The organism is Phenylobacterium glaciei, assembly GCF_016772415.1.
Classification (GTDB): Bacteria; Pseudomonadota; Alphaproteobacteria; order Caulobacterales; family Caulobacteraceae; genus Phenylobacterium; species Phenylobacterium glaciei.
The window spans coordinates 666780-776194 of sequence record NZ_JAGSGD010000001.1 but is presented as its reverse complement, the minus strand read 5'-3'; the positions used below and the strand labels follow the sequence as shown (position 1 = coordinate 776194).

Sequence of the window (109415 nt, the reverse complement as noted above, 5' to 3'; positions counted from 1 at the left end):
CGGCGCGAAGCAGCCAAGGCCGGGACCCAGATTCATCCTGGGCGATAGGAGGTGGCCCTCAGCCGCTTCGCTCCGTTCCGCGAACGGGAGTGGCTTTCACCTGGGTCCCGGCCTTCGCCGGGATGAGCGGATGATTGATCCGCACTGCGTCACGCGAACTCCCTCAGGAAAGCTCCGCCTCGACGGCGTGCAGCCGGTCCTTGCCGAAGAACATCTCGCCGTCGACGAAGAAGGTGGGCACCCCGAAGGCGCCCCGGGCCACGGCGGCCTCTGTGTTGGCGACGAGCTCGGCCTTCACCGCCGGGTCCTGCGTCGACTCGAGGATCGCCCGGGCGTCGAGGCCGGCCTTGGTGAGCACGTCGGCCACCACCTCGGGATCGTCCATCTTCAGCCCCTGCTCCCACATCGCTGAGACCACAGCTTCGAGATAGGCGTCGCCGACCCCGGCCCGACGCGCCGCCACCAGGCCGCGCATGATCAGCAGGGTATTGACCGGGAAGTGGGGGTTGGAGCGGTAGGCGGTCAGCTTGTGGGCGGCCACGAAGCGCTTGGTCTCGAGGCCCTCATATTCCAGCTTGCCCTTCACCCCGCCGAAGGCGGCCATCGGCGACTGGTTGCCAGTGGCCTTGAAGATGCCCCCCAGCAGGCAGGGGATCAGATTGACCGTCGCGCCGTGCCGGGCGGCGATGCCGGGCAGCACCTTCCAGGACAGGTAGCCGTTGGGGCTGCCGAAATCGAAGATGAAGTCGATCGTCTTGGCCATCACCAGGTCTCCTTCCAGGGGCGCAGATCCAGTTCGTGGGTCCAGGCCGAGCGGTTCTGATTGTGCAGCCACACATAGCTTCGAGCTATCTCGTCGGGCTTGAGGATCTCGTCGCCGGCCAGCTTGGCCGCGACCGCCTCGGGGCTGTTGTTGGTGCGGGTGAACACCCCGTCGATGGCGCCGTCCACCACGATGTGAGCGACGTGGACGCCCACCGGCCCCAGTTCGCGGCCGGCGGTCTGGGCGACCGAGCGCAGGGCCGCCTTGGCCGAGGCGAAGGCCGAGTACATCTTGCCGCCCCGAATTGACGCGGTGGCTCCGGTGACCAGGATCGTGCCCCGGCCGCGGGGCGTCATCACCCGGGCGGCCTCGCGGATGGTGAGGAAGCCCGCGAAACAGGCCATCTCCCAGACCTTCTGGAACACCCGCGTCGTGGTCTCGAGAACCGTGAACCGCACGTTCGCCCCGATGTTGAAGACCACGACTTCGAGCGGGCCGACCTCGGCCTCGACCTTGTCAAAGAGGGCGACCATCTCGGCCTCGTCGCGGGCGTCGACCCCGAAGGCGTGGGCCCTGCCCCCGGCCTTGCGGATGTCTTCGGCCAGGGCCTCGAGCTGATCCAGATTGCGGGCCCGGCGGGTGACGCAGACGGTCATCCCCTCGGCGGCGAAAGCCTTGGCGATGGCGCCGCCGACCCCGTCGCCGGCCCCGATCACCAGGCAGACTTTCGGCGCTGTTTGCGGAGGGTCCAGGGCCATTGGCTCACCTAAGTTCAGTTTCTGGACGAACCATCGTATTGAATCTGGACCCAGTCAATGGGATAGTGTCGCCGAACTGAAGGACGCCGCCCGTGAAGTGGGAAGACCTCGCCGACCAGCCCTGCTCCATCGCCCGCTCCGTGGCGGTGATCGGCGACCGCTGGACCCTGATGATCCTGCGCGACGCCTTCCTGGGCGTGCGGCGGTTCGAGGCCTTCCAGACCAGGCTCGGCATCTCGCGCACCATCATCGCCGAGCGGCTGAAGCTGCTGGTGGACGAGGGCGTGCTGACCAAGGTCCCCTATCAGGACCGCCCCGTGCGCCACGAATACCGCCTGACCCAGAAGGGCCTGGATCTCTATCCCGTGGTCATGTCCATCGTGCACTGGGGCGACCGCCACTATGCCGGCGAGGCCGGCGCCCCCCTGCTCCACCGCCACAAGACCTGCGGCTGCGACTTCGCCCCCGTCATGACCTGCTCGGAATGCCACGCCCCGGTGGGCGCCCGCGAGGTGGAGACACGGCCGGGGCCGGGCGCGGCCCAGGGCGTGACCTCATAAATCCAGCCTGGGCCCCAACAAACTAGCTCGCATCGAGCTGAAGGGCACGGTCGACGGGCTCTACGGATGTCTCGAAATAGGCGAGCCCCCGCTGAAGAGCCTCGATCAATTCCGTGGCCACGATCGGCTTGCGAACCAGTCCGTCAAAGCCGTGGTCAGGACCAAGCCGCGCCAGATCGGCATCGGCCGTGAACGCCAGGATCGGGATGTTCTGGTTGGGTCCGTCGGTCTGACGGATGCGAGCCAAGGTCTCGGGACCGCTCATGCCAGGCATGCGGAGGTCGAGCAGGATGAGGTCGACGGGGTTGATTGAAGCCGCCTCGATGGCGCTTGGACCATCAGCGGCTTCCAAGACCTCGACGCCAAGTCCGCTCAGCAAGGCGTTGACGAGCTCGCGGTTGACCGGATTGTCATCCACCACAAGCAAGCGAAGACCGTCCGCCGCCTCCGCAGCGCGGGCTTCCGCAACGCTGGGCTCGACGATCGTGGCTTCCGGCGCAGAGATCTTGAAGTGGAAAGTCGAGCCCTGACCGGGCCTGCTGTCGACGCCGATCTCACCGCCCATCGCCTCGATCAGACCCTTGCAGATCGCGAGTCCGAGGCCGGTGCCGCCGTGCTGGCGTGTTGATGAGGCGTCCACCTGCGAGAACCGTTTGAACAGGCGCTCACATTGCTCGTCGCTCATTCCGGCGCCCGTGTCCTCGACGTCGACGGCAAGCTGCTCACGAGCCTGATCATAGGACGCCGTCAGACGAACGCCGCCCGTGCTCGTGAACTTGACGGCGTTGCCGATCAGGTTGAGCAGCACCTGCCGAATCCGATCGGGATCCAGCCGCACCGCATCGGGTAGGCCATCGGCGGCGAAGCTCAGGCTCAACCCCTTCGAGTCGGCCAGCGGCGAGAACATCGTCAGGGCGTCGTGCAGGACGCCGCGAGGTGAAACAGGACGAGGCTTGATTTCGGTCTGACCGGCCTCGAGCTTCGAGAAGTCGAGCACGTCGTTGACGATGGACAACAACGCGTCGCTGGCCGTCGCAACCCGGTAGAGTTGCGCGCTGGCCTCGGGTGCGAGATCCTTGCGCTCGGTGAGCAGGCGCGTGAATCCCAGAATGGCGGTGAGTGGAGTGCGTATCTCGTGGCTCATGTTCGCCATGAAGTCCGACTTGACCCTGGCTGCGTCCTCAGCCGCGTCGCGCGCCGCCAGCAGGTCGGCCTCGATCTGGCGTTGCGCGCTGACGTCGCGGATCACATCCAGAATTTCCGAAGGTTTGCCCTCGGCGTCACGCACGAGGGTGGGATTGCATTCGAGCCAGATCCACTCCCCGTCCTTGCGCTGGAAGCGGTAGGAAACCCTCCCAGAACTGATTTCACCCGATATGACCCGCCTGACGTGGGCCAGGCTTGGCTCCAGGTCGTCGGGGTGGATCAGATGCAGGAACGCGGGCTTATGTTCGCCCAACTCCTGAGCCGTGAAGCCTGTGACCTGAGTGACGGACGGTGAGGCGTAGAGAAGCCGACCCGACAGACTGCTACGTGAAATGATGTCGGTGGCGTATTCGCCGATCACGCTGTTGCGCATCTCGCTTTCCGCGAGGGCGGACTCCACAGTCTTACGCTGAGTCACGTCGCGCACCGCGTCCCGGAACTCGATCAGGTGGCCCGTGTCCGCGTCATAGATCGCTCTCGCGTGCCCCTCGAGCCAGACCGTGGCGCCGTCCTTGCGGAACGCGCGGTAGCCGTATTGAAGCGGAGGGGCGTCCGGACCCGCGCCAAGATAGGCGGTGAAGGCCTTGCGAACCTGGGGCATGTCATCGGGGTGCATGAACTCCGTCGTCGCACGCCCGAGCAGTTCCTCCGGCGCATAGCCCAGCACCTTTTCGATAGCCGGAGACAGGAAGGTGAACTTCTCATCAACGCCATAGCAGGCGATGATGTCAGAAGCCCGGGTCGCCATTAGGCGGTAGCGCGCCTCGCTGGCCGCCAGAGCGGCTTCCATTTCCATGCGGCTAGTGATGTCGCGCATGACGCTGACTACCTCGACGATGCCCCCGCTGTCGTCGCGGATGACGGTCGGACTGGTCTCCATCCAGGTCCACGCACCGTCCTTTCGGCGGATACGATAGCGGTAGGTGGCGCCCTCGGGGTCCGGCAGGCCGGCGAGCCGGGCCGCGGTCACCGCCTGCATACGCGGCACGTCGTCGGGGTGCACCAGGTCCGCCGGCCGGAGGCGGATCAGCTCGTCGGGCTCGTAGCCGTAGCGGCGACAATTTGGCGAGACCCATAGAATTCCCTGACCTGGCTCGACGCGGAAAATGAGGTCAGCAGCGTGGTCGGTGAGAAATTGAAGCCGGGCCTCATTCTGCCGCAGGCGTTGATCCGCAAGCTTGAGGTCGGTGACGTCCACAAAGGTCCCGAACAGCGCGGCGACTGACCCGTCAGCATTCATCGCCGGGGCGCCCCGAGCAGACACCAGGCGCTCGCTACCGTCAGGTCGCCGGATGCGGGCTTGCAGAGCATAAGACTCGCCCGTCGCGACAGCGCGTTCCACCAGCGCCGCCAGCTTCGCCGCGTCTTCAGGCGCGTAGAGGGCCAGGACGCCATCGAGACCGGGAGGCGGCTCGGCCGGATCGCAGCCATGAATCTCATAGAGTGCGCGAGACCAGGTCGTGACGTCGGAAGCGGCGTCCCATGACCAGTGGCCAACGCCAGCCATCTCTTCGGCTTGGTCCAGTAGCTGCCGCTGGTTGTTCCGGTCACGCTCCGACCGCTGAAACGCGGAGATGTCCCGCCGCATCAGGAGAGCTTGAGTGACGGAGGCGGCCATGGCCTCAAGCTGCGCACGGGCGGCCTGGCTGAAGCTACGCCTCGGCGCGAAATCAATCACGCACAGCGTGCCGAGGCGATGGCCGTCCGGCAGGATCAACGGGGCGCCGGCATAGAATCTTATGGAGGGCGCGCCGGTGACCAATGGATTGTCGCGAAACCTCTGATCCTGTCTCGCGTCAAGCACGACCATGGCCTGATCCTGCCGAATGGCATGGTCGCAGAACGCGACATCCCGGCCCGTCTCTGAGACGTCCAGGCCGATACAGGACTTGAACCACTGGCGATCGATGTCCACCAGAGACACCAGCGCGACAGGGGCGTTGAACGTCAGCGCCGCAAGTTGTGTGAGGCTGTCGAAGATCGCCTCAGGCGCGGTGTCGAGAATCCCCAAGCCCTGTAGCGCCGCGATCCGATCTGGCTCCTCGGGCGTGTCCACAGCAGGCTCCAAAATAGCGCAATCCTCCCACAATGCGGCGCGGCCCTTTCGGTAGGGTTAATCCGGAGGCGCTCGGGACCACCTGCGACAATTCGACCTGCAATGTCAGATCGCCGGGAGACCGCCGGCCGGCTGGCTGCGAAATGCGCCTCCACCCCCGACCCAACCGCCACCTTCAATCCTATGAGGACACGGCCTGGTCGGTCAGCAAGCTGGTGAGCCAGTCGGTTAACTCACCCGCCTTGGCGGGGTCGAGGTCCACGGACCGCAGCAGGGCGTCGCCGAACAGGGCCTGGGACATGGCCGAGGCGCTTAGGAGGGCGATCGCGTACTGGCTGTCCTCCCGGGTCGGCACGGGCGCGCCCTGCGCCAGGGCGCCCGCTGAGCGGTCTTCGTGCAGCCAGTCCACCAGGGGCGACAGCATGCCGGCGCCCTCCGGCCGCCAGCCTGAGAAACTCAACCACATGACCAGCCGCGCGGCGCCCTTGCGGTCATAGAAGTCGGCCAACAGAGCGGCGGCGCGGGCCAGGTCAAAGCCTATGCCTTCGGCGCGGTGGGCCGCGATGGCGGCCGCCAGCTCGTCCAGGAAGCGGCGGCCGGAATAGCGCAGCAGGGCTTCCAGCAGCTGCTCGCGGCTGCCGAAGTGGTAGTGGACCGCGGCGTCAGTGAGTCCGAGATCCCGGGCGATAGGCTGAACCCGCACGGCGTCGGGCCCCTGGGCGATCAACCGGGCCTCGGCGGCCTGCAGGATGGCCAGTTTCGAGGCCTGGGCGCTGCGGCGGACGCGTTTGCGGGGTTCGGACATCGGGCCTCCAGCGGGTCGCCGTCCCAGGGATAGACCATCGCCGCGGGCGCCACACGAATCTGTTTGCGGCGGCTCTCGATATCGTCTTACTTTGACTAGTCAAAGTAAATACGGAACGAACGATGCTGCTGCGAGACGAGCCCCTCGAAGGCCTGGCCCGGGAGATGGGCGTCGAGATCGGCGATCTGTCGCCCCCGGCCTCGCGCCGTCTGGCGGGCCCGGACGGCGTCCTGCACCTGCTGGACTGGGGCGGTGACGGGCCGCCGGCTCTGCTGCTGCACGGCGGCGCCCTGACGGCGCGAACCTGGGACTATGTGGCCCTGGGTCTGCGGGCCGACTTCCGGCTGCTCGCCCTGGACCTGCGGGGGCATGGGGACAGCCACTGGGCGGAGACCTATCCGCTCGAGGCCTTCGTCGCCGACGTTCTCGCCGTCGTGGACCAGCTGGGCGCCGCGCCCTGTCATCTGGCGGGCATGTCGCTGGGCGGTGTTGTGGCGGGGCTCAGCGCCCAGGCCGCGCCGGACCATTTTGCCAGCCTGGCCCTGGTGGACGTGGCCCCCGGAGTGAACTTCGCGTCCACCGCCCGGATGCGGGATTTCATCGGCGCGATCGACGCCGCCGCCTCGGTCGAGGCCGTGGTGGCGCGGGCCCTGGCCGTCAGCCCCAGGAGCCATCCGGGCAAGGTCGCCTATCGGATGTCGACCCTGCTGACCCAGACCGACGGCGGTGACTGGCGCTGGAAGCAGGACCGCCGCAGGCCCACCGACTTCCCGGCGATCCTGGCGATGGTCGGAGTTCTGGATCAGATCGCGGCCTCAAGCGGCCTGCCGACCCTGCTGGTGCGGGGCGGCCGCAGCCGGGTGCTGACCGCCGCGGCGGCCGAGGCCTTCGCCCAAGCCGTGAGGGGCGCGCGGATCAGTGTCGCCCCCGACGCCGGACACAATGTCCAGGAAGACAATCCCGCCCATCTGGTCCAGACCCTGCGAACATTCTGGACCGCGGCCGACGCCGGCTAGCTCTCGGCCACCCGCCTCAGGCCGGCGGTGTCGCGCACCTCGATCTGGCCGTAGCCGAGGGTCAGCAGGCCCGCGCGCTGGAAGCCCAGCAGGTAGAAGTTCACGGTCTTGCGGGAGAGCCCCATCATCTCGGCGAGCGCCTGCTGGTTCATGCGCAGGGAGGGGCCGCCGGTCCGCGCCATCACCTCGAGGCGCGAGGCCAGCCTTTGGCGCGGCGGCAGGGCCACAGCCTCGGCGGCGATCATCAGGGCCCCGCGCAGTTGCAGATAGACCAGCGCCGCCACCGCCTGCCAGACCTCCGGCCGCTCCGCCGCGATCCGCGTAAGCGCGTGGTCGGGCACCACCAGCAGCACGCTCGGCTCCACACAGATCAGGGTCACCAGCCGCGGCCCGCCGCCGAACCTCAGGGTCTGGCCCAGGGCCACCCCCGGGCCGGCCTGGCCAAACAGCACCTCGCGGCCCCCCGGCGCCGCACACATCATCTGCACCGCGCCTTCCACCACCAGGGTGATCCCCGTCTGCTCATCCCCCTCCGACTGCGCCCAGGCGCCGGTCGGCAGATGGACGATGCGCCCCTGGGTCAGGAAGGCCTCGACCATCTCCGGTCCATGGCCCTGCAACCAGACGGACCGAGTCAGCAGTTCGGCGGCGCGCTCGCGAGGGTTCATTCCAGTTTGTAACCCTGGTGACAAACTCCGCAAAGCCCCTGGCCTAGGCTCTCCTCAACAGGAGCCCGCCATGACCACCACCCTCGACCTCTCGATTCGCCCCACCGACGGCTGCGGCGCCCTGGTTCAGGGTGTCGATCTGAACCGGGCCAACGACGCCGAGATCGACGCGATCCGGTCCACCGTCTTTGACCGCGGCGTCGCTTTCATCCACGGCCAGCAGATGACGCCCGAGCAGCAGATCGCCTTCGCCAAGCGGCTCGCCCCCATCGTCGTCAACCGCTACTTCCCCAAGACTGAGCGCTATCCCGAGATCGCCAAGGTCGAGAAGACCCCCGAGCAGCAGACCAACATCGGCGGCGGCTGGCACACCGACCACAGCTACGACGTCGCGCCGGCCATGGGCTCGGTGCTGCTGGCCATCGAGACGCCGCCCACCGGCGGCGACACCCTGTTCGCCGACATGTATGCCGCCTATGACGCCCTCTCCGACGGCCTGAAGGCGACGCTGGCCACCCTCAAGGCGCACCACGCCTCGGAGCACGTCTTCGGCGAGAGCAGCGTCTACGCCCTGACCGACCGCGCCGACCTGGCCGGAAACAAGGACGTGCCGGACGCCGTCCACCCGATGGTCATCACCCACCCGGGCAGCGGCAAGAAGGCGCTCTACGTCAATCCGGCCTTCACCACCGGCATCGTCGGCTGGAGCCCCGAGGAGAGCATGGCCTTGCTGGGCTATCTCTATCAGCACGCCGTCAAGCCGCAGTTCGTCCACCGCTTCCAATGGGCCAAGGGCTCGATGGCCATCTGGGACAACCGCTGCACCTGGCACCAAGCCATGAACGACTATCCCGGCCAGTACCGCCTGATGCACCGCATCACCCTGGATGGCGGGCCGCTGAGCTAGGCGCAACAGGGAGCGCCGCCAAGTTCGCCGGCAAAGGCCAAAAACACCGGGGCTGTCGCGAGCCGACATCCGCGCGCGCGCCTTCGCCCTCGCACCGCATCCGCCTGCACCCCGCCTGCGTAAACTCAACTCAAGCCTCATTGGAGAGTCCCGAGATGCGCACGACCCTGATGGGCCTTATCGTGGTATCGGCCCTAACGGCCTTCGGCGGGCCAGCCCTGGCCCAGAGCCGCCCGACCACGCCGCCCACGGCGGGGCCGCTGAACCCCGACACGTTTTATCGCGGGACCTGGTACGAGCAGGCGCGCACCCCCACCAGCCTCACGCGCGGTTGCGAGTACGCCACGACGGAGCATGGCCGCGACACCCAGGGCCGGATCACGGTGCGCGACGCCTGCCGGCAGGACGGGCCCCAGGGCCGGGAGCGGGCCCTTTCGGGGATCGGCACTGTCCTAGACCCCGGTCAGAACGCGGTGCTGGACGTCCGCTATCGTTTTGGTCCGTTCCGCCCGACGCGCGAATATCGGGTGATCGCCGCGGGGTCCCAGGGTGAGTGGTTCGTCTCGTCAGAACCCGAGTTCGACAAGGTCTATGTCTTCACACGGGCCGTCGCCCCGCCGCGGACCGAGGTGGACGCCCTGATCGGCCGCGTGCGCGCCCTGGGCTACAGCGGCGAGATCGAGGTCCTGGCCACCCCTGGGCGCGACTGACCCGCTGGGGCGAGCGGACATCTCAAGTCCGCGTCGCGAACTCGGCGTCGCCGGTCACCGCCACCACCTGATCGTCGAACGACGCGTGCGCCGAGGTGTACAGGTGAGAATACAGTCCGCCGGTCTTCATCAGTACGTCGTGGCTGCCCTGCTCCAGGATTCGGCCCTGCTGCAGCACCACGATGCGGTCGGCGTCGCGGATCGTGGCCAGACGGTGGGCGATGACCATGCAGGTGCGGCCGGCGAACAGCACCTTCAGCGCCTTCTGGATCGCCTGCTCGGTGAAGGAGTCGATATTGGCCGTGGCCTCGTCGAGGATCAGGATCTGCGGATTGGCCACCAGGGCGCGGGCGAAGCTGATCAGCTGGCGTTGACCCATGGAGATGTTGCGGCCCCGCTGGCCCAGCTGGGTGTCATAGCCGTCCGGCAGCCGCATGATGAAGTCGTGGGCGCTGACCGACTTGGCCGCCGCGATCACGTCGTCCTTGCTGGCGGTCAGCGTGTTGTAGCGGATGTTCTGCTCGATGGTGCCGGTGAACAGGAAGGGCTCCTGCAGCACCATGCCGATATTGGCGCCCAGCGAATCCAGGGTCACGTCGCGAACGTCGTGGCCGCCCACCAGCACCTGGCCCTGGTCGACCTCATAGAAGCGGTGGGCCAGCGCGATGATGCTGGTCTTGCCCGAGCCGGTGGGACCCACCAGGGCGACGACCTCCTTGGGCCGCACCATAAGGCTGATGTCGTGCAGGATGGGGCGCTTGGGATCGTAGCCAAAGGTCACGTTACGGAACTCGACGGTGGCCGGCACATCCTTCAGTTCGGTGGCCCCCTCCTTGTCGGCGATGCTGACGGGCACGTCGATCACCTCGAAGATCCGGTGCCCGGCCGCCATCGCCCGCTGCATGATGGTGTACTGCATCGACAGCATGCGCACCGGCTCGAAGAACCGCTGCACGTAGAGGATGAAGGTCACCATCACCCCGACATTGAGGGTCCCGCCCAGCACCGCGTTGCCGCCGACGATGATGACGATGGCCATGGCGAAGCCGGTCAGCATGTCCACGGTGGGGACCATGATCTGGGTCATCCAGGAGGCGCCCACCTGGGCGGTGAAATTCTCCTGGGCCTTCTCCTTATAAAGCTCGAAGTTCAGCGCCTCGCGGCGGCTCTCCTGCACGGTGCGGATGCCGTTGATGTTCTCGGCCAGGGCGGAGTTGGCGTTGGAGGAGGCGTCGCGGGCGACCCGGAAACTCTTCTTGGAATAGGGCAGCCAGACCGCGCGAATGGCGATCAGCGCCGGCAGGACCGTGAGGGTCAGCAGGCCGAGCTTCAGGTCGGTGGTCAGCAGCACCACGGTGATGCCTACCAGCATCACGAAGTCGCCGATGGCGCCGTTCATGTTCTCCAGGAATTCCTGCAGGGCGTTCACGTCCCCCTGCAGTCGCGCCATGATCCGGCCCACGTGGGTCTTGTCCATGAAGGACAGCGAAACGTCCTGGAAATGGGCGAACATCTTGCGGCGGATGTCGAAGATCACCCGCTGGGCCAGGCGCGAGGACAGCCACTCGCCGATGAAGAAGAAGGTGGCGTAGGCCGCCGCCACCGCGGCGAAGATCATCAGGGTGCGGTCGAGCAACGGCCCGTCCTTGGCCACCGCGGCGTTGACCGCCGCGCCCACCATGGCCGGCACCGCCACCTGCGTGGCCGCCGAGATCAGCACCGCCACCTGGGCGATGATCAGGGAGCGCTTGTGGGGACCCAGGAAGCCCAGGAATCGGCGGGCGACATTGACGTCGAAGGTCCCGAAGATGTCGTCGCCCTCGGACGAACCGAGGGAGGCGCGGGGCGCGCTGCGCTTGGGGGCGGCGTTGGCGGGGATCTCGGTCACGCGGGCGCCCCTTCCAAGGTCACGTCTTCCAGGGTCGCCGACGCGTCGGATCGCGACTGCAATTCATAGAGGTCGGCATAGACGCCGCCGGCCTTGAGCAGCTGCGCGTGATTGCCCCGCTCCACCACCATCCCGTCGTCGAGGACGATGATCTGGTCGGCATGCATCAGGGACGACAGACGGTGGGCGATGATGATGGTGGCCTTGGTGCGGGTGGCTTCGGCGAGCGCGTCGCGCACCCGCCGCTCGGTCACCGCGTCGATGGCGGCGGTCGAGTCGTCGAAGATCATCACGCCGGGGCCGGGGACCACGCCGCGGGCGATGCTCATCCGCTGGCGCTGGCCGCCGGAGAGCGCCACGCCGCGCTCGCCGACCCGGGTCTCGTAGTCGGCGGGCAGGCCGACGATATGCTCGTGAATCTGGGCGGTCTTGGCGGCGCCGACGATGCGCTCCTCCTCGGCCCACGGGTCGGCATAGGCGACGTTGTGGCCGATGGAGCTATCGAACAGGAAGGCCTCCTGCTGCACCAGGCCGACATACTCGCGCAAGGACGGCAGGGTCACGTCGCGGATATCGACGCCGTCGATGGTGATGGTCCCGCCGGTGACGTCGTAGAAGCGCGGGATCAGGTTGGCGATGGTGGACTTGCCCGAGCCGGGCGGGCCGACGATGCCCAGGGTCTGGCCGGGGCCGACCTCGAAGTCGATGCCGGTGAGGATCTGCTTGCCGGGCACATAGCCGAAGTCGACGCTCTCGAAGCGCAGCACGCCCTTCGCTGGCGCCAGCGGCTTGGCGTCCGGCGCGTCGGCGATCTCCGGCTCCAGGTCCAGCACCTCGAACACCCGCGCGCCGGAGGAGGTGGCGCGGGCGGCGGCGTTGAAGATCATGGCGATCTGGCGGATCGGGCCCTGCAGCAGGGTCATGTAGGCGAGGTAGGCGGTGAGCGTGCCCACGCTCATCGTGCCCGCCGCCACCTTGTGGCCGCCGTACCAGAGCACGCCCGCCATGGAGGCGTTGAAGGTCACCTGCATCACGGCGACGGCGCGGAAGCGCAGGGTGATGCGGTTGTAGGAATAGGCAAGCGCATCGACCGAGGCGCGGTCGAACTTGCTCATCTCGAAGGCCTTGCCCGCAAAGGCGCGGACCACGCGGATGCCCTGGAGGTTCTCTTCCATGGTCAGGGTCAGCTGAGCCATCAGCTCCTGGAAGCGCAGCCAGGTGACCCGCAGCAGGAAGCCCATCCGGCCTAGCGCCAGGGCCGAGAAGGGCACGAAGGCCAGGCCGATCAGGCCGAGCGTCAGGTCGGTGGCCAGCATCTGCCAGGAGGCGAAGGCCAGCAGCAGCACCAGCGTCAGGATCGGCATCAGGCCGCCCTGGATAAAGACGCGCGCGCCCTCCAGGTCGAGCATGCCGCGGGTCACCAGGTCGCCGGAGTGGATGCGGTCGTGGAACCCGAAGGACAGGCGCTGAAGCTGCTGGAAGAATTGCAAACGCAGGTCGTGGCCGACCTTCTGGCTCACCAGTTCGCCGAGATAGCCCGACCACATGGTCATGGCGCCGCGCACCAGGGTGGCGCCGATCACGAAGGCGGCGGTCACCAGCAGGGCGTGGCGAGCTTCGCCGGCATGGGCGACGCCCTGGATCAGCAGGCCGTGGGCCTGGTCGACGGCGCGGCCCAGCAGGCGCGGCAAGGCCAGGCTGGCCAGCGCCGCGCCCAGCGAAGCGGCCATGGCGAGGGAGACCAGCCATGGGTAGTGGAACGCCAGTCCAACGATCCGCTGCAAGACGCGGGGCATGGTCTTCACATCGACTTGGATTGGCTCGGAGTCAGCCGATGCCGCACCCCGCCGGGAGGGGTGTGAATCACTCATCTCAAATTTCCATCGTCTAGTATGGAAACATTCTGAGGCGCCCGCCCTAGGCGCGCCAGAGCTGTTTTGACGCGCAGGTCGAATAGGTGCGGATCATTGCGATGATGTTTCGATGGTCAAACCTGGCGGGCCGAGAGCCGCCGGCAGGGCGCTAGGCGGCGCTGACCTGCGACGCGGCCACAACCGTGACGGGCGCGCCGGGCGCCGTCGGGCGAGGCCGCAGTTTCTCGCCCTTGCGCCAGATCTTCAGCGCCTCCCAGTGGATGGCGGCCATGACGCCGAGCGTCATCAGGGGGTGGCTGAGCCAGGCCTTCCAGATCGCCGCGTCGGTAAGTTCGGTGCGCAGGCCGGCAAAGTTGGCGGCCAGGACGCGGCCCTGGGCGTCATGCACATCGACGGTGATGGAGACGTCCTCGCCGGGCGGGGCGATGCGGAAGGCGTAGGCCAGGTCCATGTCCATGAAGGGGGAGACGTAGAAGGCTTTCGGGGCGTTCTGTTCGATCACCCCCGAGCCCTGGACGGGGATCAGATAGCTGTGCCGCTCGCCGAAGGTGTTGCTGACCTCATAGAGGATGGCCGACAAGGCGCCGTCGGGGCGGTGGCAGAAATAGACGCTGAGCGGATTGAACACGCCTCCCAGGATGCGGGGCATGCAGAGCAGGCGGACCGGGCCGCCGGACGGGATACCGGCGGCGGCGAGGTGGGCCTCGACCTGGGCCTTCAGCGGCGTCGCCGAGCCATCGAGATGGTCGCGCTCCGAGAAGCTGGTCAGGCTGAACCGATCCTGGCCGAACAGCTTGAGCCGGGCGTCCAGGGCCGGCAGTTCGTCCAGGTCCAGCAGCAGCATGAAGATAGCATAGCGCAGCCGGTGGCCGCGCGGCCGGAACCGTGTGTGGGTTGTCACTCCGGAATAGAGGCCGGAGGCGGTCATGGTCAGGCGGCCTGCTCGGCGGGGACCGACGAGATGGCGTCCAGGTGGATGCGGCCGGACTCGTTCTCGACGGTCCAGGGACGACGCACCCCGCCCAGCTCCTCGGCGACCGCCAGGCCCGATTGCAGAGCGTCCTCATGGAAGCCGTGACCGAGATAGGAGCCGCAGAACCAGGTTCGGCGTACGCCCTGGACCGACCAGATTTCGCGCTGGGCGGCGATGGCGCCCGCGTCGAACAGCGGGTGTTCGTAGACGTCGGTATGGACCACCGCCTCGGGCGCGATTTCCTTCGTCGGGTTCAGGGTGACGAAGTAGTCGGTGACGGTCTTCAGGCCTTGTAGCTTGGTCATCCAGTAGGTGACGCAGCCCTCACCCGGCGCCGAGCGCTTGCCGATGTGGTTCCAGCTGGTCCAGGCGCTACGGCGCTTGGGCATCAGGGCCTTGTCGGTGTGCAGGACCGCCAGGTTGCGGCTGTACTGGAAGGCCGACAGCAGCCGCTGCTCCTCCGGCGTGGCGTCATCCAGCAGTCGCAGGGCGTGGTCGCCGTGGGTGGCGATCACCACCTGGTCGAAGCGCTCGGCATGGCCGTGGGCGTCGCGCAGTTCCACCCCCAGCGCGTCACGGCGGATGGAGACGATGCGCGCGCCTGAGCGAACCTCACCCTGGAAGGCGGCCGACAGCTTGGAGACGTAGGCGCGGCTACCGCCGGTGACCGTGCGCCAGGCGCCGCGGCCGAAGATCGTCATCATGCCGTGGTTCTGGAAGAAGCGGATCAGCGAGGCGGCCGGATAGTCGCGGATGGCGGCCAGGGGCGTCGACCAGATGGCGGCGGCCTGGGGGATCAGGTGGTCGTCGCGGAAAGCCTGACAGTAGCCCTTCTGCGACAGGTAGTCGTCCAGCGAGGTGAGCGGCGCCTCCAGGCCCGCCAGGTCCTTGGGGCCGTGGCGGTAGAAGCGGTTGACGTCCCGCAGCATGCCCCAGAACCGGGCGCTGAACAGGTTGCGTTTCTGGGCGAAGATCGCGCCGCTGGAATACTCGAAGGCCCCGTCGTCGAGGGAGACGCTGAGCGCCATGTCGGCGGGTTGGCTCGCCACGCCCAGGTGGGCCAGCAAGGCGGTGAAGTTGGGGTAGTTGGGCGGATTGAAGACGATGAAGCCGGTGTCCACCGGGGTCACGCCCCCGCTGTCGCGCGCCTCCACCGTATTGGCGTGGCCGCCCAGCCGGTTGTCGGCCTCAAACAGGGTGACGGCGTGTTTTGTCCCCAGCATCCAGGCCGCGGAGAGACCGGCGATGCCGCCGCCGACGACGGCGATGCGGAGCGGCTTGTGGGCGGCTTCAAGGGTCACGGCGTCTCCTGGGGCGATCGTGGTGGAGTTACGCAAAGCGCCGGTCGCCGGATGCAAACGCCGCATCCAGGGTCAGGCTGCATCCGTATGGCTTTTCAAGGCTTCTTTCCAGGAGCCAGCAGAGGGCCGCCCAATGAGTCTCGTCGCCAATGCCATCCAAGCCTTCGAGGGCGCGCCCCTCCCCGACCTGGTGCGCCGCGCCGCCGTAGACCTTCTGGTGGCCAATGCGCGCCGGAACCTGGCCGACGCGCCCGCCGACGCCGAGGCGCAGTTCGCCGTGGAAATGGCCCATCGGCCGATCGCCGAGCACACCGGCGAGGCCAACGATCAGCACTACGAACTGCCCGCCGCCTTCTTCGAGGCGGTGCTGGGCCCGCAGCTCAAATACTCCTGCTGCCTCTATGGCGACGGCGCCTCGACGCTGGAACAGGCCGAGGAGAAGGCGTTGTCAGAGACCGCCGCTCACGCCGACCTGAAGGATGGGCAACACATCCTGGAGCTCGGCTGCGGCTGGGGATCTCTGTCGCTGTGGATGGCGCGTAATCTGCCGCGCTCGCGGGTGACCAGCGTGTCGAATTCCCGGAGCCAGGGGGAGTTCATCCGCCGCCGCGCCGCCGCGCAGGGCCTGACCAACCTGACAGTGATCACCGCCGACATGAATGACTTCGAGGCGCAGGCCAGCGCCTTCGACCGGATCGTCTCGGTGGAGATGTTCGAGCACATGGCCAATTGGCGCGGCCTGCTGACCCGGGCCAAGACCTGGCTGAAGCCGGACGGGGCGATGTTCATCCACGTCTTCACCCACAAGAGCACGCCCTACCGTTTCGACGTGAACGACGAGGCCGACTGGATCGGTCAGCACTTCTTCACCGGCGGGGTTATGCCCAGCCACGACCTGATGCGACAGTTCCCCGACCTGTTCACCGTCGAGGCCGACTGGCGCTGGAGTGGCGCCCACTACGAGACCACCGCCAACCAGTGGCTGGAGAACTACGACCGCAACGCTGCGGTGATCCGGCCGGTGCTGCGGGACGTCTATGGCGACCAGGCTGTGCTTTGGCGCCGGCGCTGGCGGCTGTTCTTCCTGGCCACCGCCGGACTTTTCGGGCATCGCGGCGGCGGCGAATGGGGCGTCAGCCACTATCGCCTGCGGCCGGCCTGAGGGATCACACCATGCTGAAATATGTCATCGCCTACCTGGCCACCGGCCTGACCTTCGCCGCCGTGGACGCCGTCTGGCTGATCCTGAGCAATGAGCGGCTCTACCGGCCGACCCTGAACCCGATCCTGGCTGAGGAGGTGAACCTGAAGGCCGCGGCGGTCTTCTATCTGGCCTATGTGCTGGGGATCGTGGTCCTGGCGGTTTCACCCGCCACCTCCTGGACCAAGTCCATGACCACCGGGGCCATCCTGGGGGCCATGTGTTACGCCACCTACGACCTCACCAACCAGGCGACCCTGAAGGTCTGGGCCACAAAGATCACTGTGGCAGACATCCTGTGGGGAACCTTCGTCACCGCCGTCGCCGCCACGGCGGGCTATCTCGCCTTGCGTTGGGCCGCGGCGAAGTTCGGTTAGGCCGAAGCGCCCTCAAGCAGGGCCCGCAGCTTGCTGGCCAGTTCGTGGTCCTCGAAGGGCTTCTGGATGACCCCGGCCTCACCGGCATGGGCCAGGGCCTCGACGTCGGCATAGCCGGTGACGAAGACGATGGGCAGGTGCGGGCGGCGGCTGGTCGCCTCGCGGGCCACCTCGGCGCCGTTCATGCCGGGCATGGCGAAGTCCAGCAGCATCAGGTCAACGTCCGGCCGCTGCTGCAGCAACTCCAGCGCCGCGCCGCCGCTGCCGGCCTCCACCACTGCGTAGCCCAGCTCGTCCAGCATGCCGGCGGTGATTTCGCGCACGGCGCTGTCGTCGTCCACCAGCAACACGACCGGGCGGCCATCCACCCCCAGCGGCGCCTCGCGGACAGCGGGACGAGGCGCGGCGATGTCGTCGCAGCGGGGCAGGTAGACCTTCACCGAGGTCCCCTCGCCGGGCGCGGTGTCGATGCGCACCCCACCGCCGGATTGTTTAGCCAGCCCGAACACCTGGGACAGGCCCAGGCCCGAACCCTTGCCCACCGCCTTGGTGGTGAAGAAGGGTTCGAAGACCTTGGCCAGCACCTCGGGCGGCATGCCCGAACCGGTATCGGTGACCGCCACCATCACATAGTCCCCGGCGGGCGGCTCCTCGGCGTGGCGCGGCGGGCCCAGGACGGCGTTGGCGGTGCTGACGATGAGCACGCCGCCGACCTCCATGGCGTCGCGGGCGTTGATGGCCAGGTTGAGGATCACCAGTTCGATCTGGGTCGGATCGATCATCGCCCCCCACAGATCAGGCGCCAGTTCGGTTTCGATGCGGGCGTGGGCGGCCATGGTGCTCTGCAACAGGTCGCGCATGCTGGCCACGGTGTCGTTCAGGTCGACGAGCTGGGGCTCCAGCTTCTGACGGCGCGAGAAGGCCAGCAGCTGAGCGGTGAGCTTGGCGCCCCGCTGGGCCGCCTGCTCCATCATGTCCAGGCGGCGGCGGACGGTGGGATTGGTCTCGGCCTTGGCCAGCTGGCGCACATTGCCCAGCACCACGGTCAGCAGGTTGTTGAAGTCGTGGGCGACGCCGGAGGTCAGCTGGCCCACGGCCTCCAGCCTCTGGGCCTGGCGGAGGGCGGCCTCGACCTTTTCGCGCTCCTCGATCTGACCCACGAGCTGGCGGTTGGCGGCGGCGAGTTCGGCGGTGCGTTCGTCGACCCGGCGCTCAAGCTGCTGCTCGGCTTCTCGGATCTCCTCGATACGCTGGCGCGCCTCGTACTGGCGGCGGCGCGCGCGCAGGGCGGTGCGCGCCACGCTGACCAGGCTGGTGGGATGGAAGGGGCGCTCCAGGAAGATGACGTTGCCAAGGGTTTCGGTGAGGCGGAACGCCTGGGGATTGCGCTCCAGCCCGCCACCGCGCTCGGTGAGTAGGACGAAGGGAAAATCCGACCAGGGCGGCTGTTCGGCCACCCAGCGCGACAGCGGGCCCACATCGGCGTTGTGAAGGGCGTTGTCGGCCAGCAGCGCGAAGCCCGCGCCCTCGGCGAGCTCGCGGCAGAGGACCTCGATACTGTTGCAGACTCGGCTCTGGATCCCGGCTTCGCCCAGGAGGCTGGCCGCGATCTGGGCGTCGCGTCCGGCCGGGGTCAGGATGAGGGCGGTCTCCTCGCGCAGGGCTGTGAGGTTGGTCAAACCCGTTCGTCCAGCAGCGACTCCGACTGTCCGACATAGACCGGCACGCCGCGCAGAACGCCCTGGAAGCCCTCCAGGGGGCCGCCAACCGTGAGCCCGCGGTTGTCGATCTGGTAGTCGCGGATGGTGTCCTCATGGAAGCCGGTGCGCTTCTTGATCACCGAGATCGCCCGGCGCACCCGGCCCGAGGCCTCGAAGTATCGCATCAGGATCACGGTGTCGGCCAGGTAGGTGACGTCCACCGGCGCCTTCATGTCTCCCACCAGCCCGTGCTGGGCGACGGTGAGGAAGGTCGAGGCCCCCCGGCGGTTCAGGAAGGTCAGCAACTCGTGCATGTGCAGCACCAGGAACTGCTCCTCGGGCATCGCCGCCTGGTAGCCGTTGAGGCTGTCGATGACGATGGTCTTCAGGTCGAGCTTCTCGACGCACTGGCGGACCTTGTGGGTGAACTCGCCGGGCGCCAGCTCGGCGGCGTCCACCTGCTCGATCAACAGGGCGCCGGAGTCGCGCATGGCCTCCAGGTCGATCCCCAGGCCCTTGGCGCGGGCGAACAGCAGGCCGAGCTCCTCGTCGAAGATGAACATGGCGGCCTTCTCTCCACGCTTGATGGCGGCCACCACAAACTCCATCACCAGCAGCGACTTGCCGGTTCCGGCTGGACCCAGGACCAGGGTCGAGGAGCCGCGCGCCACGCCGCCACCCAGCAGAGTGTCGAGTTCCGTCACGCCGCTGGCCAGGGCCTCGCGCTTGAAGTCGATGCGGTGTTCCGAGGCGATCAGGCGCGGGAAGACGTCCAGGCCGCCGTGGCGGATCAAGAAGTCGTGGAAGCCGCCGCGGAACGCCTGGCCGCGATACTTCACCACACGCAGGCGCCGCCGCTCGGCGCCGTAGACGGGCGCTAGTTCCTCCAGCCGGATCACGGCGTGGGCGACGCTGTGGACGGTCTTGTCGTTGGCGTCGGTGGTCATGTCGTCCAGCATCAGGACCGTGGCGCCGTGCTTGGCGAAGTAGTGCTTGAGCGCCAGGATTTGCCGGCGATAGCGCAGAGAGCCGCCCGCCAGCAGGCGGATTTCCGACAGGCTGTCGATCACGACACGCGTCGGCTTAACGTCCTCGATGGCCTCGAAGATCAGCCGGGTGGTCTCGCCCAGTTCCAGGTCGGAGGAGTAGAGCAGGCTCTGCTGCTGCTGTTCGTCCAGCAGGTTCTCGGGCGGGATGAGTTCGAAGATCGTCACCAGGTCCGAGACCGTCCAGCCGTGCGACCGGGCGGTGGACATGAGTTCGTCCTGCGTCTCGGACAGGGTGATGTAGAGCCCGCGCTCACCCTCCGCGGCGCCGGCCATCAGGAACTGCAGGGCCGCTGTGGTCTTGCCGGTGCCGGGCGTGCCTTCCATCAGATAGACGCGGTTGCGCGTCAGGCCGCCCCTCAGGATATCGTCGAGGCCAGTGATGCCGGTGCTGGCAAGCTCCGCCGGAAATTTGGTCTGAACAGTCAAGCGCCTACTCGCGTGGTTCCAAGGGCGACGAACCTAGCTGCCAGGCTGGCGGCTCACTGTCGTCGACACCACACAACGGCCAAGTTGGTTTTGGGCTCCCCCCACCCCCGCGCAAACGATGTTCCAGGGCTGCGGATCCGCATCCGGTCTTTGTCCGGATTCCGGGGGCGTTGTCCGGCGCGGCAAGCCGTGTGATGGTGGGTTTCCGGAACGGAACGACGGCTCGCGGGCATATTGCGCCCATGGTCGCCGACAAGACGCCGCGCCGGAGACCTACAAAATTGATTGCACCGTGTGAAAGCCGCTGCCGGCCACCGGGCGACGGGAGGAATTTGAGATGGAAGATTTGAAAACGCGCGAGGATTTTACCGCGGCCCTGGACGCCTCTGCCGTCGACGGCATGACCGTCGCCTTCTGGGCCAGCGTCGCCCCCGACCGCCAGGCGGTCATTGACCCATCCGGCCGCGTGAAGACCTTTGCGGAGGTCAACGCCAACGCCAACAAGCTGGTGCGCACCCTGCGCAAGGCGGGCCTCAAGGCCGGCGACAGCGTCGCCCTGCTCTGCTCCAACCGCGCCGAATTCGTCGAAACCCTCGCCGCCACGCAGCGCAGCGGCCTGCGCATCACCCCGGTGAACTGGCACCTGACGGTCGACGAAATCGCCTACATCATTAAGGATTGCGAGGCCAAGGCCCTGGTGGCCGAGTCCCGCGTGGCCGCCGCCAAGCCGGCCGCCGACGAAAGCCCCGACCTGCTGATCAAGCTGTCGGTGGGCGGCGATATCGACGGCTTCACCAACTACGACTCGGCCCTGGCCGAGCAGGACGGTTCGGATATCTCCGACCCGGTTCGCGGCAACCAGATGATGTACACCTCGGGCACCACCGGCCGTCCGAAGGGCGTGTTCCGGCCGCAGGCCCAAGTGATCCCGCCCTCGATGCTCTCCCTGCGCGGCTATGATCCGGAGACCTCGGTGCAGCTCTGCGCCGGGCCCGCGTACCACGCCGCCCCGCTGGCCTTTGACGTCTCCGCCGCGATGAACGCCGGCATACCCCTGCACTTCATCGACAAATGGGATTCCGAACACGTCCTGAAGACGATCTCGGAAAAGAAGATCACTCACCTGCACCTGGTGCCGATCATGTTCCAGCGCCTGCTGGCCCTGCCGGCCGAGGTCAAGGCCAGGCACGACATCAGCCACGTGCAGTATGTGGTCCACGGCGCGGCGCCCTGCCCGCCCGAGGTCAAACACGCGATGATCGAGTGGTTCGGCCCGGTGCTCAGCGAATACTATGCGGGCTCCGAGGGCGGCGCGGGCTTCGCCATCACCTCCGAGGAATGGCTGAAGAAGCCCGGCAGCGTCGGCAAGCGCCCGATGTTGCTGGAGGTCCGCATCCTGGACGAGGAGGGCAACATCCTGCCGCCCGGCGTCCCTGGCGGCATCTACCACCAGCTCCCGCCCGCGGGGGCATTCACCTATTTCAAGGACGAGGCCAAGACCAACGCCAACCGGCGCGACGGCTTCTTCACCATGGGCGACGTCGGCTATTTCGATGAGGACGACTATCTGTTCCTCACCGGCCGCAACGCCGAGACCATCATTTCCGGCGGGGTGAACATCTACCCGCAGGAAATCGACAACGAGCTGATCAAGCACGACGCCGTCGCCGACAGCTCCACCGTCGGCATCCCGCACGACGAGTGGGGCGAACAGGTCCGCGCCGTGATCATGCTGAAGCCCGGCTATGAGCCGTCCGACAAGCTGGCCCAGGAGATCCTGGACTTCGGCCGTCAGACCCTGGCGGCCTACAAGGTGCCGCGCGGCCTGGACTTCGTCACCGACCTGCCGCGCTCCGAAGCCGGCAAGATCCAGCGCAACAAGGTCCGCGCCCCCTACTGGGAAGGCCGCGCCCGGCAGATCTAGGGCTTTCGGGCCTCCCCGTTCGCGGGGAGGCCCGGGGGCTCTTCCGCAATTTTTCGAAAACAAGCGTGTTTGGCTTGGCTAGACTCGCCGTGTCATGAAGCGCGCCGCTTCGTGACCCGGGACTTTTCCACATGCCGATTCCGTTCATCGACCTCCAGGCCCAGCGGGCCCGCCTCGGCCAGCCGCTGGAGGACGCGATCGTCAAGGTGGTGCGCTCGGGCGCCTACATCATGGGTCCCGAGATCGCCGAGGTCGAAAAGCAGCTCGGCGTGTTCGGCCAGGCGCCCTTCGTGCTCTCCTGCGGCTCGGGCACCGAGGCGATCCAGCTGCCGCTGATGGCCTGGGGCATCGGCCCCGGCGACGCGGTCTTCTGCCCCTCCTTCACCTTCGCGGCCACCGCCGAGGTCATGCCCCTGGTGGGCGCCTCGCCGGTGTTCGTCGACGTTTTGCCAGGCACCTACAATCTCGATCCCGTCAAGCTGGACGCCGCCATCGAGGCCATCAAGGCCGAGGGAAAGCTGACCCCGCGCGCGGTGATCGCCGTCGACCTGTTCGGCCAGCCCGCCGACTACCCGGCCATCGCCGCCGTCACCAAGAAGCACGGCCTGAAGCTGATCGCCGACTCCGCGCAGGGCTTCGGTTGCACCCTGAACGGCCAGCACCCCATCCACTGGGCCGACGTCACCACCACCAGCTTCTTCCCGGCCAAGCCGCTGGGCTGCTACGGAGACGGCGGGGCGGTGCTGTGCAAGGACGAGCGGCTGCACGACCTGCTGGTCTCGCTGCGGGTCCACGGCCAGGCGGTGAAGTCCGACATCGCCGGCAAGACCTTCGACCACGACCCCAAGTACCTGAACATGCGTATCGGCATGAACAGCCGTATGGACACCATCCAGGCCGCCGTCCTGCTGCAGAAGCTGACCATCTTCGAGGACGAGATCGCCGCGCGGAACCTGGTGGCCGACCGCTATGCGGCGGGCCTCGGCGATGTCGTGAGCGTGCCCAAAGTGATCGAAGGCGGGGTCAGCGTCTGGGCTCAGTACACCATCGAGACTGAGGACCGTGATGGCCTGGTGGCCCACCTGAAGGCCGCCGAAATTCCGAGCGCCGTCTACTACCCGATCCCGATCCACCGCCAGGAGATCTATTCCCGCTACCCCGCCCCCGGCGGCCTGCCGGTGACCGACGCGGCGGCGGACAGGGTCATGAGCCTGCCCATGCACCCCTACCTGACGCCCGACCACCAAGACCAAGTGATCGCCGCCATCCGGGCCTTCGTGAAGCGGAACGGGTAGCAGGGATTCCTTCTCCCCTTGCGGGAGAAGGTGGCCGGTCGGAGGCCGGTCAGATGAGGGGTCACGCTCCCCTGTCCGCGCTGACTGCAAAGCCGTCAACCCGAGAGGCCTATCGACCCCTCATCCGACCCTGCTCCGCAGGGCCACCTTCTCCCGCAAGGGGGAGAAGGACTTTTGTGTCATCTCACCCACGCCGCCTTAAGCCCCGCCGCCTGCGCCAACCCCTGCGCCAGACCTGCCCGCGCGGCGGCGGCGCGTTTGCGGAAGTCCATCAGGTTGAGGCCCATGGCGGCCTGACTGCCTTCGTCAGGGCCGATCAGCACCACCTTGGCGCCGTCCTTGCGCAGGACGTCGAGTTCCTTCTCCACCCGGGCGGCCATGGCCTCGGCGGCCGCGCCGGCGGTAGCCCCGCCGCGAACCTGGACCACGACGACGAGGTCATGGCCCACGGCCTGGTCGGCATTGAGGGTCGAGCGCATGCCGCCGTCGATATAGCGGCGGCCGTCGATGGTGACCGGCGGATAGATGCCCGGCACGGCACAGGAGGAGGCCACGGCCCGCGTGACGCCGACGCCGGACTCTTTCGTCCACAACTTGAATTCCCCGGTCAAGGCGTCCACCGCCGAACAGGCGAAGCCGCGCTCGGGCCAGGCGCCCTCGGGCAGGCCCGCGAAGGACCGGCCGAAGCTCTGGATGAAGGTCGCCTCGTCCGGGGTCTGGGCGGCGAGCGCGAAGGCGCCGATCTCGGCGCGGACCTCCTGGGGATCGCGGACTCCGGCCTGAGCCTCCGCCATCATGGTAGCCAGGACGGAGAGGCCGCCGGGCGGCGCGGCGTCGGCCGGCTTGGCCTGGCCCTCGGGGCGCGGCGCGGGCGGGGGTTCGGCCAGGATCGGATCGACCAGGGTGGCCGCCTCGGCCCCCAGCGCCAGCCGCGCGCCGACGAAGGAGCCGGCCGAGGTGCCCATGATGAAGTCGGCTCTTCCGAGATCGACCCCGCCCTGGGCGAGGCCCGCGATCAGTCCGGATTCCCAGGCGATGCCCACCGGCCCGCCCCCGCCCAGCACCAAGGCCCGCGTGGTCATGATCGTCCCTTTCCCTAAGCTCTCGTTGGGAAGGAGCGTCGGCCAGCCGGCCTGTCATGTCCACCAAAAGGACGACAGGCGTGGCCGCCGGGGGGTGGCCACGCCTGTCTGGAGATCCGGCCGGTAACTCCCCCAAGCCCAGCCGTTCCGCCCACCCCGAAGGAAAGACGACGGGCCATCCCCAGGCCCTTTCCGTGCGCGAGAACCGAGGTCCTAGCGAAGCTTGGTCATGGTGTCGTAGGCCACCTGGGCGCCGATCAGCTGCGGGGTATGGCGGCTGGGGCCGCTGCGCTTCTCGAAGCCAGCGCCGTTCACCGCCACCCATTTGGCCTCACCCTTGGGCGGGTTGCCGGAGGTGGTGAACTGGGCCCGCACCGTCGAGGTGGGAAGGTGGGTGACCTTGACCGTGAAGGTGACCCCGGTGGGCGACGAACCGTCATCGTCGGGCAGGATCTCGATCAGGTACTGGATGCCCTGGCCCATGGCCAAGGTCTCCAGGTACTGGATGTCCATCCGGTCCTCGCGGCTCTGCTTGGCCGAGACCTTGCGGATCACCGCCTCGCGGTCGACGATCCGGGCGCCCGCCGACAGGAAGGTGTTGAGGATCGAGCTCTCCACCCCGCGCGAGAAGTTGTTGCTGCGGAAGCCGTAGCTCCCGTCCGTCATCCGCTCCTGGTACTGGCGGCTCTCGCTTGCCGAGGCGGCCATGCCGGTCGACGCGCTGGCCGCCCAGTTACGGCCCCGCACCGCGGCGCCCTCGCCCATGGCGACCGCCGCCGAACTGGTGGTCTGGACGCTGTCGTACTGGCTGGTGGCGTCCTCGATCAGCTGGCGGTTCCAGAACAGCAGCATGGTGGGCCGCCCGGCCCCGGCGTACCAGCGCGCGAAGCTTGAGGACGAGGCGTAGTTGCCGGCATCGGGATTGGCGCTGGGGGCCGGCGCGTTCACGTCGGGCATGCCCTCGCGATAGGTCACCGTCGGCGCCTGGGGCCGGTACTGCGGCTGGGCCATGGCGGGACCGGCGACCAGGAGGGCCGCCAGCGCCACGAGCTTCATACGGTTGGGCATCGAACCCTCCTGATATTGAGACGGGGCTTAGTCGGCGCCGCGGATTTCGACGTAGTACTGGGCCGAGTTCAGGCGGGCCGAGTTCTGCTCGAAGGTGACCATCGCGTTGGGCTGGACGAAGAGGCTGGTCCAGGCCTGGGCGCCGTCGGTGGGCACGCCGTTCTGATCGTACCAGCTGGCGCGCACCTGCAGCGGCAGGGCGACATTGGTCTTGTTGCGGATCTGGACGGTGATCTTCTTGAAACCGGTGGGGCCGGTGGAGACGTAGGCGCCCTCGGTGTCCAGCAGGCTGTCGACCTTGAACTTGCGGCCGACATACTTGGCCAGCGTGTTGTCGATCACCCGGACCGAGTTCAGCTCAGGCCGAATGTTGTTCTGCTGGTCGATGCGGACGCCGCCCTCGGGCGGTGTGGTTTCGCAGGCGGCCAAGCCGAGGAAGGCCGTGGCGGCGACGAGGGTCAGGGTTTTGCGAAGCGTGGTCATCGGAACTTCTCCTAGTGGGCGCGCACGAGGCACAGCTGTTTGCGGTTGGCGTCGGTGGCGCAGGCGATGGGCTTGTCCTCGCCCTCAACCGCGACGCCGGCCTTGAGGAAGTGGGCGGTGAGGTTCGGAGTCTTGCCGCCGGAGCCCAGAGTCAGGACGTGGACGGTGTCGGGAAGCGAGCTCCAGGTACGGACGTCGGCCTGGGGCTTGGAGTTGGACGAGACAATCAGGAACACGCCCGACAGCACGCCCACCGCCGCGACGGCGTCGCCGTACTGGCCGTTGGCGCTGAAGGCGGCGTTGTTGGACGACAGGGCCACGGTGGTGTCGGACAGGAAGCTGCCGATGCCGCCGGTGGTGGCCTTGAACTGGGCCTTGCCGGCCAGGATCTTGTCGATCTCCCGGCCGCCGCGGGTGGAGGCCTGGTAGAAGATGTCCTCCATCGGATAGGCCTGCATGGGAGCGGCCCCATTCATCACCTGGACCTGGTTTTCCAGGATCGGCTTGCCGCGCCGGTAGACGAAGAAGGAATGGCTGGCCCCGTCCCCCAGCTTGCGCGGGGCCATGCCGGTTTCCACCAGCACCAGGGTATCGTCCTTCTCGCCGATGCCGCCATAGGTGGGACGCAGCTTCTTGAGCTGCACCATGGTCTCGTCGCGCAGGTCGGTGTCGCCGTTGAGGTGGCTGGCCCAGGCGTCGAGGAACAGCAGCAGGGCGAAGTCGGACCGGTTCTGGTCCTCCTCGGCGAAGGCGTCCTGCATCAGCCCGCGCCGGAAGGCGGCCCGGGCGTTCTCGTAGTCGGCGTCATGCAGGTAGATCAGGCCCCGGTACATGAAGACCATGGCCCGCTCGTAGGGCTCGCCTTTGAAGTCCTTGGACCCCTCATCGTACCAGAGCTTGCGCGCATTGGCGGCGTTGGCGTTGTCGGCGAACACCGAGTCGATGCGCAGAATGGCGTCGTCCAGGGCGGGTTTCGCCGTGGAATAGTCGCCGCGCCAGAAGGCCCGGGCGCCGATCTCCATCTGGTTCAGGACCCGATTGGTGGGCAGGTCGCTGGCCAGACGGCCGACGAAATCCTCCGGGCCCGCGTCATAGGGCACGGGGGGCAAGGGCGGCGGCGCGGCGGCGTGCGCCGCACTGAACACGGCGAGCCCCAGCGCCCCTGAAAGGGCTGCGAGTTTCATCGTCGGGCCTAGCGGTAGACGACGTCGTCGCGGTTCTCTTTCTTGAACTCGTACAGGTTCGACCAGATGATCTCGCCGTACTCCATGTCGAGCAGCTCGAAGGTGTACTGGCTGAACCGCGAGGTCGTGCCCGTGCGGGTGTCGATGGCGTCGCGGGTGCCGATGCGGCCCACCAGGCGGTAGTCCGCGCCGGCCTGGGCGCGGGTGCGGCCCGTGGTGCCGACGTCCACCTTGCCGGCGTCCTTCAGGGCGCGTTCCTCTTCCACCGCGCCGGCGTATTCGCGGCCGATGAAGCGCATGCGGCCGCCGGCGGCGCGCAGCAGGTTGACCCGGATGCGGTCGGTGATCAGGGCCTTGTCGATGATCTCGGAGCTCTCATTCCGGAAGTACTTCGGGTCGACGATGATCCGCGGCGGTGTCGGACGGTTCATCAGTTCCGGCACGTTCAGCAGATCGCGGAACATGGCGTCGGCCATGGACACGATGTCCTGGCTCTCGGTGCCGATCCCCTTCACCCCGTCGGAGGTGGTGGTGTCGCGGTAGACCGTGGCCGAGCCCTGTGGCTTCAGCTTCGGCGCGGCGAGCGCCGGCCCTGCCGCCGCGAGGCCGAGCACAGCAAGCAGGCCGATGGTGGTGGATGGATTGCGCATGGTCGCCCCCTTGGCGTGACGGCCCTTGGGGTGGCCGTCCTGAGATCAGAAGGGTGATCGACCGCGCCCGACGCGCGGCCGAACCCCTGGCTTGGCGTGTGGCTAGTGGCCGACCGAGGCGCTCTGCAGCGCCGGCATGTAGGCGGTCTGGAACTCCGGGTAGATCGCGTAGGTCGCGTCCAGGATCTTCTGGTACTCGGGGTTGGCCGAGTAGTTCACGTACATGAACAGGGCCATGTCGTTCAGGGAGTTGAATGACAGGTCCGTCGAGGAACGCAGGAACGCTTCGCCGCCGATGGACTTAAGCGCGATGCCCCGGCCCATGGCCTCGCCCGCCTTTTTTCCGAGGAAGCCGCCGACGAAGGGCACCTGTTCCATGGCCTTTTGGCCGGCGTAGTTGCCCGCCATCGAGCCGATCTGGCCAGCGGCCTTGACCTGCATGGACTTGGTCACCCAACCGGCGGTGACGCCGTCGGAGGTGAAGGGCGAGGCGTACTTGCCGGCGGAGCCCTCGATGGGCGTGGGCGCGGTCAGCTCGGACGGCGCGGCGATCTTCGGCGCGCCCCAGGCGGTCAGCATCAGAGCCCCGGCGACGACGACGGGAATATAGATCTTCTTCATGTTGGTCGGCCCCCCAGCCTTTGGAATTATGGGTTCACGGGTGATCTTTCAGGTCACCGACGGACGCTCTCCAGGTCCGTCGATAACCCGCCCCCGCGAGAGGCCAGGATCCTGTCAGCCCGGGGCCACGCACCGGGATCGGCGACGGGTGCGGGCGCGCTTTGGGCGGTGATGACAGGACGCATGGTCCACCCTTGGGGGTAGGTCTTCAGGTTTCGCAAACCCTGTCTGACGGCTTGCGCCACCCCCCGCATGATCCAAACGGACTATGCGCCCCCGATTTGGGGTCTCAGGCCGCGGCGCGCCGCAGGACCTCGTCCCAGTGCTTGAGGGCCATCAGGTGGCCGATGCCGGGGATCACCCGCACCTCGCGGGGCTTGTCGCCCAGGTAGTCCAGCAGGTCGGCCAGCGGCGCGAAGACGTCCTGGTCACCGTGCCAGACCTCCAGCGGGCAGGTGAGGTCGGCCACCGTCAGGTTCTGCGCCCGGCGGAAGGCCTTCATCTCGTCGGCCGCCCCGCGGCTGGTGCGGGCCAGCGCCTCGCCGACATAGGTGGCGATATACTTGGCGACGTGGGGGTTCTGGCCGAAATAGGCCGCGTCGCCCGGCGAGTTGACCGTCGAGCTGCGCACGATGTGGTCCACCAGCTGGGAGGACATCCGCAGGCGCAGGATCGCGTAGAAGGTCTCGATCACCCAGGGATTGGTCTCGAACCGGCTGCGGAACAGGGTGAGCGGGTTCTTGACGCCGATCTCGCTGGCCGGGCGCGGCGGTCGCCCCGAGCAGAGCAGCACGCCGGCGGCCCGAGACCCCAGGCGGATGGCGGTCTGGATGGCCGAGGGCGCCCCCGACAGGATGGCGCCAATGCGGATGTCCTGCAGGCCCAGCTGGTCGCACAGCTCCACCATGTCGTCGGCGACGGCGTCGAAGCTGTAGTCGGGGCTGGGATCGGACTGGCCAAAGCCAGGCCGCTCGGCGCAGATCACCCGCAGGTTCTGCTCGCAGGCCAGCCCCTGCGCGCCCGGCGGCAGCAGGCTCGACCCCAGCCCCTCGTGGAAGATCAGCACCGCCCGGCCGGCAGGATCGCCATAGTCTCGATAGGCCAGGCGGCGTCCGTCCTTCAAGGTGATCGCCGCCACCGGCGGAGCGTCGCCGCTGGCCAACGGAATCGTCGCAGGGGTCTGGATCTCGATGGCGCTGGCCACGGAGGAGAGCTGGGTCAGGGCCCGGGTCAGGTCGCTCTGCCGCTTCAGCCCCATCTTGTCGAAGATGGCGCGCAGCTGGTTGCGCACGGTGTTGACGCTGACCTCCAGCTCGTCGGCGGCCTCCTTCAGCGAGCGGCCGTCCCTAAGCTTCCGGGCCAGGCGCAGCTCGGCGGGCGTCAAGCCGAAGCTCTCGCGGATCGAGGACCACAGCTTGCCGGTCTCCTCCACCGCCGGGAAGATGAGGGCATAGGCCTGGTCGTCGTCGGCCAGTTCGAGGGCCGCCGCATCGGCGACCCCGGGCAGGGCGCGGGCCGGGGCCACATAGGCGAAGCAGGGGCCATCGTCCTCGCCGCGGTCCAGCCGCAGGATGGTCTGGCCGCCGGCCTGGCCACGGGACTGGGTGAGCGCCTGAATCAGCGCCTCGCCGTTGGCCGGATCGTCGAAGGCCAGCTCGGCGCCGATCTTCAGCCGCCCCAGGCCCGCGCCCATCATCTCCTGGGCCAGGTTGTTGGCCGCGAGCGCCTTGCGCCGGGATGACAGCACGATCCAGCCGATATCGTTGCGCCCAACCGGGGCAGGGCCCTCCTCCGGCCGCGCGGTGAGGCGGGCGATGTCCTGGCTGCGGGCCATGTCGTCGGCCGCCTCAGGCGGCATGTCCTGGAGCTCGCCAGCGTCGGCCAGGGCGTCGATCAGCTGTTGCCAGGCGTCCGGATTGGCGGCGACCTGGTACATGGTCTCGATCACCAGGGCGACATTGGCGCGCTTCGTATCGTCCAAGCTGATTCCCTCCGCGCCTCACAGTCTAGCGAACGCGTTCGAGGAATCTCAATGCGCTTCGAGGGTTCCCACGAGAGACGCGCGCTGGGAGATCTCGATCCAGTTGCCGTCCGGATCGCGCACCATGGAGATGCGCGCCGTGGCGCCAAGGGTCGTCGGCGGCATGGCCTGGCGGCCGCCCTGCTCCAGGATGCGGGCGTGCTCTTCGTCGACCTTGAAGACCTGGAAGGTGATGTAGCGCCAGCCCTTGCCCGACATCCCGGCGTCGGCGGGCGCGTCGGGGCTTTCCTCGAGGATCAGCAGGGTCTCGCCGGCTCGGAAGACGCCCGGGGTCTCCTCGATCAGGCCCAGCCCCTGGGTATAGAATTTCCGATGGGCGGCGAGGTCGCGGACGGCGATGCGGATGCCGATCTGGGTGACGCCCTCGTAGCCGGGCGGGACCAGGGTGACGCGGTTGCCATCGGGATCGGTCAGGGTCTGGGGCGCCGTCAGGCCCGGCCGGGCGACGATCAGTTCGCGGTAGCCGGCGGCAGGACTGTCGGGCAGCGGATCGGCGTGGTGATTGACCTTCAGCACCGAGCCCAGGGCGTCGTGGCGGTGCTGGTCCTGGCCGCGGCGGATTTTCAGCAGATGGTCGAAGGGGATGCCCGCCTGTCCCTGCCAGAAGGCCAGCATGGGTTCGAGGTCGTTGGTGGACAGCCCGATGTCGACCCGAGGTTTCGCCAGTTCCATGCCGTAGCGTCCGCCTTTAGATTTCCTCGACTTGCCTAGTCAGCTTGGGCGTGAGACCCAAGTCAAACAATTGTTTTAAGTCATTAGGAGACCTCCCATGAAGGCTGCTGTCTATTACGAGAATGGCGGGCCCGAAGTTCTGAAATATGAGGACGTGCCGGATCCGCAGTGCCACCCCAAGGGCGTGATCATCGCCGTCGAGGCCATCGCCATCGAGGGCGGCGACGTCCTCAGCCGCTTCGGCGGACAACTGGTCACCAAGCCCCACGTGGTGGGCTATCAGGCCGCCGGAACCATCATCGAGGTCGGCCCTGAGGTCGAACACCTGAAGGTCGGCCAGAAGGTCGCGACGCTGATGAACTACGGCAGCCACGCCGCCCTGCGCGCCGTGGCCGCCCGCAACTGCTGGGTCATCCCGGACGGCTACGACGTGAAGATGGCCGCCGCGATTCCGGTGACCTTCGGCACCGCCGATGACTGCCTGTTCGAATTCGGCCGCCTGAAGAAGGGCGAGACCGTCCTGATCCAGGCCGGCGCCTCGGGCGTGGGCGTGGCCGCCATCCAGCTGGCCAAGCGGGCCGGCGCGGGCCTGATCCTGGCCACCGCCTCCTCCGACGAGCGCCTGGAAAAGCTGAAGCGCCTGGGTCTCGACCACGGCATCAACTACACCCGCAGCGATGTGGCCAAGGAAGTCCGCCGTCTGACCGACAACAAGGGCGCCGACGTCGTCGTCGACTCGGTCGGCGGCTCCACCCTGCAGGGCTCGATCAACTCCCTGGCCTATCGCGGCCGGGTCTCCCTGGTCGGCAACGCTGGGCGCGAGCCCATGGTCGTCGATGTCGGCTCGCTGATGGGCGGCAACCGCTCCGTCTCAGGCGTGTTCCTTGGCGCTGAAATCGGCACCGACCGGGTGCACGACAACGTCCAGCGGCTGATCAACGACGCCGCCAAGGGCGAGTTGGAGGTGGTCATCGACCGGGTCTTCCCCCTGTCGGAAGCCGCCGCCGCCCACGCCTATATCGAAAGCCGCGCCGCCGTCGGCCGCGTGGTGATGGTGCCGTAACCGATACCCCAATCTCGTCATCCTCGCCCCGTGGCGAGGACCCCTCGCACCGCTTCGCTGAACCCGTCATCGCAGCGGTGACGCCGCGGCTTCATCTCGCGAGACTTGAGTGGCGGCGCGAGGGGTCCTAGGCACAAGGCCTAGGATGATGAAGCGGGGGGTGACACCCCGTGTCAGATCAACAGGGAGGACACCATGCCCAAGGCGAAGAACGGCGACGTGGCGATCGAGTACGAGGTGTTCGGCTCTGGCCCGGAGACCATCCTGCTGGTCAACGGCCTGGGTTCCCAGATGACCCGCTGGCCCGAGGCGTTCTGCGCAAAGCTGACCGCCAAGGGTTTCCGGACGATCCGCATGGACAACCGCGACGTGGGCCTTTCCACCTGGTTCCAGCCGGGCCAAGCCTACACCCTGTCGGACATGAGCGACGACGCCATGGCCGTGTTGGACGCCGTGGGCGTGGACAAGGCCCACATCGCCGGGGTCTCCATGGGGGGAATGATCAGCCAGGTCATCGCCATCGAGCAGCCGGATCGGGTGCTCTCGCTGACCTCCATCATGTCGGCGAGCGGCGCGCCGGGGACCCTGGACCCGACGCCGGAGGCCGGCGCGGTGCTGACCGTGGAGCCTCCCAATCCTGAGACCGACCGTGAGGGCTTCATCGCCCACGGCGTCGCCAATGCGAAGACCATCGGCAGCCCGGGCTATCCCTGGCCCCAAGGCGCCCTGCGCGAGCGGGTGATCGCCGAGCATGGCCGCGCCTACAATCCCACCGGCTCGGCCCGCCAGATGGCCGCCATCCGCGCCTATGGCGACCGCACGGAAGCCCTGAAGACGCTGAACGTCCCCACCGTCGTGCTGCACGGCGCCGACGATCCCCTGGTGCCGGTGCGGGGTGGCGAGGCCACGGCCGCCGCCATTCCGCGCGCCGAGTTGCGGGTGATCCCCGGCATGGGCCACGACGTGCCGCCCGCCCTCTACGACATCGTCGCCGACGCCATCCTGGCCGCCGTCGCCAAGACGCGCTGAGCGCGCCGCCTCCTTTCCAAGCAATCCAAGGAAACCATCATGGGACGTCTTTCCGGCAAGAGCGCCATCATCACCGGCGCGGGTTCCGGCATCGGCCGCGCGGCCTCGATCCTGTTCGCCCAGGAGGGCGCCAGCCTGGTGATCGCCGACAAGATGGACACCGTCCATGAGACGGCCAAGCTGGTCACGGACGCCGGCGGCAAGGCCGTCTCCCTGGCGGGCGACGCCGGCGACGAAGCCTTCGTGGCGAGCCTGGTGGCCAAGGCGGTCGCCGAATACGGCGGCCTGGACGTGGCCTGGGCCAACGCCGGCATCTCCGGCGGCTGGACCGCCTTTGACGACCAAGACCAGGCCTTCTGGGCCGAGATCCTGCGGGTCAACCTGATCGGCGCCTTCCTGCTGGTGAAGCACGCCAGCCGGGTGATGATCCCCAAGGGCAAGGGCTCGATCATCTGCACCGCCTCGGTGGCCGGTATCCGCTCAGGCGCGGGCGGCTCGCCCTATTCGGCGTCGAAGGCCGGCGTCATCAACCTGGCCCAGACCTCGGCCAACGAGTTCTACGGCACCGGCGTGCGGGTCAACGCCATCTGCCCCGGCCTGATCGAGACCGGCATGACCCAGCCGATCTTCGACGGCGCCCGGGCGCGCGGCAACGAGGACAAGATCGGCCAGCTCAACCCGATGACCCGTGGCGGCGTACCCATCGAGATCGCCAACGCCGCCCTGTTCCTGGCCAGCGACGAGGCCTCCTACGTCAACGGCCAGGCCATCGTCGTCGACGGCGGGCTGTCCTCCTCCCACCCGATCGTGCGCCGCAAGCGGTGATCTACCTCGTCCGTCACGGCCAGACGGAGTCGAACCTGGCGCGCCGCTATCAGGGCGCGTCGGACTCGCCCCTGACCGCGCTGGGCCAGACCCAGGCGCGGCGGATGGGAGAATTGCTGAACCGGCTCGTCCCCGACACCTCCGGCTGGCGGATGGTGGCGAGCCCGCTCGGTCGCGCCCAGCAGACCGCCGGGATCATCTGCGAGGCGATGGGCGGGGCGCTCACCCCCCGCCTCGACCCGCGCGTGGCCGAGGCCAGCATGGGGTCCTGGGACGGGCTGACGCTGGACGAACTGGAAGCCAAGCGGCCCGACGACATCCCCTATCCCGAGCGCTATTTCCAATCGCCAGACGGCGAGAGCTTCGACGTCATCTGGGCCCGGCTGAGTGACTGGCTGGCCAGCGTCGGCTTGGACGAGAATGTCATCCTCGTCTCCCATGGCCTGGCGGGCCGGTTCCTGCGCGGCATCTATGGCAAGCTGCCGCGCGCGGTTCTGCTGACCCTGCCGGTTCCGCAGGACGCGATGTATTGTTTGAACGGCGGGACCATCAGCCAGATCGATTGCGAGCCGGTATGAGCCCGGCCCTGGGACGCGCGGCGGCCCGTGGCGCGGCGCTGTTCTTCCTAGCCTTCGCCGCCTTCCAGGTCGCCCTGGCCCTGGGCGCGCCCTACGGCAAGGTGGCCTGGGGCGGAGCGAGCCCGCCGGTCTTGCCCGACAACCTGCGGGCCGCCAGCGCGGGCGCGGTGGTCTATCTGGTGCTGGCCGCGGCGGCCATGCTGGTGCGCGCCGGCGACCTTGGCGCGCGTCTGCCCCAGCGGCCGTTCTGGTGGGTCAACCTCGTGCTCGCCATCCAGCTGGCGCTCAACACGCTCGCCAACCTGGCCGCGCAGAGCGACGCCGAGCGATACGGCATGGGCGCCGCCTCGGCCGTCGGATGTCTGTTGTGTCTGGGCGCTCTAAGCGTGCGGTCTAGACCCGCCGCAGGATGACCCCGCCGTCGTTGGCGTCGTCCAGCTGGCGCAGCAGCACCATCACCCCGACGCCCACCAGGGCGCCCAGCAGGAATGTTCCGAACATGGCGCTGGATGCCGCCACCGGGCCCAACCCCGTCCGACGCGACTCCTTGCCGTAGATGAGGGACCCGTCCCACGCCTCGGCATAGTCGCTCATCGGTTCGTACTGTTCTTTCATGCCACTCAAACCCTTCGAAATTGGGGAGGTTCCTCCCCCGCTGGCCTTCCTCGCCCCCGGGCGCTAGAAGCCCTCAACCCACCGCCTGAACGAGAACAACAGACCACTCATGGCCGGACATTCCAAGTTCAAGAACATCATGCACCGCAAGGGACGCGCCGACGCGGTGCGTTCCAAGCTGTTCTCCAAGCTGAGCCGCGAGATCACCGTGGCCGCCAAGTCGGGCCTGCCTGACCCCACGATGAACGCCCGCCTGCGCCTGGCCGTGGCCAACGCCAAGGCCGAGTCCATGCCCAAGGACAACATCGACCGGGCCATCAAGAAGGGGGCCGGCGGCGACGCCGAGTCCTATGACGAGGTGCGCTACGAAGGCTTCGGTCCCGGCGGCGTGGCCTTGATCGTCGAGGGGCTGACCGACAACCGCAACCGCGCGGCGGCCAATATCCGGTCCACCTTCTCCAAGAACGGCGGCAACATGGGCGCCACCGGCTCGGTGGCCTTCATGTTCGATCGCCTTGGCCAGATCGTCTATCCGGCCAAGGTCGGCAGCGAGGACAAGGTGATGGAGGCCGCCATCGAGGCCGGCGCTGAGGACGTGGAGTCCGACGAGGAAGGTCACACCATCTTCACCGCCTACGAATCCTTCGCCGAGGTGGCTGCGGCTCTTGAGGCCAGCCTGGGCGAGGCCAAGTCCACCAAGATCATCTGGCGCGCCAAGGGCGGCACCCCGATCGCCGGCGACCCGGTGGGCACGCTGATGAAGCTGCTGGACGCCCTCGACGACGACGACGACGTGCAGAACGTCTATGGCGACTACGAGATCTCCGACGAGGACCTGGAGAAGTTCGGCTAGCCCTGCTGGGCGGCGCCGATGGCTGATTCATCCTGCGCAAGAAACAGGATGAATAGTCGCCTCGCTATCGGGACTACTCTTCCCAGACCGCCCGCCATGGCGGTCATGAGGGGGACCCATGGCTTCGAAACAACGCGGCGACGCGCCCAGCCGGCGTGACCTGCTGGCGCGCTCGGGCTTGGCCCTGAGCGCCGCCGCGCTTGCGTCCTCCGCCTTGGCGCAGGAAAGCGACCCGGTCACCGATCCCGACTTCGCCGACGGCGAACCCCACGTTCCGGCCGCCCCGCAGGCCGCTCCGCCACCCGCGCCGGGGACCGTCGACTGGACCTGGGTGCGCAATCAGTGGGCGCTGGACTGGGGAGAGGTCGATCTCTCCGCCATGTTGTTTGCGTCGAACCCCAAGCCGGTGCGCGACGCCATCGACCGCCACCGCCGGGGCCTGGACGCCAATCCGGTCCGCTATCTGGAGAAGAACAACAAGCCGCTGCAGAACGCCGCCCGGGCCGCCGCCGGGGCCTATTTCGGCGTGCCGGCCGAGAACGTCGCCCTTTGCGAAAGCACCACGTCGGGAATCGGTCTGCTCTACAACGGCATCGGCCTGCGCTACGGCCAGGAAGTCCTGACCACCATCCACGACTACTACGTCACCCACGAAAGCCTGAGGCTGGCGGCCCTGCGCGGCGGCGGCACAGTTCGCAAGATCAGCCTCTTCGACCAGGTGGAGACCGTCACGGTCGAGCAGATCGTCGGGCGGATCATCGGTAATATCGGCCCCCAGACCCGCGTCCTGGCCCTGACCTGGGTGCATTCCTCCACCGGCCTGAAGATGCCGATCCGCGCCATCGCCGACGCGCTGATCCCCATCAACGCCAGCCGCGCGCCGCAGGAGAAGGTGCTGTTCTGCGTCGACGGGGTGCATGGCTTCGGGGTGGAGGACACCACCCTTCCGCAGCTCGGCTGCGACTTCCTGGTGGCCGGCTGCCACAAATGGCTGTTCGGGCCGCGCGGCACCGGGGTGATCTTCGGCACGCCGCTCGGTTGGTCACGCGTGGAGCCGACGGTGCCGAGTTTCCTGGCCGAGGGCGCCTATTCGGCCTGGATCGGCGGCTATGATCCCGGCGCCACCACCGCGGCGCGGATGACGCCGGGCGGCTTCAAGGCCTTCGAGCATGTCTGGGCCCTGATCGAGGCCTTCGGCTTCCACCAGCAGGTGGGCAAGACCAATATCCGCAGCCGCACCGTCGAGCTGGCCGGCCGCCTGAAGGAGGGCATGGTCCAGATGCCCCACATCCGCCTGCGCACGCCGCGCGATCCGCGGCTGTCGGCGGGGATCGTCGCCTTCGACATCGACGGGCTGTCGGCCGACGGGGTGGTGCGCCGTCTGAGGACCTACAAGATCATCGGCTCAGCCGCCCCTTACGCCCAGCGCCACGTCCGCCTGACCCCCAGCTTCCGCAACACCGTGGAGGACGTGGAATATGCGCTCAACGCCCTGCACGTGATCCGCGCGGGCAGCCCCGCTCGGGCAAAGCGCTAGTCCAGCCCACCGCTCGTCCCGGCGAAGGCCGGGATCCAGGTGAAACCCACTCCGCGCTCAAGGCTGACCGAAGAGCCGTCTCAGGATCATATCCGGTCGCCGGGGATGAATCTGGGTCCCGGCCTTCGCCGGGATGAGCGGCGTTTTATCAGTCCATCATTCGCACGATCACCGACTGGCTGGCCGTGGCCATCAGCTCCCCGTCCTGCGCGAACAGGTTCATGACGCCGTGGGCGAAGCCGCCGTGGATGCCGGTGATCTGGATGTCGCACAGCACCCACCGGGTGGGCACGATGCGGCGGATGCGCAGGGTGTTGTCCAGGCTGTTGCCGCCGCCTTGGCGGCCGAGCGCGGCGCCCACGCCGGACGGCACATAGTCGGCCATGACCGCCAGCAGGCTGGCGTCGACGGCGAAGTCCTCCACCGACTTGATCCACATCACCAGGCGGCCGTCGGCGCTGAGCTGGCCGGTGCGCGGGCCCTCGCCGTAGCGCCCCTTGGCCATGCGTACGTCGAGGCGACCGTTGAGGTTGTCGCCCTGGTCGCCCCACAGCACTGAGCGCTCGCACTCTTCCGGGCGCGGCATGTCGGGCATGGTCACCCACTGGTGTGAGACCGTGCTGGGCCGCGCGCCGAGGGCCGCATTGACCGTGAAGATCTCCTGGTCGCCGACGTGGCCGATCACCCGGGCCTGACTGTTGTACTTGCCCTGCACCGGCACCCAGACGTCGAGGTCCACCACCGAGCCTGGCCGCGCGTAGGAGAGGTACTGGGCCGTAGCCCAGATCACCGGCCGTTCGCAGGTTCGCTCCATGGCCGCGATGGCGCTGGCCAGGCCGATGCCGCCGTACATGAAGAGATTATCCGGCGGCCCCACGCAGACGGCCGGCGTCAGGGGCATGAACCAGCGGTGCGGGTTGTGGGTCGATTGCAGGTCGAAGAAGAGCTCGGTCATGGCGGGCCGATACGCCCACCAGCCGCGTCTGTCCCCTGGTTTTTAGACCGCGATGGCGGTCTGCTGCTCGCCCAGCAGGCGGGCGATCTCGCCGATCAGGTCGCCGATGCAGATCGGCTTGGCCACCACCCCGTTCATGCCGGCGGCGCGATAGGCGCCCTGCTGATGGGTCATGACGTTGGCGGTCAGGCCGATGATCGGGGTCTGGGCGACGACCCCCGGCAGTGACCGAATGGCCCGGGTCGCCTCGACGCCATCCATGTTGGGCATCTGCACGTCCATCAGGATCAGGTCGTAGGCGCCGTCGCGGGCCATGTTCAGGCCGATCAGGCCGTCCTCGGCCTCGTCGACCTGGGCGCCCAGACGGGTCAGCAGGGTGCGGGCCACCAGGCGGTTGGTGGGGTTGTCCTCCACCAGCAGGATGCGCACGCCCTCCAGCAGTCCGTCATCCACCGACAGGGCCGCGACCGGGGCGGCGGACGGGGCGTCGAAGTCGAGCCAGAAGGTCGAGCCCTGGTCCTGGGTGCTGACGAAGGAGATATCCCCGCCCATCATCTGAGCCAGCGCCCGGGTGATGGAGAGGCCAAGCCCGGTGCCCCCGAACCGGCGTGCGGTGGAGCTCTCGGCCTGGCGGAAGCGCTCGAACAGGAAGGCCTGGGCGTCCGGCGCGATGCCGACACCGGTGTCTTCTATCTCCAGCCGCACGTGACGCTGCCCGTCGGCGGCGGGGATGACGCTGAGCCGCGCCGAGACCTGGCCCCGGTGGGTGAACTTGATGGCGTTGCCCAGCAGGTTGAACATCGCCTGGCGCAGGCGCACCGGGTCGGCGATGATCCACAGGTCTTGGCCGATCGTCTCGCGGCGCAGCTCAACGCCCTTGGCGCGGGCCTGGCCGTCCAGCAGGGCGATGACCGTGTCCAGCGCCTCGCCGACATTCATCGGCTCGGGCGCCAGGTCCAGTTGGCCGGCCTCGATCTTGGAGAAGTCCAGCACGTCGTTCAGCAGCTGCGACAGCATCATGCCGGCGTCGGCCGCCTGGCGCATCAGCTCGCGGCCCTCCGCCGAGATCGGTTCGCTTTCGAGCAGCTGCAGGGCGCCCAGCACTCCGTTCATCGGCGTGCGGATCTCGTGGCTGATATTGGCCAGGAACTCGGCCTTGGCCCGCGTGGCGCTCTCGGCTTCGCTCTTGGCCTCGCGCAGGGCGGCGTCCTTGGCCATCTGCTCGGTGATGTCGCGGCTGACGTCGATGACGCCCACCGGCACGCCATGCTCGCAGACCAGCTTGGCGTGGGTCTGCAGCCAGATCCAACGGCCGTCCTTGTGCTGGACCCGGCTGGTGATCACCTCGCGGCGGCTGGGGTCAGCCAACATCCGGCCTACGGCTTCCAAGGCGCTGGGATGGTCGTCGGGATGTACCAGGCTGGTGCGCGCCACCCCGATCAGCTCCTCCGGGCGATAGCCCAGGACCTCTTGCGCCGCCGGCGACAGGTAGGTGTGGACACCGGCCAAGTCGGTGCGGGCGATGATGTCGGTGATGTTGTCGGCCAGCACCTGATACTGATGCAGACTGTCGTTGACGACCCTCTGCTGGGCCTGGGCCGAAGGCAACTCGATGGCGCGCCCGGCGACGAAGATCATCGCCAGGGTCAGGGTCATGATCACCGGCGCCAACTGTAGCCAAGTCTGGGCATCGGACCGACCCAGCACCATCAGCGCGAACATGGCCGGCGCGGCGCCGGTGGCCAGGAACATCACCGGCGTGGAGTAGAAGAGCAGGGTGGTGATGGCGAACAGGCTGACCACCAGGATGGCCGCGCAGGTGCGCCCCGCCAGGGTGTCGGAGTTCCAGAACATGATCCCGAGCGCCAGCCACCACAGGCTGATGGATCCGAAACTGGCGGCGAAATTGGCCCGGGCGCGATGCCGGACGCTGCCGCCGCGGGCCTGGGACAGGGTGGCGATCCGCAGCCAGATTTCCAGGGCCAGACTCACCGCCAACCAAGCGGCGGCCTGGGTCCAGGGCACGATCAGCGCCGCGGTCAGGGCGGCGAACAGGCTCAAGCCGACCCGCGGGACCGTGACTTGGCGCACGGCGACCGTGGCCTCGTCCAAGCGTGCTGAGAGCGGGGTGCTCACCTAGTCTGACTCCAGGGTCGGGGCGGGGAATCCCCTCACGGTTGAGCCCTGAGCTACCTTGGCCGTCATGAGAAGACTGCTAATCGGGCCTGCGACACATTGGCTCGGGCGCGGTTTGCGCAGGCCGGGCTTGCTTTCTGTCCCACCTTCAGGTGTTTAGCCGCCCTGCCGAGCGCTTCTCCGAACCTGACCCGCGATTTTCCGTGGGAGGCCCGCCGCCTCGCCCCAAAGACCTCAGGAAGGCCGCGCCATGCAAAGTTCCACCTCGTTCACCCGTGAGACTGTCCAGCTGGACGGCGAGACCTTCTACGACTGCGACTTCCAGAAGTGCCGCCTGGTCTATTCCGGCGGCGAGGCCCCGGTGTTCACCGAATGCCGTTTCGAGGACTGCGACTGGAAGTTCGAGGAGGGCGCGGCCCGCACCCTGGAGCACATGAAGGCGGTCTGGAACGCCGGCGGCAAGCCTCAGCTTCAGGCCCTGATCAAGGACATCACGAGCGGCGGGGCCGCGCGCTCGTAAGCGCCATATAGGCGGCGGCGGCCACCGCGAAGGCCGGCAGGGTCGCTCCGAGATCGGGCGCCAAGCGGCTCACCGCCTGGTAGGCGGCGATGCCGACGACCCAGGCGGTCAGGCCGCGCAGGCTGAACCCGCCAAGGAACCAATAGGCCCCGGCCTTGCGGGTGACGTCGTCCGCCTCGATTGTCCGGCGACGCACGACGAAGTGGTCGGTCAGCAGCACCCCGAACAGCGGCGCGAAGACCGAGCCGATCAGCAGCAGGAAGCCCTCGTACTTGGCCAGCGGCGCGGCCACGGCGATGGCGGTGCAGATCAGACCATAGCCGATCGCCAGCCTTGCCGGCCGGGCGCGGACCAGGGTCGCGGTGGACACCGCCGCAGAATGGATGTCGGCGAAGGTGTTGTCGGTCTCGTCGATCAGGATCAGCAATAGGGCGACGCCGCCGCCGGAGGCCGCGAGCGCGGTCAGCAGCATGTTCTCGCCGCCTGAGGCGAGCGCGTAGCAGGCGCCCAGGCCGAAGAACCAGATATTGGCCAGCAGGTAACCCGCCGCACTGCCCCGGAACATGGCGCCGGGCGTGCGGCCAAAGCGCGTGTAGTCGGCGATCAGTGGCAGCCACGACAGCGGCATGGCCACCACCAGGTCGACGCCGGCGCCAAAGCTCATCTCGCCGGTCCCGGCCTTGGCCATCAGGGCGGCCAGGTCATGGTCGGCCAGCAGCTTCCAGGTCAGCCACGCCGCGCCGGCCAGCAGCAGCCACAATCCCCAGGCGCGCAGGAAGCGGCGGACGAAGGACACCGGCCCCATCACCGCCAGGGCGGTGGCCAGGGCGCCGAACAGCAGGGTCCAGGCCAGGGAATTGGAGACCCCGAAGGTCTGTTTGGCGAGCGCGTCGGCGGAGTCGCGCATGGCGATGATCTCGAAGGCGCACCAGCCGGTGAGCTGGACGGCGTTCAGCACGGCGGGGATCGCCGCGCCACGAACACCCAGCGCCGGCCGCAGATTGGCGATCGCCGAAAGCCCGGTGTCGGCGCCCACCACACCGGCCAGGGCCAGCAGCAGCACGCCGAGCACCGATCCCACCAGGATCGCGCCAAACGCCTGCGGCAGGCTGAGCCCGGGAACCAGGAAGGCGCCGGCCTGCAGCACCAGCAGGCCGATGCCGAGACTGAACCACAGAGAGAAGGCGTCGCCGCCGGAGAAGATGCGGGCGATCGCGGGAACCGGTGTCAGGGGATCGTACGAGTCGTCGGGGGCGGCCATGGTCAAGGTGTAGCAGGCGCGGGCGCGACGGCCAGCCCCGCTTGGGCCGCGCGGGGCTCTGGGCTAGACTTCGGCCCATGAGCACCCTGCGCCGTCTGATCGACCTTCCCGGCATCGCCGACCTGGAATTCGCCTCCGTCCTGAAGCCCGCCATGCGCGAGCCGGGCGCGCAGGCGCAGTTCCCGCAGCTTGACGAGGTCAGCCGCGCCAATTTCGGCCTGACCCTGGATGAGGCCGACGAGGTCGCCCTGCCCGCCGACTGGGACCGCATCGAGCGCAAGTCCGAGCGCGACCAGGTCCTGGCCTTCGAGGCCGCCGGCTGGGACGTCACCGACAAGCGCCGGCCCCTGAAGATCCTGCCGCAATTCACCCTGCAGATGTGGCTGGCTATCCGCGGCGTGGCCGGCGCCCTGCCCTATCAGGCGGAAGAGGACGTCGAGGCCAAGATGTCATCGTCGCTGGCGGCGGATGCGGCGAAGTTCCGCAGGGACCGCTAGGCCTGCTTACTTTTCAATGTTGCGGTATGCCGGGCTCGGCTATTCAGGATAAAAACCTGAGAGGAAACCAGCATGCCCCGTTCCCCCGACTATCTCGGCGCCACCGGCATCGGGGTCAGCGACCTGGCCAAGTCCGTGGACTTCTACACCCGGGTCCTGGGCATGAAGCAGGTTCAGACCTTCAAGCTCGACTATATGGACGAGGTGGTGGTGGCCTTCGAGGGCCGCACCGCCGTGGTGCTGATGCACTATACCGACGGCTCGGAGCGCAACTACAAGGACAACCCGGTCAAACTGGTCTTCTACGTCACCGACCCCAAGGCGGTCAGCGACAGGATCAAGGCCGAGGGCCTGACCATCATCCGTGAGCCGGCGCCCATCGCCAGCCTGGGCGGGGCGATGGTCGGCCTAGCCAAGGACCCTGACGGCTACACCATCGAACTGCTGCAGGCGCCTCCGGCCAAGACCGAGACCCAACCCGCTGCGGCCGCCATCACCGGGGCCTAGGCGCGCGGATAGAGAATGATCTGCGTGCAGCGGAAGGCGGCCATCAGCTTGCCGGTGGCGCCGTCCGTGAGCGTGGCGTCCCAGACCTGGGTGGTGCGGCCGCCGTGCAGCATCTGGGCGGTGCAGACCACCGCACCCTCCCGCAGGGTGCTCATGAAGTTGCACTTCACTTCCGCCGTCGTGAAGCCGCTGGCCCCCTCGGGCCAGACAGTGGAGACCCCGTAGGCGCAGAGGATGTCGGCCACCGACAACAGACAGCCGGCCAGCAGGAAACCGGTGTGGGCCACCAGGTCGGGCCGCACCTCGAACCGGCCCACCACCTTGCCGTCCTCGACCTCGGTGACGGTCAGGCCCAGATGGCCCGGCAGCTTGCCTTCGTTGGCGCGGTTCAGGTCCTCGACGGACGTGTTGTTGCTGGTCTTGGCCATGGCGTTTCCCCTCTTTGACGCCATCTAGCCGAAAGCCGCACCGCTGTGTCAGGGTCGCGCCGAAAAATGCGCGGAGGGCCGATGGCCGGGATGGATCTGAGCCAGGTGGCCGAGCGCCTCGCCGCGCGGGCGCCCGCGTCGGGGACCTACATCATAGGCGTCACCGGGGCGGTGGCGGCGGGCAAGAGCGTCTTCGCGGCCGCCTTGGCCAAGCACCTTGCGGCGGACGGCGCGCGGGTGGAGCTGGTCTGTACCGACGGCTTCCTGTTCCCCAACGCCCGCTTGGCGGAACTGGAAATCCTGAACCAGAAGGGCTTCCCGCCCTCCTACGACCACACAGCCCTGCGCGCGGCGCTGGAGGGCGTCCGCACCGGACCGACCCTCTTCCCCGGCTATTCCCACGTGACCTACGACATCGATCCGGCCCTGGCCCGCACCCTGGACCCGCCGGACATCCTGATCATCGAGGGGCTGAACCTGATCCCCACCCATGGCCCGTCGCTGATCGACAGCCTGATCTATCTGGATGCGCCCGAGCCCGACCTGGAGGCGTGGTATGTCGCCCGCTTCCTGGGCCTATGGGAGGCCGCCGAGCATGACCCCGCCTCCTTCTACGCCCGCTTCCGACAGATGAGCCGGGCCGAGGTGGAAGGGTTGGCGAAGACGGTCTGGGAGAAGGTCAATCTGAAGAACCTCCACGACCATATCGCACCCGCTCGCGACCAGGCCGACCTGGTGGTCCGCAAAGGGCCCGGGCACGAGATCGTGGCGGTCGAGACGCGCGGCTGATCAGTAGACGATCGGCCGGGCCTTGCGGTGATAGCGGCTGCAGTCGTCCTCCACGACGCGGATGCGGCGCTCGGCCAGCTCGGCCTTCTGAGCCTCGATGTCGGCGTTGTAGAGGCAGGGCAGGACCACGGTCATCGGCAGGTGCTGGTCGTCGCTGAGCGCCAGGACGAACTTGGCGATGCTCTGGCGCATCATCTGGAAGTCGGCCTGCTGACCGCGCACGAAGCCGCTGCGGGCGCCGTAGCCGCTGACCGCCAGGTCGCCTTCACGGGCCACGGCCGGCCATTCGGCGTCGCCACCCTCGAAATTGCCGCGGGCGATATAGTTGGCGAGGTTGATGATGTCGAAGGGGTCACCCTGGAAGATCGGCCGGACCAGGGCCACGGCGTCGCGCTCGTTCAGGCCGACGAAGCGGGCGCTGAACCCGGCGTCCACCGTGGTCTGGAAGGCGACCCGCCCCGAGCGACGCTCGACGATGCGGTATATGGCGCGGCTGCGGCTCTCGAAGGCGCCGCCGATCGACGAGCCGTTCAGATCGACGAACGCCACCTGCAGGCCGTAGCGGGCGGCGATGGGGGTGGGCGCCAGCATGCCGGAGTCTTCCAGCATCCGCGCCAGCTTGGGCCGGAACTGCCGCTGGTTGGCCTCGGCAAACAGGAAGGAGTGCTGGCTCATGCCGGTGACGTAGTCGATCGTCACGGTCTGATAGAACGGATGGCCAGGCGGCACGGCGAAGGCCAGGCCGCTCTTCAGCGGCGGCCGCTGCAGTTCGATCATGGTCTGGCGTGAGGCGCAGGACGCCAGTCCGACACTCAAGACCGCCACCAGGCTCAGCAACCAGCGCATGGAAATCCCCCAACGGCCAAGCTTTAGCCGCGGGATGGATAACGGAAGATTACACGATGGAGCCTGCGGGACGGCGCGGCCTCAACCTCTCGTCAACCAATCCGGCTTCCTGTATCACCGGAACATATCCCGAACGCACTTGAGTCTCCGCATGACCGCCATCCGTATCCTCGGCCTCGATCCTGGCCTGCGCCGCACCGGCTGGGGCGTGATCGAGATCGAGGGCGCGCGGCTGACCCACGTGGCTCACGGGGTGATCGCCCCCAAGGATAGCCTGCCCTTCGCCGAGCGCCTGCTGGCCCTGTTCGTGGGCATCAGCGAGATCGTCGCCCTGCACAACCCCCATGAGGCGGCGGTGGAGGAGACCTTCATGAACAACAACGCCGCCTCGGCGCTCAAGCTCGGCCACGCCCGCGCCATGGCCCTGGTGGTGCCAGCCCGCGCCGGCCTGCCGGTGGCCGAATACGCCGCCACCGTGGTCAAGAAATCCGTGGTGGGCACAGGCGCCGCCGACAAGACCCAGGTGGCCTTCATGATCGCCCGCCTGCTGCCCAAGGCCGGGCCCGCCACCGCCGACGCCGCCGATGCGCTCGCCGTCGCCATCGCCCATGCCCACGCCCGCAAGGCCCGCAGCTTCGGAGCCGCGGCGTGATCGGGCGGCTACGGGGCCTGGTGGCCGAGGTGGGCGAAGAGGACGCCCTGATCGACGTCGCCGGCGTCGGCTACGTCGTCCGCTGCGGCTCGCGCACGCTGGGCCACCTGCCGGCCCTGGGCGAGGAGGCGGTGCTGCACGTCGAGACCCAGTGGTCGGAGGCCACCGGCATGCGGCTCTACGGCTTCCTCGGCCGCGATGAGCGCCGCGCCTTTGTGGTCCTGCAATCCATCCAGGGGGTCGGTCCCAAGGCGGCGCTCGGGGTGTTGGACATCCTGTCGCCGGCTGAACTGGCCCAGGCCGCCGCCCGCGAGGACAAGGCCACCGTGGCCCGCGCCAACGGGGTCGGCCCCAAGCTCGCCCTGCGCATCGTCACCGAACTGAAGGACAAGCCGCTCACCGATGGGCCGGTAGCCGCCTTCCACGCCACCGCGCTCGCGCCCACGCCGCCGGCCCCGTCGGCCACCGGCGAGGCGGTCTCGGCCCTGATGGGTCTGGGCATCGCCGAGGTGAACGCGCGCCGCGTCGTCGAGCAGGCCGCCCTGCGCCTGGGGGATGACGCCACCGTCCAGGTGCTGATCAAGGCCGGCCTGCAGGAACTCGGCCGATGACCCGCCTGGTCTCCGGCGAGGAAGTCCCCCTCGAGAGCCACGACAAGGCGCTTCGGCCCCAGACGCTCTCCGAATTCGTCGGTCAGGAGCAGGCCAAGGGCAATCTCTCGGTCTTCATCGAGGCCGCAAAGGCCCGGGCCGAGGCCCTGGACCACGTCCTGCTGTTCGGCCCGCCGGGCCTCGGCAAGACCACGCTCGCCCAGATCGTCGCCCGCGAACTGGGCGTGAACTTCCGCGCCACCAGCGGGCCGGTGCTGGCCAAGGCCGGGGATCTCGCGGCCATCCTGACCAACCTCGAACCCCGCGACGTGCTCTTCATCGACGAGATCCACCGTCTGCCGGCCAATGTGGAGGAGATCCTCTATCCGGCCATGGAGGACCACGTCCTCGATTTGATCATCGGCGACGGCCCCTCGGCGCGCTCGATCCGGATCGACCTGGCGCCCTTCACCCTGGTGGCGGCGACAACGCGCGCGGGCCTGCTGGCCACGCCGCTGCGCGACCGCTTCGGCATCCCCCTGCGCCTGGAGTTCTACACCCACGGCGAACTGCAGAAGGTGCTGACCCAGGCCGCGCGGAAGATGAACCTGGAGCTGTCGCCCGACGGCGCCCTGGAGATCGCCGCCCGCGCCCGGGGCACCCCACGGGTGGCCGGCCGGCTGCTGCGCCGGGTCCGCGACTTCGCCGCCGCCGACGGCGCGACTCTCATCGACCAGAAGGCGGCCGCCAAGGCGCTCGCCCGTCTCGACGTAGACGAGGCCGGCCTCGACGCGCTCGACCGCCGCTACCTGCGCGCCCTGATCGAGAACTATGGCGGCGGCCCCGCCGGGGTCGAGACCCTGGCCTACGCCATCGCCGAGGCCCGCGACGCGGTGGAGGACGTCATCGAGCCCTATCTGCTGCAGCAGGGCTTCATCCAACGCACCCCGCGCGGCCGCATGGTCTGCGCCAAGGCCTACACCCACATCGGCCTCACCCCACCGCCGCAGATCCAGGCCGGCGGCCAGGCGGGGTTGTTCGAGGAGGAGTGAGCGAAACGCCGCTCATCCCGGCGAAGGCCGGGACCCAGATACATCTCCGGCGCCTGGCGCCTGATCCAAGAGCGACGCCTGTACATCATCTCAAATAGCCCTGGGTTTCACCTGGGTCCCGGCCTTCGCCGGGATGAGCGGATCATATGGTCCTCGACCGCCTCGCACCCGTCGCGGCATAAGGGGTTGATGCGTACCCTTTCCCTGATCCTGCTGGGCGCCGTGCTCTGGTTCCTCGGCGCGGCCTTCATCCGCCTGGCCCTGCCCTACGGCCTGTTCAGCGGAGGCTACGCGACGGCGATCCTGTTCGGGGTCACCGCCCTGCTGGCCCCGGTGCTGCTGAGCCTGGCTCATCGCCTGACCGCGGGGGGCAAGACGCCGCGCCTGCCCACCGCGGCCATCCTCTGCCTGGTGGGGGTGCTGCTGGACGCCGTGGCCATGACCTGGTCGCCCGAGCTCTATGCGTCGAACCCCGCCCGCCTAGTGGGCGGGGCGGCCTGGCTGCTGTTCGGGGTCGGCGCGCTTCTCACCTCGGCCATGCTGCAGGACCGCACCCGATGATCCAACCCTATGCCGGCGAGATCGTCGGCCGTGAACACCAGTTGCCGGTGCGCATCTACTACGAGGACACCGACTTCACCGGGGTCGTCTATCACGGCCAATATGTGCGGTTCTTCGAGCGCGGCCGCAGCGACTTCCTGCGGGTGGCGGGCATCGGTCATGCGCAGCTTCTGGACCGCCCGGACCCCGCCGCCTTCACCGTCGTGCGGCTGGAAATCGACTTCAAGGCGCCAGCCCGCATCGACGACGCGCTCCTGGTGCGCACCACCTATGACCGGATGGCCGGACCTCGCCTGTTCATCGACCAGAAGATCACCCGAGGCGAGCAACTGATTGCGCAGGCCGTGGTTGAGGCCGCCTGTATCGATCTGAATGGCAGGCCCCGAAAGCCGCCTAAGGAACTCATAGCGACGCTCCGGCCTCTATTTTGCTAAGGCTAGGCCATAAGTTCGACACCGCGCCGTCCTAGGCCAATCCTGGTCGGACGCAAATCACGGAGCCCAGGCCGCATGGACCCCGCCGTCCCCGCCGCGATCACCCCGGAAACCTTCTCGTTCATCGCCCTCTTCATGCGCGCCGACTGGGTGGTGAAGAGCGTGATGACCGGCCTGGCCCTGTCGTCGCTGTGGTCCTGGACCGTGATCATCGACAAGTTCTTCCGGTTCTCCGTGCTGAACGGCCAAGCCGACAAGTTCGAGAACCAGGTCTCCTCCGGCCGCAGCCTTGAGGACATCGCCGCCGAGGCCGGGGAGCGGCCCAAGCACGCCCTGCCCCGCATGCTGCAGGGCGCCCTGCGCGAATGGCGCGACGCCCGCGGCAAGGGCCTGTCCACCGACACCCAGGCCGCCTTCCTGATCCAGCGCATCGACAGGGTGCTGGACACCACCATCGCCCGAGAGGCCCAGCGGGTGGAGGACGGCCTCGGCTCGCTGGCCATCGTCGCCACCGCCTCGCCGTTCATCGGCCTGTTCGGCACCGTCTGGGGGATCATGAACGCCTTCCAGGAGATCGCCATCCAGAAGAACACCAACCTGGCCGTGGTCGCCCCCTCCATCGCCGAGGCCCTGTTCGCCACCGCCATCGGACTGATCGCCGCCATCCCGGCCTATATCGCCTACAACAAGTTCTCCACCGACGCCTCGCGCTACACCGGCCGTCTCGAGGGCTTCGCCGACGACCTCTCCACCGCCATCCAGCGGCGGCTGGCGGACCGGGCCTAGAACCATGGCGATCTCAAGCCACGACGCCTTCTCAGCCTCAGGCGGCGGCCGCCGCCGCCGTCGCCGTGGCGGCCGGCGGGGCGCGCTGTCGGAAATCAACGTCACACCCCTGGTGGACGTGATGCTGGTGCTGCTGATCGTCTTCATGATCTCCGCCCCGCTGCTGACCGTAGGCGTGCCTGTCGAGCTGCCAAAGACCGAGGCCGGGTCCATGCAGGACCAGTCCGAGCCGCTGACCGTCTCCATCCGCGCCGACGGCTCGCTGTTCGTGCAGGAGGAGCCTGTGGCCTTCGCCGGCCTCTCGCCGCGCCTGCGCGCCATGGCCGGCGACACCACTAAGCCGATCTATGTCCGCGCCGACGGCCGGGCCTCCTATTCGGCGGTGGCCCAGGTGATGGCGGCCCTGTCGACCTCCGGCTTTTCCTCGATCAACCTGATCACCGACACCGGCGGCCCCTCGTCCGGCGGAACCCCCGCCTCGGACAAACCGGCGGGTTGAGGCCGGCATGACGCGCACCCGGTCGGACTTCTCCGCGGCGATGATCGTGTCGGTGCTGCTGCACGGCAGCGCGCTGATCGCCGCCCTGATTTCCTGGCCCAAGGCGCCTGCGCAGGTGGGAACCACCGTCCCGGTGAACATCATCTCCACCGCCACCTATACCGACCTGCGCGCCGCCGCCCAGGCCGCCCAGGAGCAGATGGCGACCACCGAGCAGCCGGTCCCCGACGCCCCGCCTGAGGCCGCCGTCGAGGCGCCCCTGCCTGACCCTCTGCCGCCCGCGCCCGCGCCACAGCCCGCGCCGACACCGACGCCGGTGAAGCCGGCGCCTGCCAAGCCTACGGCCGATCCCATCGCCAAGGGCCAGCAGAAGCCCGCCGCCAAGCCTCAGAAGGCGCTCGATCTCGACGCCCTGTCGGCCAGCATCGCCAAGTCCCGCCCCGCCGGCGGCAAGACCTCGTCGGCCGCCAAGGGCCCCAACAAGCAGGAGACCGCCTTGGAGGCCCGCGCCGCCGCCGGCGCCGGCAAGGGCGTCTCGGCCAGCGCGCTCGCGGGTCTGGTCTCCCAGATCGAACGCCGCTGGAACCCCAACTGCGAGGTCGAGGGCGGCCGAGACGTGCGCGTGCGCGTCACCTTCACCCTCTCGGCCACCGGCCAGGTGGTGGGCGCGGTGGAGGCCGGCGGTCAGGAATCCTCGTCCAATCCCGTGGTCCGGGCCGCCGCCGAGCGCGCCATCCGCGCCGTCCGTCAGGCGGCCGCCGACAAGGCCCTGCCTCGCGAAGTCTACGGCCAGGCCTGGGCCCCCACCTTCAACGCCCAGGAAGCCTGCCAATGAGCCGTCCCAAGGAGACTCGTCCGATGCGACTGAAGGCCCTCTGCCTGGCGCTCGCCAGCTTGCTGCTCGCCACGGTGTCGCTGGCCACGCCGGCCGCCGCCCAGATTGAGATCAACGTCAACAAGGGCGACGTCCAGCCCCTTCCCATCGCCATCCCGGCCTTCGGCGGAACCCGCGGCGCCGACATCGCCCAGGTCATCACCGGCAACCTGGAACGCTCGGGCCTCTTCGCCCCCATCGGCCAGCAGGCCTATATCGAGAAGAACCTCAACGTGGCCGTCCAGCCGCGCTTCCCCGACTGGAAGGCGATCAACGCCCAGGCCCTGGTCAATGGCCAGGTCACCGTCGAGGGGGGCCGGCTGCAGGTCGATTTCCGCCTGTGGGACGTCTATTCCGAACAGCAGCTGCTGGGCCTGCAGTTCACCTCCACCCCGGAGAACTGGCGGCGCGTGGCGCACAAGATCTCCGACGCCGTCTATGAGCGGCTGACCGGGGAGAAGGGCTATTTCGACACCCGCATCGTCTTCGTGTCGGAGACCGGCGGGCGCCTGAACCGTACCAAGACCTTGGCCATCATGGATCAGGACGGGGCCAATCCCAGCTACCTGACCGACGGCTCCTACATCGTCATGTCGCCGCGCTTCTCGGCCACCAGCCAGGAGATCACCTACATGACCCTGCGGCCGGAGGGCTCGGCCATCTACCTGTTCAACCTGGAGACCGCGCGCCGCGAAAGCATCGGACAGTTCCCCGGCATGGTCTATGCGCCGCGCTTCTCGCCCGACGGCGGACGCGTCGCCTTCTCCGTCGAGCGGGGCGGCAACAGCGACATCTATGTGATGAACCTGAAGAGCCGCACCTCGGCGCGGCTCACCTCCGACCCCGGCATCGACACCTCGGCCTCGTTCTCACCGGACGGGACCAAGATCGTCTTCAACTCCGACCGCGGCGGGTCGCCCCAACTCTACATCATGAATTCCGACGGATCGGGGGTTCGTCGCATTTCCTACGGATCAGGGCGCTATACCACTCCTGTCTGGTCTCCCGTGGGGGACTTCATCGCCTTCACCAAGCAGACGGGCGGGGAGTTCCACATCGGGGTCATGCGGCCGGACGGCTCGGATGAACGGCTTTTGACCACCAGCTATCTCGACGAGAGCCCCACCTGGGCGCCGAACGGGCGGGTGCTGATGTTCAGCCGGGAAACGCCGGGCGGACCGCCGCGTTTGTGGACGGTGGATGTTACAGGTCGGATACTGCGGCCGGCGCCCTATCCGGGCTCCGGTTCAGACCCGGCTTGGTCTCCGCTGCTCAACTAACGAGAGAATTCAGGTGTAAGGTTTGCATAGTGGCGGTCATTTGAAATGTCCGGCACATGGAAATGCAGGTACAGTTTAGTGAGTGGCGCGGTTGGCGCCGGCGAAATCCAGCTTAAGGAGAAGCCCAACATGAGCTTCAGCACCAAGCACGCCCTTCGACTGGCGCTTGTCACCACCGCGGCTCTGTCCATGGCCGCCTGCGCCAGCAAGCCCAAGCCCGGTCCGGGCGTCGGCCCTGGCCCCGGCCCCGGCTATCCGTCTCAACCGGGTCCCGGCCCGGGCATGGGCAACGTGGTCCCGGGCTCGATCCAGGACTTCGTCGTCAACATCGGCGACCGGGTCTATTTCGACTTCGACCAGTACGACATCCGCTCCGACGCCGGCCCGGTTCTGGACGCCCAGTCCCAGTGGCTGATGCGTTATCCCAGCGTCCAGGTTCGCATCGAAGGCAACGCCGACGAACGCGGCACCCGTGAGTACAACCTGGCCCTCGGCGCCCGTCGCGCCAACTCGGTCCGGGAATATCTGGTGAGCCGCGGCGTGTCGCCGGCGCGGATCTCCACCGTGTCCTTCGGCAAGGAACGCCCGATCGATCCGGGCACCAGCGAGGACGCCTATCAGCGCAACCGGAACGGCCACACCGCCATCACCGGCGGCGCGCGCTAAGTCGCGCTAAGTACCAGTTCGAGGAGAGTGCGAGAGGGGTCCCGGCAACGGGACCCCTCTTTGCGTTCTGGACTATTCCTATGGACGGGCCCCAATTTGGCCCACCCGACCTGAAGATGATGACCGCATGACCCTTCGCCGCCTCGCCCTCGCCTCCGCTGCCGTGCTCACCCTGGTCAGCACGGCGCCCGCCTTCGCCCAGACCCCCATCGATCCCCTGGACGCCCGCGATGCGCGCCGCCTGGACCGCATGGAACAGGTGATGCGCGAGCTGCGCTCCATCGTCTTCCAGGGCCGCGACTCCGGCAAGCCAGTGGTCGTTCAGCCCGCCGAGACCGACTACCAGCTCCAGGAACTGACCCGCCGGATCGCCGATCTGGAACAGGCGCTCACCCGGGTGAACGGCCAGCTGGAGACGACCAACCACGACCTGGAACTGGCGCGGCGCGACACTGAGACCCTGAAGCGCGACAACAAGGCCCTGGCCGACCGCCTGGGCGGTGTCGAGCAGAAGCAGGCGGCGCCCGTGGCCGAGGCCGCGCCCGCGCCGGACCTCGCCGGCGGCTCCCCCAATGCGGCCGCGCCGGTCCAGACAGCCTCGGAGGCCTTCACCGCCGCCCGCCAGCTGATGCTCAGCGGCGACTATACCGGGGCCGAGGGCGCCTTCCGCGACTATGTCGAGCGCTATGATGACAGCGCCAAGGCCCCGGAGGCCCGCTACTGGCTGGGCAAGACCCTGGTGGCCCGCGGCGCCAATTCAGACGCGGCCCAGGCCTATATCGGCGCCATCCGCGGCTGGCCCGCCACCGGCTGGGCGCCCGACGCCACGGTGGAGCTGGCCCGCGCCCTGATCGTCCTCAAGAAGCCCACCGACGCCTGCCAGATCCTGGGCGAGTTCGACCGCCGCTACCCCAAGGCCGTGGCCGCCGTGAAGGGCCGCGCCGCCGCCGCCCGGACCCAGGCCAAGTGCGCGGCCTAGCCGCGGCTGTCCAACAAGATCTCGACCGCCGCCTGCGGAGCGCCTCCCCCGCGCCGATCGCTGTGGCGCTTTCCGGCGGCGGGGACTCCCTGGCGCTCGCCTTGATCGCCGCCGACTGGGCCCACGCCCATGGCCGGCGCCTGTTGATCCTCACTGTCGATCATCGCCTGCGCGAGGAGAGCGCCGCCTGGACGCAGGCCTGCGCCGCCACCGCCGCGCGACTGCGCGCTGATTTCCGGGCCCTGGCCTGGGAGGGCGAGAAGCCCACCACCGGCCTGCCCGCCGCCGCCCGTGCGGCCCGCCACCGCCTGATCGCCGACGCCGCGCGAGAGGCGGGGGCGAAGGTCGTGCTGATGGGCCACACCGCCAGCGACCGGCTTGAGGCTGTGGCCATGCGGGACACGGGATCGACGACGCCGAGCCCCCGGGCGTGGGGCCCCTCGCCCGCCTGGCCCGAGGGCCGGGGTGTGTTCCTGCTGCGGCCCATGCTGACCCAGACCCGCGCCGACATCCGCGCCTGGCTGGCCGGACGGGGCGAGACCTGGATCGAGGACCCGGCCAACGAGGATCACAGCTTCGCCCGCGCCCGCGCGCGGGCCAGAATGAGCGGCGGAGAGACAGACGATCTCGCGCCACCTCGCGACCTCGCCGACCTGGCCCGCGCCACCACCGACCTGGCCGGAGGCCTCGCTGTTCCCCGCTCGGCCCTCCAGGACGCCCCAGGCGCCTTCCTGGCCGCCGCCTGCCTCTGCGCCGCCGGAACCGCCCGCCCGCCGCGTGCCGACGCCCTGGCGCGCTTGGCGGAGGCTTTGCGGGGCGACGCGCCCCTCGTCGCCACCCTGGCCGGGTCGCGGATCGAGGCCGACGACAGCCAGGTGCGGTTCCTGCGGGATGCGGGCCGCAGGGGCGTGGCGCCCCTGACCCTGGCGGCCGGGGAAACCGGCGTCTGGGATGGCCGGTTCGAAATCAACACGGATCGCGACGTCACGATCCAACCGCTGACCGGCCATGCCGCCGGGCTTCCGGCGGCCCAGCGCGCGGACCTCAAGCGCCTGCCGGCCGGCGCGCGGGGGACCTTGCCGTTCATCGTCAGCGCGGGCTCGCCGGTGATTGGCGCGATCCCAGGCGTGTCCAGCCGCCCCCTGGCCCTGGATCGGCTGCGCGCCGCCTGCGGCCTGGTGGAGGGGGAACCGGCCTAGCCGCAGACCTGCGTTCTCTGCTATGGACGCGCCGTGAGCGGCCGCCACCGGCCTGAACCCGAGCCACGGAAGGAGATCGTCATGCGTCAGACCGCCGACCTTCAACCTTCAATTTCGGGTTTCAATGCACCTCATCAAATGGCTGGCGCGGGTCTTCTCCGCGCCTAGGCGCCCTCATGCGCCAAACGGGCGAGACGCCGCTCTCCTGCGACGCCGGCTCTCCGGACGACTTTCGAACCATCTGCAAAAGGACGTCGGGGTCGAAGACCCCCTCGACTGAGGACCTAAAGGCCCGCGGCCGAATGGCCGCGGGCTAACCTTCCGCCATCACATGCTCGATCCCGACGATGATCGGGTCGGCGAAGCGTTTTCCGAGCAGGGTGGAGTGGTTGGCGCCGACGATGTTGGCGAGATAGCCCCGCGTCGAGGCATGGGCCGGGGCGTTCTGGATCGTCTTCAGCCGCTGCGGCAGTCGCGTGCCGCCGGCATTGACCACCGCCACCGGCAGGTCCGGATGATAGTGGCCGATCTCGCGCCCCTGGGCTGAGGTCGCCGACCAGTGCAGCACCTCCTCCGCCGACCAGCGGGCATGGCTGGCCAGGCCATAGATGCGGCGCTTCTCGGTGGAGGCCTCGCCCTCCAGACCTATCTTGTCGCCCACCACCAGGGCGAACGGCTTCATGAAGCCGATCCCGGCCCAGCGGTTCACCAGCTTCATGGCCCGACGGAAGCCGTTGATGGCCCGCGCCGCGGCCGGCGCATTGATGGTCTCCGGCGTCACGGCGTCCACCAGAACGACACCGCTGACCCGTTCACGGTTGCGGCCCACGAAGATCCGCAACATCAGCCCGGCCATGGAGTGGCCCACCACGATCAGCGGCCCCTCCTCGCCCAGATGGCGGAGCAGGGCCTCGAGATCGGCGGCGATGGCGCGGCCGTCGCGGGGTTTGGGGCCCGGATCGGAATAGCCGAGTCCGGCCCGGTCATAGGCGAGACTCCGCAGGCCCTTGTCGGCCAGGCGCTGCTGCACCACCGCCCAGTCGGCGGCGCAGCCGAAGGCGCCGCATTCCAGGAGGATCAGCGGCTCGGCCGCCTGCGGCCCCGCCCGGACCATGCGCAGGCGGCGCCCGCCGATGTCGACGAGCTGTCCGCGCGTGGGGTGGAATCCGGCCTTGGCCATGGGCGAGACCTAGGAGTCGCCTAGGTCCCACGCAAGGCTGATTTACGGCTATTTCCAGACGACCGTCTGCGGCGCCTCGGAAGACCCGTAGTCGATCTCCACCCGGGTCACCGCCTTGGCGCCGGCGGGCACATCGAAGGGCGCCCGCGCCAGGGTGGGCTTCAGCGTCACGGGCGCCGCGCCGTCGAAGCTGACGCGGACCATGCGCACCCCCAGTTCGGGATTGGCCAGGTATTTGGGCTGGTCAGCGGCCGCGCCCTTCTCGGTAACCACGAAGAACCGCTTGGTCTGGCTGGCGCCGGCGTACCACATGATGTTGAGCTGCTTGCCGCCCACCCGCCAGTTCGGGGTCATGGCCACCGTGGCGTCGGAGCCCTTGGTCTTGATCTGCGTGCTCTGGACCGGAAGGATGCCGTGAGCGCCCTCCTCGGTCGAAAGCGCCAGACCCGCCGGCGCCGCCGGGGCCGCGGGTTCGCTCTTCCCGCAGGCGGCGAGGGATGAACTCAGTAGAAGCACGGACGCGAGCGCAAGCCCGCTAAAGCCTGAACGCATGGGTCGTTTCCTCGTTTTTATGACACGAGGATGGGCACAAGCTTGGCCATGCCACAAGGCCGTGCGCCGGAGCCTTGCTGGGGTTAGGTTCGCGCACCTGACGATGAGGGGATTCGACCATGCTGCGACTGATTCTGGCGGTGATTCTCGGGCCCCTGATCGGGCTGGTGGTGCTGGGCGCCATCGACGGGGCGGCCAACATGATCTTCCCGCCGCCGCCCGGTGTGAACCTCACCGATCCGGCCGCCATCCGCTCGGCCACCGCCATCCTGCCCTTCGGCGCCCAGGTGGGGACCATCCTGGCCTGGCTGCTGGGGGCGCTTGCCGGAGCCTGGAGCGCCAACCTGATCGCCGGTCGCCGAGCCCTGGCGGGCCGCATCGTCAGCGGCCTGTTCCTGGCTTTCGCCGCCTGGACGATGGCCACGACGGCCTATCCGCTGTGGACGCGGGTGGGGCTGATCGCGGTGCTGATTGCCGCCGTGGCCGCCGATCGGGCCTCGGGGAGGCCTAGGAATTAGCCGCGAAGGTCAGGGTCTGGCGGACGCGACCGCCCTTGCCCTTCTTCCCGTGCTTGCCCTTGGCCAGCTTGGCCTCCATCAGGGCCCTCTTGCTCTCCGGAATCTCGGAGACCGTGGCGATGCGCACCCGGGGCGAGACATAGGCGCCGAGTTTCAACGGCAGGTCGGCGGCGGTGGCGAACTCACGGTTCATGAACACCAGCGGGTTCAACGGCTTGCCGTCCTGGCGGATCTCGAAGTGGACGTGAGGGCCCGTCGACGTGCCACTGGAGCCCATACGGCCCACGCTCTCGCCGGCCTCCACATAGGCGCCCCGCTTCACGCCGCGCTCGATCTTGCCGAGGTGGGCGTAGAAGCTGGTGAGGCCGACACCGTGCTCAACCTCGACATAGCGGCCATAGGAGGGGCTCTCGCCGGCCCGCTTCACGATGCCGTCGGACACGGCCAGCACCTTGGTGCCGGTGGGGCCGGCGATGTCGACGCCCTCATGCAGGCGGCCATGGTCTTCCCAGGGCAGGCGTCGCAGGCCGAAGGGGGAATTGATCTTCTCGCCGGGGACCGGATTGCCGCAGTCGAAGACCGGCGGCGGGGCGGGCGGCTCAGCCGCCTCGGCGGGCGCATCGGCGACCACGGGCGGGGCGGGTTTCTTGTCGGTGGGCAGGGCCGCATAGGCGACCGTGGCGACGCCCAGGGCCAGGGCCCCAGCAAAGGCGGCTTCCAGCCCGAAATGGCGCACGCGATCGGTCGTCGATGAGAACTTCGAAAACAAACGGAACCTCTTCCAGTATAGTCGAGCTTAAAATTCGTCCGCTAGAGGTTGTGCGGAACAGCTTCGACCAATCGCCACGGGTATGCGGCGGCTAAGTGCCGTGGCTTTAAGACCAAAAATTGACGGCGTTAAGGATTAGCTTTGAACCTATTGTCGCAGAGCCGGATGAAGCTCGACCATAGATTCAACTGGTAAAGGTTCTCCTAGCCGGGCTGCGACAAAATCGCCGGCGAGACTCGTGAGGACCTGGAAGCCGTACGGGAAGGCATCGCCCCTCTGCTTTGCCTTCTCCCCTTGCGGGAGAAGGTAGCCCTGCGGAACAGGGTCGGATGAGGGGTCGATAGGCCTATCCGGAAAGCCCTTCCCGGCAGAGCCGGGCCGTTCAACACGAGCATGAGGCCTGACCAACCGTTCGTGTGGTTCGTGGTTCCAAGTCTTACGGTGGTGACGCTGCGAGCCGGACAAGATTGTCCACGAACCACACGAACCACACGAATGAGGAGCTCACTCGTCCAACGGAGCGCGACCCCTCATCCGACCGGTCTCCGACCGGCCACCTTCTCCCGCAAGGGGAGAAGGGCGCGCCACGATTGAAGCAGCCCCTACAGCCCCTTCAGGATCCCCTCGACCATCTTCTTGGCGTCGCCGAACAGCATCATGGTGTTGTCGCGGAAGAAGAGTTCGTTCTCGACCCCGGCATAGCCGGAGCTCATGCCGCGCTTCACGAACAGCACGGTGCGGGCCTTTTCGACGTCCAGGATCGGCATGCCGTAGATGGCGCTGGTGGGGTCGGTCTTGGCGGCCGGATTGGTGACGTCGTTGGCGCCGATCACAAAGGCCACGTCGGCGCTGGCGAACTCGGCGTTGATGTCCTCCAGCTCGAAGACCTCGTCATAGGAGACGTTGGCCTCGGCCAGCAGCACGTTCATGTGGCCGGGCATCCGACCGGCGACCGGGTGGATGGCGTACTTCACCTCCACGCCCTCTTCCTTCAGCTTGTCGCCCATTTCGCGCAGGGCATGCTGGGCCTGGCTGACGGCCATGCCGTAGCCGGGGACGATGATCACCTTGGACGCATTCTTCATGATAAAGGCCGCGTCCTCGGCGGAACCCTGCTTGACCGGCCGGGTCTCGACCTTGCCGCCGGCTGCGGCAGCCGTGTCGTCGGCGCCGAAGCCGCCGAGGATCACGGAGATGAAGCTGCGGTTCATCGCCTTGCACATGATGTAGCTGAGGATCGCGCCCGACGAGCCCACCAGGGCCCCGGTGATGATCAGCGTCACGTTCTCCAGCGTGAAGCCCAGGGCCGCCGCCGCCCAGCCGGAATAGGAGTTCAGCATGGAGACCACGACGGGCATGTCGGCGCCGCCGATGGGGATGATCAGGGTGACGCCGATCAGCAGGCTGAGGCCCGCGATGGCCCAGAAGGCCCAGATCGCCTGGCCGCCGCTCATCACCAGCACCACCACCAGGGCGACGATGGCCAGGGCGATGACGATGTTCAGCAGGTGGCGGGCGGGCAGCATGATCGGCGCGCCGCTCATGTTGCCGTTCAGCTTCAGGGCCGCGATGATCGAGCCGGTCAGGGTCACGGCCCCGATGGCCAGGCCCAGGCTCAGCTCCACCAGGGAGTTGAGGTGGATCTGGCCGGTGGCCTTATCCAGGATGCCGTAGGCGGCGGGCGTATAGATGGCGGCGATGGCCACCAGACAGGCTGCGGCGCCCACCAGGCTGTGGAAGGTGGCCACCAGCTGCGGCATCGAGGTCATGGCGACCTTGCGGGCGATCACCGCGCCCACGGTGCCGCCGATGGCGACGCCGCCGACGATGAGGCCCAGCGTCAGGGTGTCCAGCGCCTGTTGCCCCCAGAGGGTCAGCAGGGTGGTGGTGACCGCGATGGCCATGCCGATCATGCCGTTGCGGTTGCCCGCCTGGCTGGTGGTGGGGCTCGACAGGCCGCGCAGGGCCAGGATGAAGAGAACGCCCGAGACGATATAGGCGATGGCCGCGAGATTGGCGTTCACTTCGCGGCTTCCTTCTTCACGGGGTCTTTCTTCTTGTACATGGCCAGCATCCGCTGGGTGACCAGGAAGCCGCCGAAGATGTTGACCGCCGCGAAGGCCGCGGCGATGGCGCCGGCCCCCTTGGAGATCAGGACGTTCTGGGTCAGGCCCGCGTCCGGGGCGCCATGGGCCGCGGCGGCCAGCAGGGCGCCGACGATGATCACCGAGGAGATGGCGTTGGTCACGGCCATCAGCGGGGTGTGCAGGGCGGGCGTCACGCTCCAGACGACATAGTAGCCGACGAAGATCGCCAGCACGAAGATCGCCAGGCGGAAGACTGTGGGGTCGACGGCTTCCATCGGTTCCTCCTTGGGATCTAGCTGTTCAGCGAGGGGTGGACGACCTTGCCGCCCTGGGTGACCAGTGCCGCCTTGAGGATCTCGTCCTCCAGGTCGGGGGCGAGCTTGCCCTCCTTGTCCAGCAACAGGCCGGCGAAGGCCATCAGGTTGCGGGCATAGAGGGCCGAGGCGTCGGTGGCGATGCGGCCGGGCAGGTTGGCGACGCCGAGAATCTTCGCGCCATTGGCGGTGACCGCCACCTCGCCCAGCTTGGCGCCGACGACGTTGCCGCCCTGCTCGATGGCCAGGTCCACCAGGATCGAGCCCGGACGCATGGAGGCCACCTGTTCAGCGCTCACCAGCTTGGGCGCGGGCCGGCCGGGGATCAGGGCGGTGGTGATGACGATGTCCTGCTTGGCGATGTGGCTGGAGACCAGGGCCGCCTGCTTGGCCTGGTACTCGGCGCTCATCTCCTTGGCGTAGCCGCCGGCGGTCTGGGCGTTCTTGAACTCCTCGTCCTCGACCGCCAGGAACTTGGCGCCGAGGCTCTCGACCTGTTCCTTGGTGGCGGGACGCACATCGGTAGCGGTCACGACCGCGCCGAGGCGCCGCGCCGTGGCGATGGCTTGCAGGCCGGCGACGCCGACCCCCATCACGAAGACCTTGGCCGCGGCGACGGTGCCCGCCGCGGTCATCATCATGGGCATGGCCCGGCCATAGGCCTCGGCGGCCTCGATCACCGCGCGGTAGCCGGCCAGGTTGGCCTGGGACGACAGGGCGTCCATCACCTGGGCGCGGGTGATGCGCGGCACGAACTCCATGGCAAAGCCGGTGGCGCCCTTGGCGGCCAGCGCCGTGAGCGCGTCCTTGTCCATGTGCGGGTTGAGCAGGGCCACGACGATGGCGCCGGCCTTCAGGGCCGCGATCTCGGCGGCCTCGGGGGCGCGGACCTTGAACAGGATATCGGCCTTGCCGATGGCGGCCTTGGCGTCCTTGGCGATCTCAGCGCCGGCGGCCTGATAGTCGGCGTCGGGATAGGCGGCGGCCGTTCCGGCGCCGCTCTCGATCACCACCGAGAACCCGGCGACGATCAGCTTCTTCACCGTCTCGGGGACGGCGGCGACCCGGGTCTCGCCGGCGCGGCGTTCGATGGTGACGGCTATGACGGCCATGCGCCTGTTTCCCCCAAGTCAATATTGGCCGGACCATACGGGGGGCAGCGTGAGCTTGTCCAGCTATGGACGGGACGGATTCGAACGTTTGTTTGAATCACACAGACGACATCGGGCGCGCCGAGGATTCGACGCGCCCGATAGATCTGTCAGCAGAGCGCGCGGCCAGCGCGCGCCAACCGCCCTAGTGGTCGGCGGCGGGCTTTTCGCGCAGGAAGACGACGCCCAGGCCGAACATGACCACAGCGCTGATGAAGCCCGCCAGGAAGCCGGCCGGGGTGCAGAACCACAGGACCAGCAGCAGCAGCATGGATGCGATCGCCAGCGAGCCCCACTTGGTCAAGCCGTTGAACAGGTTGAACGTGGCGACCTGCTCGGAAATGTCCATGTCGCCGCGGTGATATTCGGAAGCCATAGAAGGGCGTCTCTCAGACTGGGGAGGAGATGGAAGGGGGCTGACCTACACCGTCGGCCGCGATGGCTCAAGCGCGCCTTATGTCTCAGCCCGGCCAGCGGGCCAAAAGGCCGCGCAACGCCGCGATCAGCGCCAGGGGCTGATCGACCATGATGTGGTGGGCCGAATCGGGGATGGCGATTTCCAGCATGTCCCTGGGCAGGGGCGAGGGCCGATCGTCGCTGATGCGCGACTTCACCACCGACCGGTCGCCATAGATGTGCACCAGGGGCACGGTCACCTTGGGCGGGCCTTCGGCGGTCATGCCCATCATCACCGTGCGGTCGAGCTTGTTCCACATGGCCGGGTCGAACCGCCAGGTCCAGCCCTCGCCGCCACCATCCGGCAGCGGCGCGCGCTTGAGCGAGCGGCGGGCGATGAAGTCGGCGATGAACAGGTTGCCGGCCACCTGCGGCGGCATGAAGCGGAAGCGGGCCAGCGCCGCCTCTTCAGTCGGATAGACTCGGGCGGCGCGGTCGCCGGTGGGGATGTTGCGCACCTGCTGTTCCATCATGCGCTTGGCTTCCGGCGAGTTGGGCGGCGGGCCGCCGAAGCCGGTGTCCACCAGAACCGCGGCGCGCATGCGCTCGGGGTGAGCGGCGGCGGCGAAGAACACCTGACTGCCGCCGAAGGAATGGCCGATGTAGATCGGCAGGGCGCCGCCGTCATAGAGGCCGGTGGCCCGGGCCACGGCCTCGGCGTCCTCGGCGAAGTCCTGGAAAGCGTAGCTCTCGCGCCAGTCCGAGGCGCCCATGCCGGCCAGCGACATCGAGGTGACCCGATAGTCCTGGGCCAGGAAGGGCGCGATGAAGCTCCACCAGTCGGCGTGGGCGGAGTTGCCGTGCACCAGCAGCAAACCCGGCTTGCCCAGTTCGCCCCAGCTCAGGGCTTCGATCTGAGTGCCCAGCGAGGTGACGAAGGTCCGCTCCGGCTCCTGGGCGATGGCGTCCAGGAACCACTCGGGCGCATCGGGATGGCGGCCGCGGAACGGCGCCAGGGGCGCCTGGACCTGGGGCGGCAGGCTGCCGGGTTCGGAATGGATGGGACGGTCGTCGTAGCCGACGGGCGCACCTTCCTTGATCGCCGGATCCAATGCCATCAGGCGACTCCCCGCGCTTCCCGCTCGCCCGCCTTGCGGGAGATCGAGCGGATACCCTTGTAGATCCCCGTGCCGGTGATCAGGGTGCGGTCACCGCACCAGATCCGGCCCCGGACCGTGAACACGTCGTCCTGCTCGGTGATGACATCGCTGGTCCCCTCCACCCAGTCGCCCATGTGGGCGCCGGAGAGGAAGTCGGTGGTCAGCCGCACCGTCACCCAGCCGATCTCGCGCTTGTTGGAGATCACCCGGCCCCAGGCCATGTCGGCGAAGCTCATCAGCATGCCGCCGTGGCAGTTGTTCATGCCGTTGGCGTGGTGCTCTTCCACGCGGAAGGCCATCACCTCGTCGCCGGTCACCGTGTCGCGGCGGGAATAGAACGGCCCGACCGTGCGGCCGAACCCCCGGTTCCAGAGGTTGATGACAAAACCATCTGGGACGATGGCGGTCTGGACTTCGGTCAGATCATCGGACATCGCGCAGGGAAATAACCCCCGGTCGCGGATTGGCAAGCCCTTGATGACGCTGCGGCGGGTTCAGCGGCCCCAAGCGCCTCGGTGCAGCACCACGCGATAGCCGTCGGGGTCCGCAAAGCTGATCCCGTGATCGTCCCAATAGGGGTTGAAGGATTCCACCGGGCTGTGGCCGGCCGCCTCCAGCCGCGCGATCGCCGCCGCCCGCGCCGTCTCCTCCGGGAAATAGAAGGTCAGCAGGTGGTCGGGATTCGGCGCGGGGCCCACCTCGTGCCCGTGGGCCTGGGTCAGTTCCAGATGCCAGGGCGCGCCGGGGAAGCCCAGGATCACCCCGTCGAACCCGGCATGACCCCGGAAGCTCGCCAGCTCCAGCAACCCCAGCCCCTCCCGGTAGAAGGCGGCCACGGCGCCCAACTGGTCGGTGGGCCGCGCAATGCGCAGGGTCAGGCCGGCGAGGGACATGGTCAGGGCTTCATCGTCCGCGCGGTGAGGTCCGCCGAGCCGTGCAGGATGACGTCCTCCGCGGAGCTGGCCAAGCCTACGCCCACCGAACCGGCTGCGATCCGCCAGCCCGGCAGGCTCGCATCATAGTTGGCCAGGAGGCGGGCGTCGGCGGTCACCGTCACGCGGCGGGTTTCGCCGGGGGCCAGGGCCACCTTGGCCCAGCCGATCAGGCGCTGAGAGGGCTTGCCGTCCGAACCGGTCACGGTCGCATAGACCTGGGGGGTGTCGGTCCCGGCCACCGGGCCGGCGTTCTTGACGTCGAAGCTGGCCGTCAGGGTCTCACCGCCCGCGACTTCGAGCTTCGCGTACTCGAAGTGCGTGTAGCAAAGCCCGAAGCCGAACGGGAACAGGGTCGCCGCCCTGGTCTTGGCGAACCAGCGGTAGCCGACGTCGGCGCCCTCCGGGTGCTCCACTGAGAAGCGGCCCTTGTGCTGCTGCACGTCGGGGCGGGTGGTGGGCAGGGTGGCGCCCTCCACCGGGGGCCCGAAGATCTGGCCGGGGATTTCCGGACGGACCAGATCCTCCACTCCGCGCGGGAAACTCATGGGCAGGCGGCCAGACGGATTGACCGCCCCGAACAGGATGTTGGCGATGGCCTCGCCGCCGCGGGTGCCAGGATACCAGGCCTCCAGCACGGCGTTGACGTCGTCCAGCCAGGGCATCAGCACCGGGGTCCCGGTCTCCAGCACCACCACCGTCTTGGGATTGGCGGCGGCCACGGCGGCGATCAGCGCGTCCTGGTCGCCCGGCAGCGACAGGCTGGGCAGGTCCTCGGCCTCCGTCGCCCATTGGTCGGCGAAGACGATGGCGACGTCGGCGTCCTTGGCGGCCGCCGCCGCCTCGGCCGGGTCCTCGCCGGAGACGAAGGTCAGGGCGGTGTTGCGGGTCATCTCGCGGATCGCCGCGACAGGCGACGACGGGTGATAGGTGACCTTGGCGAAGGCGCCGGCCAGGCCGGCCACCTCGATCTCATGGCCGGGTCCGCCCACCGGAATCACCTGCGACGAGCCGCCGCCGGACATCACCCCCTTGTCGGCATGGGCGCCGATCACCGCGATCTTGCGGATCGAGGCGGCCAGCGGCAGGACGCCGTCGTTCTTCAGCAGAACCGTTCCGGCCTCGGCGGCTGTTTGAGCCAGCTTGGCGTTAGCCTCGTAGTCGGTCTCGCGGCGGGCGGTGGGGTTATCGAACACCCCCTTGTCGAACAGGCTGCGCAGGATGCGGTGGACCATGTCGGTCAGGCGCTCGAAGGGCACCTCCCCCTGCTCAACGGCCTCCTTCAGAGGCGCGCCGAAATAGACCTGCTTGTCGAGCTGCTCGCCGCTCTCCTGGTCCAGGCCCGCCATCACCGCCTTGGCCGTGGAGTGGACCGCCCCCCAGTCGCTCATCACCCAGCCGCGGTATCCCCAGTCGCGCTTGAGCACCTGGTTCAGCAGGAAGTCGTTCTCGCCGGCCCACTCGCCATTGACCTTGTTGTAGGCGCACATCACCGAGCCGGGATCGCCGCGCTCGATGGCGATCTGGAAGGCCAGCAGGTCGCTCTCGCGCAGGGCGCCCTCGTCGATGCGGGCGTCCACCACGTGGCGGCAGGTCTCCTGATCGTTCAGGGCGAAGTGCTTCAGGGTGCAGACGATGTCATTAGACTGGGCGCCCTTGATCGCCTCCCCCACCAGCACCCCGGCCAGCAGCGGATCCTCGCCGAGATATTCGAAATTGCGCCCGCAGCGGGGCTCACGGGTCAGGTTGGCGCCGCCCCCCAGCAGGACGTTGAAGCCCTTGTCGCGGGCCTCGGCGCCCACCATCACGCCCGCCGCATGGGCTAGCTCGGGGTCCCAGCTGGAGGCAAGCGACAGGCCCGACGGCAGGCCCGTGGCGCCGTCGCCCTTGCGCACCTGGCGCGGGTTGGCGATGCCCAGGCTGGCGTCGGTCTCGTTCAACGGCGGGATGCCCAGGCGTTCGATCCCGGGGATGTAGCCTGCCCCCATGGCCGCGTCGGCCGGCGGCGGGGTGACCATGGCGGGCATCGGCCCATGCACCAGGGTGATCATCTCATCCAGGGTCAGCTGGGCGATCAGCAGCTTGGCGCGATTGTCCGGCGACAGGGATTTGTCCATCCAGGTCTGGGTCATCGATGCGTCCTCCCGCGTTGTTGGCGCGACCCTATTTATTTTAGTCCACCTGGGCAATAATCATCGCATGACCGCGCTCGCAACCCGTCCCCGAGGCCGCCCGGCCCGCACCGCGCGGCCGGTGGAGGAGACCCGCAGCGTCATCCTGGAGGCGGCCCTGAAGCTGTTCTCCCAGCGCGGCTTCCAGGGCGCGGCCATGCGCGACATCGCGGCCCTGGCCGGCGTCGAGCACAGCGCGCTCCGCTACCATTATTCCGACAAGGCTACCCTCTGGCGCGCCGCGCTCGCCCGGCTGATCGTCGACATGAACGCCCACATGGCCGCCGGCTGGCGGGCCACGGCGGGCCTGCCGCCGCTGGACCGGTTCAAGGCCACCCTGCGCGACTACGTCCGCTACTGCGCCCGCCATCCCGAGCATGCCCGCATCATGGTGCAGGAGGCCATGGGCGAGTCCGACCGCGTCGCCTGGATCGCCGACAACATCGTCGGACCCCAGCACCGGGGCATGGCGCGCCTGCTGAAGACCCTGATGGACCAAGGCCACCTGCCCCGCCTGCCGATGCGCAACTTGATCTACATGCTGTCGGCCGCCGCCCAGTCGCCCTTCACCCTGGCCGGCGAGGTGCGCCACGCCTATGGCGTCGACATGTCCGACGACGCCGAGATCGAGCGGCACGCCGACGCCCTCATCGCCCTGCTCATCAGAGACTAGGTTGCCGGGCCGTCACCTGTGCATCCTCCCCGGCAAAGAACCATGGGAGGCGGCCGATGCATGTGACCTGGAGCCCGAGCGATCTGGCCTTCCGCGACGAGGTGCGGGACTTCCTCAACGCCGGGCTGACGCCGGAAATGCGCCATACCACCCGGCTGATGACCAGCGTCTACGCTCCGCACGACCTGGCCGTCGCCTGGCAGGCCATCCTGCATGCCCGCGGCTGGGCGGCGCCGGCGTGGCCAGTGGAATACGGCGGCTGCGGCTGGAGCGCGGCCCAGCGCTACATCTTCGCCAGCGAGATGGCCCAGGCCGGCGCCCCGCCGCTGTCCCCTATGGGCATCGGCATGTGCGGCCCGGTGCTGATCGGCCACGGCAGCCCCGAACAGAAGGCCCACTACCTGCCCCGCATGCTGAGCGGCGAGCACCAATGGTGTCAGGGCTACTCAGAGCCGGCCTCAGGCTCCGACCTCGCCTCCCTGCAGATGAGCGCCGTGGCCGACGGCGACGACTTCATCTGCAACGGCCACAAGCTGTGGACGACCCACGCCAATGTCGCCAACTGGATCTTCTGCCTGGTGCGCACCTCCAGCGAGGGCATCCGCCAGCAGGGGATCACCTTCCTGCTGATCGACATGACCACACCCGGCGTCGAGGTCCGCCCGATCCTGATGCTGTCGGGGGAGCACATCCAGAACGACGTGTTCTTCACCGACGTCCGCGTCCCCCGCGCCAATGTGGTGGGCAAGGTCGGCGAGGGCTGGACGGTGGCCAAGTACCTGATGGAGTTCGAGCGCGGCGGCGGCGTCAGCGCGCCGGGGCTGAAGGCCCGCCTGGAGCGCATCCGCACCCTGGCGGCGGCCGAGGACCATCTCGCCGACACCCGCAGCTTTGCGAGGCGCCTGGCCGCTGCGGCCATCGAGATCGACGCCCTGGAGGCCGTCGAGCTGCAGATCCTGGCCAACCTCACCTCGGGCGAAGCGCCCGGCGCCAAGTCCTCCATGATGAAGACCGTCGGGACCGAACTCAGCCAGAAACTCACCGAACTGGCCCTGGAGGCCGCCGGCGCCTATGGCGCGCCCTACCAGCCCCACGCCACCGCGCCGGGCGGACCGACCCCACTGTTCACCCCGCCCGCCGACCAGGGCCACGTCGGCCCCGACCACAGCCTGACGGTGGCGGCCAAGTACCTGAACGACCGCGCCGGCTCGATCTATGCCGGCACCAACGAGATCCAGCGCAACATCATGGCCAAGGCGGTGCTGGGACTTTAGGTCGCATATCGACGTTATCAAAAAACGTTGGGACATCGGCCAAATCAGGGCACCTCCCGGTCGCCGCCGGGGGGTGGTTGGACAGGAGGGCGGCATGCGCGAACAGATTGAGACCGCCGACCGCCGCCGCCTGCTCTCGCGTCTGGCCGGCGACTACCATGTCCAGACCGCCCGCCGCGCCGCCACCTTCATGAGCCGCGACATCGTCACGGACATGACCATCCTGGCCATCACGCGGGCCAATGTCCGCCAGATCACCGCGTCACCCGAGCCCGTGGCCTACACCTATGAGGGGGTGGCCGGGGTCCCCGCCGACGGCCTGCGCATCCCGGTCAGCGTCTATGCGCTCGCCAAGGACCTGGGCCTGCCCTACGAGAACATCCGCCGCCGGGTGAAGAAGCTGCTGGACGCAGGGGTGTGCATCACCGTCGACGGCGGCGTGGTGATCCCCGGCGCCACGGTGGTCCGCCAGAGCAACCTGGACCTCATCGCCGAAACCCAGATCGCGACGGAAAAGTTCGTCGCCGAGGCCGGCCGCTTCGGGGTCACCGCCGCCCAGCACTACCGGCCGCCCACCGCCGACCTGCCCAAGCAGATCATCCGCCTGGCCATGAACTACTTCCTCGACGCCACGACCTTCACCGCCAAGGGCATGAAAGTTGACGTGGTAGCGGTTCTGGTGCTGCGGGCCATCAACATGGCCAATATCAGCCACGTGACCCATGACCCGGCCCTCGCCGTGACCTATGCCGGCATGGAAGAGATTCTGCCCCACGAGGCGCGCCAGCCCACCAGCGTCTATTCCGTTGGGCGGTTCCTGCATCTGCCCTATGAAACCGCGCGCCGCGCGGTCATTCGCCTGGAGGAGCGCGGCCTGGTGCAGCGCGGCCCGAAGGGCCTGTTTGTCAGCCCCGACGTGGTCACGCGTCCCGACGTGCTGGAGGGCATGTTGTATCTCGTGGCCCTGACAGAGGCCTACCTCAAGGATCTGGCCCGCGTGGGGATCGCCTACCGGCCTAACCCCGGCTCTCCCGGCTGACGTCCCTCGACCGCATCCACTCCAGCACGATCCAGGCGCCGAAGGCCCAGGTGGCGCCCAGGCTCCAACCGGCCAGCACGTCGCTGGGCCAGTGCACCCCCAGATAGACCCGGCTGAACCCGACCGCGACTGTCACCAGCAGGGCCAGGACATAGATCAGGATCTTGGAACTCGCCCGCTTCTCGACACTGGCGATCAGGGTGGCCAGCGTCAGGAACACCGCCGCCGACAGGGCTGAGTGCCCGCTGGGGAAGCTCTGGGTGTAGACGAAGCTGCCGTGCGGCACGAGGGTCGGCCGCGGCCGGTCGTAGAAGGTCTTCAGCACCTCACTGGAAACCTGGGCCGCCAGCACCGTGCCGGCCAGGATCCAGGCTTGCCTGCGTTTGCCGTGGAAACTGAACAGCAGCACCGCCACGATCGTCGCCAGGGTCAGGAAGGTGAAGCCGCCCAGCGCGGTGACATCGCGCATGGACTCCTCGACCCAGCGCGGCCCGATGGGGTCGCTGAGATTGCCCGGCTGCCGAAGCATCAGCAGCAGGTGCTGATCCATCGCCGTGGTGTCGCCCTCCACCATCTCGCTGGCGATGTTGAAGAACCCCCAGATCGCAGCCGCGCAGGCCAGCCAGATCAGCAGGGCGCGGGTCTCGATCCGCCGCAGGACGGACTTGCGGACGGGCGGGGCGTCAGGCGTGGTCATGTGCGCAGGAACGCGCAGCTCCGCCGTTGGATCAGACCAACTCCTCGAAAGCGTCCACCAGCCGTTCCATCTGAGCCATGCCGGCGGTCCAGAAGGCCTTCTCGCGGGGATTGAGACCGAAGGGGCGCAAGGCCTCAACATAGGTCCGGGTGCCCCCGGCGGCCAGCAGGTCCTCATAGAGCGGCGCGAAGGCCACGGGATCCTCGCGGCGCTTCTCCATCAGGCCGCGCACCAGCAGGTCGCCGAAGGCGTAGGCATAGACGTAGAACGGCGCGTGGGCGAAGTGGCTGACATAGGCCCAGTAGTGCTCGTAGCCCTTGTTCAGCTTGATAGCCGGGCCCAGGCTCTCGCCCATGGTCTCCAGCCAGATCGCGCCGATCTGTTCTGGAGCCAGCTCACCTTCAAAACGCGCCGCGTGAAAACGACTTTCGAAGCGGTGGAAGGCGATCTGGCGCACGACTGTATTGATGCCGTCCTCGATCTGGCCGGCCAGCAGGCCCAGGCGCTCGGCCTTGGAGGCCCCGGCCAGGAGTCGCTCGAACACCAGACCCTCGCCGAAAATGGAGGCGGTCTCGGCCAGCGTCAGGGGGGTGTCGGCCAGCAGTGTGCCGAGCGGCTGGCACAGGGTCTGGTGCACGGCGTGGCCCAGTTCGTGGGCCAGGGTGAGCACGTCGCGGCGCTCGCCCATATAGTTCATGAACACATAGGGGTGGCGGTCGGCGGTCACCGGATGGCTGTAGGCCCCCGACTGCTTGCCGGCCCGGGGCCGCGCGTCGATCCACGGCTTGTCGAAGAAGGTCTTGGCGGTGTCGGCGAACTTGGGGGCCAGGTCGGCGAAGCTCTCCAGCACCATCCCTTGCGCCTGCTTCCAGTCGTAGGCGCGCGGCGCAGCGGTATCGAGCGGCGCGTTGCGGTCCCAGTAGTCCAGGGTCTTGCGGCCCATCAGCTTGGCCTTGAGCGCATAATAGCGGTGGCTGACCCGCGGATAGGCCTCCACCACCGCGGCCTCCAGGGCCTCCACGGCGTCGGCGTCAACCTCGTTGGCGATGTGGCGCGACGCCGCCGGGGTCGGGTATTTCCGCCAGCGGTCCTCCACCTGCTTCTCGAAGGCGAGCGTGTTCATGGAGAGCGCCAGCTCCGGCGTGCGCTCCTCCAGCGCCTTGGCCAGCGCTTGGGCGGCCGCCTTGCGCTTGGCCACGTCGGGGTCCGACAGGCGGTTCAGCACCTCGGGCAGGCTCAGGCTCTCCTTGCCTACCTTGGCGGTCAGCCGGGCCAGGGTCTCGTCATACAGCCGCACCCAGTTGGCCACCGCCGGCGAGCGGTCGATCAGCAGACGCTCCAGGTCGGGCGACAGCTCGTGCGGCCGCGACAGCCGCACGCGGCGCATCCAGGAGCGCCAGCGCGCCGCCGGCGGATGGGCCTTGAAGGCCATCTCGATCTCGTTGTCCTCGAGCTGGTTGAGCTCGAGCGTGAAGAACAGGCTCTCGGCGCCGATCTGCGAGGACCGGGTGCGCAGATCGCCCTCGAACTTTGCCCAGGCCGGGTCGTCCTTGGCCACCGAACTGGCCAGGCCCGCATAGGCGCCCACCGACCACAGCCCGTTCACCGCGGTCTCATAGAGCCCGATCCCGTGGTCCAGCAGCTCGCCCAGGTGCAGCGAGTCGCTGCGCAGCTGCACGAACCGCCCCTTCAGCTTCACCAGCTCGTCATTGGCCGCCTTGGCGCCGGCCAGGTCGGCTTCGATCTTCGGGTCGTCGCGCCCGGCATAGAGGTCGGAGAGCTGCCACTCGGGCAGGGCGTCAAGTTTCACGGGCGCGTTCATGGATAGGGGTTTAGCGCGAGGGTCGGGGCGGGACTAGGGCGCCCGTACGGGATGCCCCGCGAACTGCTTGGCCCCGTCGCAGATCTCATACCAGGCGGGCTTCTCGGCCACGAATTCGTGGAAGCGGTTCCTGACGCCGGGGTCGCTGTCCAGGCAGTTGGCGGCGATGGGGAAGTCGTCGGCCGGCGACAGCGGTTCGCCGAGCGCCGTGCCACATCGTCGGCAGAAGCAGCGGGCGAATTGATAGGGCGGATCGGGCTGGTAGCTCTCCACCATGTCCTGGCCCTCGACCCATCGGAACGAGGCCCGGTCCACGAACACGAACGTGCTGAGCCCCACCTTGCGGCACCGGGTGCAGTGGCAGGTGGCCATCATGGTGGGCGGGGCGGTCAGCTCGAACCGCACCGCGCCGCAGCAGCAGCTTCCCTGGATCATGATCGTCTCCCTTGTCTTGCCTTTCTGCCACGGCCTGCTGACAGTCCGCGTCAGCAGCGGCGTTCTTGACTCGACCGGGCGCGGCTCGACCTGCGACGCCTGAAGGAGCCGCCCATGACCATCCAGTTCACCGCCTTCCGCTGGGTTCCTTCCTTCGCGCAAGGGTGGGTCCGCGACCTGCGCATCCGCTGGGCCCTGGAGGAGGCGGGCCTGCCCTATGAGGTGATCCTCGTCGACGGCGAGACCCAGAACTACCGCGACTGGCAGCCCTTCGGTCAGGTGCCCGCCTATCGCGACGACGAGGTGGAGATGTTTGAATCCGGCGCCATCGTCCTGCGCCTGGCGGCGATGTCGGAGAAACTGGCGCCCCGCACCGAGGCGGGCCTGGCCCGGGTCAGCACCTGGATCTTCGCGGCCCTGAACTCCATCGAGCCCCAGGCCCAGACCCTGGTTCAGCTGGACGGCTTCTATGCCGGCCAGGCCTGGACCGAAGGGCGCAGGCCCTCGGCCCAGGCGAACCTCGACGCCCGCCTGACCTCGCTCAGCAATGCGCTTGGCGACAAGGATTACCTGGAGGGCCGCTTCACCGCCGGGGACATCCTGATGGCCACCGTGCTGCGAGAGCTGGAAGAGTGCGGGGCGCTGAAGAAATTTCCCAACCTCGACGCCTACCGCGCCCGCTGCCTGGCGCGGCGCGCCTTCGCCAAGGCGCTGGAGGACCAGCTCCAGACCTTCCGCGAGAACGAACCGGCTTAGCGCGACAGACCCTCCCCCTGATCGTCATGGCCGGGCTTGTCCCGGCCACCTCTGTGACGCAGCAAGCCTCCCCGGCGCGGGCCGTGCGATCTGCGGACGGACGGAGATCATGGGTCCTCGGGACAAGCCCGGGGATGACGGTGGAGAGGTGGGAGGTTAGCGCGAGAGCCGCGTATAGGCCGACAGGGCCGCGGCGCGGGCGGGGGACATCTCCGGCTCGGCCGCCGGCACGGGCGGGGTGGCGCCGGCCAGGTGAGCGCGGGCTTCCGGCGACAGGCTTACGCTGTCGGTCTTGCGCGGCTGGGCGGCGTCGAGATCGGCCTTCAGGCGCTGACGGTATTCCGCCGGCGAGCCAAAGGCCGGGGCGCCCGAGCCATCCACCTGCAAGCCCGCGACGATCTGCTGGTCGTCTTCCGACAGGCCGTCGAAGGCGCTCAGCAGCTTGGCCTGGGGCTCGGGCGGCACAGCCCGCGGTCCGGCCCAGGCGGCGCGGGTGAAGGCGTTCAGGGTCGACTGCACCCGCTGGCCGAACGGGGATTCGGTGAGCGCCTTGGCCAGCGCCTGACGGTCACTGGAGGGGGCGGCGCGCCAGCGGCTGGCCAGGTCCTGATAGGCCGAGAGCTGCTGGTCGAGACTCGACGCCCCGCTGCGGTCGTGCAGCACCAGGGCCGCGGCGGCGACCGTGTCTGGCAAGACGGGCGACGGGCCCGCCAGGGTGTTGGCGATCTGCATGGAGCCCCCGGAAGAGGCGCACTCTGATGATCCGCCGTGAATTCCCGGTGAAAGAACGCCCCTAAGAGCGCGTTAGGCATGCGGCCCCCGTCACAGGCTGCCAACGGCGGGCCGTGCGACACCGGTCTCATAACCCCAGGCTAGCGCGGGATCGCCGCCGTGGCGATCCCGCGCGCTGGTGGGCTACTTCACCCCCTGCGTCTTAGCGGGGGGCACACCCGCCTGGGCGCTGCGGGCCTCGGTGATGACATAGGCGCGGATGTCCTCGGCGTCCTTGGGGGTCAGGAAGCGGGCGAAGCTGGCCATGCCGTTGGCCTTCAGGGCGCCGTCGATCACCACCGACTTGAAGGCGTCGGCCGAGAGCAGCATCTGGGACTTCTTCAGGTCGGGGAGGAAGGCGCCCGAGGCGCTGGGCCCGTGGCAGACTTGGCAGTTGTTGTGGAAGAGCGCGAAGCCCGCCTTCACGTCGCCCGCCGAGGTCACGCCGGCCAGATCCAGGTTCGGGACCACCGGGATGTCGTAGGGCTTGGCGACAGCCTTGCCCCCCAGCTTGAAGACCATCAGCCGGCCCGGCAGCCGGGGCCGGTCGCGCAGCACCGCCGAGGCCGAGACCGGCGCCCCGCCGCCATAGCCCACCATCAGGGCCACATACTGCTGGCCGTCGATCTCGTAGGTGGAGGGCGCGGCCACCACGCCGTTCTCGGTCTTGTAGCTCCACAGCTTGGTTCCGTTGGCGGCGTCATAGGCGACGAACTCGCCTACCCCGTCGCCCTGGAACACCAGGCCGCCCGCCGTCGACATGATGCCGGCGTTCCAGAAATAGGGGTGCTGGACGGTCCAACGGGCCTTGCCGGCCACCGGGTCCCAGGCGATCAGCTGGCCCTTGAACATCGACTTCAGGCCGGCCAGTGCCGCCTTGTCCGACGGGAAGGCGTTGGCCAGGAAATCGGTCCCGAGGTTCCAGGCGCCCTGGCGGTGCTTGTAGTCCTTTTCGTTGGTGTAGGCGAAGGGGTCCAGCTGGGCCGGGATATAGACCAGGCCGGTCTTTGGGCTGAAGCTCATCGGGTGCCAGTTGTGGCCGCCGAGCGGTCCCGGGAACTGCAGGGACGGCGCCTTTTCATAACGGGCCGCGGGGTTCTCGATGGGCCGCCCGGTCTTGGGATCGATCCCCGTGGCCCAGGTCACCGGGATGTAGTTGTTGGCCGAGAGCAGCTCTCCGGTCGCCCGGTCCAGGACATAGAAGAAGCCGTTCTTCGGCGCCTGCATCAGCACCTTGCGTGGCGCGCCGCCGACGGTCAGGTCGGCCAGGATGATGTGCTGGGTGGCGGTGTAGTCCCAGCTCTCGCCCGGGGTGGTCTGATAGTGCCAGACGTACGCGCCGGTGTCGGGCTTGAGCGCCAGGATCGAGGACAGGAAGAGATTATCGCCCTTGCCGTCCGACCGCTTCAGCCGGTTCCAGGGCGAGCCGTTGCCGACGCCGACATAGAGGATGTCGAGGTCGGGGTCATAGGCCATGGAATCCCAGACCGTGCCGCCGCCGCCGGTTTCCTTCCAGCCCTCGCCGAACCAAGTGGCGCCGGCCTTTTCCTTCATGATCTTGTCGCTGGCCGCACCGTCCGGCTCACCCTTGGCGTTGGGCGTCGTGTAGAAGCGCCAGGCCATCTTCCCCGTCCCGGCATCGTAGGCCGAGAGGTAGCCGCGCACCCCATACTCGGCCCCGCCGTTGCCGATCATCACCTTGTCCTTGATGATCCTGGGCGCGCCTGTGATCGTATAGGGCTGGGAATTGTCGGTGGTCTGGGTGCTCCAGACCGGCTTGCCGGTGGCGGCGTCGAGCGCGATCAGCCGGCCGTCGAGGGTGCCGAAATAGACCCGACCCTTCCAGACCGCGACGCCGCGATTGACAACGTCGCAGCAGGCGTCGAAGCCCTTGGAGCCGTCGACCTTGGGATCGAAGGCCCACTTCTGCTCGCCGGTCTTGGCGTCGAAGGCATAGACCTTGGACCAGGCGGTGGTGGTGTACATGACGCCGTCGACCACCACCGGGGTGGCCTCCTGGCCGCGGTCGGTGTCGAACTCGTGGTACCAGGCCAGGCCCAGGGTCCCGACGTTCTTGGTGTCGATCTTGGTGAGCGGGCTGAAGCGCTGCTCGTCATAGGTCCGGCCGACGGACATCCAGTCGCCGTTGCCCGAGGCGGCGGTCAGCCGCTTGGCGTCCACATTTCCGGGCTTGGTGGGTCCGCAGGCGGTGACCAGGGCGGCGAACGCCAATGCGACGGCGAACTTGGCGAGCTTCATGATGTCCTCCCGGCCGTGTGTTCCGGCCTTTGCGCCAGTATGCGCGCGCCGAGCCAAGTCGCAACCGGTGACCTCGCGTCAGGCCGCCCTGCGGCGGTCCAACAGGGCCGCCAACGCGGTGGCCACGAGATAGGCGGCGATGGCCATGCCGCCCATGCCCACCGGATCGGCCGTGGCCGGGACCAGCAGGCCCACGATCTGCAGGGCCAACAGGAAGCTGACGAAGGCCAGGACCGGCCACAGGGACTGGTTCAGGGTCGCGCGCCGCCAGGCCCAGGCCGACGCAGCGAGCGCCACCAGCCCGATCTCCACGGCCTGTTCGGCCACCGGATAGTTCCAGAGGCCGAGGCCCACCTTCTGTCCCCCGAACCACAGCTCCAGGTCGGGGCGGTGCACCAGGAGGTCGGCGATCCAGTGGGAAAACACAGTCAGGCCGATCATGGCGGCCACCCGCCAGGGGAGGCGCAGGATCAGCTTGGCGAGGATCGCCGCCCCCACCGCCCAGGCCAGCGCGCCGGGCAGGCTGTGGGTATAGGGCATGTGCTCCAGGACGAGCGCGCTGCCTGGCAGGCTGGGATCGACGGTCAGCCGCTCGGCTCCGGTCATGATCAGCCCGCCCCAGGCGACGTCGATCAACTGGCAGCCCAGAACATAGGTCCAGAGCGGTCCCCGAGGTTCGGCGCTCTTGGCGGCCAGAGCCGCCGCGTAGTGTCCAACGAACATGACCGTTCTCTCCCGCTTTTCATTGAGGAGAGCGGTAGAGCTAGGCGGGGCGCAAGCAAATCCGCGCTGTCCGAAGGTCAGCTATGCGTTCGCGAATGGCCGGCTTGAGAGGCCCCGGCGTTAACCCCCGACTCAGGACTCCGAAACGCGTCCTTTACCCAAGGCCTGTATCAATCCGGGTCAACAAGAGGCCTCGTCCATGCGGCGGCGTCCGGTTCTGGTGGGTGTTTTCAAATGACCAAGACGGTCCTAGTCGTCGATGACGACCCGACACAGCGCAGGCTGATCCAGGCGGTCCTGGAGCGGGAGGGCTTTGTCGCGGTCCACGCCGAGAACGGCGACCAGGCGATCGCCCGGCTGCAGTCGGGGGCTGCGACCGACCTGGTGCTGCTGGACCTGGTGATGCCCGGCATCACCGGCCAGGATACGCTGAAGGAGATGCGGGCCCGGGGTCACAACCAGCCCGTCATCGTGATCACCGCCACCGGTGGCATCGACACCGTGGTGGCCGCCATGCAGGCCGGCGCCAGCGACTTCTTCGTCAAGCCCGCCTCACCCGAGCGGATCATCGTCTCGATCCGCAACGCCCTGAACCTGGGATCGCTGAAGAGCGAGGTCGAGCGGCTGAAGAAGCACACCACCGGCCGCGCCAGCTTCGCCGACATGGTGGGCAATTCGCCGGCCATGACCATGGTCAAGCGCCTGGGCGAGCGGGCCGCCAAGTCCTCCATCCCCATCCTGATCACCGGCGAGAGCGGGGTCGGCAAGGAAGTGATCGCGCGCGCCGTGCACGGCTCGTCCGACCGCGCCGGCAAGGCCTTCGTGGCGGTGAACTGCGGCGCCATTCCCGAGAACCTGATCGAGAGCATCCTGTTCGGTCACGAGAAGGGCAGCTTCACCGGCGCCACCGACAAGCACCTGGGCAAGTTCCAGGAGGCCAACGGCGGGACGTTGTTCCTGGATGAGGTGGGCGAACTCCCCCTCGACATGCAGGTCAAGCTGCTGCGGGTGCTGCAGGAGGGCGAGGTGGACGCCATCGGCTCCAAGCGCTCGCTCAAGGTCGATGTCCGCATCGTCTCGGCCACCAATCGCGACCCCGCCCAGGCGGTGAAGGACGGGCTGTTCCGCGAGGATCTGTTCTACCGCCTGAACGTTTTCCCCATCGAGGCTCCGGCCCTGCGCGAACGGCGCGAGGACATCCCGGCCCTGGTGGAGCACTTCATCCGCCGCTTCAACATCGAAGAGGGCAAGTCGGTCACCGGCGCCTCGGCCGAGACGCTGGCCTTCCTCACCGCCTTCGACTGGCCCGGCAATGTCCGCCAGCTGGAGAACGCGGTCTATCGCGCCATCGTCCTGGCCGACGCCCCCTATCTGCAACCCTACGACTTCCCGGCGATCTCGGGCGTCGCCGCCCCGCCGCCGGAAGCCGTGTCTCCGACCTCGCTGATGGCCGCCCCGCCGACGCTGCCCACCGCCGAGCAGCTGATCGCCGAGATGCCCAAGGACGCGCCCGTACGCATCCTCGACGGACGCGGCCACCTGCGCACCCTGGAGGAGATCGAACGCGACCTCATCCAGCTGGCCATCGAGATCTATGCCGGCCACATGAGCGAGGTGGCCCGCCGCCTCGGGATCGGCCGCTCCACCCTCTACCGCAAGGTCCGCGAACAGGGGCTGGAGGGCATTCTGGAGAAGGGCGAGGGTGATGATTCTGCCACTGCAGCCGCCTGATCTGATCCGCACCGCCAAGCTCGCCGCCCGCCGCGCCCAGACCATGGCGGCGGCGAAGGCGTTGTAGTTCTTCCTTCTCCCTTTGCGGGAGAAGGTGTCAGCGAAGCTGACGGATGAGGGGTCGCGCTCCGCTTTCAACAATTTCCGTCATCCTCGGGCTTGTCCCGAGGACCCATAAACACCGTGGCGCAGTCGGCCCGCGGTGGCGACGTTCGCGCCTTCTCCGGAAAGACGGAGATCATGGGTCCTCGGGACAAGCCCGAGGATGACGGTGTGATTTACGGACAGGTCTATCGACCCCTCATCCGACCCTGCTCCGCAGGGCCACCTTCTCCCGCAAGGGGAGAAGGGTCCCCTAGTGCCCGCCCTCGACCCAGGGCAGGCCGGCCTCGCGGAACGCCTCGGCCACGGCGGCTTCCAGTTCCTTGGCCTCCCAGCGCCGGAGGGGATTGAGGTGTTCCACCACGTCAGGCAGCAGGCGCACGCCGAAGCGGTTCACGTAGCGGCTCGCCTTGTAGCCGGTCTTGTGCTGGTCGAAGCGCAGGTCGGGATCGCGCGAGGTCTCGCCGACATAAAAGCCCCAGGGCGGGGACCGGCGGCGGTCCTCCAGCAGCACCACATGGAGGGCGTGCTTGGCCCGCCCCTGCCGGTGGGTCACAGCCTTGAGCGTCAGGGCCGCCCGGCGCGCCTTGGCCACTAAGGCTGGCAGGGAGTCCTCGTCGATCACCGACGTCATTCAGCGTCGGGCTCGGGCTTGGCCGCGCCGCGCCGTTTGAAGCCGCCGCCGCGCTTGGGCGGAAACCGGGGCTCGCCCTTGGCCTTGGCGACGATCTCTTTCAGCTTGATGTGCTGCATCACCGAGAAGGCCTCGCCCGCGCCGCCCTTCTCGGGGTCGGCGAAGGCGCGGCCGTAGGTCTTCACCCGCTCGGTGACGGACTCCAGGAATTCGCCCTCCCAGTCGGAGAGCTTGACGCCCGCCTTGTCGGCCGCGCGCTGGGCGCGGCGCAGGGCGTTCAGCGCGGCCCGCTGGGCCTGCGCCTTCCGATCTGGCGGGCCGGTCTTCAAATCACTCCGAGCGCGGAGAGGTAGAGATCCAGGATCGCATCTTCTTCCTGGCGCTTGGCGGCGTCCTGCTTACGGATGCGGATCACCTTGCGCAGGATCTTCACGTCGAATCCGTTGCCCTTGGCCTCGGCGAAGACCTCCTTGATCTGCTCGGCGATCTCCGACTTCTCCTGCTCGAGGCGCTCGATGCGCTCGATGATGCTCTTCAGCTGGCCCTGGGCCGTCTGGTTCAGGATGTCGGCGTGGGAAGCGTCGTCGGCCATGGGAGCTCGCGGATAGGAGGCTGGAAAGCGGCGGACACTAGCCTTGCGGCCCCGCCCTGTCATCCGCTCTCAGCCGTCACGGCGCGCGATCCTTCGAGGCCAAGGCGCTTCCCAGCGCTGATCCAAATTGGCTCCAGGCAAGCTCCGCATGCATCCAAAATGCAGCTGAGCGGTTGAGCTTGTTGGCTCGCCTGGGGGAAACCAACGGCGCCGTAACCTGGAAATGGAGACCTATATGCGCACTACCCTGATCGTCTCGGCGGCTGTCGCCAGCCTTGCCCTGGCCGCCTGCTCGCAAAAGACCGAAGACCACGCCGCCGCCGCCGCCGACCATGCCGGAGCCGCCGCCGCGTCCGCCGCCAGTGACACGGCCGCCAACGCCGACGCTGCGGCCACCAACACCGCCGTGGCGGTGGACAACGCCGCTGCCAATACCGAAGCCGCCGCCGGGACGGCCGCCCGTAAGGCCGACGCCGCCGCCGATGCGGCCGCCAAGACCAAGTAGCAGAACGGCCCCCGTCGCGGTCGCGGCGGGGGCCGCCTGGTTCTAGTTCAGGGTCTTCTTCAGGGCGCTGATGGTGTCGTGGTCGGCCTTGATATCGGCAAACGCGCGGCTGACCAGCTCACGGACCGTGGCCGGCAAGTCATCTTCGGCCAGAGCCTTCTCGAACTTCGCCTTGATGAAGTCCTCTCCGCGCTCGACCTCGTTGATGATCGCCTTCTCGTCGTGGCCCATGACGGCGGCCTTCAGATCCACAAACATGTTGTGCGCCTTGCCCAGCACGGACTGATCGTCCTCGGGCTCGCCCCCGAAGGTGCGGACCTCCTGCTGCAGGTCGCCGGTGATCTTCATGCGCTTCAGCGAGCGCTCACTGAACATGGTCTTGTACTGCGCGTCCTCGGAACTGTGGGCGGCTTCCTTGTAACCTCTGGCGCTGTCGAGGGTGGTTTCGATCAGGCTGTTCAGAACCTTCACGGCGTGTTCGGCTGGGGTGCTCATTGGCGATCTCCTTGGGGTGGGACCGCTGCACAACATGCGTCGAGACAGAGGGTTCCGACCTAAAGCAGGCCCCGAGCCTCGAGCGCCGGACGCAGGTCAGCCGGATCGGTGAAGTGCAGGGTGTCGATACCGAAGGCGCGCGCGCTGGTCACATTGGCCAGGCTGTCGTCGACGAAGAAGATGTCCTCCGGCGCCAGGCCGAAGCGTTCGCAGGTCAGGGCATAGATGCGCGGGTCGGGCTTTATCAGGCCCTCGCGGCCGGAGACCACGATGTCGCGCAGCCGCCCGAAGGCCGGGCTCATGGCCATGGTGCCCTCGAAGGTCTCGTCCGACATGTTGGTCAGGCCGTATTGCGGCACGCCGGCCGAATGCAGGGCCTCTATGGCCGCCTCGCTCTCGGGGATGGTCCCGGAGAACATGTCCCACCAGCGGGTCTCCCAGGCCTCGATCTCGTCGCGGTACTCCGGGAACTGGGCGACCAGGGCGACGCGATTCTCGGCGAAGGTGACGCCCAGGTCGTGGTTCACGTGCCAGATCATCGTGCAGACCGACGACAAAAACCGGTCGCAAGCGACCGGCTCTGGGAAGATCTGAGAGTAGAGCGTGCGCGGATTCCAGCGCACGACCACATTACCAACATCCCAGATGACCGCCTTAGGCATCTGGGACCCGGCGCCTTAGCCTTGCTTGGCTTTGAAGCGCGGGTTGGTCTTGTTGATGATGTAGACGACGCCCTTGCGGCGCACGAGCTTGCAGTCGCGGTGACGCGTCTTGAGCGACTTGAGCGAGCTTCGAACCTTCATGACCGTATCTTCTTAAAGACCAGGCTTTCGCCCGGGGGTGTCTACAAGAGCCGGCGCATATACGAGGCGGCTCGCCTTGAGTCAACGTCGGGCGGGGCTCAGAGTTCGATCATGTCGAACTCGGCCTTGGCCGTCCCGCAGAGGGGACAGACCCAGGTCGCGGGAATGTCGGCCCAGCGGGTCCCCGCCGCCAGGCCCTCGCCGGGGTCGCCGAACTCTTCCTCATAGATGTAGCCGCAGGTGCGGCACTGCCAGGTCTTGAAGGGCTCGGCCACGCGGTGTCCTCAGTGCATCTTGAAGCGGATCGGAACCGACTTCGGTCCACAGACGAAACTGGCCGCCATGTTGCGCGGCGCCCCGTCGAGTTCCACCGACTCCAGCCGCGCGAACAGCTCCTCCCAGAGGATCCGCATCTCCATCCGGGCCAGGTGCTGCCCCAGGCAGACATGCGCGCCATAGCCAAAGGCCACGTGCTTGTTGGGGGTGCGCTCGACATTGAACTTGAAGGGGTCATCGAACACCGCCTCGTCGCGGTTGCCGGAGGGATAGGACAACATCATCCAGTCGCCCTTGGCGATCTTCTTGCCCGCCAGCTCGGCGTCGGCGGTGGCCGTGCGCATGAAGTGCTTGACCGGCGTCACCCAGCGGATCGACTCCTCGATCAGGCCGGGGATCAGGGCCGGGTTGGTCTTCACCTTGGCAAATTGGTCGGGGTTCTCGGCCAGCGCCCATAGGGCGCCGGCGGTGGTCGACGAGGTGGTGTCGTGGCCGGCTGTGGCGGCGATGATGTAGTAGCTCATGGCCTCCAGGTGGCCGAGGGGCTGGCCGTTGACGGTCCCGTTGGCGATCACGCTGGCCAGGTCATTGCGCGGACTGACCCTGCGGTCCTCGGTGATGGCGTTGAAATAGAGCATGAAGTCCATCACCACCGACTGGATGGAGTCGATGCCCTCGTCGGTGGTCTGGGCCGCACCACCACTGCGGCTCAGTTCGGGATCGGCGCTGCCGAACAGTTCCTGGGTCAGTTTCAGCATCCGCGGCTCGTCGGACTCCGGCACGCCGATCACCTCCATGATCACGTGCAGGGGATAGAGGAAGGCCACGTCGCGGGCGAAATCGCAGCGGTCGCCCTGGGCCGCCATCCGATCGATGAAGCCCCTGGCGATCTCGCGGATCCGGGCCTCCAGGGGCCGCAGGTTCTGCGGCACGAACGACCCTTGGGTCAGGCGCCGGTAGGCCATGTGGTCGGGGTTATCCATCTGCACCAGAGAGCGGACCAGATGCGGGCTGCCCCCCATCATCTCGCGGACCTTCTTGTCGGCCTCGATGGTGGTCAGGACCGTGGAGCGATCGCCATTGTGGAACAGCTCGTTCTGACGCTCGACCTCCAGGATATCGGCGTGGCGGGTGACCACCCAGAACCGATCAAAGCCCTCGGGCTGGGCCTGTTCCAGGGGCGCCTCACGGCGCAGCCAGGTGAAGGCCTCATCGACCGCCTTGCCGTCGGCATAGGCTCGCGGATCGATGATGGTCTGGGCGATCTCGGAGGGAATGGTCATGTCTGTTTCCAACCTGCTTTTCCTCCAGACACCGCGGCCCTGGGGTTTCTCCGATTTTTATGCCGCCGGGCGGCGGAGGCCCACCTTGACCCTGATCAAGGCGACCGGATCGGCCAAACATTTCGCGCCTGACGGGCTTGTGATTGAGTTGCAGCTACGCACACCGTTAGGTTTGCAGGATGGATCGTCGCGTCTTCCTCGTCTTGCTCCTGGCCGGCTGCGCCGACCCGTCCGCCAATCTGGTGCCGACGGTGACGCCCATCCCGCCGGCCCCCACGCCCCAGGCGCCCACGCCTGTGGCGCCGCCGACCCAGTCGGGAAACCGCAGCTTCGATGAGTGGGCCAGCGACTTCTACAGCCGCGCGGTGAAGGCGGGCCTGCCGGCCAGCCTGCTCGACCGCGAACTGGCCGGCCTGGTCCCCGATCCGCGGGTCGAGAGCCTCGACACCCGCCAGCCGGAATTCGCCAAGCCCTTCGGCGACTATATCAAGGGCGTGGTCAGCGAGGACCGGGTGGCCATCGCCGCCCGCCGCAAGCCCGCCATCGCCACCACTCTGTCCGGCATCGAGGCCCGCTACGGCGTGCCTGGTGACATCCTGATGGCCATCTGGGCCATGGAGACCGGCTTCGGTGCGGTGATGGGCGACTTCGACGTCATCCGCTCCATGGCGACCCTGGCCTCTGAAGGCCGCCGCCAGCAGTTCGCCGAAGACCAGCTGATGGCCGCCCTGCGGATCATCGGCTCCGGAGAGTTCTCGCGGGCCCAGCTGCGCGGCTCCTGGGCTGGCGCCATGGGCCAGACCCAGTTCATCCCGACGAGCTTCCTCTCTACCGCCGTGGACGGCGACGGGGACGGTCGGCGCGACGTGTGGGGCTCCAGCGCCGACGCGCTGGCCTCGGCCGCCAATCTGCTGGCCAAGGGCGGCTGGCAGCGCGGCCAGGGCTGGGCCCGTGAGGTCACCGTACCCGACGGCTTCGACTACAGCCTGACCGAGGGCCCCCGCGAGGTTCCTGACTGGTGGGCCCAGCAGGGCGTGCGCCGCACCGACGGCCTGCCCTGGAGCGGCGCCGACCAGGCCGCCAAGGCCATGCTGATCGCGCCCACCGGCGCACAGGGGCCCGCCTTCCTGCTGTTCCCCAACCATTTCGTGATCCGCAAGTACAACAACGCCACCACCTATGCGCTCGGCGTGGGCCTGCTGGCCGACCGGTTCGGCGGCATGGGCGGCGTGATAAAGCCCTGGCCCTATGAGAGCGCGCTCTCCATCGGCGACCGCATCGTCACCCAGCGGGCGCTGGCCCAGCTCGGCTTCGATCCGGGCCAACCGGACGGGGTGGTGGGGGTCAATACCCGCAATGCGCTCCGCACCTGGCAGAAGTCGCGCGGGCTGACGGCCGACGGCTACCTTTCCCAGGACATGGTTCGCCGCCTGAAGACCGAGGCCAACATTCTCTAGCGATTGAAGTCCGCGCTAGAGCGACCCCTCGTCGCTCTTCTCCAGGGTCGCCATGGCCGAATCGGCCTGGGTCGCCGGCTTGGGGTCGGCGTTGGCCAGCTGCTTGTTCTGGAAGGCGTAGACCAGCATCGCCAGCATCATGACCATGTTCAGCACGAAGGGCGCGGCGTGGATGCGCTCGTAAAGCAGCACGAACAGCGGCGCCAGCACCACGTTGACCCCGTTGACCGCGGCGATGGCGCCGGCCGCCCGGGCCTGTTCATGCATGCCCACGGCCAGGGACGAGCCCGCGGTGAACCCCGGCCGCGCCAAGCCGAACCCCAGGCTTGAGATGGCGTAGCCCGCCACCACGGCGGCGTAGCTGGGTTGGAAGGCGACGATCAGGTTGCCGAGCGCCGCCACCGCCACACCCCAGCGGAGCAGCTGGCGCGGGGTCATCTCGAACATGCGGATGATGCCCCACTGGGAGAGCAGGCCCGCCATGGCGCCGAACATCATGGCGATGGCGATGAACCCCTGCGCCTCGGTCGGCGACTTGCCGAGCTTGTCGATTATCAGGAAGCCCAGGGTCTGGCCCTGGGCGGTCTGGCACACCGCGACGATGAAGCCGTAGATCAGGAAGGGCTTCAGGCGCGGGTCACGCCACATGGGCGTCTCCCTGCCCTCCGCGTCGGCCTTGGCGTCCATGGTCGGCGCCATCTTCACCGGCTGGACGGGCATGTGCTGGCTCTCCGGCAGCAGCTTCCACACCACCACCAGCATCGAGATGGCGATCAGCGAGAACATCGCCATGGGGCCGGCCAGACCGATGAAGGGCAGGATGAACAGCGGCGCGAGGAAGGGCCCGATGACGGTGCCCAGGCCAAAGGCGCCGGCCAGGCTGGACATGGCCGTGGTCCGCTCGGCCACCGGGGTATGCTCGGCCACATAGGCCTGGGTGGCCGGATTGGACGCCGCACCGAACAGCCCGAACAGGGCGCGGGCGAACAGGAAGAGGACGAAGATCACCATCGGCGCGGCCAGCTTGTGCAGGCCCGCGCTGACCACCAGGGCGCAGGCGGCCATCGAGATCGCGAACCCGGTCAGCCCCACCAGCATCAGCGGCTTGCGGCCATAGCGGTCCGAGGTCCGGGCCCAGTAGGGCGAGGATCCCGCCCACAGCAGGGCCGACAGCGAGAACACCCCGGCCACCAGGAAGTCGGGGATGCCGATGGAGCGGCCGATGGCCGGCAGCACCGAGATCATGCCCGTATTGCCCATGGCGGTGACGAGGGACACGCCGAAGATGATCGCGAACGACGACTTGGGCAGGCTGACGGGCACAGACGCTGTCTTGGGCATAATCGGCTGTTACGCCGCGCCGCTTGAGCGCGAAACCCCGAAGAGCCTTTTAGGGTCGGATGAATTCATCTGACCCGTTCAAAAAGGCTCTCGATTCAAAAGTGAGAGCGCGCCGGACGGGTTAACCGGCGGCCACTTAACCCTGGCGCGCTCGAAATCCTCACCGGGCATTAAGCATTAACGGGGATGCTCCGGGCAATTCGCCCTAGGACCGTCTCGCATGTTTCAGATCATCGGCATCGTGTTGCTCTTCGGCCTGGTGTTCGGCAGCTACATCATGTCGGGCGGCAATATGGGCGTCATCCTGCACGCCGCGCCGCACGAGATGATGGCCATCGGCGGCGCGGGCGTCGCCAGCTTCCTGATCTCCAACTCGATGACCGTGGTGAAGGCCTCTGGGTCTGGCCTGGCCAAGGTGTTCGCCGGACCCAAGTGGAAGGCCTCGGACTACCGCGACCTGCTGTCCCTGCTGTTCTTGCTGACCAAGACCATGAAGTCCAAGGGCGTGATCGCCCTGGAAAGCCACATCGAGAACCCCAAGGACTCCTCGATTTTCTCGCGCTTCCCGAAGGTGACGAAGGACCACTTCGCCGTCGACTTCATCTGCGACACCCTGCGGATGATGACCATGAACCTCGAAGACCCGCACCAGGTCGAGGACGCCATGGAAAAGCAGCTGGAGAAGCACCACCACGAATCGATCGCCCCGGCCGGAGCCCTGCAGAGCCTGGCCGACGCCCTGCCCGCGCTCGGCATCGTCGCCGCCGTGCTGGGCGTCATCAAGACCATGGGCGCCATCACCGAACCCCCGGAAATCCTGGGCGAGATGATCGGCGGCGCCCTGGTGGGCACCTTCCTCGGCGTGTTCCTGGCCTATGGCCTGGTGGGTCCCTTCGCGACCCGCCTCAAGGAGATCATCGAGGAGGAAGCCTCCTACTACCGCATCATCCAGTCGGTGCTGGTGGCCCACCTGCACGGCAACGCCGCCCAGATCTCGGTGGAAATCGGCCGCGGCAGCGTCCCCTCCGGCGCCCAGCCCAGCTTCCTGGAACTGGAAGAAGCGCTCTCGGCGATCCCGAACGAAGCCTGATTCGGTAGGCTTAGCGCCGCTCGGGTCCGAGCGGGCTCACCCGGTTCACGTGGCCCATCTTGCGGCCGGGCTTGGCGTCGCGCTTGCCGTAGAGGTGTAGCCTCGTCTCCGGCTCGCCGGCATATTTCAGCCAGGCGTCCACCTCGTCCCCCAGCAGGTTCAGCATCTCCACGCGGGCGATGGCGGCGGTGGGGCCCAGCGGCCAGCCGGCGATGGCGCGGATGTGCTGTTCGAACTGGTCGACCTCGCAGCCGTCCATGGTCCAGTGGCCGGTGTTGTGCACCCGGGGCGCGATCTCGTTGACCAGCAGCCTGCCGTCGGAAAGCTCGAAGAGCTCGATCCCGATCACGCCGATATAGTCCAGGCCGGTCAGCACCTGGGCGGCGATCCGCTCGGCCTGTTCGGCTAGGGCCGGACTGACGGCGGCGGGCGCCACCGAGCGGCGCAGGACGCCGTTCTCGTGATGGTTCTCGGCCATGGGATAGATGGCCAGCTCCCCGTCGCGGCCGCGCGCGGCGATCACCGACAGTTCGCGTACGAAGTCGGCGGGGGCCTCAAGGATCACCGGCTTGCCGCCGAGCGATTCGAAGACCGCGGCGGCCTCGGCGGCGTGTTCCACCCAGCGCTGTCCCTTGCCGTCATAGCCCTCGCGCCGTGTCTTCATCAGGGCCGGCGCGCCGATCTGGGCCATGGCGGCCACGGCGCCCTCGGGACTGTCGGCGGCGGCGAAGGCGACGGTGGCGACTCCGATGGAATTGAGGAAGCTCTTCTCCTCCACCCGGTCCTGGGCGACGGCGAGCGCGCGCGCATTGGGGGCCACCTCCACGTCCTGAGCGGTCAGGTGGGCGACGGCTGAGGCCGGTACGTTCTCGAACTCGAAGGTGACCAGGCTGGCCACGGCGGCCAGGGCCTCCAGGGCGCGGGGCTCATCATAGGCGCCGCGCACAGTGTGGGCTGCGACCCGACCGGCCGGCGCGTCGGGGGCGGGCTCCAGGATCGCGACGTCGAAGCCCAGCCTGGCCGCGGCCTGCGCCAGCATCCGGCCCAGCTGGCCCCCGCCGAGAATCCCGATGGTTTCGCCCGGCGCCAGGGGGAGGATGGCCATGGAAAACTAGTCCTCGACGGTTTCGGAAACGGCCTGGCTGTGGCGCGCCCGGTGATCGGCTAGGCGCTGGGCCAGGGCCGGATCGGACAGCGCCAGGATCTGGGCGGCCATCAGGCCGGCGTTCTTGGCGCCAGCCTCGCCGATGGCCATGGTCCCCACCGCGATGCCGGCAGGCATCTGGACGATGGAGAGCAGCGAGTCGAGGCCGCTCAGCGCCTTGGACTGCACCGGCACGCCCAGCACCGGCAGTTCGGTCAGCGAGGCGGTCATGCCGGGCAGGTGCGCCGCGCCGCCGGCCCCGGCGATGATCACCTTGAATCCGGCCGCCTTGGCGCCCTTGGCGAAGGCGTACATCCGGTCGGGCGTGCGGTGGGCGGAGATCACCTTGGCCTCATAGGCGACCCCCAGGGCGTCCAGGCTTTCGGCCGCCCCCTTGAGGGTTGGCCAGTCGGAACGACTGCCCATGATGATGGCGACGGGCGCTGACGTGGCGCTCATGGAACTTAAGGCCCCTGCGACGAGAAGGCGCGGAGTATAGGCGCCGCCTTTGCGCCCGCAACCGAGGACGTTTAGGATTCTTAACGTCGACAAGGCGTCGGCGATTCGAGTTCGCTGAAAGTCGCATGAAGATCACGGGCGCCCGCAACGAACCGTTTTCGGCCATCCGAAAGCGCGCCCTGGCCCAGGCCGGAGCCCATTTCACCGCCGGAACCGCCGCACCGGCCGACAAGACCGCGTTTCTGGGCCTCAGCGAGGCCGACCTGACGCCCGCCGTTCAGAACGCCGTGAAGACCCTGCTCACCGAAATCGACGATCTGCGTGGCGAGGTTGCCCGCCTGAAGTCGAAGCTTTCGGAGGCGGAGGCCCTGGCCGACCGCGACCCTTTGACGCCCCTGCTGAACCGCCGGGCCTTCGTTCGGGAGCTGGGACGCATCCGCACCTTCGCCCAGCGCTACGGTTCGCCGGCCAGCGTGGTCTATTTCGACCTGGACGGCTTCAAGAGCGTCAACGACCGCTTCGGCCATGCCGCCGGAGACGCCGCCCTGCAGGCGGTGGCCGAGCGGCTGGCGGCCAATGTCCGCGACAGCGACATCATCGGCCGCATGGGCGGCGACGAGTTCGGGGTGATCCTGGTCCAGGCCGACGAAGCCACGGCCCGGGCGAAGGCCGAATCGCTCGCCCAGGCCATCGAGGCCTCCCCCATCGAGTTCGGCGACTGGTCGGCGCCGCTGCACATCTCCTATGGCGTCCGCGAGATCACCCCGGACGTCGAGCCCGAGACCCTGGTGGCCGAGGCCGACGCGGCCATGTTCGCCGCCAAACGCGCACGGACCGCCGCCCCGCCCATCGCGACGGGCGAAGCCACCGGCTAGGCGATGATGTCCGGGGTCAGCTGATCGCGCAGGCGCTCGATCTCGTCCTTGAGCAACAGCTTCTTCCGCTTCAGGCGGCTGATCACCATCATGTCGGGCAGGGGCGAGAGCATCAGCGCCTGGATGGCGGCGTCGAGGTCGGAGTGGTCCAGGCTGACGATGGCAAGGCGGGCGCGGACGCCCTCCTCTTCCGGGTCTTCGCCTTCATGATCGTTCATACGCACGCCCCGAACCCATCGCGGGCGATGATGCGCATCGTCGGCGTGTTCGTCTAGGTCAAGGCGCGGGCGAGGACCGCCAGCGCGTCGTCGGGGGCGGGCCGGCCCCAGGCGGCCGAGGCGGCCTGCAGGGCGGCGAGCGCCCCGTGGCCGCCGCTGGAGGCGCCGGCGATGCCCTCCAGGGTCTCCATCAGCACCCGTTCGGCCCTTAGCTCAGCGGCCTTCACGTCCTCGCGCAGGCCTTCGCGAGCCCCGTCGTCCACCGGCGGCATGGCAGCCTTCAGAGTGCGCCGCACGTCACGGATCGGGACCAGTACCGCGGCGTCCCAGGACTTGGCCGCGGCGACCGCCTGGCTGAGCGCCTCAGGCCCCGGCCCTTCAGCCCAGACCGCCCACAGCAGAAAGGAAGTGTTTTGGCCGTGCGCGTCCTGCAGGGCCAGCGTCGCCTGCGGCACACCCGCCTGGCCATAGGCCTCAAGAGTCCAGTCCCAGAGCGACAATTACGCGTCTCCCGACAGCGGGCCGACATCCTGGCCCCAGCGCTTCACCGGCCGCCAGGCCAGACCAAACAGGTCCAGCGCCCGGCCGACGGACTGGTCTACCATCTCTTCCAGGCTGGCGGGCTTGGCATAGAAGGCCGGCAGCGGCGGGGCGATGACCGCCCCCATCTCGGCCAGCTTCACCATGGTGCGCAGATGGCCCAGATGCAGCGGCGTCTCGCGCACCATCAGCACCAGGGTGCGGCGTTCCTTCAGCGTCACGTCGGCGGCCCGGGTCAGCAGGGACGAGGTGACCCCGGTGGCCACCTCGCTCATGGTCCGCACCGAACAGGGGGCGACGATCATGCCGAGCGTCGGGAATGACCCCGAGGCGATGGAAGCCCCCACATCTCCGACCTTGTGGGCCACATCGGCCCGGGCCTGGACGTCGGTGACCGAGAGCTCGGTCTCCTGGGCGATGGTGAGCGCGGCGGCGCGGCTGAGGATCAGGTGGCTCTCGACGCCAAGCTCGCGGCAGGCGTCCAGCACGCGCAGGCCATAGGCGACGCCGCTGGCCCCGGAGATGCCCACCACAAGGCGCGGACGATCAGTTTTTGTCATGCCCTTGGGTCCCCGCGCCTGACTTCAAGGCGCCTGTTCCGTCCGCTTACGTGCAAACATATGTGATCTGACAGACCAGACCAGCGGGTGTTGAGTACGGGTATCGTTCCAACACAAGGAGACGACCCGTCATGGCCGTTGAAGCCCGCATCCGTGAACTTGGATCCCGCCACCACTCGCTTGATCAGGCGATCCAGGACGAGCTTAACCGACCAGCATCCGACGAAGTCCGCCTCAAGGAACTCAAGCGCAAGAAGCTCAAGCTGAAGGAAGAGATGGAGGCCCTGCGGTCCCAGCCTCACTAGAGGTCTGAGACTCCACACGTCTCGAAGGGACGCCCTGGGCGCGCGGTTGCGTTCGCCCAGGGCTCCGTCTGATCTCTAGTCTTCCGTGTCGTCGTCGTCGTAACTGTCGTCGGCGGCGTCTGCGACGTCTTCCACCTGGGCCGAGCCCGTAACCGAGGCCGGCTCCAGGGTCGCGCCGTCCGGTTCGACGATGCCGCGCTTGGCGTCGTCCTTGGCCTTTTTGTCGGCCGCCTTGCGAACCACCGCGTCCAACTCAAGCTGAGTTGAGAGACCCAGCGTCACCGGATCCACCGGCTTGATGTTGGCGGCGTTCCAGTGCTGGCGGTTGCGCACCTGATCGATGGTGGCCTTGGTCGTGCCCAGCAGGCGGGCGATCTGGCTGTCGGCCACTTCCGGGTGGTTGCGGATGAACCAGGCGATGGCGTCCGGACGGTCCTGACGGCGCGACACCGGAGTGTAGCGCGGGGCCTTCTTCACCGGCTTCAGCAGTTCGGCGTGGCGGCTCTTCTGGGCGACCATGCGGTACTTGTCGCTGGCCTGGGCTGAGTCGAGCTGCTCACGGGAAAGCTGGCCATTGGCGATCGGGTCGGCGCCGCGGATGTCGCGCGCCACTTCGCCGTCGGCGATTCCCTTCACTTCCAGGGGGTGAAGGCCGCAGAAGTCGGCGATCTGTTCGAAGGTGAGCGAGGTGTTGTCGACCAGCCAGACGGCGGTCGCCTTCGGCATCAGAATGTCGGTCATGACGGACTCCGAAAATGACGGCGCCCGGCCTTTCGGCCGGGCGGTGCATAAGTAGCAGAGCGTCATATAGGCGTGTTCCTCGCCCAAGAAAACGACAATCGCGAGCTTGGGCGCGCGCGAGTCCCTTTCGAATCAGGGCCTTCGCCGATGCGCCAGACCCGACGGCCGCCAGCTGTCCCCGAGAGACGTTTGGCGCGCGCGCGTGACGTCACGCAGGTTACAGCCCAGACGTGCATGCCCCCATTGTGGGGACCTTTTGGCCGAAAACTGAGCTCTTATGTCGCGCCTGGATCACCACAGGTTGGGGGATGGCTTTTCTTGACACGGTTGGAAGGCCCAGACCGCTCCGCCACACTTAGACGCGAGGCGTTAGGTTTTGCATAACCATGATTTCCCAAGCGAAAACATGGACCCGCTCCGGGCGGCGCCCGAGAAACGCCCGGCAGATCAACAGCAACAACCGGGAATCCTAAATTCTGTTAACTATAAAAAACCCAAATCGGGTCGAAAAAGTACGGTTTCCGAAATAATTTAAGAGCATAAATATCGTCTAGATGAGACGATCTGTCGCAAACCCCACAACCGAGGCGCCGCGTCACTATTGCCCCCCCGGGCGCGCCGAAAACAACCTATGAACGTTATCCGCAAACTGCTTTTGCAGCACCGAGCCGAAGTCCAAGCTCAGATGGTTGCTGCCCGAGCCAAGGCCGCCGAGCCCTTCGAGGAGGAGCTGCGCGCGGTCAATATCGCGCTGGCGGCCCTGGACGGCGCCCCGCTGATCGAGGTAGAGCACGACGCCGCGCCGGCCCCCAAGGCCGAGCCGGCCCGCAAGAGCGGCCTTGGCCGTGGCCGTATCAAGCGCAGCCTTGAGGACATGATCCTGGCCGCCCTGCGCGCCCACGACGAGGGCGCCGACACGGGCTCGATCCTGGAATCCCTGGAGCGGCGCTGGAACCGCAGCTTCCAGGAATCCCGCGTGGTGGACGAACTACGGCGCCTGTCGGCCGCCAACACCGTGGTGCTCGAACGCGGCCATTGGCGGCTGAAGGTCCAGCCCGACGCCTGGACCGGGGAGGCCGCCGCCCATCACGTCGCGGCCTAGCACCCGGGTTTTGACACCGCCCTGAACTGGCCTCAGACAGTCGCCGACCTTCGCCGCCGCCGATCGACGGCGTGGCGATGTCTGACAGGGGAACGGCATGAAGGCGGTTTTGCTCACGGGTCACGGCGGGCCTGAGACCCTGCAGTATGGCGACGCGCCCGATCCGGTCGCGGGACCCGGCGAGGTGGTGGTGGACATCCACGCCGCCAGCGTCAACGCCGCCGACTACAAGGTTCGCCAAGGCGGCTACTTCAAGCTGACCTTTCCCTACATCCTCGGTCGCGACTTCTCCGGCGTGGTCAGCGCGGTGGGAGACGGCGTCGAGGATCTGAAAATCGGCGATGCGGTGTTCGGGGTCGCCGACCAGGGGCGCGACGGGGCCTATGCCGAGAAGATCACCATCAAGGCCGCGATCATTGCGAAGAAGCCCGCGAGCCTGAGCCATGAGGCTGCCGCCGCCATGGGCCTCAGCAGCCTCACCGCACTCTGGGCGCTGGAGGACACCGCCAGGCTGAAGCCCGGCGAGACCATCCTGATCCAGGGCGGTGCGGGCGGGGTGGCCGGCTTTGCGATCCAGCTGGCCAAGCACATCGGCGCGACCGTGATCACCACCGCCAGCGCCGGCAACGCCGACTATGTGCGCGGGCTCGGGGCCGATCAGGTGATCAACTACAACACCGAGGACTTCACGAAGATCGCCCGCGACTGCGATGTGGTGTTTGACACCGTCGGCGGCGACGTCCAGGCCCGCTCCTACGATGTGCTCAAGCCCGGCGGCCGGCTGGTGTTCATCGCCCCGCCGAAGAAGGACTTCACCCCGCGCCAGGACGTCGAGACCCTGCGCCCGGCCGTCACCCGCGACCGCGCCCACCTGGAGCGCATGCTGGCCTTGCTGGAAGAGGGCGCCGTCTGGCCGCCCAACATCGTCCGCTACGACCTGCGCGACGCCGCCGAGGCCCACCGGGTGGCCGAGGCTCGCCACCTGACGGGCAAGCTGGTGCTGGTGACGGCGTTAGCCTGATAGATTCAACTCAGTCGTCATCCCCGGGCTTGTCCCGGGGACCCATGATCTCCGTCTCACCGCAGGGCGCGCGACGTCGCCGCGGATCCTTGCTGGACCGCGGCGATCATGGGTGGCCGGGACAAGCCCGGCCATGACGATCAAAGGAGGGAAGCCTAGTCCAGCGCCTTGCGGCCAACGATGCGCAGGCCGTAGCCGCCGGAGCCCGGCAGCACGGTCGCGGAGTTGGACAGCAGAGTCATGTCGCGCACGCCGAGATCCAGCAGGATCTGGGCGCCGACCCCGTAGTCGCGCAGGACGTTGGCGCCGTGATCGGTCCCGGGCTCGGCGCCGTAGCGCTCCGACAGCCAGGCCGGGTTGGAGTCGCGGATGAACACCGCCACGCCCGCCCCGTCATAGTCGGCGATGGCCTGCAGGGCGCGGGGCACATAGTCCCGGCGCGCCTCGGTATGGCCCAGCATGTCGGCGGCGAAGTCCACGCGGTGCATGCGCACCAGGGTCGGCTTGTCGGCGTCGATCTTGCCCTTGGTCAGCACCACATGCTCAGTGCCGTCGAGGATGTTGCGGTAGATCAGCATCCGGAAGCGGCCGCCGAAGGCTGAATCGAAGGGCGTCTCCAGCACCCGCTCCACCTGGCGCTCGGTGCGGCGGCGATAGGCGATCAGATCGGCGATGGTGCCGATCTTCAGGCCGTGCAGCTGCGCGAAGCCCACCAGGTCGGGAAGCCGGGCCATGGACCCGTCGTCCTTCATGATCTCGCAGATCACGCCCGCCGGGTTGAGGCCCGCCATCCGCGAGATGTCGACCGCAGCCTCGGTGTGGCCGGCGCGGACCAGCACCCCGCCGTCGCGGGCCACCAGCGGGAAGACGTGGCCGGGCGAGACGATGTCGTCCATGCCCTTGGTGGGGTCGATGGCCACGGCCACGGTGTGGGCGCGGTCATGGGCCGAGATGCCGGTGGTGACCCCCTCGGCGGCCTCGATGGAGACGGTGAAGGCGGTGCCCATGCCCTCGCGGTTCTCGGCGGCCATGGGCGGCAGGCGCAACTGGCGGGCGCGGTCGCTGGTGATCGACAGGCAGATCAGGCCCCGCGCGTGCTTGGCCATGAAGTTAATCTGGTCGGGCGTGGCGAACTGGGCCGGGATGATCACATCGCCCTCGTTCTCCCGGTCCTCGGCGTCCACCAGGATGTAGGGGCGGCCGTTGCGGGCGTCCTCGATGATGTCCTCGATCGGCGAGATCGCGGATTCGTGGGCCTCAGTGCTGCCGCCATCGCCGCCATCGGAGGCGGAGGAACCGGGCTGGACGAGATAGGGGCGCTTCATCGGGCGGCTTTCAGCAGGGCGAATTCCAGGACCTGTTCTCCCACCGTGGCGAGTTGCCAGGCGTCCTTCGGGTCCACGCAGGCCCCTTCGGCGTCGAAGGAACCGGAATTGGCGTTCAGGGCCGCGCCGAACGGCGTCGGCCAGCCCCTCAGGGCATGTATGATGGATCTCAGCGTGGTCAATGTCGTGCCGGCGGCCTGGGCGCCCTCGGCGGTGACGACACAGCCCACGGCGCGGCCGGTGAAGTAGGGGCGGGCGTCATCGCGCAGACCCTCCAAGGTGTCGAGCGCATTCTTCACCACCCCGGAAATCGAGCCGTGATAGCCGGGGCTGGCGACGATCACCCCATCGGCCTCGCGCACCGCGTCGATCAGGACCTGCTGCTCCGGGGTCGGACCGCCTGGCTGGGGGTTGTAGATGGGCAGGGTGGCCAGGAACTCGCCACCCAGCAGGCGCGTCTCGCCCCCGCCCGCCTCGGCCGCCGCCAGCGCCACCTTGAGCGCCTTCTCGGTGGAGGAGTTGGGGCGGATGGTGCCGCCGATCCCGACGATCAGCGGCTTACGCGCCAGAGAACCCATGCCTACTCCTCAAACACCTTCTTCAGCTCGGTCTTGAGGATCTTGCCGTTGGCGTTCCGGGGCAGGGTTTCGGGCCAGAACACGACCTTCACCGGGACCTTGAACCCCGCCAGCCGTTCCCGCACCCAGGCCCGCAGGTCGGCTTGCGTCGCCGTTCCCCCGGGTTTCAGATGCACGATGGCCGCCGGTTCCTCACCGAGCGTCTTGTGCGGAACACCGACCAGAGCCGCGTCCATGACGTCGGGATGGTCATACAAAACATTTTCGACTTCGACACAGTAGATGTTTTCGCCGCCGCGAATGAGCATGTCCTTGGCGCGGTCGATGATGAACAGAAAGCCCTCCTCGTCGATCCGCGCCAGGTCACCCGTGCGCAGCCAGCCGTCGACGAAGGTCTCAGCCGTGGCTTCGGGCTTATTCCAGTAGAGCTTCACCACCTGCGGGCCCTTGACCCACAGTTCGCCGACCGCCCCCTCGGGCAGGATCGTCACCCCGTCGGCGGCGTCACGGATCTGCATCTCCCCCACCGGGGCGGCGGGGCCGGCGCTCTCGGGGCGGACCGAATAGTCCTTGCCCAGGTGGCTGGTGAAGGTCGCCGTGGTCTCGGTCATGCCCCAGCCGTTGCCGGGCTGGGAGGCCGGGAAGACCTCAACGATCTTGCGCACCAGCTCCGGCGCCGAGGGGGCGCCGCCGTAGGACACCGCCGTCAGGGAGGACAGGTCGTACTTCTCGCGCGCCGGGTGCTCGATGAGCTGCCAGGCGATGGTGGGGACGCCGCCGGTGGAGCCAACCTTCTCGGCCTCGATCAGCCTCATCGCCGCCTCGGGCTCCCAGCGACGCATCATCACAATCTTGCCGCCGGCGTTCATGCTGGGGCTGAGATTGGCCGACAGGCCCGTGGCGTGGAACATCGGCACCACCAGCAGGGTGCAGCGCTGCGGCAGCTTGTGCGGGTCGCTCTCCGGCAGAGGCTGGCCGGCCCGCAGGAAGTTGCGGGCCGCGGCGATGCCGCTGGCCATGATGTTGGACGTCATGTTGCGGTGCGTGCCCAGCGCGCCCTTCGGCTTTCCTGTGGTGCCGGAGGTGTAGAGGATGGTGGCGTCGTCCTCGGGATCGATGGCGACGTCGGGCATCGGCAGGTCGGCGAGCGCCTTCCAGGCGTTGGGCTTGCCGATCACGTCCTCGAGCCGGCTGACCCGGCCGTCGCCGCGGGCCTCCGATAGGCGGGAGACATAGACCCTCTCCAGGTCGGGCAAATTCTTCAGATGGTCGGCCAGGCGCTCCAGCCGCTCGTCGTCGACAAAGGCCACCTTGGTCCCGGAATCGGCCAGGCCGTATTCCAGCTCCGCCCCGGTCCACCAGGCGTTCAGCGGGGTGACGATAGCGCCCAGCAGGATCCCGGCCCAGAAGGTCACCGGCCATTCCGGCAGGTTGCGCATGATCACCGCGACCCGGTCGCCCTTCTTCACCCCATCGGCTGCTAGCCGGTGCGCCAGGGTGAGGGTGGCCCGGGCATAGGCCTCGTAGGTCACCCGCTCGTTCTCGTTGATCAGGAACTCGCGCTCGCCGAAGGTTCTCCCACTGAGTAAGACGTCGCGCAGGGTCGGCGGGGCGTTCTTCCAGGTGCGGGTAAGCACACCCCGGATGACCTTCTCCTCCATCTCGAACCGTTGGCCAGGCGCCGTCAGCTGGGCGTGGGCTTCGGCAACGGTCATCACGGGCCAAACGGGCGCGTCGGTCATGGAAATCCTCGAAGGTCTTGGAAATGGAAGCTTTGAAATGTCTGGATATGCGAAGGGCGGCTCCCGCAAAGGAGCCGCCCCCACAATGTCGCGCCTTTCCGACACCGGAAAGGCCCTGGTCGTCGGAAGGCCTTAGGCCTTCTCGGTTTCCCGGGCGCCGCGCAGGGCGTCGTAGCCCTTCTTCAGGTCGGCAAGCTCGTCGGCGTACTTCTCCTGGGCTTCCTCGCGGAGGCGGGGGATGTGGTACTTCGGGAACAGATCGTTGTCGGGCGTGTAGTCCTTCATAACCTGCTTGGCCAAGGTCACCTTGTGGACCTCGGTGGGGCCGTCGGCGATGCCCATCACCAGCGAGCTCGTGACCATGTGCATGAAGGGCATTTCGTTGGAGACGCCGAGCGCCCCGTGCAGGTGGGCGGCCTTGGTGGCGATGTCGTTATAGACCTTGGGCATCAGGACCTTGATGGCCGCGATATCCTTGCGCACCAGGTTGTAGTCCTTGTGCTTGTCGATCAGCCAGGCGGTGCGCAGCACCAGCAGGCGGAAGCTTTCGAGGGCGATCCAGCTGTCGGCGATGTCGGCCTGCACCAGCTGCAGGTCGGCAAGTTTGCCGTCGCGGGTGTTCCGCGAGGCGGCGCGTTGGCACATCAGATCCAGGGCGTGCTTGCAGGAGCCCACCGTGCGCATGGCGTGGTGGACCCGGCCGCCGCCCAGGCGAACCTGGGCGATCACGAAGGCCGCCCCGCGCTCGCCCAGCAGGGCGTCATAAGGCACCCGCACGTCCTTATATTCCATGTAGCCTTCGTTACCGCCGCCAATCTCCCCGCCGCCGCCGACCGCCACATTGCGGATGATCCGCACGCCGGGGGTGTCGGTGGGCACAAGGAAGATGGAGGTGCGCCGATAGGGGTCTTTCGCGTCGGGGTCGGTGATGGCGTAGACCACCAGCACCTTGGCGTAGCGGGCGTTGGTGGAGTACCACTTCTCGCCGTTGATCACCCACTCGTTGCCGTCCAGGACCGCGCGGGTCTTGAAGGTCAGGGGATCAGACCCGCCGGTGGGCTCGGACATCGAGAAGGCCGAGCGAATCTCGCCGTTCAAGAGCGGCCAGAGATACTGCTCCTTCTGCTTGTCGGTGCCGTAGTGGGCGATGATCTCGGCGTTGCCGGTGTCGGGCGCCTGGCAGCCGAAGATGGTGGGGGCCAGGCCGTTGCGGCCGAGCTTCTCGTTCATGAGGCCGAGTTTCAGTTGGCCGAAGCCCTGTCCGCCCAGTTCGGGACCCAGGTGGCAGGCCCACAGGCCCTCATCCTTCACCTTCTGCTGCAGCGGCTTGATGAACTTCTCGCGGCCGAGCGGACCGTGGACCGCCAGGCCCAGGTGGCTCAGAGGTTCGACCTCCTCGCGCATGAAGTCCTCAATCCAGTCCAGCTTCTTCTGGAACTCCGGGTCGGTTTCAAAATCCCAAGCCATCTATGGCCTCCCATGGCGCCGCCGATTGCGGGTTGTTTTTCCTAAATCCGGTATGGCGTAGACCGACGCCCGACCAAAAATCCGCGACGCGACAGGCCCTTAGGCTGCCGGTCTGGTCGCCATTATCAAACGCTTGTTCGGGTTACGCAACGTCGCCTTTGCGTCAAACACAGGAAATTCTTGGCCCTACCCTCCTGGCGGCGACTGGTCTATGGCGAGGTTCGGCGAACTTGATGTTGAAACCGGGGCGCCGCTGCGGGCACGGTGGGGGCGTAACCCGCATGAAGGACCTGCCCATGACCCGGCCCGAAAAACTCGGCTTCTCCAGCGAACGCCTCGGCAAGCTCGATCGCTTCCTGGCCACCCGCTACATCGAGCCGGGCCGCATCCCCTGCGCCCAGGTGCAGATCAGCCGTCGGGGCGAGCTGGTCCACGAGACCCTGCTGGGCCAGGCCGACCGCGAGCGCGGCAAGGCGCTCGCCACCGACACCGTCTTCCGCATCTATTCGATGACCAAGCCGATCACGAGCGTCGCCTTCATGATGCTGGTGGAGGAAGGCCTGGTGGCCCTCGACGATCCGGTCAGCCGCTTCATCCCGGAGTGGAAGAACCTGGGCGTCTTCGCCGCCGGCATGACCCCGCAGTTCATGACCACGCCCCCGACCCGGCCGATGCAGATGATCGATCTGCTGCGCCACACCTCTGGCCTCACCTACGGCTTCCAGAACCGCGGCAATGTGGACGCCGCCTACCGCAAGCTGAAGATCGCCGACACCCACGGCCTGGACTTCGACGGCTTCGTCGCCGAACTGGCCAAGCTGCCCCTGGAGTTCTCGCCCGGCGAGGCCTGGAACTATTCGATCTCCACCGATGTCCTGGGCGTCCTGGTGGAGCGCATCTCCGGCATGCCGTTCCAGAAATTCCTCCAGACTCGCATCTTCGATCCGCTGAAGATGACCGACACCGGCTTCCAGGTCCGCGAGGAGCAGCGCGCCCGCTTCGCCGCCTGCTACAACGCCACCCCCACCGGGGCCTTGACCCTGCAGGACGATCCGGAGACCAGCCCCTATCTGACCGCCCCTAACTTCCATTCCGGCGGCGGCGGCCTGGTGTCGACGTCCAAGGACTACATGGCCTTCTGCCGCATGCTGGGGAACGGCGGGGTGCTGGACGGTCAGCGCCTGCTGGCGCCCAAGACCCTGAAGCTGATGGCCTCCAACCACCTGCCCGGCGGCCAGGACCTCACGGCCCTGTCGCGCTCGCTGTTCTCGGAGGCCACCAACGCCGGGGTCGGCTTTGGCCTGGGCTTCGCGGTCACCTTCGATCCGGTGAAGGCGATGCTGACCTCAAGCCCCGGCGAGTACTACTGGGGCGGCGCGGCCTCGACGGCCTTCTGGATCGATCCGGTGGAGGACATCCAGGTGGTGTTCATGACCCAGGTGCTGCCGTCCAGCGCCTACCCGATCCGCCGCGAACTGCGGACCCTGGTCTATTCGGCGCTCGTCGAACCCTAAGCCTTGGAGGGCGCCAGCGGCTGCCCGGCCTCGGCCACGGCCTCGGAGGCTTCGCTCTCCTCCAGGCCGCCAGGAGGGCTGAGGCCTGTCGAAGGCGCGTCGCCGTGCGGGCTGAACTTCATCAGCCGCGCACTGCGCCAGGGGCCCCAGCGATACCAGGACGCGGCCAGGACGCAGGAGGTGATGCTGCCCAGCGGGAAGCTCCACCAGATGGCGTCCGCGCCGATGTAGGGCATCAGGGTGTGGGCGAAGGGCACGCGCACGATCCACATCGAGATGATCATGGCGAACAGCGGCGGCCAGACCGACCCCGTGGCCCGCACGATCCCCGACAGCACGAAGGACACGCCGAAGGGGATGAAGCCCCAGAGCGCGAACATGTTGATCCGCATGGCAATAGCGTGGGACGGACTGCCCACCGGCAGGAACAGGTGCAGGATGATCGGCTCGATCAGGTAGATCACCAGCACCGGCCCGGCGCTGAGCAGGGCCGCGTAGAGCGAGCCGATCCCGGCGATCTTGTCGACCCGGTCCATCCGACCCGCGCCCACGTTCTGGGCGGCCATGGAGGAGACCGCGGCCCCCAGCGCCATGGCCGGCATCTGCACATAGGTCCAAAGCTGGGTCGCCGCCCCATAGGCCGCGGCCGTATGCGAGCCGTAGGTGTTGACCATGCTGATCATCAGCACCGCCGAGCCCGATATCACCAGCATCTGGAAGGCCATGGGCATGCCCTTGACCACGATGGTCTTGAGGATCTCCCACTCGGGCTTCAGCAGCCGCCACTCGTCGCGGCGCAGCACCAGCACCGAGTTGGTGCGGTAAAGATAGACCAGGATGATCCCCAGGGTGATGGTCTGGCTGGTGAGGGTCGACATGGCCGAGCCGGCGATCCCCATGCGCGGGGCGGGCCCGAAGCCGGTGATCAGGATGGGGTTGAGGATGACGTCCATCCCCACCGCGAACAGCGAGAAATAGAAGGGTGTGCGACTGTCGCCGGCCCCGCGCTGGGCCATCATGACGAAGGAGAAGAAATACATGAACGGCATCGCCAGGAAGATCACCCGCAGATAGGTGATCGCGTCCTGGACCGCGTCCGCCGGCGTGCCCATGGCGCGCAGGATGGTGGGCGTGAGCGTGTAGCCCCCTACTCCGACCGCGATCGACAGCACGAGGAAGAAGGTGACGGCCGTGCCGATCACCCGCTTGACCATCGGCATGTCGCCGGCCCCGATCGACTGGCCGATCAGCAGGTTGGCCGACATGCTGACCCCGAAGGCCGCCCCCAGCATCAGGAAGAAGATGATGTTGGCGTTGGAGGTGGCGGTCAGCGCCGCCTCCCCCAGGACATGGCTGACCCAGATGGCGTTGGCCGAGCCGTTCAGGGATTGCAGGATGTTGGAGCCCATCACCGGCAGGGCGAAGGCGATCAGGGTCGGACCGATGGGGCCGGTGGTCAGGTCCTTGCCGCCGAAGCGCCCGCCCGGACCGCCGGGACCGCGAGGGCCGCCGGGCGGGAAGCCGGGCCGCGCCCCACCTGAGGGGGCCGCAACAGGCCCATCGCTTGAACTCGAAACCACGGCCATCCCCAAGGCGCGACGCGCGCCGCCCGCCATCGACTGGTCCCCGAAAATGCGGAGGCGCGGCGTGATCCCCGAAAATGCCAGGGAGCGAGTTGAGGAGACATTAGGCGCCCCATCCCCGCGCCTCAAGCGCGGCCCTTGCGAAAAAGCGTCACGGCCCACACGAATTGAGCCCGACGCGATCTCCTGTTAGAGGCACGTCCTGCGGGAATTGACGTGGCAAGACCGCCGCCATCGCTTACGAAAGACTCCATGAAAATCCTTGTTACGGGCGGCGCCGGGTTCATCGGGTCGGCGGTCGTGAGACGAGCCGTGGCGGACGGCCATGAGGTGGTCAACCTCGACGTCCTGGCCTACTCGGCCAATCTGGAGAATGTGGCCGAGGTCTCGGCCTCGCCGCTCTACGCCTTCGAGCAGGCCGACATCTGCGACGCCCCGGCGGTGAAGGCGATCTTCGCCCGTCACCAGCCCGACGCGGTGATGCACCTGGCCGCCGAGAGCCACAACGATCGCGCCATCGACGGGCCGCTGGACTTTGTGCGCACCAATGTCATGGGCACCGCCGTCCTGTTGGAGGCCGCCCGCGCCTACTGGATGGACCTGGAGCCCACCAAGAAGGCTGGCTTCCGCTTTCACCATGTCTCCACCGACGAGGTGTTCGGGGCCCTGGGTGAGAGCGGCGCCTTCACCGAAGAGACGCCCTACGATCCCAACTCGCCCTATTCGGCCAGCAAGGCCGGCGCCGACCACCTGGTGCGCGCCTGGAACCGCACCTTCGGCCTGCCGGTGGTGATCACCAACTGCGCCAACAACTACGGCCCCTTCCAGTTTCCGGAAAAGCTGATCCCGACCGTGGTGCTGCGCGCCATGGAGGGCAAGACCATCCCGGTCTATGGCGACGGTCGCCAGGTCCGCGACTGGCTGCACGTGGACGACCACGCCGACGCTCTGCTGACCGTCCTGCAGAAGGGCCGGCTGGGGGAGACCTATTGTGTGGGCGGCGACTCGAACCTGCGTAACATCGAGGTCATCAAGATCCTCTGCGCCCACCTGGACAGGCTGGCCCCGGCCAACGTCCCGCACGCCGAACGGATCGCCTTCGTGGCCGACCGTCCAGGCCACGACTTCCGCTATTCCATCGACGCTTCCAAGCTGATGCGCGAACTGGGCTGGGAACCGAAGACCGACCTGGCCGCGGGCCTGGAGGACACCGTGCGCTGGTACGTCGAGAACCGCGCCTGGTGGGAAGCCATCCGCGAACGCGGCTTTGAGTCCGAGCGCCTGGGCCTCGCCACCGCATGACCACGACGATCCTGCAGTTCGGCGCCACCGGGCAGCTGGCCCGGGAGATGCTGCTCCGCTCCAGCGGCGGAGTGACGATCAAGGCCCTGTCGCGCGCGGACGTCGACGTCACCGACACTGACGCCGTGGCCCGCGCCATCGGCGAGGCGCTCGACGTCGACCTGGTGTTCAACGCCACCGCCTATGCCGCCGTCGACAAGGCCGAAAGTGAGCCGGACCTCGCCTATGCCGTGAACGCCAGGGGCCCCGAGGCCATGGCCAAGGCCTGCCAGGCCCGCGGCGTGCCGATGATCCACATCTCCACCGACATGGTGTTCGACGGCGAGAAGAGCGGTCCCTACGTCGAGACCGACGCCACCAACCCGCTGCATGTCTACGGCGCCTCCAAGCTGGCCGGCGAGCAGGCGGTGCTGGAACATTGCGACCGCGCCCTGGTGGCCCGGGTCTCCTGGCTGTTCTCGGCCTTCGGGCAGAACTTCCTGCAGATGATGCTGAAACTCGCCGACACCCAGCCCCTGCTGAAGATCGTCGACGACCAGCGCGCCCGGCCCACCGCCAGCGGCGACGTGGCCGGCTTCATGCTCAGCCAGGCCCAACGGCTGTCGCGCCTGCCGGCCGGCGCGCCGGAATGGGGCCTGCTGCACCTGGTCAATGCCGGCGTCGCCACCCGCTTCCAGATGGCCCAGGCGATCTTCGAACTGGCCCGCCCAGACCAGCCCCTGCCCACCATGGCGCCCGTCCCCACCAGCGCCTTCCCCACCCCGGCGCGGCGTGCGTTGAATTGCGAACTGGACACGGTGAAGCTCAAGGGGGTCTTTGGTCTGACGCTGCGGCCGTGGCGCGAGGCGCTGGAGGACACCATCGAAGACCTGAACGCTGCGGCGGTGAACGCATGAGGCGCGGCATCATCCTGGCCGGCGGGTCGGGCACGCGCCTGCACCCGCTGACACTGGCGGTCTCCAAGCAGCTGCTGCCGGTCTACGACAAGCCGATGATCTACTATCCGCTGTCGGTCCTGCTGCTGGCGGGCGTGCGCGAAATCCTGATCATCACCACGCCCGAGGACCAGTCGGGCTTCCAGCGCCTGCTGGGGGACGGCTCGCAGCTCGGCGTGCGGTTCGAATATGTCGTCCAGCCGACGCCGGGCGGCCTGGCCGAAGCCTATATCCTGGGCGAGGACTTCGTGGGCGGCGAGCCCAGCGTGATGATCCTCGGCGACAACATCTTCTTCGGCCAGAACTTCAGCCAGATGCTGCGCTCGGCCGACGCCCGGACCCAGGGGGCCACGGTGTTCGGCTACAATGTGCAGGATCCCGAGCGCTACGGCGTGGTGGAGCTGGGCGCCGATGGCCGGGCCCTGGGCATCGAGGAAAAGCCCACCCATCCGAAATCCAACTACGCGGTGACCGGCCTCTATTTCTACGACGGCCGCGCCTCGACCTTCGCCAAGACCCTGGAGCGGTCGGCGCGCGGCGAGCTGGAGATCACCGCGCTGAACCAGATCTATCTCGACAAGGGCGACCTGCATGTCGAGCTGCTGGGCCGGGGGTTTGCCTGGGAAGACGCCGGCACCCACGACAGCCTGATCCAGGCCGGCGAACTGATCCGCACCTTCGAGCAGCGTCAGGGCCTGCGCATCGGCTGCCTGGAAGAGATCGCCTTCCACCAGGGCTGGATCGACCGGACCCAGCTGCTGAAACTCGCCGACCGGCTGGCCAAGAGCGAATATGGCCAGTACCTACGCCAGCTGGCCGATCGGCCTCAGGGCTTTGAAGAACCGGCCGAATAGCTAGGCCAAGCGACTCTTAACTCGCCCATAGAGCAGGTAGACCACGACCCCGGCCGCGTTCCAGACGGCGAAGAAGATCATCGTCTTGGCCGACAGGCTGGTGAACAGGTAGAGGCAGCCTACCACCCCCGCCGGGCCGATCACCCACACCAGCGGCGTCCTGAAGCTGCGCGCCAAGGCCGGCGCCGAGCGGCGCAGGGCCAGGACCGCGATGATGGTGGCGATGAAGGCCGCGAGCGTCCCGGCATTGGCCAGGGACGCGATCTCCGACAGGGGCATGACGCCCGCGATCACTGCGGCGATCACGCCGGTCAGGATCGTCACCCGGCCTGGAACCCCGCGCGGGGTCACCGCCGCCAGCCAGCGGGGCAGCAGTCCGTCCCGGGCCATGGCGAAGAACACCCGGCTCTGGCCGAACATGAAGACCATGATCACCGTCGGCATGGCCAGCACCGCGGCGCCCGCCACCCAGGCCGCGGCCTGACCCTGGCCGATCTCCTTGAGCACGAAGGCCAGCGGCGCCGGGTCCCTGGAGAAGACGTCATAGGGCGAGGCGCCCAGCGCGCAGGCCGCCACCACCATGTAGATCAGGGTGCAGATCACCATCGAGCCGACGATGCCGATGGTCAGGTCGCGGCCGGGGTTCTTGGCCTCCTCGGCCGCCGTGGAAATGGCGTCAAAGCCGTAGAAGGCGAAGAAGATGATCGCTGCCGCGCCCATCACCCCCACCTTCTTGCCGTCGATTTCCTCGGCCCCGTAGCCGAAGGGGGCGAAGGGGTGGAAGTGGCTGGCCTCGAAGTGCGGCAGGGTCAGGGCCACGAAGACCGCGAGCGCCACCAGCTTCACGCAGACCAGCACGAAATTAACGGTGGCGCTCTCGCGGGTGCCCACCAGCAGCATGGCGGTGACCACCAGGGTGATGAACACCGCCGGCAGATTCACCAGGCCCCCCGCCTCAGGCCCGGCCAGCAGGTATTGCGGGATCGCCCAATGCGCCTGCTGGATCAGGCCGGTAGCGTAGCCCGACCAACCCACCGAGACCGCGCTGCAGACCAGCGTGTATTCGAGGATCAGGCTCCATCCGATGACCCAGGCCACGCCCTCGCCGAGCGTCGTGTAGGAATAGGCATAGGCGCTGCCGGCCTGGGGCATCAGGCTGGCCATCTCGGCGTAGCAGAGCGCCGCGCAGGCGCAGACCGCGCCCGCCACCGCGAAGGACAGGATCACCGCCGGACCCGCCAGCCCCGCCGCCACCCCGGTCAGGGTGTAGATGCCGGTGCCGATGATGGCCCCGATGCCCAGAGCCATCAGGTGGGGCCAGCTCAGCGTCGCCTTCAGCCGGTGATGGCCGTCGTTATGGGCCAATTCCGGGGTGATCGCCTTGCGGCGGGTGACGAAGCTCATGGGGGGTCCCCTGACCTGAACAGCGCCCCGACCATGACGCGGATCGCCGGTTAGCGGCAAGGGCTTGGCAGGGGCCGCGCCGGGCGCCAGCCTGAGCGCCCGTCGGAAGGACAATCCGCCATGCGCCGCCTGCTGATTGCTCTCGCCGTCCTGATGTTCGCGGGGCCCGCGCTCGCCGACGACAGGCCGCTGAACACCCTGGTGGCGGACTATGAGGCCTATGCCCTGGCCGACGATCCCATCACCGCCGGCGGCGAGGGCGACCGCGCCGCCCTGTCGCGCCTACCCGATGTGACGCCGGCCGCCGACGCCGGCCGCGCCAAGGCGCTGAAGGCGTTCCAGGTCAGGCTGGCCGGCATTGCTGCGGCCGGCTTGTCGGAGGAGGCCGCCCTGAACCGCGCCTTCCTGGCCTGGACCCTGGACCGTCAGGTTCAGAGCCTCGCCTTCGACGAGGCGCGCATGCCGTTCAATTCCGACGGCGGCTTCCATTCGACCCTGGGCTACCTGGCGGCCACCACGCCGATCCGCTCAAGCGCCGACGCGCACGCCTGGATCGACCGGCTGAACGCCATCCCCGCCTACTACGCCGCCAACATCGCAAACGCCCGGCGCGGCGTGAAGACCGGCTTCACCCAGCCGCGCAGCACCAACGACCAGGTCCTGGCCCGCGCTCAGGAGATGGTCGCCGCCCCGGTGGAGGCCGACGTCCTGCTGACCCCATTCCGCGACCTACCGCCCACGATCCCGGCGGCCGAGCAGGCGGCCTTGCGGGCCCAGGCCACGGCGATCGTGCGCGACAAGGTGCGCCCCGCGCAGCGGGATTTCGTGACCTTCCTAGAGAGGGACTACCTGCCCGCCAGCCGCAAATCCCTGGCCGCCCGCAGCCTGCCGGACGGGGAGCGCTACTACAGCTGGCTGGTCGCCGACCACACGACGACGACGATGACCCCGGACGAGATCCACGCCGCGGGTCTGACGGAGGTCGCCCGCATCCGAGCAGAGATGGACGGGGTGATCGCGCAGACCGGGTTCAAGGGGGACTTCAAGGCCTTCCTGGCCATGCTGCGCACCGATCCTCGTTTCTACGCCACCTCGCGGGAGGACCTGCTGGAGAAGGCCTCGCGGATCGCCAAGCGGATCGACGACAAGCTGCCGGCCTGGTTCGCCACCCTGCCCCGCCTGACCTATGGCGTGCGCCCCGTCCCTGCCGACATCGAGGCCAACTACACCACCGGCCGCTATTTCTCCGGCAGTCCGGCCCAGGGCGTGGCGGGCGGCTACATGGTCAACACGTCCAAGCTCGACCAGCGGCCGCTTTACGAACTGCCGGCCCTGACTCTGCACGAGGCCGTCCCGGGCCATCACCTGCAGATCGCGCTCGCCCAGGAACTGCAAGGCGTGCCGGCCTTCCGCCGCAACGCCGGGGTAACCGCCTTCACCGAGGGCTGGGGCCTCTATGCCGAGAAGCTGGGGGGCGAGATGGGCGTCTATCAGGACCCTTATGAGCGGTTCGGGCGGCTGTCCTATGAGATGTGGCGCGCCTGCCGGCTGGTGGCGGACACCGGTATCCACTGGAAGGGCTGGAGCCTGGACGAGGCGCGGGCCTGCTTCACCGACAATACCGCGCTCTCGCCCCTGAATATCGAGGTGGAGCTGGCCCGCTACGTCTCCTGGCCAGGCCAGGCTCTGGCCTACAAGGTGGGCGAGATGAAGATCGTCCAGCTGCGGACCAAGGCCCAGGCGCGGCTCGGCGACCGGTTCGACATCCGCCGCTTCCACGATGCGGTCCTGCTGGCCGGCCCCCTCCCCCTCGACCTGCTGGAAACCCGGATCAACCTGTGGGTGAAAACAGAACAGTCCAGATGAAACTTTTTGTTTCGGACCTACGTTGGATGGGCGACACTTCGTCATCGGTTCATTCACAATGAATCGCGCAATGTCCAAGCCTAGCTGCCTCCCCCCGAACCAAAGGCAGCAGCGGAGGAAACGAGTATGCCCGTAGCTTCCCTTGGCTCCATGAGCCGGAAGGGTCGACCGAGTCTTTACAGGATGGTCCTGATCGCGGGCTTCCTGAGCCTAAACGCGGTCTTCTGGTATCTGGCCATCAAGGCGGTCGCCTTCGTGAGTCTGCTCGCGACCCTCTAGGTCTCAGGCCTAGTCCGGCCAAAGTTCCTGCACGTCGCCCTTGCGGTTCAGCACCCGCACGGCCCGCTTGACCACGGTCAGCAGGCGCTCCATGCGCGCCGGCTCGTCATAGGTCATCGCGCCCTTGGCCAGGCCCTCCAGCAGGAAGCGTCCCAGATCACGGCTGGTCTGAAAGCGCGGATCCGCGCCGGCCTGGGCGAGCGCCAGGAACCGGTCGCCCACCTGGGCGCGGTCGAAAGCGCTCTGGGCGGCGGCCAGCCGGATCTTCAGCATGGACTCGGTGCGCGCGGCGGTTTCCAGCTCGGCGAAGGCGACGAACGGGATTTCGTGCAGCAACGCCCAGT

Annotated in this window: 114 protein-coding genes (1 of these 114 only partly in view); 50 read left to right on the top strand and 64 right to left on the bottom strand. The window is 68.0% G+C overall.

Translation table 11 applies throughout. The features are described from left to right. Positions 1–163 precede the first annotated feature (163 nt). Positions 164–763 (bottom strand): 2-hydroxychromene-2-carboxylate isomerase, encoded by a 600-nt coding sequence (locus JKL49_RS03805; protein WP_215338382.1) that lies wholly within the window; start codon positions 761–763, stop codon positions 164–166. Continuing rightward, entirely contained in the window at positions 763–1521 is a 759-nt protein-coding gene (locus JKL49_RS03800) for an SDR family NAD(P)-dependent oxidoreductase (protein WP_215338381.1), read from the bottom strand. The genes JKL49_RS03805 and JKL49_RS03800 overlap by 1 nt, the downstream gene beginning before the upstream one ends. A gap of 92 nt (positions 1522–1613) precedes the next feature. Between JKL49_RS03800 and JKL49_RS03795 the strand changes: the two genes are divergently transcribed. Next, a complete protein-coding gene (locus JKL49_RS03795; protein ID WP_215338380.1) occupies positions 1614–2081 on the top strand; it encodes a winged helix-turn-helix transcriptional regulator in 468 nt (155 codons plus the stop codon). A gap of 22 nt (positions 2082–2103) precedes the next feature. Here JKL49_RS03795 and JKL49_RS03790 read toward each other — a convergent pair whose 3' ends face one another. Then, positions 2104–5343 carry a PAS domain S-box protein gene (locus JKL49_RS03790; RefSeq protein ID WP_215338379.1) on the bottom strand — a complete coding sequence of 1080 codons (3240 nt, stop codon included), beginning with the start codon at positions 5341–5343 and terminating at the stop codon, positions 2104–2106. Between the two features lie 181 nt (positions 5344–5524). Then, complete coding sequence (locus tag JKL49_RS03785; protein ID WP_215338378.1) at positions 5525–6148, bottom strand: TetR/AcrR family transcriptional regulator; 624 nt, start codon at positions 6146–6148, stop codon at positions 5525–5527. A gap of 122 nt (positions 6149–6270) precedes the next feature. Here JKL49_RS03785 and JKL49_RS03780 point away from each other — a divergent pair, with 122 nt between their 5' ends. Next, positions 6271–7164: an alpha/beta fold hydrolase gene (locus tag JKL49_RS03780; RefSeq protein WP_215338377.1), complete on the top strand. Its 894-nt coding sequence runs from the start codon at positions 6271–6273 to the stop codon at positions 7162–7164. Here the strand turns inward: JKL49_RS03780 and JKL49_RS03775 are convergent. Further along, positions 7161–7832 (bottom strand): Crp/Fnr family transcriptional regulator, encoded by a 672-nt coding sequence (locus JKL49_RS03775; protein WP_215338376.1) that lies wholly within the window; start codon positions 7830–7832, stop codon positions 7161–7163. The genes JKL49_RS03780 and JKL49_RS03775 overlap by 4 nt on opposite strands. 70 nt (positions 7833–7902) lie before the next feature. Here JKL49_RS03775 and JKL49_RS03770 point away from each other — a divergent pair, with 70 nt between their 5' ends. Next, positions 7903–8739: a TauD/TfdA dioxygenase family protein gene (locus JKL49_RS03770; protein WP_215338375.1), complete on the top strand. Its 837-nt coding sequence runs from the start codon at positions 7903–7905 to the stop codon at positions 8737–8739. Between the two features lie 155 nt (positions 8740–8894). Next, complete coding sequence (locus tag JKL49_RS03765) at positions 8895–9449, top strand: lipocalin family protein (RefSeq protein ID WP_215338374.1); 555 nt, start codon at positions 8895–8897, stop codon at positions 9447–9449. A gap of 22 nt (positions 9450–9471) precedes the next feature. Here the strand turns inward: JKL49_RS03765 and JKL49_RS03760 are convergent, their stop codons facing one another. The 4 genes from JKL49_RS03760 to JKL49_RS03745 all read right to left on the bottom strand — a co-directional run bounded on the left by JKL49_RS03760 (position 9472) and on the right by JKL49_RS03745 (position 15485). Further along, positions 9472–11337 (bottom strand): ABC transporter ATP-binding protein, encoded by a 1866-nt coding sequence (locus tag JKL49_RS03760; RefSeq protein WP_215338373.1) that lies wholly within the window; start codon positions 11335–11337, stop codon positions 9472–9474. Next, positions 11334–13133 carry an ABC transporter ATP-binding protein gene (locus JKL49_RS03755; RefSeq protein ID WP_215338372.1) on the bottom strand — a complete coding sequence of 600 codons (1800 nt, stop codon included), beginning with the start codon at positions 13131–13133 and terminating at the stop codon, positions 11334–11336. Before JKL49_RS03755 ends, JKL49_RS03760 begins: the two co-directional genes overlap by 4 nt. A gap of 226 nt (positions 13134–13359) precedes the next feature. Continuing rightward, complete coding sequence (locus JKL49_RS03750) at positions 13360–14139, bottom strand: DUF1365 domain-containing protein (protein WP_215338371.1); 780 nt, start codon at positions 14137–14139, stop codon at positions 13360–13362. 2 nt (positions 14140–14141) lie between these two features. After that, entirely contained in the window at positions 14142–15485 is a 1344-nt protein-coding gene (locus JKL49_RS03745) for an NAD(P)/FAD-dependent oxidoreductase (RefSeq protein ID WP_347340350.1), read from the bottom strand. 133 nt (positions 15486–15618) lie between these two features. Here JKL49_RS03745 and JKL49_RS03740 point away from each other — a divergent pair, with 133 nt between their 5' ends. Next, complete coding sequence (locus JKL49_RS03740; protein WP_215338369.1) at positions 15619–16647, top strand: SAM-dependent methyltransferase; 1029 nt, start codon at positions 15619–15621, stop codon at positions 16645–16647. An 11-nt stretch (positions 16648–16658) separates the two neighbouring features. Next, a complete protein-coding gene (locus JKL49_RS03735; protein WP_215338368.1) occupies positions 16659–17063 on the top strand; it encodes a DUF2177 family protein in 405 nt (134 codons plus the stop codon). Here JKL49_RS03735 and JKL49_RS03730 read toward each other — a convergent pair. Beyond that, positions 17060–18742 carry a response regulator gene (locus JKL49_RS03730; protein WP_215338367.1) on the bottom strand — a complete coding sequence of 561 codons (1683 nt, stop codon included), beginning with the start codon at positions 18740–18742 and terminating at the stop codon, positions 17060–17062. The two genes, JKL49_RS03735 and JKL49_RS03730, sit on opposite strands and share 4 nt — an antisense overlap. After that, complete coding sequence (locus JKL49_RS03725; RefSeq protein WP_249778016.1) at positions 18739–20238, bottom strand: ATPase domain-containing protein; 1500 nt, start codon at positions 20236–20238, stop codon at positions 18739–18741. Before JKL49_RS03725 ends, JKL49_RS03730 begins: the two co-directional genes overlap by 4 nt. A 337-nt stretch (positions 20239–20575) precedes the next feature. On the opposite strand from JKL49_RS03725, the gene JKL49_RS03720 reads away from it, so the two are divergent. Beyond that, complete coding sequence (locus JKL49_RS03720; RefSeq protein WP_215338366.1) at positions 20576–22162, top strand: AMP-binding protein; 1587 nt, start codon at positions 20576–20578, stop codon at positions 22160–22162. A gap of 131 nt (positions 22163–22293) precedes the next feature. After that, positions 22294–23457: a DegT/DnrJ/EryC1/StrS family aminotransferase gene (locus tag JKL49_RS03715; RefSeq protein ID WP_215338365.1), complete on the top strand. Its 1164-nt coding sequence runs from the start codon at positions 22294–22296 to the stop codon at positions 23455–23457. 179 nt (positions 23458–23636) lie between these two features. Here JKL49_RS03715 and JKL49_RS03710 read toward each other — a convergent pair whose 3' ends face one another. From JKL49_RS03710 to JKL49_RS03675, 8 genes are all read right to left on the bottom strand, one after another. Continuing rightward, positions 23637–24539, bottom strand: a complete 903-nt coding sequence (locus tag JKL49_RS03710) for a patatin-like phospholipase family protein (protein ID WP_215338364.1) — start codon at positions 24537–24539, stop codon at positions 23637–23639. A 213-nt stretch (positions 24540–24752) separates the two neighbouring features. Beyond that, on the bottom strand, positions 24753–25607 hold the full coding sequence (locus JKL49_RS03705) for a hypothetical protein (protein ID WP_215338363.1): 855 nt from the start codon (positions 25605–25607) through the stop codon (positions 24753–24755). A 27-nt stretch (positions 25608–25634) separates the two neighbouring features. Beyond that, the gene (locus JKL49_RS03700; RefSeq protein ID WP_215338362.1) at positions 25635–26090 is read right to left on the bottom strand and encodes a DUF1425 domain-containing protein; all 456 of its coding nucleotides are present in this window, start codon (positions 26088–26090) and stop codon (positions 25635–25637) included. An 11-nt stretch (positions 26091–26101) separates the two neighbouring features. Then, the gene (locus tag JKL49_RS03695) at positions 26102–27274 is read right to left on the bottom strand and encodes a COG3014 family protein (RefSeq protein WP_215338361.1); all 1173 of its coding nucleotides are present in this window, start codon (positions 27272–27274) and stop codon (positions 26102–26104) included. Positions 27275–27282: 8 nt separating this feature from the next. Then, entirely contained in the window at positions 27283–27924 is a 642-nt protein-coding gene (locus JKL49_RS03690) for a penicillin-binding protein activator LpoB (RefSeq protein ID WP_215338360.1), read from the bottom strand. 102 nt (positions 27925–28026) lie between these two features. Then, positions 28027–28545: a hypothetical protein gene (locus tag JKL49_RS03685; RefSeq protein WP_215338359.1), complete on the bottom strand. Its 519-nt coding sequence runs from the start codon at positions 28543–28545 to the stop codon at positions 28027–28029. A 289-nt stretch (positions 28546–28834) separates the two neighbouring features. Further along, positions 28835–30526, bottom strand: coding sequence for a bifunctional helix-turn-helix transcriptional regulator/alpha/beta hydrolase (locus JKL49_RS03680; RefSeq protein ID WP_215338358.1), 1692 nt, complete (start codon positions 30524–30526; stop codon positions 28835–28837). Between the two features lie 48 nt (positions 30527–30574). Continuing rightward, the gene (locus JKL49_RS03675) at positions 30575–31258 is read right to left on the bottom strand and encodes a VOC family protein (RefSeq protein ID WP_215338357.1); all 684 of its coding nucleotides are present in this window, start codon (positions 31256–31258) and stop codon (positions 30575–30577) included. A gap of 97 nt (positions 31259–31355) precedes the next feature. Between JKL49_RS03675 and JKL49_RS03670 the strand changes: the two genes are divergently transcribed. From JKL49_RS03670 to JKL49_RS03650, 5 genes are all read left to right on the top strand, one after another. Next, the gene (locus JKL49_RS03670; RefSeq protein ID WP_215338356.1) at positions 31356–32321 is read left to right on the top strand and encodes a quinone oxidoreductase family protein; all 966 of its coding nucleotides are present in this window, start codon (positions 31356–31358) and stop codon (positions 32319–32321) included. Between the two features lie 195 nt (positions 32322–32516). Continuing rightward, positions 32517–33350 (top strand): alpha/beta fold hydrolase, encoded by an 834-nt coding sequence (locus JKL49_RS03665; RefSeq protein WP_215338355.1) that lies wholly within the window; start codon positions 32517–32519, stop codon positions 33348–33350. 39 nt (positions 33351–33389) lie between these two features. After that, on the top strand, positions 33390–34175 hold the full coding sequence (locus JKL49_RS03660) for an SDR family NAD(P)-dependent oxidoreductase (protein WP_215338354.1): 786 nt from the start codon (positions 33390–33392) through the stop codon (positions 34173–34175). Further along, entirely contained in the window at positions 34172–34753 is a 582-nt protein-coding gene (locus JKL49_RS03655; RefSeq protein WP_215338353.1) for a histidine phosphatase family protein, read from the top strand. The genes JKL49_RS03660 and JKL49_RS03655 overlap by 4 nt, the downstream gene beginning before the upstream one ends. Continuing rightward, the gene (locus JKL49_RS03650; protein WP_215338352.1) at positions 34750–35166 is read left to right on the top strand and encodes a hypothetical protein; all 417 of its coding nucleotides are present in this window, start codon (positions 34750–34752) and stop codon (positions 35164–35166) included. Before JKL49_RS03655 ends, JKL49_RS03650 begins: the two co-directional genes overlap by 4 nt. Here the strand turns inward: JKL49_RS03650 and JKL49_RS03645 are convergent. Beyond that, positions 35147–35368 (bottom strand): hypothetical protein, encoded by a 222-nt coding sequence (locus tag JKL49_RS03645; protein ID WP_215338351.1) that lies wholly within the window; start codon positions 35366–35368, stop codon positions 35147–35149. The two genes, JKL49_RS03650 and JKL49_RS03645, sit on opposite strands and share 20 nt — an antisense overlap. Positions 35369–35477: 109 nt before the next feature. Here JKL49_RS03645 and JKL49_RS03640 point away from each other — a divergent pair, with 109 nt between their 5' ends. Continuing rightward, positions 35478–36221, top strand: coding sequence for a YebC/PmpR family DNA-binding transcriptional regulator (locus tag JKL49_RS03640; protein WP_215338350.1), 744 nt, complete (start codon positions 35478–35480; stop codon positions 36219–36221). A gap of 118 nt (positions 36222–36339) precedes the next feature. Next, complete coding sequence (locus JKL49_RS03635) at positions 36340–37758, top strand: aminotransferase class V-fold PLP-dependent enzyme (RefSeq protein ID WP_215338349.1); 1419 nt, start codon at positions 36340–36342, stop codon at positions 37756–37758. A gap of 148 nt (positions 37759–37906) precedes the next feature. On the opposite strand, the gene JKL49_RS03630 is transcribed toward JKL49_RS03635, so the two are convergent. Both JKL49_RS03630 and JKL49_RS03625 read right to left on the bottom strand, forming a co-directional pair. Beyond that, a complete protein-coding gene (locus JKL49_RS03630; protein ID WP_215338348.1) occupies positions 37907–38713 on the bottom strand; it encodes an acyl-CoA thioesterase in 807 nt (268 codons plus the stop codon). Positions 38714–38755: 42 nt separating this feature from the next. Further along, a complete protein-coding gene (locus JKL49_RS03625) occupies positions 38756–40849 on the bottom strand; it encodes a hybrid sensor histidine kinase/response regulator (protein WP_215338347.1) in 2094 nt (697 codons plus the stop codon). A gap of 250 nt (positions 40850–41099) precedes the next feature. On the opposite strand from JKL49_RS03625, the gene JKL49_RS03620 reads away from it, so the two are divergent. After that, entirely contained in the window at positions 41100–41369 is a 270-nt protein-coding gene (locus tag JKL49_RS03620) for a hypothetical protein (RefSeq protein ID WP_215338346.1), read from the top strand. Here the strand turns inward: JKL49_RS03620 and cytX are convergent. Continuing rightward, positions 41341–42630: a putative hydroxymethylpyrimidine transporter CytX gene (cytX, locus tag JKL49_RS03615; protein ID WP_215338345.1), complete on the bottom strand. Its 1290-nt coding sequence runs from the start codon at positions 42628–42630 to the stop codon at positions 41341–41343. The two genes, JKL49_RS03620 and cytX, sit on opposite strands and share 29 nt — an antisense overlap. A gap of 77 nt (positions 42631–42707) precedes the next feature. On the opposite strand from cytX, the gene JKL49_RS03610 reads away from it, so the two are divergent. Together JKL49_RS03610 and JKL49_RS03605 are read left to right on the top strand one after the other, a co-directional pair. Next, complete coding sequence (locus JKL49_RS03610) at positions 42708–43127, top strand: hypothetical protein (protein WP_215338344.1); 420 nt, start codon at positions 42708–42710, stop codon at positions 43125–43127. Positions 43128–43199: 72 nt separating this feature from the next. Next, a complete protein-coding gene (locus JKL49_RS03605) occupies positions 43200–43634 on the top strand; it encodes a VOC family protein (protein ID WP_215338343.1) in 435 nt (144 codons plus the stop codon). Here the strand turns inward: JKL49_RS03605 and JKL49_RS03600 are convergent. Beyond that, a complete protein-coding gene (locus JKL49_RS03600) occupies positions 43631–44062 on the bottom strand; it encodes a PaaI family thioesterase (RefSeq protein ID WP_215338342.1) in 432 nt (143 codons plus the stop codon). The genes JKL49_RS03605 and JKL49_RS03600 overlap by 4 nt on opposite strands. 81 nt (positions 44063–44143) lie before the next feature. Here JKL49_RS03600 and JKL49_RS03595 point away from each other — a divergent pair, with 81 nt between their 5' ends. Beyond that, positions 44144–44851, top strand: a complete 708-nt coding sequence (locus JKL49_RS03595) for a type I pantothenate kinase (RefSeq protein WP_215338341.1) — start codon at positions 44144–44146, stop codon at positions 44849–44851. Here JKL49_RS03595 and JKL49_RS03590 read toward each other — a convergent pair whose 3' ends face one another. Then, positions 44852–45697: a hypothetical protein gene (locus JKL49_RS03590; protein ID WP_215338340.1), complete on the bottom strand. Its 846-nt coding sequence runs from the start codon at positions 45695–45697 to the stop codon at positions 44852–44854. A 151-nt stretch (positions 45698–45848) separates the two neighbouring features. Between JKL49_RS03590 and ruvC the strand changes: the two genes are divergently transcribed. The 12 genes from ruvC to tilS all read left to right on the top strand — a co-directional run bounded on the left by ruvC (position 45849) and on the right by tilS (position 55269). Then, a complete protein-coding gene (gene ruvC, locus JKL49_RS03585) occupies positions 45849–46349 on the top strand; it encodes a crossover junction endodeoxyribonuclease RuvC (protein WP_215338339.1) in 501 nt (166 codons plus the stop codon). Then, complete coding sequence (ruvA, locus tag JKL49_RS03580) at positions 46346–46960, top strand: Holliday junction branch migration protein RuvA (RefSeq protein ID WP_215338338.1); 615 nt, start codon at positions 46346–46348, stop codon at positions 46958–46960. Before ruvC ends, ruvA begins: the two co-directional genes overlap by 4 nt. Continuing rightward, positions 46957–47991, top strand: a complete 1035-nt coding sequence (gene ruvB / locus JKL49_RS03575; RefSeq protein WP_215338337.1) for a Holliday junction branch migration DNA helicase RuvB — start codon at positions 46957–46959, stop codon at positions 47989–47991. Before ruvA ends, ruvB begins: the two co-directional genes overlap by 4 nt. A 189-nt stretch (positions 47992–48180) precedes the next feature. After that, entirely contained in the window at positions 48181–48552 is a 372-nt protein-coding gene (locus tag JKL49_RS03570) for a hypothetical protein (protein ID WP_215338336.1), read from the top strand. Then, positions 48549–48986, top strand: a complete 438-nt coding sequence (locus JKL49_RS03565; protein ID WP_215338335.1) for a YbgC/FadM family acyl-CoA thioesterase — start codon at positions 48549–48551, stop codon at positions 48984–48986. Before JKL49_RS03570 ends, JKL49_RS03565 begins: the two co-directional genes overlap by 4 nt. 75 nt (positions 48987–49061) lie before the next feature. Next, complete coding sequence (tolQ, locus tag JKL49_RS03560) at positions 49062–49772, top strand: protein TolQ (protein WP_215338334.1); 711 nt, start codon at positions 49062–49064, stop codon at positions 49770–49772. Between the two features lie 4 nt (positions 49773–49776). After that, a complete protein-coding gene (locus tag JKL49_RS03555; protein ID WP_215338333.1) occupies positions 49777–50271 on the top strand; it encodes an ExbD/TolR family protein in 495 nt (164 codons plus the stop codon). A 7-nt stretch (positions 50272–50278) separates the two neighbouring features. Continuing rightward, the gene (locus tag JKL49_RS03550) at positions 50279–51106 is read left to right on the top strand and encodes an energy transducer TonB (RefSeq protein WP_215338332.1); all 828 of its coding nucleotides are present in this window, start codon (positions 50279–50281) and stop codon (positions 51104–51106) included. A 23-nt stretch (positions 51107–51129) separates the two neighbouring features. Continuing rightward, positions 51130–52425: a Tol-Pal system beta propeller repeat protein TolB gene (gene tolB, locus JKL49_RS03545; RefSeq protein ID WP_215338331.1), complete on the top strand. Its 1296-nt coding sequence runs from the start codon at positions 51130–51132 to the stop codon at positions 52423–52425. Between the two features lie 129 nt (positions 52426–52554). Beyond that, positions 52555–53091: a peptidoglycan-associated lipoprotein Pal gene (pal, locus tag JKL49_RS03540; protein WP_215338330.1), complete on the top strand. Its 537-nt coding sequence runs from the start codon at positions 52555–52557 to the stop codon at positions 53089–53091. Positions 53092–53218: 127 nt separating this feature from the next. After that, positions 53219–54070, top strand: coding sequence for a tol-pal system protein YbgF (gene ybgF, locus JKL49_RS03535; RefSeq protein ID WP_215338329.1), 852 nt, complete (start codon positions 53219–53221; stop codon positions 54068–54070). Continuing rightward, positions 54058–55269 carry a tRNA lysidine(34) synthetase TilS gene (tilS, locus tag JKL49_RS03530; protein ID WP_215338328.1) on the top strand — a complete coding sequence of 404 codons (1212 nt, stop codon included), beginning with the start codon at positions 54058–54060 and terminating at the stop codon, positions 55267–55269. Before ybgF ends, tilS begins: the two co-directional genes overlap by 13 nt. A 313-nt stretch (positions 55270–55582) precedes the next feature. Here tilS and JKL49_RS03525 read toward each other — a convergent pair whose 3' ends face one another. Together JKL49_RS03525 and JKL49_RS03520 are read right to left on the bottom strand one after the other, a co-directional pair. After that, on the bottom strand, positions 55583–56449 hold the full coding sequence (locus tag JKL49_RS03525) for an alpha/beta fold hydrolase (RefSeq protein ID WP_215338327.1): 867 nt from the start codon (positions 56447–56449) through the stop codon (positions 55583–55585). A 48-nt stretch (positions 56450–56497) separates the two neighbouring features. Beyond that, positions 56498–57001, bottom strand: a complete 504-nt coding sequence (locus tag JKL49_RS03520) for a hypothetical protein (RefSeq protein WP_215338326.1) — start codon at positions 56999–57001, stop codon at positions 56498–56500. Positions 57002–57120: 119 nt separating this feature from the next. On the opposite strand from JKL49_RS03520, the gene JKL49_RS03515 reads away from it, so the two are divergent. Next, complete coding sequence (locus JKL49_RS03515; protein WP_215338325.1) at positions 57121–57519, top strand: hypothetical protein; 399 nt, start codon at positions 57121–57123, stop codon at positions 57517–57519. Here the strand turns inward: JKL49_RS03515 and JKL49_RS03510 are convergent. The 9 genes from JKL49_RS03510 to JKL49_RS03470 all read right to left on the bottom strand — a co-directional run bounded on the left by JKL49_RS03510 (position 57509) and on the right by JKL49_RS03470 (position 66460). Beyond that, a complete protein-coding gene (locus JKL49_RS03510; RefSeq protein ID WP_347340349.1) occupies positions 57509–58255 on the bottom strand; it encodes a M23 family metallopeptidase in 747 nt (248 codons plus the stop codon). The genes JKL49_RS03515 and JKL49_RS03510 overlap by 11 nt on opposite strands. A 635-nt stretch (positions 58256–58890) precedes the next feature. After that, the gene (locus JKL49_RS03505) at positions 58891–60312 is read right to left on the bottom strand and encodes an NAD(P)(+) transhydrogenase (Re/Si-specific) subunit beta (protein WP_215338323.1); all 1422 of its coding nucleotides are present in this window, start codon (positions 60310–60312) and stop codon (positions 58891–58893) included. Further along, a complete protein-coding gene (locus JKL49_RS03500; protein WP_215338322.1) occupies positions 60309–60650 on the bottom strand; it encodes a proton-translocating transhydrogenase family protein in 342 nt (113 codons plus the stop codon). Before JKL49_RS03500 ends, JKL49_RS03505 begins: the two co-directional genes overlap by 4 nt. Positions 60651–60667: 17 nt before the next feature. Further along, a complete protein-coding gene (locus JKL49_RS03495; protein ID WP_215338321.1) occupies positions 60668–61801 on the bottom strand; it encodes a Re/Si-specific NAD(P)(+) transhydrogenase subunit alpha in 1134 nt (377 codons plus the stop codon). A gap of 184 nt (positions 61802–61985) precedes the next feature. Beyond that, entirely contained in the window at positions 61986–62216 is a 231-nt protein-coding gene (locus JKL49_RS03490) for an aa3-type cytochrome c oxidase subunit IV (RefSeq protein ID WP_215338320.1), read from the bottom strand. A gap of 85 nt (positions 62217–62301) precedes the next feature. Continuing rightward, a complete protein-coding gene (locus tag JKL49_RS03485) occupies positions 62302–63354 on the bottom strand; it encodes an alpha/beta fold hydrolase (RefSeq protein WP_215338319.1) in 1053 nt (350 codons plus the stop codon). Next, complete coding sequence (locus JKL49_RS03480; protein WP_215338318.1) at positions 63354–63830, bottom strand: PaaI family thioesterase; 477 nt, start codon at positions 63828–63830, stop codon at positions 63354–63356. Before JKL49_RS03480 ends, JKL49_RS03485 begins: the two co-directional genes overlap by 1 nt. Positions 63831–63890: 60 nt before the next feature. Further along, a complete protein-coding gene (locus JKL49_RS03475; RefSeq protein WP_215338317.1) occupies positions 63891–64289 on the bottom strand; it encodes a VOC family protein in 399 nt (132 codons plus the stop codon). Positions 64290–64291: 2 nt separating this feature from the next. Further along, a complete protein-coding gene (locus tag JKL49_RS03470; RefSeq protein WP_249778015.1) occupies positions 64292–66460 on the bottom strand; it encodes a beta-glucosidase in 2169 nt (722 codons plus the stop codon). A gap of 67 nt (positions 66461–66527) precedes the next feature. Between JKL49_RS03470 and JKL49_RS03465 the strand changes: the two genes are divergently transcribed. From JKL49_RS03465 to JKL49_RS03455, 3 genes are all read left to right on the top strand, one after another. Beyond that, positions 66528–67172 carry a TetR/AcrR family transcriptional regulator gene (locus JKL49_RS03465; protein ID WP_215338316.1) on the top strand — a complete coding sequence of 215 codons (645 nt, stop codon included), beginning with the start codon at positions 66528–66530 and terminating at the stop codon, positions 67170–67172. Between the two features lie 56 nt (positions 67173–67228). Next, the gene (locus JKL49_RS03460; RefSeq protein ID WP_215338315.1) at positions 67229–68446 is read left to right on the top strand and encodes an acyl-CoA dehydrogenase family protein; all 1218 of its coding nucleotides are present in this window, start codon (positions 67229–67231) and stop codon (positions 68444–68446) included. Positions 68447–68540: 94 nt separating this feature from the next. Continuing rightward, positions 68541–69485: a hypothetical protein gene (locus JKL49_RS03455; protein ID WP_215338314.1), complete on the top strand. Its 945-nt coding sequence runs from the start codon at positions 68541–68543 to the stop codon at positions 69483–69485. Here the strand turns inward: JKL49_RS03455 and JKL49_RS03450 are convergent. From JKL49_RS03450 to JKL49_RS03440, 3 genes are read right to left on the bottom strand one after another with little or no spacing between them, the layout of a single operon-like run. Next, positions 69463–70182 (bottom strand): phosphatase PAP2 family protein, encoded by a 720-nt coding sequence (locus tag JKL49_RS03450; RefSeq protein WP_215338313.1) that lies wholly within the window; start codon positions 70180–70182, stop codon positions 69463–69465. The genes JKL49_RS03455 and JKL49_RS03450 overlap by 23 nt on opposite strands. Before the next feature lie 31 nt (positions 70183–70213). After that, positions 70214–72004 (bottom strand): M3 family oligoendopeptidase, encoded by a 1791-nt coding sequence (locus tag JKL49_RS03445; RefSeq protein WP_215338312.1) that lies wholly within the window; start codon positions 72002–72004, stop codon positions 70214–70216. Between the two features lie 33 nt (positions 72005–72037). Further along, complete coding sequence (locus tag JKL49_RS03440) at positions 72038–72439, bottom strand: GFA family protein (protein ID WP_215906450.1); 402 nt, start codon at positions 72437–72439, stop codon at positions 72038–72040. A gap of 114 nt (positions 72440–72553) precedes the next feature. Between JKL49_RS03440 and JKL49_RS03435 the strand changes: the two genes are divergently transcribed. Beyond that, positions 72554–73195: a glutathione S-transferase family protein gene (locus JKL49_RS03435; RefSeq protein WP_215338311.1), complete on the top strand. Its 642-nt coding sequence runs from the start codon at positions 72554–72556 to the stop codon at positions 73193–73195. Between the two features lie 156 nt (positions 73196–73351). On the opposite strand, the gene JKL49_RS03430 is transcribed toward JKL49_RS03435, so the two are convergent. The 3 genes from JKL49_RS03430 to JKL49_RS03420 all read right to left on the bottom strand — a co-directional run bounded on the left by JKL49_RS03430 (position 73352) and on the right by JKL49_RS03420 (position 76948). Then, positions 73352–73927: a hypothetical protein gene (locus tag JKL49_RS03430; RefSeq protein ID WP_215338310.1), complete on the bottom strand. Its 576-nt coding sequence runs from the start codon at positions 73925–73927 to the stop codon at positions 73352–73354. A 183-nt stretch (positions 73928–74110) separates the two neighbouring features. Continuing rightward, on the bottom strand, positions 74111–76225 hold the full coding sequence (locus tag JKL49_RS03425; protein ID WP_215338309.1) for a PQQ-dependent dehydrogenase, methanol/ethanol family: 2115 nt from the start codon (positions 76223–76225) through the stop codon (positions 74111–74113). A 78-nt stretch (positions 76226–76303) separates the two neighbouring features. Further along, positions 76304–76948: a metal-dependent hydrolase gene (locus JKL49_RS03420; protein WP_215338308.1), complete on the bottom strand. Its 645-nt coding sequence runs from the start codon at positions 76946–76948 to the stop codon at positions 76304–76306. Positions 76949–77182: 234 nt separating this feature from the next. Between JKL49_RS03420 and JKL49_RS03415 the strand changes: the two genes are divergently transcribed. Beyond that, on the top strand, positions 77183–78679 hold the full coding sequence (locus JKL49_RS03415) for a sigma-54-dependent transcriptional regulator (RefSeq protein WP_215338307.1): 1497 nt from the start codon (positions 77183–77185) through the stop codon (positions 78677–78679). Positions 78680–79034: 355 nt separating this feature from the next. On the opposite strand, the gene JKL49_RS03410 is transcribed toward JKL49_RS03415, so the two are convergent. Genes JKL49_RS03410 through gapR form a run of 3 tightly spaced genes read right to left on the bottom strand, consistent with a single transcriptional unit; the run spans position 79035 to position 80007 of the window. Next, entirely contained in the window at positions 79035–79415 is a 381-nt protein-coding gene (locus JKL49_RS03410; protein ID WP_215338306.1) for a GIY-YIG nuclease family protein, read from the bottom strand. Beyond that, positions 79412–79744, bottom strand: coding sequence for a hypothetical protein (locus tag JKL49_RS03405; protein ID WP_215338305.1), 333 nt, complete (start codon positions 79742–79744; stop codon positions 79412–79414). Before JKL49_RS03405 ends, JKL49_RS03410 begins: the two co-directional genes overlap by 4 nt. Further along, positions 79741–80007 carry a nucleoid-associated protein GapR gene (gapR, locus tag JKL49_RS03400; protein ID WP_215338304.1) on the bottom strand — a complete coding sequence of 89 codons (267 nt, stop codon included), beginning with the start codon at positions 80005–80007 and terminating at the stop codon, positions 79741–79743. Before gapR ends, JKL49_RS03405 begins: the two co-directional genes overlap by 4 nt. 235 nt (positions 80008–80242) lie before the next feature. Between gapR and JKL49_RS03395 the strand changes: the two genes are divergently transcribed. Next, the gene (locus JKL49_RS03395) at positions 80243–80512 is read left to right on the top strand and encodes a hypothetical protein (protein WP_215338303.1); all 270 of its coding nucleotides are present in this window, start codon (positions 80243–80245) and stop codon (positions 80510–80512) included. A 42-nt stretch (positions 80513–80554) separates the two neighbouring features. On the opposite strand, the gene JKL49_RS03390 is transcribed toward JKL49_RS03395, so the two are convergent. From JKL49_RS03390 to JKL49_RS03370, 5 genes are all read right to left on the bottom strand, one after another. Further along, the gene (locus JKL49_RS03390) at positions 80555–81007 is read right to left on the bottom strand and encodes a PA2169 family four-helix-bundle protein (RefSeq protein WP_215338302.1); all 453 of its coding nucleotides are present in this window, start codon (positions 81005–81007) and stop codon (positions 80555–80557) included. Between the two features lie 59 nt (positions 81008–81066). Next, entirely contained in the window at positions 81067–81669 is a 603-nt protein-coding gene (locus JKL49_RS03385) for an HAD family hydrolase (protein WP_215338301.1), read from the bottom strand. 15 nt (positions 81670–81684) lie between these two features. Next, positions 81685–81810, bottom strand: a complete 126-nt coding sequence (gene ykgO / locus JKL49_RS03380) for a type B 50S ribosomal protein L36 (protein WP_111456358.1) — start codon at positions 81808–81810, stop codon at positions 81685–81687. A 98-nt stretch (positions 81811–81908) separates the two neighbouring features. After that, entirely contained in the window at positions 81909–82085 is a 177-nt protein-coding gene (locus tag JKL49_RS03375; protein WP_215338300.1) for a rubredoxin, read from the bottom strand. Positions 82086–82094: 9 nt separating this feature from the next. Beyond that, on the bottom strand, positions 82095–83369 hold the full coding sequence (locus tag JKL49_RS03370; protein ID WP_215338299.1) for a cytochrome P450: 1275 nt from the start codon (positions 83367–83369) through the stop codon (positions 82095–82097). A gap of 179 nt (positions 83370–83548) precedes the next feature. Here JKL49_RS03370 and JKL49_RS03365 point away from each other — a divergent pair, with 179 nt between their 5' ends. Next, a complete protein-coding gene (locus tag JKL49_RS03365) occupies positions 83549–84826 on the top strand; it encodes a lytic murein transglycosylase (protein ID WP_215338298.1) in 1278 nt (425 codons plus the stop codon). A 15-nt stretch (positions 84827–84841) separates the two neighbouring features. Here the strand turns inward: JKL49_RS03365 and JKL49_RS03360 are convergent, their stop codons facing one another. Next, positions 84842–86167, bottom strand: a complete 1326-nt coding sequence (locus JKL49_RS03360; protein WP_215338297.1) for an MFS transporter — start codon at positions 86165–86167, stop codon at positions 84842–84844. Between the two features lie 220 nt (positions 86168–86387). Here JKL49_RS03360 and motA point away from each other — a divergent pair, with 220 nt between their 5' ends. Further along, positions 86388–87257, top strand: coding sequence for a flagellar motor stator protein MotA (gene motA / locus JKL49_RS03355; protein WP_215338296.1), 870 nt, complete (start codon positions 86388–86390; stop codon positions 87255–87257). A gap of 10 nt (positions 87258–87267) precedes the next feature. Here motA and JKL49_RS03350 read toward each other — a convergent pair whose 3' ends face one another. Then, the gene (locus tag JKL49_RS03350; protein WP_215338295.1) at positions 87268–88362 is read right to left on the bottom strand and encodes a 5-(carboxyamino)imidazole ribonucleotide synthase; all 1095 of its coding nucleotides are present in this window, start codon (positions 88360–88362) and stop codon (positions 87268–87270) included. Between the two features lie 6 nt (positions 88363–88368). Beyond that, complete coding sequence (gene purE / locus JKL49_RS03345; RefSeq protein WP_215338294.1) at positions 88369–88860, bottom strand: 5-(carboxyamino)imidazole ribonucleotide mutase; 492 nt, start codon at positions 88858–88860, stop codon at positions 88369–88371. Between the two features lie 125 nt (positions 88861–88985). Between purE and JKL49_RS03340 the strand changes: the two genes are divergently transcribed. Beyond that, positions 88986–89735, top strand: coding sequence for a GGDEF domain-containing protein (locus JKL49_RS03340; protein ID WP_215338293.1), 750 nt, complete (start codon positions 88986–88988; stop codon positions 89733–89735). On the opposite strand, the gene JKL49_RS03335 is transcribed toward JKL49_RS03340, so the two are convergent. The 3 genes from JKL49_RS03335 to JKL49_RS03325 are packed head-to-tail and all read right to left on the bottom strand — an operon-like array spanning position 89732 to position 91053. Next, the gene (locus JKL49_RS03335) at positions 89732–89953 is read right to left on the bottom strand and encodes a YdcH family protein (RefSeq protein ID WP_215338292.1); all 222 of its coding nucleotides are present in this window, start codon (positions 89951–89953) and stop codon (positions 89732–89734) included. The two genes, JKL49_RS03340 and JKL49_RS03335, sit on opposite strands and share 4 nt — an antisense overlap. A 53-nt stretch (positions 89954–90006) precedes the next feature. Continuing rightward, a complete protein-coding gene (locus JKL49_RS03330) occupies positions 90007–90453 on the bottom strand; it encodes a TIGR02444 family protein (RefSeq protein WP_215338291.1) in 447 nt (148 codons plus the stop codon). After that, entirely contained in the window at positions 90454–91053 is a 600-nt protein-coding gene (locus JKL49_RS03325) for a UbiX family flavin prenyltransferase (RefSeq protein WP_215338290.1), read from the bottom strand. A gap of 131 nt (positions 91054–91184) precedes the next feature. Here JKL49_RS03325 and JKL49_RS03320 point away from each other — a divergent pair, with 131 nt between their 5' ends. Next, positions 91185–91358 (top strand): DUF465 domain-containing protein, encoded by a 174-nt coding sequence (locus JKL49_RS03320; RefSeq protein WP_215338289.1) that lies wholly within the window; start codon positions 91185–91187, stop codon positions 91356–91358. A gap of 75 nt (positions 91359–91433) precedes the next feature. Here the strand turns inward: JKL49_RS03320 and JKL49_RS03315 are convergent, their stop codons facing one another. After that, positions 91434–92099 carry a DUF1013 domain-containing protein gene (locus JKL49_RS03315; protein ID WP_215338288.1) on the bottom strand — a complete coding sequence of 222 codons (666 nt, stop codon included), beginning with the start codon at positions 92097–92099 and terminating at the stop codon, positions 91434–91436. 685 nt (positions 92100–92784) lie between these two features. On the opposite strand from JKL49_RS03315, the gene JKL49_RS03310 reads away from it, so the two are divergent. Both JKL49_RS03310 and JKL49_RS03305 read left to right on the top strand, forming a co-directional pair. Next, positions 92785–93201 carry a hypothetical protein gene (locus tag JKL49_RS03310; RefSeq protein ID WP_215338287.1) on the top strand — a complete coding sequence of 139 codons (417 nt, stop codon included), beginning with the start codon at positions 92785–92787 and terminating at the stop codon, positions 93199–93201. A 97-nt stretch (positions 93202–93298) separates the two neighbouring features. Beyond that, positions 93299–94222, top strand: a complete 924-nt coding sequence (locus JKL49_RS03305; RefSeq protein ID WP_215338286.1) for an NADP-dependent oxidoreductase — start codon at positions 93299–93301, stop codon at positions 94220–94222. 155 nt (positions 94223–94377) lie between these two features. On the opposite strand, the gene ribB is transcribed toward JKL49_RS03305, so the two are convergent. The 4 genes from ribB to JKL49_RS03285 all read right to left on the bottom strand — a co-directional run bounded on the left by ribB (position 94378) and on the right by JKL49_RS03285 (position 99334). Further along, the gene (gene ribB, locus JKL49_RS03300; RefSeq protein ID WP_215338285.1) at positions 94378–95547 is read right to left on the bottom strand and encodes a 3,4-dihydroxy-2-butanone-4-phosphate synthase; all 1170 of its coding nucleotides are present in this window, start codon (positions 95545–95547) and stop codon (positions 94378–94380) included. Continuing rightward, positions 95544–96125 (bottom strand): NADPH-dependent FMN reductase, encoded by a 582-nt coding sequence (locus JKL49_RS03295; protein ID WP_215338284.1) that lies wholly within the window; start codon positions 96123–96125, stop codon positions 95544–95546. Before JKL49_RS03295 ends, ribB begins: the two co-directional genes overlap by 4 nt. A 2-nt stretch (positions 96126–96127) precedes the next feature. Continuing rightward, positions 96128–97867, bottom strand: coding sequence for a class I adenylate-forming enzyme family protein (locus JKL49_RS03290; protein ID WP_215338283.1), 1740 nt, complete (start codon positions 97865–97867; stop codon positions 96128–96130). Between the two features lie 132 nt (positions 97868–97999). Beyond that, positions 98000–99334 (bottom strand): acyl-CoA dehydrogenase family protein, encoded by a 1335-nt coding sequence (locus JKL49_RS03285; protein ID WP_215338282.1) that lies wholly within the window; start codon positions 99332–99334, stop codon positions 98000–98002. 281 nt (positions 99335–99615) lie between these two features. Here JKL49_RS03285 and JKL49_RS03280 point away from each other — a divergent pair, with 281 nt between their 5' ends. Next, a complete protein-coding gene (locus JKL49_RS03280; RefSeq protein ID WP_249778014.1) occupies positions 99616–100848 on the top strand; it encodes a serine hydrolase domain-containing protein in 1233 nt (410 codons plus the stop codon). Here JKL49_RS03280 and JKL49_RS03275 read toward each other — a convergent pair. Continuing rightward, entirely contained in the window at positions 100845–102428 is a 1584-nt protein-coding gene (locus tag JKL49_RS03275; RefSeq protein WP_347340348.1) for an MATE family efflux transporter, read from the bottom strand. The genes JKL49_RS03280 and JKL49_RS03275 overlap by 4 nt on opposite strands. A 255-nt stretch (positions 102429–102683) precedes the next feature. Between JKL49_RS03275 and rfbB the strand changes: the two genes are divergently transcribed. From rfbB to rfbA, 3 genes are read left to right on the top strand one after another with little or no spacing between them, the layout of a single operon-like run. After that, positions 102684–103733, top strand: a complete 1050-nt coding sequence (gene rfbB / locus JKL49_RS03270) for a dTDP-glucose 4,6-dehydratase (RefSeq protein WP_215338281.1) — start codon at positions 102684–102686, stop codon at positions 103731–103733. Continuing rightward, the gene (gene rfbD / locus JKL49_RS03265) at positions 103730–104629 is read left to right on the top strand and encodes a dTDP-4-dehydrorhamnose reductase (protein ID WP_215338280.1); all 900 of its coding nucleotides are present in this window, start codon (positions 103730–103732) and stop codon (positions 104627–104629) included. The genes rfbB and rfbD overlap by 4 nt, the downstream gene beginning before the upstream one ends. Then, positions 104626–105522, top strand: coding sequence for a glucose-1-phosphate thymidylyltransferase RfbA (rfbA, locus tag JKL49_RS03260; protein WP_215338279.1), 897 nt, complete (start codon positions 104626–104628; stop codon positions 105520–105522). The genes rfbD and rfbA overlap by 4 nt, the downstream gene beginning before the upstream one ends. On the opposite strand, the gene JKL49_RS03255 is transcribed toward rfbA, so the two are convergent. After that, complete coding sequence (locus JKL49_RS03255; protein ID WP_215338278.1) at positions 105523–106926, bottom strand: amino acid permease; 1404 nt, start codon at positions 106924–106926, stop codon at positions 105523–105525. It lies immediately after the preceding gene. Positions 106927–107046: 120 nt separating this feature from the next. Between JKL49_RS03255 and JKL49_RS03250 the strand changes: the two genes are divergently transcribed. Further along, complete coding sequence (locus JKL49_RS03250) at positions 107047–108792, top strand: DUF885 domain-containing protein (RefSeq protein ID WP_215338277.1); 1746 nt, start codon at positions 107047–107049, stop codon at positions 108790–108792. 126 nt (positions 108793–108918) lie between these two features. Then, positions 108919–109071 (top strand): hypothetical protein, encoded by a 153-nt coding sequence (locus tag JKL49_RS03245; RefSeq protein WP_215338276.1) that lies wholly within the window; start codon positions 108919–108921, stop codon positions 109069–109071. A gap of 9 nt (positions 109072–109080) precedes the next feature. Here the strand turns inward: JKL49_RS03245 and JKL49_RS03240 are convergent, their stop codons facing one another. Continuing rightward, positions 109081–109415 carry the 3' portion of a TetR/AcrR family transcriptional regulator gene (locus JKL49_RS03240; protein WP_249778013.1) on the bottom strand. It continues 301 nt past the right edge of the window, so only the last 335 of its 636 coding nucleotides appear in the window; the start codon falls outside the window, past its right edge — the gene reads right to left on this strand; the stop codon is at positions 109081–109083.

Bases quoted from the DNA above. Each gene is read 5' to 3' on its own strand.
- JKL49_RS03805 (WP_215338382.1), bottom strand. From the start codon at position 763: ATGGCCAAGACGATCGACTTCATCTTCGATTTCGGCAGCCCCAACGGC.
- JKL49_RS03800 (WP_215338381.1), bottom strand. From the start codon at position 1,521: ATGGCCCTGGACCCTCCGCAAACAGCGCCGAAAGTCTGCCTGGTGATC.
- JKL49_RS03785 (WP_215338378.1), bottom strand. From the start codon at position 6,148: ATGTCCGAACCCCGCAAACGCGTCCGCCGCAGCGCCCAGGCCTCGAAA.
- JKL49_RS03780 (WP_215338377.1), top strand. From the start codon at position 6,271: ATGCTGCTGCGAGACGAGCCCCTCGAAGGCCTGGCCCGGGAGATGGGC.
- JKL49_RS03775 (WP_215338376.1), bottom strand. From the start codon at position 7,832: ATGAACCCTCGCGAGCGCGCCGCCGAACTGCTGACTCGGTCCGTCTGG.
- JKL49_RS03770 (WP_215338375.1), top strand. From the start codon at position 7,903: ATGACCACCACCCTCGACCTCTCGATTCGCCCCACCGACGGCTGCGGC.
- JKL49_RS03765 (WP_215338374.1), top strand. From the start codon at position 8,895: ATGCGCACGACCCTGATGGGCCTTATCGTGGTATCGGCCCTAACGGCC.
- JKL49_RS03755 (WP_215338372.1), bottom strand. From the start codon at position 13,133: ATGCCCCGCGTCTTGCAGCGGATCGTTGGACTGGCGTTCCACTACCCA.
- JKL49_RS03750 (WP_215338371.1), bottom strand. From the start codon at position 14,139: ATGACCGCCTCCGGCCTCTATTCCGGAGTGACAACCCACACACGGTTC.
- JKL49_RS03740 (WP_215338369.1), top strand. From the start codon at position 15,619: ATGAGTCTCGTCGCCAATGCCATCCAAGCCTTCGAGGGCGCGCCCCTC.
- JKL49_RS03735 (WP_215338368.1), top strand. From the start codon at position 16,659: ATGCTGAAATATGTCATCGCCTACCTGGCCACCGGCCTGACCTTCGCC.
- JKL49_RS03720 (WP_215338366.1), top strand. From the start codon at position 20,576: ATGGAAGATTTGAAAACGCGCGAGGATTTTACCGCGGCCCTGGACGCC.
- JKL49_RS03715 (WP_215338365.1), top strand. From the start codon at position 22,294: ATGCCGATTCCGTTCATCGACCTCCAGGCCCAGCGGGCCCGCCTCGGC.
- JKL49_RS03710 (WP_215338364.1), bottom strand. From the start codon at position 24,539: ATGACCACGCGGGCCTTGGTGCTGGGCGGGGGCGGGCCGGTGGGCATC.
- JKL49_RS03705 (WP_215338363.1), bottom strand. From the start codon at position 25,607: ATGCCCAACCGTATGAAGCTCGTGGCGCTGGCGGCCCTCCTGGTCGCC.
- JKL49_RS03700 (WP_215338362.1), bottom strand. From the start codon at position 26,090: ATGACCACGCTTCGCAAAACCCTGACCCTCGTCGCCGCCACGGCCTTC.
- JKL49_RS03695 (WP_215338361.1), bottom strand. From the start codon at position 27,274: ATGAAACTCGCAGCCCTTTCAGGGGCGCTGGGGCTCGCCGTGTTCAGT.
- JKL49_RS03690 (WP_215338360.1), bottom strand. From the start codon at position 27,924: ATGCGCAATCCATCCACCACCATCGGCCTGCTTGCTGTGCTCGGCCTC.
- JKL49_RS03685 (WP_215338359.1), bottom strand. From the start codon at position 28,545: ATGAAGAAGATCTATATTCCCGTCGTCGTCGCCGGGGCTCTGATGCTG.
- JKL49_RS03675 (WP_215338357.1), bottom strand. From the start codon at position 31,258: ATGGAACTGGCGAAACCTCGGGTCGACATCGGGCTGTCCACCAACGAC.
- JKL49_RS03670 (WP_215338356.1), top strand. From the start codon at position 31,356: ATGAAGGCTGCTGTCTATTACGAGAATGGCGGGCCCGAAGTTCTGAAA.
- JKL49_RS03665 (WP_215338355.1), top strand. From the start codon at position 32,517: ATGCCCAAGGCGAAGAACGGCGACGTGGCGATCGAGTACGAGGTGTTC.
- JKL49_RS03660 (WP_215338354.1), top strand. From the start codon at position 33,390: ATGGGACGTCTTTCCGGCAAGAGCGCCATCATCACCGGCGCGGGTTCC.
- JKL49_RS03650 (WP_215338352.1), top strand. From the start codon at position 34,750: ATGAGCCCGGCCCTGGGACGCGCGGCGGCCCGTGGCGCGGCGCTGTTC.
- JKL49_RS03645 (WP_215338351.1), bottom strand. From the start codon at position 35,368: ATGAAAGAACAGTACGAACCGATGAGCGACTATGCCGAGGCGTGGGAC.
- JKL49_RS03640 (WP_215338350.1), top strand. From the start codon at position 35,478: ATGGCCGGACATTCCAAGTTCAAGAACATCATGCACCGCAAGGGACGC.
- JKL49_RS03635 (WP_215338349.1), top strand. From the start codon at position 36,340: ATGGCTTCGAAACAACGCGGCGACGCGCCCAGCCGGCGTGACCTGCTG.
- JKL49_RS03630 (WP_215338348.1), bottom strand. From the start codon at position 38,713: ATGACCGAGCTCTTCTTCGACCTGCAATCGACCCACAACCCGCACCGC.
- JKL49_RS03620 (WP_215338346.1), top strand. From the start codon at position 41,100: ATGCAAAGTTCCACCTCGTTCACCCGTGAGACTGTCCAGCTGGACGGC.
- cytX (WP_215338345.1), bottom strand. From the start codon at position 42,630: ATGGCCGCCCCCGACGACTCGTACGATCCCCTGACACCGGTTCCCGCG.
- JKL49_RS03610 (WP_215338344.1), top strand. From the start codon at position 42,708: ATGAGCACCCTGCGCCGTCTGATCGACCTTCCCGGCATCGCCGACCTG.
- JKL49_RS03605 (WP_215338343.1), top strand. From the start codon at position 43,200: ATGCCCCGTTCCCCCGACTATCTCGGCGCCACCGGCATCGGGGTCAGC.
- JKL49_RS03600 (WP_215338342.1), bottom strand. From the start codon at position 44,062: ATGGCCAAGACCAGCAACAACACGTCCGTCGAGGACCTGAACCGCGCC.
- JKL49_RS03595 (WP_215338341.1), top strand. From the start codon at position 44,144: ATGGCCGGGATGGATCTGAGCCAGGTGGCCGAGCGCCTCGCCGCGCGG.
- JKL49_RS03590 (WP_215338340.1), bottom strand. From the start codon at position 45,697: ATGCGCTGGTTGCTGAGCCTGGTGGCGGTCTTGAGTGTCGGACTGGCG.
- ruvC (WP_215338339.1), top strand. From the start codon at position 45,849: ATGACCGCCATCCGTATCCTCGGCCTCGATCCTGGCCTGCGCCGCACC.
- ruvB (WP_215338337.1), top strand. From the start codon at position 46,957: ATGACCCGCCTGGTCTCCGGCGAGGAAGTCCCCCTCGAGAGCCACGAC.
- JKL49_RS03570 (WP_215338336.1), top strand. From the start codon at position 48,181: ATGCGTACCCTTTCCCTGATCCTGCTGGGCGCCGTGCTCTGGTTCCTC.
- JKL49_RS03565 (WP_215338335.1), top strand. From the start codon at position 48,549: ATGATCCAACCCTATGCCGGCGAGATCGTCGGCCGTGAACACCAGTTG.
- tolQ (WP_215338334.1), top strand. From the start codon at position 49,062: ATGGACCCCGCCGTCCCCGCCGCGATCACCCCGGAAACCTTCTCGTTC.
- JKL49_RS03555 (WP_215338333.1), top strand. From the start codon at position 49,777: ATGGCGATCTCAAGCCACGACGCCTTCTCAGCCTCAGGCGGCGGCCGC.
- JKL49_RS03550 (WP_215338332.1), top strand. From the start codon at position 50,279: ATGACGCGCACCCGGTCGGACTTCTCCGCGGCGATGATCGTGTCGGTG.
- tolB (WP_215338331.1), top strand. From the start codon at position 51,130: ATGCGACTGAAGGCCCTCTGCCTGGCGCTCGCCAGCTTGCTGCTCGCC.
- pal (WP_215338330.1), top strand. From the start codon at position 52,555: ATGAGCTTCAGCACCAAGCACGCCCTTCGACTGGCGCTTGTCACCACC.
- ybgF (WP_215338329.1), top strand. From the start codon at position 53,219: ATGACCCTTCGCCGCCTCGCCCTCGCCTCCGCTGCCGTGCTCACCCTG.
- JKL49_RS03525 (WP_215338327.1), bottom strand. From the start codon at position 56,449: ATGGCCAAGGCCGGATTCCACCCCACGCGCGGACAGCTCGTCGACATC.
- JKL49_RS03520 (WP_215338326.1), bottom strand. From the start codon at position 57,001: ATGCGTTCAGGCTTTAGCGGGCTTGCGCTCGCGTCCGTGCTTCTACTG.
- JKL49_RS03515 (WP_215338325.1), top strand. From the start codon at position 57,121: ATGCTGCGACTGATTCTGGCGGTGATTCTCGGGCCCCTGATCGGGCTG.
- JKL49_RS03500 (WP_215338322.1), bottom strand. From the start codon at position 60,650: ATGGAAGCCGTCGACCCCACAGTCTTCCGCCTGGCGATCTTCGTGCTG.
- JKL49_RS03495 (WP_215338321.1), bottom strand. From the start codon at position 61,801: ATGGCCGTCATAGCCGTCACCATCGAACGCCGCGCCGGCGAGACCCGG.
- JKL49_RS03490 (WP_215338320.1), bottom strand. From the start codon at position 62,216: ATGGCTTCCGAATATCACCGCGGCGACATGGACATTTCCGAGCAGGTC.
- JKL49_RS03485 (WP_215338319.1), bottom strand. From the start codon at position 63,354: ATGGCATTGGATCCGGCGATCAAGGAAGGTGCGCCCGTCGGCTACGAC.
- JKL49_RS03480 (WP_215338318.1), bottom strand. From the start codon at position 63,830: ATGTCCGATGATCTGACCGAAGTCCAGACCGCCATCGTCCCAGATGGT.
- JKL49_RS03475 (WP_215338317.1), bottom strand. From the start codon at position 64,289: ATGTCCCTCGCCGGCCTGACCCTGCGCATTGCGCGGCCCACCGACCAG.
- JKL49_RS03470 (WP_249778015.1), bottom strand. From the start codon at position 66,460: ATGACCCAGACCTGGATGGACAAATCCCTGTCGCCGGACAATCGCGCC.
- JKL49_RS03465 (WP_215338316.1), top strand. From the start codon at position 66,528: ATGACCGCGCTCGCAACCCGTCCCCGAGGCCGCCCGGCCCGCACCGCG.
- JKL49_RS03460 (WP_215338315.1), top strand. From the start codon at position 67,229: ATGCATGTGACCTGGAGCCCGAGCGATCTGGCCTTCCGCGACGAGGTG.
- JKL49_RS03455 (WP_215338314.1), top strand. From the start codon at position 68,541: ATGCGCGAACAGATTGAGACCGCCGACCGCCGCCGCCTGCTCTCGCGT.
- JKL49_RS03450 (WP_215338313.1), bottom strand. From the start codon at position 70,182: ATGACCACGCCTGACGCCCCGCCCGTCCGCAAGTCCGTCCTGCGGCGG.
- JKL49_RS03445 (WP_215338312.1), bottom strand. From the start codon at position 72,004: ATGAACGCGCCCGTGAAACTTGACGCCCTGCCCGAGTGGCAGCTCTCC.
- JKL49_RS03440 (WP_215906450.1), bottom strand. From the start codon at position 72,439: ATGATCCAGGGAAGCTGCTGCTGCGGCGCGGTGCGGTTCGAGCTGACC.
- JKL49_RS03435 (WP_215338311.1), top strand. From the start codon at position 72,554: ATGACCATCCAGTTCACCGCCTTCCGCTGGGTTCCTTCCTTCGCGCAA.
- JKL49_RS03430 (WP_215338310.1), bottom strand. From the start codon at position 73,927: ATGCAGATCGCCAACACCCTGGCGGGCCCGTCGCCCGTCTTGCCAGAC.
- JKL49_RS03425 (WP_215338309.1), bottom strand. From the start codon at position 76,225: ATGAAGCTCGCCAAGTTCGCCGTCGCATTGGCGTTCGCCGCCCTGGTC.
- JKL49_RS03420 (WP_215338308.1), bottom strand. From the start codon at position 76,948: ATGTTCGTTGGACACTACGCGGCGGCTCTGGCCGCCAAGAGCGCCGAA.
- JKL49_RS03415 (WP_215338307.1), top strand. From the start codon at position 77,183: ATGACCAAGACGGTCCTAGTCGTCGATGACGACCCGACACAGCGCAGG.
- JKL49_RS03410 (WP_215338306.1), bottom strand. From the start codon at position 79,415: ATGACGTCGGTGATCGACGAGGACTCCCTGCCAGCCTTAGTGGCCAAG.
- gapR (WP_215338304.1), bottom strand. From the start codon at position 80,007: ATGGCCGACGACGCTTCCCACGCCGACATCCTGAACCAGACGGCCCAG.
- JKL49_RS03395 (WP_215338303.1), top strand. From the start codon at position 80,243: ATGCGCACTACCCTGATCGTCTCGGCGGCTGTCGCCAGCCTTGCCCTG.
- JKL49_RS03390 (WP_215338302.1), bottom strand. From the start codon at position 81,007: ATGAGCACCCCAGCCGAACACGCCGTGAAGGTTCTGAACAGCCTGATC.
- JKL49_RS03385 (WP_215338301.1), bottom strand. From the start codon at position 81,669: ATGCCTAAGGCGGTCATCTGGGATGTTGGTAATGTGGTCGTGCGCTGG.
- ykgO (WP_111456358.1), bottom strand. From the start codon at position 81,810: ATGAAGGTTCGAAGCTCGCTCAAGTCGCTCAAGACGCGTCACCGCGAC.
- JKL49_RS03370 (WP_215338299.1), bottom strand. From the start codon at position 83,369: ATGACCATTCCCTCCGAGATCGCCCAGACCATCATCGATCCGCGAGCC.
- JKL49_RS03365 (WP_215338298.1), top strand. From the start codon at position 83,549: ATGGATCGTCGCGTCTTCCTCGTCTTGCTCCTGGCCGGCTGCGCCGAC.
- JKL49_RS03360 (WP_215338297.1), bottom strand. From the start codon at position 86,167: ATGCCCAAGACAGCGTCTGTGCCCGTCAGCCTGCCCAAGTCGTCGTTC.
- motA (WP_215338296.1), top strand. From the start codon at position 86,388: ATGTTTCAGATCATCGGCATCGTGTTGCTCTTCGGCCTGGTGTTCGGC.
- JKL49_RS03350 (WP_215338295.1), bottom strand. From the start codon at position 88,362: ATGGCCATCCTCCCCCTGGCGCCGGGCGAAACCATCGGGATTCTCGGC.
- purE (WP_215338294.1), bottom strand. From the start codon at position 88,860: ATGAGCGCCACGTCAGCGCCCGTCGCCATCATCATGGGCAGTCGTTCC.
- JKL49_RS03340 (WP_215338293.1), top strand. From the start codon at position 88,986: ATGAAGATCACGGGCGCCCGCAACGAACCGTTTTCGGCCATCCGAAAG.
- JKL49_RS03335 (WP_215338292.1), bottom strand. From the start codon at position 89,953: ATGAACGATCATGAAGGCGAAGACCCGGAAGAGGAGGGCGTCCGCGCC.
- JKL49_RS03325 (WP_215338290.1), bottom strand. From the start codon at position 91,053: ATGACAAAAACTGATCGTCCGCGCCTTGTGGTGGGCATCTCCGGGGCC.
- JKL49_RS03320 (WP_215338289.1), top strand. From the start codon at position 91,185: ATGGCCGTTGAAGCCCGCATCCGTGAACTTGGATCCCGCCACCACTCG.
- JKL49_RS03315 (WP_215338288.1), bottom strand. From the start codon at position 92,099: ATGACCGACATTCTGATGCCGAAGGCGACCGCCGTCTGGCTGGTCGAC.
- JKL49_RS03310 (WP_215338287.1), top strand. From the start codon at position 92,785: ATGGTTGCTGCCCGAGCCAAGGCCGCCGAGCCCTTCGAGGAGGAGCTG.
- JKL49_RS03305 (WP_215338286.1), top strand. From the start codon at position 93,299: ATGAAGGCGGTTTTGCTCACGGGTCACGGCGGGCCTGAGACCCTGCAG.
- ribB (WP_215338285.1), bottom strand. From the start codon at position 95,547: ATGAAGCGCCCCTATCTCGTCCAGCCCGGTTCCTCCGCCTCCGATGGC.
- JKL49_RS03295 (WP_215338284.1), bottom strand. From the start codon at position 96,125: ATGGGTTCTCTGGCGCGTAAGCCGCTGATCGTCGGGATCGGCGGCACC.
- JKL49_RS03290 (WP_215338283.1), bottom strand. From the start codon at position 97,867: ATGACCGACGCGCCCGTTTGGCCCGTGATGACCGTTGCCGAAGCCCAC.
- JKL49_RS03285 (WP_215338282.1), bottom strand. From the start codon at position 99,334: ATGGCTTGGGATTTTGAAACCGACCCGGAGTTCCAGAAGAAGCTGGAC.
- JKL49_RS03280 (WP_249778014.1), top strand. From the start codon at position 99,616: ATGAAGGACCTGCCCATGACCCGGCCCGAAAAACTCGGCTTCTCCAGC.
- rfbB (WP_215338281.1), top strand. From the start codon at position 102,684: ATGAAAATCCTTGTTACGGGCGGCGCCGGGTTCATCGGGTCGGCGGTC.
- rfbD (WP_215338280.1), top strand. From the start codon at position 103,730: ATGACCACGACGATCCTGCAGTTCGGCGCCACCGGGCAGCTGGCCCGG.
- rfbA (WP_215338279.1), top strand. From the start codon at position 104,626: ATGAGGCGCGGCATCATCCTGGCCGGCGGGTCGGGCACGCGCCTGCAC.
- JKL49_RS03255 (WP_215338278.1), bottom strand. From the start codon at position 106,926: ATGAGCTTCGTCACCCGCCGCAAGGCGATCACCCCGGAATTGGCCCAT.
- JKL49_RS03250 (WP_215338277.1), top strand. From the start codon at position 107,047: ATGCGCCGCCTGCTGATTGCTCTCGCCGTCCTGATGTTCGCGGGGCCC.
- JKL49_RS03245 (WP_215338276.1), top strand. From the start codon at position 108,919: ATGCCCGTAGCTTCCCTTGGCTCCATGAGCCGGAAGGGTCGACCGAGT.